The sequence below is a fragment of the Halobellus litoreus genome (genome assembly GCF_024464595.1).
Taxonomy (GTDB): Archaea; Halobacteriota; Halobacteria; order Halobacteriales; family Haloferacaceae; genus Haloquadratum; species Haloquadratum litoreum.
Map to the genome: position 1 here is coordinate 339107 of NZ_JANHAW010000002.1, position 110537 is coordinate 449643.

Below are 110537 nucleotides of genomic sequence, written 5' to 3' on the forward strand. Positions count from 1 at the left end.
TCGGGCGTCGGGTACCGGGCGATAGAGGCCTTCTCGCGCTACCAGTACGACACCGCGATGGCGTGGGCCGCCGTGTTCGTCGTCATCGTCTTCCTCCTGGAGATGGCGGTCCTCCGTCCGCTCGAACGGAAGGTCTTCGCCTACCGCAAGGAGGCGGACTTCGGCGTTCTCTGACCGGTCCCGTTCGTTCCCTTTCGCGACGGTCGATCCCGCTCGGAGGGAGTATTATATACGTGGACGGCGAACCGTCGTCGTATGTCCGTTCTCGCAGCAACAGACGGAACGACCGTCCCGGACCGCGTCGTCGAAGTGGCGGCAGATCTCGCAGCACAGTACGGAGAGGAACTCGTCGTCCTGCACGTGATCCCGGAGGACGTCTTCGAGGAGCAGCGGAAATCCTCCGTCGAGAGCACGTCGGACCTCGCGCTGACCTTCGCCCCGGAGATCACGTACCGGGAACTCGGCGATCAGACGGGGACGCCCGGCGGCAGCGACGCCCGCTATTCGCTCGAACACGCCCAGCGCGACGCGGCCGGCGTGGCGGAGGACGTGACGACGCGGACTGTCGAGGACCTCGACGCGGTCGAGGCGGTTTCCTACCACGGACGCGTCGGCGACGTGACCGAGGAGATCCTGCACGTCGCGGACGAGGCGGACCCGCGGTATCTCGTCGTCGGCGGGCGGAAGCGGACGCCCGTTGGAAAGGCCATCTTCGGGAGCGTGACGCAGTCGCTCCTGTTGGAAGCCGACCGGCCGGTCGTCACGGTGATGAGCGAGGAGTAGTCGATCAAATGAACGCTGAAAACACAGCCGTCGTGACGGGTGCGGCGACCGGAATCGGACGAGCGATCGCGGAGCGACTCGCGGCCGACGGCGCCCACGTCGTCGTGGCGGACATCGCCGACGGGAGCGAGACGGTCGCCCGCATCGAGGAGGCGGGCGGCAGTGCCGAGTTCCGCGAGGCCGACGTCACCGACGAGGACGCGATGCGGTCGCTGTTCGCGAGACTCGACCTCGACGTCCTCGTCAACAACGCGGCGTACTACGCGCCGCTGGTCACGGACAAGAAACGCTTCGACGAGATCTCCGCCGAGGAGTGGGACACGGTGCTCGCGGTGAACGCGAAGGGGACGTTCCTCGCCTCGAAACACGCCCTCGACGCCTTCGACGACGGCGGGAGCATCGTGAACATCTCGTCGTCGGTCGTCACGATGGGCGTCCCGGGATTCCTCCACTACGTCGCCTCGAAGGGCGCGGTGCTCGCGATGACCCGCGCGATGGCGGCCGAAGTCGGCGACATCGGCGTTCGCGTCAACGCCGTGATGCCCGGGTTCACCTGGTCGGAGGCGTCACAGCAGGCCGGCGACGAGTACCTGGAGGACTACGTCGACAACCAGGACCTCGACCGCGTGGTCGAACCGGAAGACATCGCGGGGGTGGTCTCGTTTCTCGCCGGCCCCGACAGCGGCGTGATGACCGGGCAGGCGATCAACGCCGATCCGGGGCTGTCGTACTACTGACGCGGGTTGCGCCGGGATTGCGTTCTCCGGCCAGTCAACTCAGAAGCGTCACGCCGATCGCGCCCGCAACGGCGACGAGCGCGCCTGCGACGAGCCGCGGTGTGATCCGTTCGAGGTCGTCGCTCACGAAGACGATCGAGAGGAAGATGACGACGAGCGGGCTCGACTGGACCAGCGGGACGACAAGCGACACCGGTTCTAACTCCAGCGCGCCGTAGTACCCGAGCAGAAAGAGCGTGTTCGCGAGACCGGCTCCGACGAGCCACGGGAGTTCGCGGCGCTCGACCGACCGGAGATCCGGGAGTCCCTCCGTCCACCAGAGATACAGCAGGAACCCGAGGCCGGCGCTGACCGTCTTGACCGTTAGCCCGGTGAGGACCGCCGCGCCCTCGGCGAACCCGAGTTTCGCGAACGTCGGCTCGATGCCGTAGAAGAACGCCGCCGCGAACGGGAACGCGAGACCCACGTACCCCGCGCCACCGTCATCGGCGTCGGAACGCCCGTGTTCGTGGGTGATGATCCCGATTCCGAGGACGATGGCGACCATCGAGAGCAGGTGGCCGCCGGTGACGATCTCCCCGAGCACCACGACCGCGATGAGCGAGGCGTGCAGCGGCTGCGAGGCCTTGATCGGTTCGGCGCGACTGGAGCCGATGCGCTTGATCCCCTCGAAATGCATCGCGCGGCCGACCATCGTCCCCAGCAACCCCGCGGCCGTGAACGCACCGAGCGATCGGAGCGTGAGGTCCTGGATCGGCGACCCCAGCAGGAACGCCGCGGGCACCAGAGCGAGGACGTTCACCGCGAGCACCACGACCAGGGCGTCCGAGGAGTCGCTGGTGATTGTACCGTAGCGGATCGACAGCGACTGTACCGCCAGCGCGACCGCCCCGAACGCGGCCAGGAGGATCCCCAGGGTGAGGACCCCGTCAGTCGGGATCATCGTATCGCTCCCGGGTCGATGACGACACGACCGCGTCTCGGAGAGTCGGGACTCTCATCAGCACTGCGTTGCATCGTTAGCGAGGTGGATGTGATGCGACATAACGGTTGGCATCGATCGGGTTCGACGGCGATCAGAGTGGAGCGGAGGCGACCGAGGAGTCAGTGAAGATTACCGCCACCGCATAATGCGGTGTTCGGCCGCGCGGAGACTCTCTTGGCCGACGATGATCAGGACGACCGGAACGACGACCCAGCCGAGGAGCAGGTCAACGCGCTGCTGTTGGAACCAGTAGTTGACCATATACCCGACGCCGGAGCCCGCACCGAACACCTCCGCGATGAACAGCACCTTCCAGGAGACGACGAGCCCCCAGTACATCGACGGGAAGAGGTACTGAAGCACCTGCGGGAGCAAGATGTCACGGTAGCGCTGGAGTCGACTCGCGCCGAAGAAGTCCGCCATCTCCGTGATCTCGGGGTCGAGTTCCTGCGTGCCCTCCCACATATTCAGGATCACGAACGGGACGCCGACGATCACGACAGTCAGGACCGGCACCCACTCGGAGATCCCGAGCGCGATGATGAGTGCGAACGCGACGGCGATAGACGGCACCGAGAGGCCCAGAACGATCCACGCGCGGAGGAACGCCTCCGCTTCCTTCCGGAGACCCATCGCCGTGCCGACGACCGTGCCGACGACGACGGAGATGGCGAACCCGGCGAGGAGTCGACGGAACGTGTCGAAGATGTTGCTCTGGTAGCTACCGAACTGGGGGTCGGTGACCACCGTCTGGGTCGCCACGATCAGTTCGACCAAGCCGGGGAGAACGTACGAGGGAAAGAATTGCGAGCCGAGCTGCCAGGCGGCGAGCAGTACCACTGCGACGGCAGCCTTCTTTTCGATATTTCGTTCTTGGATGTAAGAATACATAGGGGATGTCGAGACGTTGAAGCCGTTACTGTGGGTTCCGGAGGACGTCGTCCTGCGACGGCATCTCCTCGAGGAAGTCGTAGCTGCTCATCAGTTCGACGAACTGCCAGGTGGCGTCGCGGTAGTCGTCGGTGGTGGTGTCGCGGAAGATCTGTCCGTCGTTCGCCCACTCGTCGACGACGTCGACCTTCGCCTGATTGTCGATCGCGGCGGTCTCGCCGTACTCGTCGAGGATCGACACGGTGTTCTCCCGCCAGTGTTCCGTCGCGCTCTGTCCGCCGCGGAGGAGCGCGGCGGCGGTCTCGGTGTTGTTCTCGTACCAGTCGGAGTAGCTCCACCACGAGGTGAGCGGCAGCGTGTACCCCGTCCGTTCCCGCCACATCGCGTTCAGCTGGGTCAGCCGACGATACGTGTCGGGGTCCGATTCCATCGTGATCGTCAGCCCGCTCACGTTGATGACGCCGTCGATCTCCTCGTCCTGCAGGAGCCCGAGGAGGGCGGGCGGTGCGGCGGTCGTGGTCCCGAAGTCCTGCCGCAGTCGGAGGCCGGACTCCTCGGCAACGACAGCCTGGAACGCCTGAACCGTCGAGGACCCCCACGACCACACCCCGATCCGCTGGCCTTCGAGGTCGCCGATCGACTCGTACTCGCTTCCCGCCCGCGTGTACAGCGCGTTGATGCTCTGGAGACAGCCGTCCCAGCCGAAGGTGACGAGGTCTTCCCCCTTGATGTAGTTGCCCATATAGGGAATCATCGAGACCATGTTGACGTCCACTTCCCCGCTCGTCAGCGACTGCACCTGCGCGCTAAACGGCGCGTAATCGACCGTGAGATCGATTCCCTCCGCCTCGAAGACGCCGGCGTCGGTCGCGGCCTCGTACATCGGATAGTGGATGGTCCCCTCCGGCAGTTGGATCCGCACGGCCGTCAGATCGTCTCCCGCGGAGCCGGTAGTGGTGCCCTCCGAGCCGCCGTCTCCACCGCCGCCGCCGCTGTCGCCGCCACCGCCGCCGTCTCCGCCATCTCCGCCGTTCCCGCCGCTGCTACAACCGGCCAGTCCGGCGACTCCGACTGCGCCTGATCCAGCGATGAACCGCCTTCTGCTAACACGAGGCATAATACCTCGAATCTTTTCGAGTGTAATAAAATCACCGGGACAATCGTGAACGTCCGTGCGCGGAACGGTCGACGGGGCGCGGAGCCGAGGCGGTGGGTAGCCCGACGCAGTGTCGCGGAACAGCTATGGAAAGATTATTATCCTCCGACCGTCTTGTGCTATCTGTTCACACGATCTATGTACCGATACGATCTCTGCGCGGGTATTCTATTCGAAGACGGGTCGGGAGGCGGGCGATGACTGCGACCGGCGAGGGGGCGGCCTCGACCGGGGAGTCCGCCACGGCGGGAGCGACGCTCGAACTCCGAGACATCGTCAAACACTTCGAAAAACCCGGACAGGGTCAAATTCTCGTCCTCGACGAGGTCGACCTCGACGTCGAAGCGGGCGCGTTCATCTCACTCCTCGGTCCCTCCGGCTGCGGAAAGACGACGCTGATGAACGTCGTCTCCGGGCTCATCGAACCGGACCGAGGGACGATGCGACGGGGCGGCCGCGACGTCTCTCCCGACGACCTCTCGCTCGGGTACATCTTTCAGGAACCGCGGCTGCTCAACTGGAAGACAGTCGCAGGGAACATCGAGTTCGCGCTCGAAGCCCGGGACGTCCCGGAGGCCGAGTGGGACGAGCGAGTCGAGCGCTATCTGGAGATGGTCAACCTGGCCGACGAGGGGGACAACTACCCGACGCGACTCTCCGGCGGGATGAAACAGCGCGTCGCGATCGCGAGAGCGCTCGCGACGGAGCCGGAGATTATGCTGATGGACGAACCGTTCAGCAGCCTCGACGAGATCACTGCGCGCGACCTCCGCGAGGAACTGCTGGACATCTGGAAGCGCGAGGAGAAGACCATCCTGTTCGTCACCCACGACATCAACGAGGCGGTGTTTCTCTCCGACTACATCTACATGATGAACACCGACGGCGAGATGTTCGCCCGCCGTGACATCGACATCGACAGGCCGCGGAAGTACGACGACCCGGACATCGCCCAGCGCGAGGCCGAACTGTACACGGAGTTCCACGAGCAAGTGGTGGACTGAGATGGATCGGCTGACACGGAGCCTCTACACCGTCGCGTCGATCATCACGCTCCTGGCGCTGTGGTACGTCGGCGGCGTCACGCTCCCGGAGGTCGTCCCGGGACTCCCGGAGACGTACGCCGCGCTCGTCGTCGTACTCACGACGCCGGGCCCGTACGATCATATGTTCTACTACCACGTCTGGAAGACGATCCAGATGCTCTTCGCCTCTCTCCTCGTCTCGATGATCGTGGGCACCCTCTTAGGCGTCGCGCTCGGTCGCAGCGAAACGCTCGAAAGCACGCTCGCGACGTGGGTGTACGCGTGGCTGGCGATCCCCTCGCTGGTGATCGTGTTCGTGTCGGCCATCTGGATCGGGTTCGACGCGAGCAGCGGCTACTTCGCCATCCCCCTCGTGATCACCCCGTTCGTGGGGCTGAATATGTGGGAGGGCGCTCGAAACCTCGACGACGACCTCGCGGAGATGGCGGAGTTCTTCGGGGCGGGGCGCGTCCAGACCTTCACGGACATCATCATCCCGCAGCTCGCCCCGTTCCTGTTCGCCAGCTTCCGCTCGGCGCTCTCGATCGGGTGGAAGATCACGCTGCTCGTGGAGGCGTTCCTCCTGACGCGGGGCGTGGGGTTCATGTTCCGACGGTACTTCGACCAGTACGACCTCCCGACGATGATGAGTTGGCTCATCATCTTCGTGGTCTTCCTCATCGTCGTCGAGTACGGCGTCCTCGCTCCGCTGCACGAGCGCGTGATGGAGTGGCGACCCGACGCCGAGGGCGTGAGAGTGACGGAGTAGACCGAGCGGGCGGTTCCTCGATCGCGAGTTCTGGACTGCGGTTCTCGTCTGCGTGCGTGCCTCCAGTTCCGGAAAGCGCGATCTGCGTCACGCTTCAGTCCTCCAGGATTTCGTTCTCGGTAGGGGATACAGTCACACGTCCTGAAAGACGGACGCGGAACAACGGAACGTCCGCTCGACAGAGATTCAGCTCTCGAAAATTCGAATGGCTACCGTTTCAAATATGAAAACAAACTCCCGGGCACGTACCGGAGATCGATATCCCAAACATCCTCGCAAACATCGGTACATCTGTTATCTCATAGAACAATAGTGATGATTCGAGCACGCTGACACGGTGTTTCCGTGTCTCTCTCGTCACTCCCTCCTCACGAACGGCCGACTACGGATCCCGGCAGTATCGTGATCGCTTTCGATTCTCCGTTTTGAGATACAGAATTCTCTCACTTTGTAGTAGCCGTTGGAACAGACCGGCAGAGGCCGAGTGCAATCACCCTCGTCGGTACCCCCTCGGCGTCGGGTCGGACGTTGAGTGCGGCGTCCGGCCCGCTGTCGACTATTGCGACCGCCGTCGAGAGCGCGAGGAACTCGTGTGGGCAGACGACGAACTCCGGGAGGTCGCCTCCGCCCGGGACGGGTGGACAGACCCGTACATATATATCGTCGATAATCGAGAAACGAGTTGTGCGCGTACTGAGATGCGAAGGGGGACGCAGTCTCGGAGAATGACGCGGCTCGCTACTGAACGGGTTCCGGACTTCGCGACGCTCTCGGTTCCGTTAGCGGTGCTCGCCGCGGGGGCCGTTCGGCTCGGCTCGCCGTTCGCGCCGGCGGGAGCGACGATGTTAGCGATCACTACGCTCTGTATCGTCCTCTGGGTCGGGAACCTCGTCCCACCGGCGTACACGGGCGTGCTCTGTCTGGGGCTCGTCGGGTTCGCGTTCTCCCTCGACCTCGCGCTGTCGGGATTCAGTTCGCCGGCGACCTGGCTGATCGCGTTCGGCTTGGTGATGGGCGAAGCGACGCGTCGGAGCGGGCTCGCGGAGTGGGCCGGTCGCTGGGTCATCCACCGCGTCACGCTCGAATCGCCCGCGGCGAAACCCGCGCGAACGTACCGCCGGCTGTTGGTCGGCCTGTCCGCGGCGGGGCTGTTCCTCGTGTTGGTCATCCCGGTCGGCATCGTCCGCGTGCTGGTGCTCGCGCCAGTCGTGCTCGAAGTCGGCGAGCGGTTCGACTCACCGCGGGTGCGACTCGGCCTGTTCTTCGGTCCCATTCTGGTCACGTATCTCGGGACCTTCGCCGTCCTCACGGGCGGCTCGCCGAACATCATCGTGCTCGGCATCCTCGAATCGGTCGCGGGGACCTCGATTCCCTGGACCGAGTGGTTCGCTCTGATGTTTCCGGTGATGGGCCTCGGACGACTTCTCCTAATCAGCGGCGTCGTCTACGCGATGTACCGGCCGCCGTCGGACCTGCAGTTGACGGACACCGCGAGCGAACTGCGGTCGATGTCGAAGTCGGAACGCCGGATGTTCGGCTTTCTCGTGGCCGGCGTCGCCGTGTGGGTGACCGACGTGTTCCACGGCTTCCATCCGGTGTACGGCGCGCTGCTGGTGGTCGTGCTCGTGTTCCTCCCGCGCGTCGGCATCGCGGACTTCGAGGAGACCGTCGGCGAGGTCGACTTCTCGATCCTGTTCTTCGTCGCCGCCGTGCTGGCGATCGGCGAGGGACTGACGCGAACGAACGTCGCCGGCGCGCTCGCGGAGGCGATGTTGACCGTCGTCCCGACGGACGCCTCGCTGTTCGTCGTCCTCGCGATCGTGTTCTCCGCGACCGTCGCGCTGATGGTCGTGATGGGCGGACTCGCGGCCGTGAGCGTCGCGACGCCGATCGTGGTCGCGCTCGCGTCGGACGCGGGAGTTCCGCTGGTCCCGGTCGTGTTGGCGTCGACGGCCGCGCTGGGCGTCCCGTTCATCCCGTATCAGTCGGCCGTGCTCGTCGTCATCTTGGCGTACGACATCGTCGACGCGCGGGAACTGATCCGCGTCACCGGCGTCGTCGCGATCGCGACCGCGGGGCTCCTGATCCCGGTGCAACTCGGAATCCTCTCGGCGGTGTTCTGACAGCGCGAACACTGGCCCGTCGAGCGGCGGGGACAGAGCGGTAGACCGACCGGGTGAGACGGAGCAGTAGGCCGACCGGGTGGGCCAGGGCGGTAGGCCGGCAGTGTGGACCGGTGCGGTAGCGAGGCTCGTTCGGGTGGCCGTGTGCGACGGACTTTTGTACTCGCTCGCGTATCTTCGGACGATGCTACACGCCAACGGTTCGCTGTTGACGGTCGACGTGGGCGACCGTACCGCGGAGACGACGAACATCGACGACGAACTCGAGGAATTCATCGGTGGGCGGGGAGTCTCGACGAAATTAGCGCACGACCGGATCCCCTTCGACGCAGACCCGCTCGGCCCGGAAAACCGGGTCTACCTCGCCTCGGGCCCCCTCCAGCAGTCATCGATGAGTTTCACCGGCCGGATGAACATGACCGGCCTCTCGCCGCTGACCGACGGAGTACTCTCCTCGAACGCCGGCGGCTACCTCTCGCGGAACTTCGTCGGCACCGGTCACTCCGTTGTCGAGGTCGCCGGCGAGAGCGACGACCTCCTCGCAATCCACGTCACCGACGAGGGCGTCGAGTTCGAGGAGGTGCCGGAACTGGCGGGTGCGACCGTCCCCGAGGTGACCGAAGAAATGAACGAGCGGTACGGCCTCGAGGCGGAGAACCTCGTCACGATCGGTCCCGCGGGCGAGAACGAGGTCCGGTTCGCCGCCGCGATGACCTACGACGAGCGGGCGTTCGGCCGCGGCGGCCTGGGTGCGATCCTCGGCTCGAAGAACGTCAAGTGCCTCACCTTCGAGGGCGATTCCGCCCCCGACGTCGACCTGCCGAACGAGGACGTGCATATGGACGTGCACCGTCAGGCGGCCACGAGCGACGACATCTTCCGCCGACAGGGGACGACCCACCTCGTGCAGATTCTCAACGACAACTTCTCGCTGCCGACGCGGTACTTCTCGGAGATGTCGTTCGAGCACGCCGAGAAGATCAACGGCGACCGCGTCGAGGAGAAAAAGTACAAGAAGGCGGCGTGTTCGGTCTGTGCGTTCGCCTGTAAACTCCCGACCCGCGACGAGGAGCGCGGCGTGGAAACAGAGGGTCCGGAGTTCGAGACCGTAATGGCCTTCGGCAGTAACTCCGGCGTCGGCGACATCGTCGACGTCATGAAGTCCAACGGCCTCTGTGACGATCTGGGGATGGACACCATCTCCTGTGGAAACACCATCGCCGCCTACCTCGCGAGCGAGGACGAGTTCGGCAACGTCGAGTTGATCCACGAACTCATCGAGAAGATCGCCCGTCGCGAGGGCGTCGGCGACAAACTCGCCGAGGGCATCGACCGCATCCACGAAGACCTCAACGTCGAGAACTGGACCGTCAAAGGGATGGACTTCGCCGCCCACGACGGCCGCGTCGTCCACGGACAGGGACTCTCCTACGCGGTCGCGAACCGCGGTGCCGACCACATGTACTCGACGCTGATGATTCCGGAGTACAACGACGTCATCCCCGCTGAAGGGACTGCTGGAAAGGCCGACTTCCTGATCGATCACGAGAACCGCAACGCGGTCCGCGACTGTGCGGTACTCTGCCAGTTCGGGCTCGGTCGCGTCATCGAGGAGGAGGTCTTCGAGGCGCTCTTCGACGAGGACTACGAGGACATCCTCGCCATCGGCGACCGCATCGTGAACCTCGAACGGCACTTCAGCAACCAGCGCGGCCGCGACGCCGCCGACGACCGCCTGCCCTACGACCTGCCCGACCTCGACTCCTCGATCAAAGAGTACTACGACGCGCGCGGTTGGAACGACGACGGCGTCGTCCCCGGTGACCTCGTCGCCGACTACGCGCAGGCGGACTGACGGAACCTCTCTCCGGTCGCTTTACCGCGTTCACCCCACACCGCCATCGCCGTCTGACCCACGGCGATTCGGCTCCTCGGGAGGACGGCGAAAACGACTCCCGAGGACCGGTACTCGGTCAGTCGTCGTTCTCGGGCTCCTGTGACTTGTACCGGTCGCGGAGGTGGTGGGCCCCCTCGTCGGACCAGTCGGTCTCGTCGGTGGGCACGTAATCGTACTGTCGGCGGGCGTGCTGTCCGGCCTTGCCGCCCCACCAGACGAACCCGTCAGAGCCGTCTTCGGGGGTCCACGTGATCGTCTCCCACTCGGGGTCGAAGATCAGGTAGCCGCCGGCGAAGATCTCCACCTTGTTGCCGGAGGGTTCGAGGTAGTAGTTGAAGTGCGCCTGGCTGATACCGTGCCGGGCGGGGCCGCCCACGAACTCGATGTCGCGTTCCCTGAGGAGGTCGGCGGCGCGTTCGAGTTCCCCGCGGTAGCCGCCGTCCATGTAGTAGGCGACGTGGTCGATCTTGTCGACGACGTTTGCGTCCGGCGGTGGCGTGATGAAGGCGACTTCGTGGACGAGCGGACTCACGCTCATCCACGCGCCGACCTGGTTTCCGTCGGGATCCAGCCCCTCCTCGCGGAGTTCGAACCCGAGGACGTGCTCGAAGAAGTCGACGCACTCGGGGACGTTGCTCACGTTGAAATTCACGTGGTCGATGCGGCGGAAGCCCGCACCGCGTTCCGGTTTGCGGGCGGGCTGGTTCTTCAACCGTGGCTTGTTCTCGTCTGCGACCGTGTCGAACGCGCGGTCGACATCGTAGACCAGTTCCATATACTCGGGCGTCGCGCCCGGGTAGTCGAACCTGAGGGCGCGCCCCTGGCCGGGTTCGGCTCCGTCCTCGACCCACTCGGTGTCGTATCCAGCATCCTCGATCCGCTTCTCGAAGTCCTCGAAGTCGCTCTCGTCTTCGAGCATCCAGGCGACGTGCTTGCAGCCCCAAGTGTCGCCGTCGCGGATGATGAGGGTGTAATCCTGCCAGTCGCCGAAGGCCGCCAGGTAGTACGCGTCCGCCTCCTCGTGGCGGACGTACATCCCCATCGTGTCGCGGAAGTGTTCCAGCGACGCCTCCAGATCCGGACAGTACAGTTCTGCGTGTGCAAGGGTTGCAATACCCATATGTCGAGTCGATAATTATGTTATTTATTTGTTACTATGGTTTCGAGTGTCTGGGAAGCAGAAACAACAATTTGTCTACCGGTAGCCAATACCCAAAGTTGCTCATCTTAGAAAAATGTATATAAGAGAACTACTAACCGTTTTGTATGGCCGAACTAGCCAAACTTGGACATATAGCGTTCGAGACGCCCGATCTCGAGGAGTCCCTGTGGTTCTTCCGGGACCTAATGGGGATGAAAGTCGTCGAACGCGACGACGACACCGCGTATCTCTGTGCGCTCCGGGATTACGAACACCACACGATGAGCCTCACGGAGGGCGAGCGGGGGGCGGTCGACCACATCGGCTTCCGCGCGAAGGATCCCGAGTCCGTCGAGGAGTACTACGACCGGTTCGAGGAACTCGGTCGGGACGTCTGGTGGACCGAGGACGGCCACGAGGCCGGGATCGGCGACTCGATCATGTTCGAATCGGAGTCGGGCCACCGGTTCGAGATCTACTACGAGATGGAGAAGCCGGACATCGACGGCGAGCAGCGCTCGAACATCCCGATGCGTCGGTACAGCCCCGAGTACGCGAACCGGGTCTACCCCCAGCGCATCGACCACACGCACGTCCAAGACGGCAATCCGGAGGCGACCTCCCGGCTCTTCGAGGAGGAGTTCGGGATGGGCCTCAACGAGGTCTTCAAGTCCGAAGACGGCACGACCTGGGGCTGGTGGCACGCGACGACGCCGCTGCCGCACGACATCGCCGTCCATCGGCTCGAAGAGGACGAGACCGAGTTCCACCACATCGCCTACCACCTCGACCACCTCCAGGACCTGTGGGACGCCGCGGACATCCTCTCGGAGAACAACGTCGAGATCGACGGCGGCCCGGGCAAACACGCCATCACGAACGCGAACTATCTCTACGTGAACGACCCCGCCAGCGGCATCCGCCTGGAACTGTTCGCCGGGCCGGGCTACCTCAACTTCGAACCCGACTGGGAGACGGTCGTCTGGCAGGAGGACATCGGCTCGGAGTCCGATCACCAGTGGTTCGGCACGCAGTACAGCCTCGGCGGCATTCCGTACACGGACCGCTGAGTCGCGGCGTCGGAAACGCCCCGTTCTGCACTATTCTTCGGCGAGTCGAGCGTTGACCGTCCCGATCGAGGTGAACTCGACGGAGACGACGTCGCCCGGGGCCAGATCGACCGCGGGCGTCAGCGAACCGCTCAGGACGACGTGCCCGGACTCGATCCGTTCGTCGAGGTCCGACAGCGTGTTCGCGAGCCACGCGACCGACCGGGCGGGGTGATCGAGGACGGCCGCGCCGACGCCGGAGGATTCGAGCGTGCCGTTCTTGTAGAGTTTGACGCCTTCCAGCGAGAGGTCCGTGTTGGCGAGACTCGTCTGCTCGCCGGCGACGTAGAGCGCCGAGGAGGCGTTGTCGGCGATCGTGTCCTGAATCCGAATGTCCCAGTCGCGCACGCGGCTGTCGATGACCTCGACGACGGGGAGTACGGAACCAGTGGCGTCGAGCACGTCCAGATACGTCACCGGCGGTTCGAGCGGTTCCTCCATCACGAAGCCGATCTCGGGTTCGATCCGCGGCTGGATCAGGTCCTCGCCGGGGATCTCGCGACCCTCGACGAACATCGTGTCCAGCAGTCGACCGTAGTCGGGTTCGTCGACACCCAGCTGCTCCTGAATACCGTCGCTGGTCAGCCCGATCTTGTGGCCGACGATCTCGGCGCCATCGTCGAGTCGGCGGTCGATGAAGCGCGTCTGAATGTCGTAGGCGTCCGCCATCGACAGGTCGTGCTCGGCGGTGAGCCGGCCGATCGGCGACTTGGTTCGAAGCGCGTCGTAGAGCGCGTCGGCCAACTCCTCGCGTGTCTCGTCTGGGACTGCCATAGGCTCGCTACCGCCGGCGGCGTCAAATAGGTTGGTGATCCGGTCGGTCCCGCGGTCGGGTCGCCGCCGAAGTGACTCGGCGCCGCCGACTCGAGAGCGCTATCTGCGACGCGGATCCCGGGCTTTTATGCGATATTACCACCGAGGAACCGGTATGGACGTCATCCACAGCGCGATCTGGGTATCGGACGTCGAGGAAACGCTTGACTTCTACGTCGGCGCGCTCGGCCTGGAGAAGACGAACGAGTTCGTCGGCGGCGACGACGCCCGCAACGTCTACGTCCGCGGCGAGAGCGAGACGGAGATCCAGTTCAAACACAACCCGGATCACGACCTCGGGGAGCCGTCCACCCGACGATTCGACCACCTCGCTATCGAGGTCGACGACACCGACGGCGCGGTCGAGCGACTGCGAGAGGAGACCGACACCGAACTCCTGCGGGGTCCGCTCGACTCCACCGGCGCGAGCGCGCGCGTGGCGTTCATCACGGACCCCGACGGACACGTCATCGAACTGGTCGAACCGCGCGAGGACCTCTGAGGTAGGTCGACGACGACAATCGAACCGGACAGACGGACGGAAAAGTCGAGGCCGAACCGCGGAGTCGAACCGACAGGTCAGTCGTCCGAGGCGGCTTCCGCGGCCGCCCCGGACTCCTTCTCTTCGGCGAGCCGCGAGGCGACGTCGGTGATGAGGTCCTCCTGCCCGCCGACGACCTCCATCTCGCCCAGTTTGACCAGGATCTCGCGGGGGTCGATGTCGTACTTCTCGCCCGCGCGCCGGGTGTGTCGGAGGAACGACGAGTAGACGCCGGCGTAGCCGAGCATCAGCGAGTCGTTGTCGAGCTCCGGCATCTCGTCGTCGTCGATCATCGGGACGAGGACGTCCTCGGCGGCGTCCATCACGCCGAAGAAGTCCGGGTTGATGTCGTAGCCGGCCTTCTCCAGGACCCCGACGAGGACTTCGATTTGCGCGTTGCCCGACCCGGCACCGAGGCCGCGGAGGCAGCCGTCGGTCGTCACCGCGCCCTCTTCGAGCGCCGCGAGCGTGTTGCCGATGCCGAGCCCCAGGTTGTTGTGCGCGTGGAAGCCGACGTCGATGGAGAGTTCGTCGACGAGCAGACTGATGCGGTCCCGGACGTCGTTGGGAAGCAGCGCGCCCGCGGAGTCCATCAGATAGACGGCGTCGGCGCCGTACTCCTCCATCAGTTTCGCCTCCTTCAGGATCCGCTCGGGCTCGGCCATATGCGAGAGCATCAGCAGGCCGTTCGCCTCCAGGCCGCGGTCCTTGACGTAGCCGAAGTGGTCCTCGGAGATGTCGGCCTCGGTGACGTGGGTCGCGATCCGACAGATGTCCGCCCCGTGGTCGACGGCCATATCGAGTTCCTCGACCGTTCCGATGCCCGGGAGCAGGAGTACCGAGAGTTCGGTGTCGGTGAGTTCGGGCACGACGGCGTCGAGGTACTCCTCGGTCGTGGCCGCCGAGAAGCCGTAGTTGATCGAGGAGCCGCCCATCCCGTCGCCGTGTGAGACCTCGACGACGTCCATGTCAGCGGCGTCGAGGGCCGCCGCGACGTCGGCCATCTCCGCGGGGGTGAACTGGTGGTCGACGGCGTGCATCCCGTCGCGGAGCGTCATATCGACCAGCCGGACGTCCGAATCAGTCATCGCTGACACCTCCGATCGCGTCGGCGTCGACTTCGTGCGTTGCTACCCGTTCGGCCGCTCCGAGTGCTGCGCTTGTCATAATGTCCAGATTGCCCGCATACGGTGGGAGATGCTGCCCCTCGCCCTCGACTTCGAGCATCGTCGTGAGGATGATCTTGTCTTCGAGGTCGAACGCGACGTCGTCCTGATCTTTCACCGTCGGTTCGAGCGTGACGTCGTACCCGGGGACGTACTCCCGGACCGCCGATTCGATCCGCGAGACGGAGTCTTTGACCTCGCCGACGTCCGTGTCCTCGTGAACCATCGTGTAGACGGTGTTCCGCATCATGATCGGCGGCTCCGCCGGGTTCAGCGTGATGATCGCCTTCCCCTCGTCGGCGCCGCCGACCTCCTCCAGGCCGGCCGCCGTCGTCTGCGTGAACTTGTCGATGTTCTGTCTCGTCCCCGGGCCGGCGCTCTTCGAGGCGATGTGCGAGAGCATTTCGGCATATTTGACGTCCGCGACGCGGTCGACCGCGTGGACGAGCGGAATCGTCGCCTGTCCCCCGCAGGTGACCATATTGATGTTCTCGTGGCCGCTTTCGACGACGTCGTCGACGTTGACGACCGGGACCGTGTAGGGGCCGATCGCCGCCGGCGTGAGGTCGACCGCGAACAGGCCGAGGTCCTCGTAGACCGGGGCGTGCTGCTCGTGGATGCCCGCGCTCGTGGCCTCGAAGACGAGGTCGAACTCGTCGGCGTGCTCTTTGACGCTGTCGATGCCGTCGGTGCCGACACCGACGCCCTCGTCGACGGCCGCCTGGAGCCCCTCCGATTCCTCGACCGGGAAGATGCCGATCATCCGCTGGAGATCGATCTCGTCCCCGCGGTCGAGTATCTTGTACATCAGGTCGGTTCCGATGTTACCCGGACCGACGATCGCCGCATCTAACGACATACGTTCCGGTACGAATCTATCGTACTAATAACTTCGCTTGGCACTGGTGGGACGCACCGGGTTCCGGCGGCTGGCGGAGCCGAAAGACGGGAGGAGCGAAGTCGAGACCGACGATCCCGGCGAGGTCGGACGACAGCCGCGGGGAGCCGTCGGGCCGCCCCGCTCAGAACAGGTAGTCGCGCGGCTCCCGCTGGACCGAGGTCCACTTCGTCTCGGTGAACTCGTCGATGATCCACTTGCCGTTGTACCGCCCGAGGCCGGAGTCCTTCACACCGCCGAACGGCACGTGCGGCTCGACGTTGACCGGCTGGTCGTTGACGTGCATCATCCCGACGTCGATCCGATCGGCCACGTCGCGAGCGTGTCCGCGATCTGCGGAGTGGACGGAGCCGGCGAGGCCGTACTCGGTGGCGTTCGCGAGTTCGACCGCCTCCTCGTCGTCACCGAACGGGATGATCGGCGCGACGGGGCCGAAGTGCTCGTTACACGCCGCGGCCATATCGTTCGTGACGTCGGTGATGACGGTCGGCTCGACGAACAGGCCGTCGGACTCGCCGCCGGTGAGGAGCGTCCCGCCCTCCTCGACCGTGCGCTCGACGTAGTCCATCATCTCGTCGCGCTGGGACGCGTTGATGATCGGCCCGATCACGACGTCGTCGTCGGTGGGATCGCCGATCTTCAGCTCGGAAGCGCGCTCGGCCAGGCGTTCGGCGTACTCGTCGTAGAGAGACTCGTGGACCAGGTGGCGGTTGATCGAGATGCACACCTGTCCCTGGTTCCAGAAGGACCCGAAGACGCCGGCGTCGACCGCCTGATCGAGGTCGGCGTCTTCGAGGACGACGTGCGGGTTGTTGCCGCCGAGTTCGAGGGCGGGGAAGGCGAAGTGCTCGATGGCGTTCTCGCCGACGAGTCGACCCGCGCCGGTCGATCCGGTGAACGCGACGACGTCGCAGTCGGGGTGGGCCGCCGTGCGATCGCCCGCGACGGACCCTCGTCCGGGGACGACGTTGAGCACGCCGTCGGGGAGGCCGGCCTTCTCGAAGAGCCGAGCGAGCAGCAGGCCGCCGGAGATCGTCGACTCCTGGGCGGGCTTGAGCACGACGCTGTTCCCGAGTGCGATCGCGGGCGCGACCGCGCGGATCGAGAGCTTCATCGGGACGTTCCACGGCGAGATCACGCCGACGACGCCGACGGGCTCCTTCCGGATGATGTTCTCCTTGCCGGGGATCTTCGACTGATTGTGACCGCCGGAAGAGCGGAACGCGAAGGACGCGGCGTCGTGGACGAAGGTGACGGTCCCGCCGTGCTCGATGTCCTGCCGCGGCTTCGCGGCCCCCGTCTCGACGGCGAGGATCTCTCGGATCTCCGCCTCGTACTCGTCGATCAGGTCGGCCGTCCGGCGGACGACCGCGGCGCGCTCGTCGGGCGTCGTCTCCGCCCACGCCGTCTGTGCGCGGGTCGCCGCCTCGAACGCGCGATCGACGTCCTCCTCGGTCGCGGCCGGAACCTCAGTAATCGACTCCTGCGTCGTCGGGTTTCGGATGTCGATCCGATCTCGCCCTTCGGGCGTCTCCCAGTCGCCGTCGATGTAGAGTCCGCCCCAGGGCGCGTCGATCGAGATCTCCTGGTCGTGGTCGGCTTCTTGCATACGTCGTGGACAACGATCGCAACGAGTAAAATGATGTCGACCCCGGAACCGCTTGTGAAATTAAATAGACCGCGTGTATGTAACTTAATTCAGTTACACTGACCTCGCAGTCGCGGTCGAAAATCCGCCTGTCGAAAGTATAATGAGCGCACCGGCGAACCGTAGGAGTGTATGCCACTCAGCCAGGACGAGGTCGACCGCCTCGCGACGAAACTCCACGAGGCCTACGACGAGAAGGAACCGATCGAACCGCTGACCGACGACGTCGAGTTCTCCACTGAGGACGCCTACCGTATCCAGTTCGAGGTGTTCGATCGACTCAGCGCGGGCGGCCGCGACGACGTCGTGGGCCACAAACTCGGTCTCGTCAGCGAGGCGAAGCAGGAGCAACTGGGCATTCCGGAGCCGATCTTCGGCTACGTCGCCCACGAGACGGTACTCGAGAACGAGCCCGTCCCGACCGACGAGATGATCGCCCCGCGGATCGAGGCCGAGATCGGGTTCATCCTCGACGAGGATCTGACGGCCCCGGTCTCGACGATGGACGTCCTCACGGCGACGCGGGCAGTCGTCCCCGTGGTCGAGATCCTCGAGAGCCGGTATCAGGGCTGGTCGATCCCCTCCGCCCAGGACGTCATCGCGGATCTCACCTCCGCCGGCAAGGTCATCGTCGGCGAGCAGTACCGCGACGTGACGGACGTCGACCTGAAGATGGAGAGCGTCGCCGTGTCGGTGAACGGCGAGGTCGAAGCCACCGGTATCGGCGGCGACATTATGGGGAATCCCGCTCGACCCGTCGCCTGGCTCGCAGACCGACTGGCCGACGTCGACGACGGCCTCCGCGAGGGCGAACTCGTAATGAGCGGCGGTATCTCGGCCGCCATCGACATCGAACCCGGCGACGTCTACACCGTCGAGTTCGCGAATCTCGGTACGATGGAAATCCGCGCGGATTAGCGCGTCGACCCAGACGTTTTCCAGCTGAAAACTCTGCTTTTCTCCGGAAAACGGGCTATAGAACCCGTATAACGTCAATATTCGGAGCACACCCACTCGTAGATAACATATGTACGCCTGTTTTCTGTCTCCGTGCAGTTCCCGCCTCAAGCGTCGTTTCGGCCCGTCGTTCTGTGTGTGAAAACCGGCTGGGTTCGTCGAGGCGGGAGTTGTGGTTTCTGACGTAGATCCCTAGGAGATCAGGGAGTAGAGATTACCGGCGAAGATATTCTCCCGGGTGTCGCCGTCGACGTCCATCCGGTCGACGGCGTCTATGGTGTACTCGACGGTCTGCCGGCCCCGCTCGGGGCTGAAGGGGTAGTCGGTCCCGAAGACGACGTTGCCGTCGTCGAAGAACGACTCCGCGCATTCGAGCGCAGGTGTCGAGCCGGAGACGGCCGTGTCGGCGTTGAACTTCTTGAAGTACTCCTCGGCGGGCTTCGACAGTTCGGCGGCGTGTTCGTGGTACCCCTGATAGTTCTCGGGATAGGTCATCCGCTGCTCGTAGAACATTTCGATCCGACGACCGTAGAACGGAACCATCCCGCCGCCGTGGTGGGAGACGATCTCCAGGTCGGGGTACTCCTCCATCACTCCCCCGAAGACCAGTCGCGACAGCGCGAGCGTCGTGTCGAACGGCCAGCCGAACAGCCGGTGTTCCATGTACTCGGAGGCCCAGTCGTACCACTCCCAGAGTTGCGGGTGCATCCACAGCGGGGTGTCCGTGTCCTCCGCGCGCTCGAAGAGCGGCCAGAACCGATCGTCGTCGAGCGGCCGGCCGTCGATGTTCGAGAAGATCTGGACGCCGGCCATATCGAGCTCGTCGACGCACCGGTCGAACTCCGCGAGGAACTCCTCGCTCACCGTCGGAATCGTCCCGACCGGGATGAAGTCGTCCGGGTGTTCGTCCGCAAGGCGACGGATCTCGTCGTTGGCTAGGCGGGTGATGTCCAGCGCGAGGTCGTGGTCCATCCCCTGGAACATCGTCGGCAGCGCGAGCGTGATGACCTGCTTGTCGACGCCGTAGTCGGCCATATCCTGCTTCCGTTGGTCGTGGTCCCAGAGGAACTCCGGCCGGCCGGAGAGGCCCTGAAAGCCGAACTTCTCCGTGAGGTCCTCGAAGAAGCCTTCCGTCAGCACGTGCGTGTAGCCATCGACGATTTCCGGCATATACGGGTAGTACGCGCGACCGAAGTGATAATTGTTCTCACTACGTCTCGCAGTCTCGCCTCACTGCCGGGCGTACTTGATGTCGAGGGCGAGTTCGTGCGCGGTGCTCTCGACCTCGGCGGTGATGTCGTCGTCGAAGCCGGCGTTACCCAGCCGCTTCGTCGGCGCGGAGATGCTGATCGCTCCCAGGACGTCGCCGCCGAGTTTGACGGGCGCGCCGATGCAGGTGAGTCCCTCGGTCCGCTCCTCGTCGTCGGTCGCGTACCCCCGCTCGCGGATCGTTTCCAGCTCCTCGAACAGCTCCTCGCGGTCGGTGATCGTGTTCTCGGTCGCCTCCGGCAACCCCCACTCGTCGACGATCGACTCGACGCGGTCGCGAGGGAGCGACGCGAGAATCGCCTTTCCGATCCCGATGTTGTGCAGTCGGAGCCGGTAGCCGACGTGCGTGTCGAGGTGGACCGCGTAGTTCCCGCGCGACTGGTACAGATACACCGCCCGTCCGCCCTCCTCGGTCGCGAGGTTCGCGAGCATTCCCGTGTCGCTGGCCAACTGGTCGATCTTCGACCGGCCGTACTGGTACAGCGGGGACCGACTCCGAACGTGGCCGCCGAGCGAGAGGAACTTCAGACTGAGCGAGTACTCGTCGCCCTCTTTCTCGACGTAGCCGTGCTCTCGAAGCGTGCTGAGGTGGTTGTGGATGCCGCTCTTGCTCATCTCCAGCCGGTCTTCGAGTTCGTTGAGCCGGAATCCGTCGTCGGTGTCGAGCGTTTCGATCAACCGCAGCGTCTTTTCGCTCGTCCGAACGGGGTGGTTGGCCTTCTTCGTCATACGTATCCGATGCGGCCCGAGACACATACATTTTCTGTGTGAAAATGAATTATTCTAGTAGGTATAACAATAGTACTTAAATTGTTTAGTTCGAATTGATGCGAGTACAAATTGGTTTAAACGTTTGATAAACAACTTTTGCGGTATCTCGGCCCCTGTCAAAATTTTTATTACAATCGTAGTTAAATTCTAACTAGAATATTTGAGACAATCTGGACTCCCGTCCGCCGGTCGGCGCGAAGACACTTCGGTAGTCCTTAAATTCCCCCCGATTGAACTCCTCGATATGTCCGAACCGAACCCCTTCGAAAGCCTCCAAGAGCAGGTCGACGACGCCGCGGCGTATCTCGATATCGACGACGACGTCATCACTCGCCTGAAACACCCGGAACGCGTTCTCGAAGCGAATTTGACGGTCGAACTCGACGACGGCTCGCTCCAACGGTTCACGGGATTCCGATCACAGTTCAACGGCGATCGGGGGCCGTACAAGGGCGGAATTCGGTACCATCCGGAGGTCTCCAGAGACGAGGTCAAGGCGCTCTCGGGATGGATGGCGTACAAGTGCGCGATCGTCGATATCCCCTTCGGCGGTGGCAAGGGCGGAATCGTCGTCGACCCCGACGAGTACTCCGAGGCGGAGCTCGAACGACTGACGCGGGCGTTCGCGGCCGAGTTGCGTCCGCTGGTCGGCCCCGACCGCGACATCCCCGCACCGGACGTGAACACGGGGCAGCGGGAGATGAACTGGTTCAAAGACACCTACGAGACGCTCGAACGGACGACCGCGCCGGGAGTCATCACCGGCAAGGCGATCAGTTCCGGCGGGAGCGCAGGTCGCGTGGAGGCCACCGGCCGCTCGACGATGCTCGCCGCCCGGGAGGCGTTCGACTACCTCGACCGGGACCTTGCGGACGCGACGGTCGCCGTGCAGGGGTACGGAAACGCGGGCTCGATCGCTGCGAAACTCATCGAGGACAGCGGGGCGACCGTCGTCGCCGTCTCCGACTCGTCCGGCGGCATCTACGACCCCGACGGACTGGACGCGCGGGCAGTCAAGACGTTCAAGAACGAGACCGGGAGCGTCACGGGCTATGCGGACGCCCAGGAACTGACCAACGAGGAACTCCTCACGCTCGACGTCGACCTCCTCGTCCCGGCAGCGCTGGAGAACGCCATCGACGGCGACCTGGCCAAAGAGGTCGCCGCCGAGGTCATCGTCGAGGCCGCGAACGGTCCCCTCACCCCGCGCGCGGACGACGTCCTCACCGAACGCGACGTCTACGTCGTTCCCGACATCCTCGCCAACGCCGGCGGCGTCACCGTCTCGTACTTCGAGTGGGTGCAGAACCGCCAGCGCTTCGCCTGGACCGAAGCGCGCGTGAACGACGAACTCGAATCGGTGATCACCGACGCGTTCGACGACCTGGTCGCCGCGTACGAGGACAACGAGTTGCCGAACTTCCGGACGGCGGCGTACGTCGTCGCGACCCGCCGCATCGTCGACTCGTACCTCGAAGGCGGGAACTGGCCGTAGTCTCGCCGGGTCACGGTGATCGGGCCCGATCGCGCCGATCGAACGACGGTCGTCTCCGACCCGAGCGATTCAAGTCGGTTCCGGGCGGGGATGCATACAATGCGTCAGGACCACCTCATCTCCGCGACGCAACTGTCGCGGGCCGACATCGAGGCGGTGCTCGACCGCGCGGCGGAGATCGACGCCGATCCGAGCGCCTTGAACGGGCGACACGAGGGCGCGATACTCGGCCTCTGCTTCTTCGAGCCGAGCACCCGCACGCGGATGAGCTTCGACACCGCGATGAAACGACTCGGCGGCCGCACGATCGATATGGGCTCGGTCGAGTCGTCGTCGGTGAAGAAGGGCGAAACGCTGGCCGACACGATGCGCGTCCTCGAAGGGTACGCCGACGCGCTCGTCCTCAGACACCCGTCCGAGGGCTCGGCGAAGATGGCCACCGAGTTCGTCGACGTCCCGCTCGTCAACGCCGGCGACGGCGCGGGCCAACATCCCACACAGACCCTGCTCGACCTCTACACGATGCGGCAGAACGTCGGCCTCGACGACGTCACGGTCGGGATTATGGGCGACCTCAAGTACGGGCGAACGGTCCACTCTCTCGCGGCCGCGCTGACGAACTTCGACACCCGACAGCACTTCATCAGCCCCGAGAGCCTCCGCCTCCCGCGGAGCGTCCGCTACGACCTCCACGAGTCCGGCGCACAGGTCCGAGAGCACACCGCACTGGAGGAGGTGCTCTCGGAACTCGACATCCTGTACGTCACCCGGATCCAGCGGGAGCGCTTCCCAGACGAGAACGAGTATCTGAAAGTGGCCGGCGAGTACCAGATCGACGCCGAAGACCTCGAAGCAGCGAAGGACTCTCTGACCGTGATGCACCCGCTGCCGCGCGTCGACGAGATCGCGCCCGACGTCGACCAGACCGAGCACGCGACGTACTTCGAACAGGCGCACAACGGCGTCCCGGTTCGGATGGCGCTTCTGGATATGCTGCTGTCCGAGGAGGGGGACGACCGATGAGCGACACCGACCGCGAACTCCGCGTCTCGAAGATTCGGAACGGCACCGTCATCGACCACCTGGCGGCCGGACAGGCGCTGAACGTCCTCGCGCTCCTCGGCATCGACGGCTCCGGCGGCGAGAGCGTCTCGATCGGGATGAACGTCCCGTCGGACAAACTCGCGAAGAAGGACATCGTGAAGGTCGAAGACAGGGAGTTGAGCCAATCGGAGGTCGACGTCCTTGCGGTGATCGCCCCCGAGGCGACGATCAACATCGTCCGGGAGTACGAAGTCGTCGAGAAGAAGCGGATCGACCGCCCCGAGTCGGTCGACGGCGTCCTCTCGTGTCCGAACCGGAACTGCATCACCAACGCCGATGAACCGATCCACACGCGCTTTTCAGTCCTCGAGGACGCACTCCGCTGTGACTACTGCGGCGAAATCGTCCGCGAGGAGGAAGTCCCGACGCGCCTGGACGTCGCCTGAACGATCGACGCCGACTCGGTCTCGCTCGCTCCGGCGGCACCCGTCGGCCGTCGCCCGGGGTCGCCCGCCCTCGGTGGCGCAATCTCGCGAGGAGGGAAACCACTTTGTACCGAGGGGATGTAGGGACGGATATGTCCGGAAAATCCAAGTTCATCCTGGTACTGGCCCTCATCGCACTCGTCTACTTCGTCGTCTCCGGCGGCGAGGACCCCGTCGAGGTCGAGGTCGACGACGAGTAACTCCTTCGGATCGACTAGTTACGGCGGCCTCGTCGTCTGAGGCCCTCCGCATACAGTCCACACGATAGCGAACAGCGACGTCTTCGTCCGGCTCGATCGAGCGTCAGCGACCAGTCTCTCTCGCCGCGTCCGACGCGTTCGTCAGGATCGGGTCGTGCCGACGGACTCATACCCCTCGCCCCGAAACGCGGGGTATGTACGGCATCGTCACGCGGAACGCCGAGGAGGTCGACTGGGGCGAGTTCGAGGTCGGCTTCTACGAGGTCAAGGACGTGACCGGGCGGGCCGCGGCACCCCTCTCGGACGGGGTGAATATGATCTCGTGCTTCGGCGACAACGCGGCGGCCGACGCCGATCCCGACCTCGTCGCGGTCGACGCCGACGGCACGCCGGCGACCCGCGAGCAGCCCTACTTCGACTGGTCGCACATCTGTCCGACGCACGAGGAGTACCGCGCCGGCCTGCTCGAAATCGTCTCCGACTGTGCGGCCGAGAACGACCACGTCCGTCTGGACGACGTCGGCTTTCCGCGCGAGGGCTACTGCCGCTGTGACCGCTGTGAGCGACGCTTCGAGGAGAGCGACCACGACGACCGCTTCGACTGGCGGGCCGCGGAGATCACCGACTTCGTCGCCGACGCGGCGGCCCGCGTCCCCGGCCGGGTCTACCTGACGCTGTACCCCGACCCGTACCCCGGTCACCTCCACCGCCGCGAGGGCATCGACGTCGAAGCGCTCGCGGAACACGTCGACGAGTTCGTCGTGCCGCTGTACGACACCGCCTACGCGACGACCTACTGGCTGGAGACCATCGCGAAGGGGTTCGAGAGCCTGCTCGATCCGCTCAGGACGCCCTTTTCGGTCGAGCTGTACGCCGTGGACGTCGACCTCGACGATCTGGTCGGGGCGACGGCCGTCGCGGAAACGTACGCGAAGGACGTGTACTTCGGCTACGACGCCTCGAACGCGGCCGCGGCGATCCGCCGGAAGGGAGCCGAGGAGCGAACCGGCGTCACGCACCGACCCGACAGCGGGACGCAGTGACGGAGGCGAGGGAGCGCCCGTCAGATCGCGCCGGCGAGGTACGCGACGACTACCATTCCGACGACGAACACGAGCGCAGCGAACACGAACAGTCCGGCGACGAGGCGGCGTTGTTCCGGGGTCGGCTCGGCCATATCCGGAGCTACGGATCGGGTTCGTAAATACTCGCTGGCGACCGATCGAGGCGACACTGAGACTCGGTGACAGTAGTCATCCGGACGGGTCGCGGAGGGCCGCGAAGGCGTCGCCCGCGAGCCCCGGGCCCTCCGGAACGTGTATCCGACCGTCTTCTACGGGGGCCGGGTCGGGCGCGAGGTCGTCCGCGAGCATCGATCCCGTCGCGAGGCCACAGGCGGTCCTGTCGGGGAGCGCCGCGGCGACGTGCACCGCACCCGCGCGTGCCACGACGGCGTCTATCGTAGTCGTGACGACGCTCTTCACGCCGCGCTGGGAGGCCCGACGTGCCACGTCGAGCGTCCGGATCGGACCGCCGAGCGCCATCGGCTTGCAGACGACCACGTCGGCCGCGTCGGCGTCGAAGATCCGCTCCGGCCCGAGCGCCGCTACCGACTCGTCGAGCGCGATTTCGACGCCGCGCCCTCGGAGGTCGGCGTGCGCTTCGACTTCGGACGCTCCGAGCGGCTGTTCCACGTAGGCGAAGTCCAGGTCGGCGGCGACGTCGATCAGTCGGATCGCCGTCCCCACGTCCCACGCGCCGTTGGCGTCCGCCCGGAGCTCGACGCCGTCGCCGGCGGCGTCGCGAACCGCCCGGAGGCGCGCCTCGTCGACGTCCGGGTCGCGCGCGCCGACTTTCACCTTGATCGCGCCGAACCCCTCGTCGACCGCCTCTCGGGTCGCTTCGGCGGTCGCGTCCACCGATCCGTCGCCGACAGTCGCGTTCACCGGGACGGTTTCGGGGGGATCGCGATCGGCGAGAAACGCCGCCAGCGACTCGTCGACCGCGCGGGCCGCCGCGTCGGCGACCGCGAGTTCGACGCCGTGGCGGGCGGCCGGGTGGGACGGACGCCCCGCGTCGTCGAGTTCCCCGAGGATCGATTCGGGACGCCGGCCGGCGGCGAGTGCGGCGACGCAGTCCTCGTGTGATTCGGTCCACCCCGGCAGCGGCGTCGCTTCCCCGAGGCCGACGACGCCCCCGCGCTCGACGCGAACGAGAAACCCGTCCCGGCGACTGATCGCCCCGGCAGCGGTCGAGAGCGGCGACCGGAGATCGAGCGAGAACGGTTCGTACTGCATCACAGCGGCAGCGTCGTGAACGACAGTCCGACGGCGAACAGGACGGCGTAGGCGGCGAGCAGTCGCCCGGTCCGTTCCAGCGTCGGATTGAGTACCTTCCCCTCCGTCTCTTCGAGTACCGTTCGCGTGATGCCGACGGCGTACGGGAGCGTGAGATACGGGAGTGCGACCGCGGCGGTGAATCCGGGCTGACGAACGAACCACAGGGGCACGGCGTACGCCAGAAGCAACATCGAGAGGAACTCCGCGCGGGCGAACCCGTAGCCGAACCGGACGGCGAGCGTCCGCTTGCCGGTGGTGGCGTCCTCTTCCTTGTCACGGACGTTGTTGACGACGAGGATGTCCGTCGACAGCGCCGCGACGGGAAGCGCCGCGACGAGGACGGCGAGCGGGAGCGTCTCCGGCGGGATGCCGACCGGGAACGGGGCCGCGAGCACCGCCGCGGCTTGGACGTAGTAGGTCCCGGCGACGGCGACGAGACCGAAGAACACGAAGACGAACAGGTCGCCGAGACCGTGGTAACCGAGCGGGTAGGGGCCGCCGGTGTAGGCGATGCCGGAGGCGACCGAGAGGAGTCCGATCACGAGGATCGGCACGCCGCCGACGTAGACCAGATAGGTGCCCAAGAGAATCGACGCGGCGAAGGTGAGATACATCGCGCGCTTGACCGTCTCGGGGTCGATCAACCCCCCGGCCGTGACGCGGGTGAACCCCTCACGTTCCTCCGTGTCCGCGCCCTTGACGTGATCGTAGTAATCGTTGGCGAAGTTGGTGCCGATCTGTATGAGGCCGGCACCGACCAGCGCCGCAAGGGCTGGCAAGACGGCAAAGACGCCGTCGTGAACGGCGATTCCGGTGCCGACGACGACCGGTGAGGCGGCCGCCGGCAGCGTCTGCGGGCGGGCCGCCATCACCCACGCTTGGCGTTTCGTGACCTCCTGCGTACTCATTATCTCTCTGTCCGAACGGCGAGGGTGTGAAGTTTGTCCTTCCACCTTTTTCCACGGAGGGGTCCTGCGGACCCCTCCGCGCAAAAACCTGTCTTGCTGAGCGAAGCGAAGCAAGGCTCGTGAGACGCAAAGCGTCTCACGGTGGAGGGAAAAAGGCCGCTCGCTCGGCCTCCGGCCTCGCTCGCGGTGGAATATACTAGAAACCGAGGTGAGACGAGTGTTCGAGGCTGTTGGTTCACGAAGGCGATGAAGTACCCAGGAGAGACCGTGCATATCGAGCACCGAGTTCGTGATTAAAAACTTATAGTATCAACTCGGAACAGGTAGCGTAGATGTTTGACCGGATCCGCGAAATGGTCGCCACTGAGGACAGCACCAAGGGCTACGAAATAAACCCCCAAGAGGTGATTACCACGTTCGAGAGGTTCCTTGAGAGAGAGGGGGTGACAGTGAACCAGAATAGACCAGATGTTATGGACGAGTTCGCTGAAATAGTTTATAGATATGACAATATTGGTTCTGAACTACAACACGCTCGGGAGAACATAGGGGACGAGAATGGGATCTCGTTGCTTGATCAGATGGACAATGATCAGTTTGACCGGTGGCAGAAAAACCACGAGCAGACCATCGAAGAGATCGAATCACTAAACGAGGATGTAATAGAACTACTGAACAAGGTTGATGTTGATGAGTCACGGCTCGACGAATCAGGTCGATTTTCTGAAGTGACTGCGTTTATCCAACGAGTGAATGATGCGTATCTGGTATTCAGCGACACCTCCGACACGTAGAATACCACAAGGGGAGAACCTGCGGGATTTCCGTAATCGTATCCCTGTATCGTTCGTCTGATACTCTGTTATCCGACCAATCTGTTTATCTCTATTTCATCAATGTATCCTAATGGTTAGATGCAGAGTCCCGCCATCAGGTTTCCAAAGATCTTGATTAGATAATCCGTCCGCCGTCTCAATAGATACTTCGTGAGTTCTCCGATGATTCCCTACACGTTCATATCTGGTCCGTTCATCCGTAGATAACTCGAACTCTTCTTGGAACACTTCAGCTCCTGAGCTTCTATCAGTAATTTCGACCGTTCCGTTTACAGTCTCATCAGATGCGTTGTTTAACAAGACATCATATCCGAGTAGCGGGCTACACAACCGGATACGCCAACAAGAGACAGGAGGCCGACTTGCGAGAGGAGATATCGTCGATTTATCCTCATCGATAAAAATGCAGACTAATTGTAAGTGTCTTCTCCTGTACTGAGCGTTTCACAGAATATGACTGGATTTGTGTCTCACTGACTTGTCCCGCGAGGGGAGCGCAAGCGAGCCTCGCGGCATTTTTCCCTCCAGGTTTTTGCGCGGTGGGTTCCCGCAGCGAGCGCAGCGAGCGAGGAAACCCACCGCGTCAAAAAGGTGGGTTAGTAGTGCCAGGGATAGCCCGAAAAGTCCGGATCCCGCTTTTCGAGGAACGCGTCCCGCCCCTCCTGGGCCTCCTCGGTCATATACGCCAGGCGCGTCGCCTCCCCGGAGAAGATCTGCTGGCCGACGAGCCCGTCGTCGGTCAGGTTGAACGCGTACTTGAGCATTCGTATCGCGGTAGGCGATTTATCGGTCATCTCGGCCGCCCATTCCAGTGCGACCTCCTCTAGTTCCTCGTGGGGAATCGCCTCGTTCGCCATCCCCATCTCGACGGCCTCCTCCGCGGAGTAGGTCTTGCCGCGGAAGAACACCTCCCGAGCCTTCTTCTGGCCGACCTGCTTCGCGAGGTACGCCGAACCGAAGCCGCCGTCGAACGACGCCACGTCGGGATCGGTCTGCAGGAACTTCGCGTGCTCTGCCGAGGCGAGCGTCAGATCACAGATGACGTGCAGCGAGTGTCCGCCGCCGACCGCCCACCCCGGGACGACGGCGACGACGGGCTTGGGCATAAACCGGATGAGGCGCTGCACCTCCAGGATGTGGAGCCGACCCGCTTTCGCCTCGCGGACGAGCGGGTCGTCGGCCTCGTCGGCCTCGTCGTCGTCGCGGTACTCGTATCCCGACTCGCCCCGGACGGACTGGTCACCGCCGGCGCAGAACGCCCACCCGCCGTCCTTCGACGATGGGCCGTTGCCGGTCAGGAGCACGCACCCGACGTCGGCGCGCTTCCGGGCGTCGTCGAGGGCGGCGTAGAGTTCGTCGACGGTGCCGGGTCGGAACGCGTTTCGCTTCTCGGGCCGATCGAAGGCGATCCGAACCGCGCTCTCGTCGACCGCCCGGTGGTACGTGATGTCGTCGAAGGCGTCGGCACCCGCTATCTGCTCCCAGCGCGCGTCGTCGAAGAGTTCCGAGACCATACCGAGAGAGCGCCCGGAGTCCGCAAAAAGATTCGTTTCGGGTCCGCGGCCGGGGGCGGTCGCTCACGTCGTCTCGTCGAGCACCCGCTCGACCGCCCGCTGGCGCAGGTCTTCGCGAACCTCGTGGCTCGACTCCGCGTCGGTCACGACCTCGACGACGTGGGAGCCGTCGCGACGCGTCGCCTCGGCGTACGCCTCGCGGAACCCCTCTCGATCCTCGCCCTCCACGCGCGCGAACGAGAGGTCGTAGAGGTCCTCCGTCGGCCCGAAGTCGAGGCCGTGCGGCGTCACGAACTGCGGGGTGAACGGCGGGTCGTACGCCTCGATCGGGAGCATATGGAAGATGCCGCCGCCGTCGTTGTTGACGAGGACGACCGTCGCCTCGACGTCGCAGCGGCCGAGCGCGAGCAGCCCGTTCATATCGTGGTAATAGGCCAGATCGCCCGTAACGAGCGTTAGATCGTCTGTGGTCGCCGAACCGGCCCCGAGGGCGGTCGAGACGATGCCGTCGATGCCGGAGGCGCCGCGATTGCCGAGCGGGGTCAGCGACCCCGTCGTCGGTGCGCCGAACCGGTCCAGGTCGCGGACGGGCATCGAGTTCGAGACGAAGACGGTGGCGGGGTCCGGCGCGAGGTCGACGACGTCGGCGAGGATTCGGCCCTCGCAGAACGCGTCCTCCGCATCGAGGACCGCCGCGTGTGCCGCTTCGGCGCCGGTCCAGCGCTCGCGCCATGCGTCGCTGCCGGGGCCGGCGAGCAGCCGGGAAAGGCGACCCAGCAGGCGCGACGGATCCGCGACGATCAGATCCGTCGCGGTGAATTCCGCCTCGCGCCACCCGGCGGCCGGGTCGACGACGTACTGGCGAGCGTCGACGGCCGCGAGGTACTTGCGGAGCGGTTTCGACGTCGGCGACGCGCCGACGCGAACCACGACGTCCGGGTCCGGCCACGCCTCGCGGACGCGCTCGCCGAGGAAGCCGTCGTATCCGCCGATCACCGGGGTCGTGCGAACCAGCCCGCCGTACCTGACACCCGAGAGCGGGTCTGCCAGGACGGGAAAGCCACTCGCGTGAGCGAACGCCGCGACGGCCTCGGAATCGAGTCCGGGCGCGTCCGCGGGTCCGGCGACGAGCAGCCCGCGCGGTTCCGAGAGCTCCGACGCGAGTTCCCGCAGCGCGTCGTCGTCGAGTTCGGGGACCCCCGCGGCCGCGTCGACGAACGGTCCGTCCCGGCCCTCGATGGCGGGAGCCGGGAGGTCCGCGGGCACGTCGCCCTCCACGGGCGTGGGCTCCAGCGGTTTCCGGAACGGGAAATTCAAGTGCACCGGCCCGGCCGGGGTGCCGGTCGCCTTGGCCACCGCGCGGGCCGCCGTCGTCCGGAGCGAGCGGAGCTTCCGCGGCGTCGCCTCCGGTTCGGCGACGTCTCGATACCATCGGACCGCGTCGCCGTAGAGCTTCTCCTGGTCGATCGTCTGGTTCGCGCCCGAGTCCCGGATCTCGGGCGGGCGATCCGCAGTCAGGAGCAGCAGCGGCACGCGGGACTGCGAGGCCTCGATGACTGCCGGGTGGTAGTTCGCGGCGGCCGTCCCCGACGTGCACACCAGCGGCGTCACCTCTCCCGTCCGTCGGGCGCGGCCGAGCGCGAAGTACGCCGAGGAGCGCTCGTCGAGGTGCGAAAAGACGTGGACGTCCTCGTGTCGGTCGAAGGCGACGGTCAGCGGTGTCGAGCGACTCCCCGGAGAGAGACAGACGGCGTCGACGCCGGCGGCGACGAGTTCGTCGACGAGCACGCGGGCCCAGAGCGCGTTGCGGTTGGGGTCGCGGTTTCGGTCGGGCCCGTCGCCAGAATTCCGTCCGGTCATCGTCGGCCTGCCCGTGCGGGGTCGGTAGATATCCTGCCTCGTCCGCGGTCGGTCATCGTTCCTCCCGCTCCAGTTCGTCCAGTATCGGCCGGTACTTCAACTGCACTTCGTCCCACTCTCGGTCCGGGTCGGAGTCGGCGACGATGCCGACGCCCGCGAACAGCGTCGCGGTGTCGCCGCGGACCACCGCCGAGCGGAGCGCGACGGCGAACGTCCCGTATCCCGCGGCGTCGATCCAGCCGACCGGCGCGGCGTACCAGCCGCGGTCGAACGGCTCCGTGTCCCGGATCGTCTCCAGGGCTCGTTCCGGCGGAAGCCCCCCGACCGCGGGCGTCGGGTGCAGCGCCTCGACCAGCGAGAGGACGTGCTCGTCGCGGTCCAGCGTCGCCGTGATCGGCGTCCAGAGGTGCTGGACGGTCGCGAGGCGTTTGATCCGGCGGGACCCGGCGCTGACGGTGCCCGCGAACGGCGAGAGCTGTTCCTCGATCGTCTCGGCGACGAGGTCGTGCTCGTGGGCGTTCTTCTCGTCCCGCGCGAGTTCCTGTGCGAGCCACTCGTCTTCGGCCGGCGTCTCGCCGCGGCCCGTCGTCCCCGCGAGCGCGTCGGTCTCGACGGTCCGGCCGCGAAGCGAGACGAGTCGCTCGGGAGTCGCTCCGAAGAACGAGGGTTGCGGACGCGACTCCGAGGGCTCGGGTTCGACCAGGAACCGGTAGCACTCCGGATAGGCCCGGCCGAGGCGGCTGAGAACGTCCGGGAGCGAGAGCCGCCCCGCCAGGTCGACGTCGAGCGCCTGCGCGAGGACGACCTTCCGGAGGTCGCCCGATCGGATGCGCGAGACGACGGCCTCGACGCCCGAACGCCACTCGGACCGCGGGGTGGTACGTCGCCGGTCGGTGACACCGGGCGGATCGACCGACGGGTCCGGGTCGGCGAGGGTGGCGATCCGGTCCCGCTCTCGGTCGAGTCGGGATTCGACGGTCTCGGGGTCGACGTCTCTCCCCACCGCGTTCACCGTCAGCCACGCGTCGTCGTCGGTCCAGGTGACCTGTACGCGCGGGAAGACGAACCTCGCGCCGGGGAAATCCTCCCACGGGGACCCCGACGCGCTGTCGCCGTGGAAGGCGAACCCGCCGAACAGCCTGGGTCGGGCGGCCTCCGTCCCGGCGTGGACGTCGCCGGAGGCGAAGAGCGATTCCGACGCCTCGCGGATCGAGGCGAAGCGATCCGATCCGTCCGCGGTGAGCGTCGCCGCCGCACCGCTGCCGACGACGGTCGCCTCTCCCGGAGCGCTCCAGACGGTTCGGGGGGCGTCGGCATCACGCAGAACGGCGCGGAACGACGGCGTCGCGATGGGGACCGAGCGGCTGACGAGTGTAGTCTCCGCCGCGTCGGTCCGCAACGATTCCATTACCTGAGTTGAGGACGCCACGCTCTTTTATTTGACTATACCGGGGCCGTCGCCGAGACGGGTCGGCGCGGATCAACCGTACCGTTCCTCGTTCCAGGGGTTCGCCGAGGCGGAGTAGCCGCGCTGCTCCCAGTATCCCCGCTCGGACTCGGTGAGGAACTCGACGCCGTCGACCCACTTTGCTCCTTTGTAGGCGTACTTGTGCGGCGTGAGGACTCGAAGCGGACCGCCGTGGGGTTCGGGCAGCGGCTCGCCGTCCAGCCGGTAGGCGAAAAGCACCGACTCGCGCATACAGTCCGAGAGCGGAAGGTCCGTGGTGTAGCCGTCGAGAGCGTGAAAGAGCACGTGCGTCGCGTCGTCTCGAACCCCGGCCGCCGCCGCCAGCGTCGGAAACGGGACCCCGGTGAATTCGCGGTCGAACGTACTCCATCCCGTGACGCAGTGGAAGTCCTGTCGCTGGGTCGTCGCGGGGAGGTCCCGGAACTCCTCGAAGTCGAACGTGCGCTCCGTCTCGACGGCACCCCAGACGTCGAACGACCACGTTTCGCGCTTCCAGGAGGGCGTCCCGCTCTTCGAGAGCACGGGGAAGTCCTCAGTCTCGCGCTGTCCCGGTGGGAGGCGAGAGTCACCGAACTCCTCGTAGATGTCCGTCACGTCCTCGTCCATACCTGTTCTCCTGGCGCGAGGCACCTTACGCTGCCGTTCTTGATCGCTAGCTGGACGGTGCTGGCAGCGTAGCCGCGACCGACACTGATTCTGTCTCCAGGGAATGCGGTAAATGAGAATAATTATGCGCTGATTAAAAAATCTGTATTCCTATTTTGGTAACTATACTTTTCTTATCCCGGAAACTTCGCCGCAGGCTTTAAATAACCCGGCTCCAAACCCCCTCACGTTCAGATGCCCAAGGTGAACATCAACGTCCCCGAACACCTCGAGATGCAGATCGCACAACTCGTCGACCAGGGCGAGTTCGTCAACCGGGAGGAAGCCATCGAGGAACTGCTCTCCACAGGTCTGCGAGCGTTCAAAACGAGCGGCCCGATGGACGAAGACGATCGCTTCGAAGACGACGGAATGATGGGCCACGAGGACGAGTACGTCTTCTGACCGTGTCAGTTCCCACCAATAATCCTTAAATCGATCTCTTACGTATCCACGTCTATGCACAAAGACGAGCTCTTGGAACTGCACGAGCAGATGGTGACCATCAAGGACAACTTCGCCGCGCGCGAAAACGTCGACGGCAGCATCTTCGACAAGTACGAGAACCTCGACGTCGACCCCTCACACGTGCACAAGTCCAAGAGCGAGCACAAACACGCCGTCTTCGTGCTCGGAAACGCGCTCGCGACCGCGATGAGCGAGGACGAGTTCTCGAACGCCGGGCGCGTGGGCAAACGGATGGAGGAACTCGCCAAAGACGCCGAGGGGAAACTCTGATTTTCGGTCCGGACGCCAGGCAGCGACTCTCGCGACGTGCATACACACCCCGGTGGTAGTCCGATGACCGTCTCCGGGTTCCCGGTCGAAACGACGTAGTTTCTTAACCGCCCGGTCTCTCCCCACAGACGATGGAGTCCCTCCCGGCGGAGTTGCTGCTACGCGTCGGCGTCGTGGCCGCACTGCTTTTCTCTCTCGGGGTCGTTTTCGTCGTCGATCGGCCGTCTACGTTCGGCGCGCGACTCCGGCGACGGTTCGTCCTCGGCGTCCCGTGGGGCACGCTCGTCTCCGCCGGGTTCGTGCTCGCGGTCTATCTCTTCCTCCAGGGCGGGTACGAGTACTGGTACTCCCCCGTCACGATCCCGTTCCGTGCCTGGTCGTACTTATATCCGCTCGGAATCGCCAGCGCCGCGTTCTCACACAGCGGCGCGGGACATCTCATTGGCAACCTCGTCGGGACGCTGACGCTCGCGCCGCTGGCGGAATACGCCTGGGGACACTTCCCGCGCGAGCGCGGGTCACAGTCGTTCGGTTCACTGCGGACGAACCCCTACGTCCGGGCGTTCGCTGTCTTTCCGGCCGCCGTACTCGTCGTGGGGCTACTCACCTCGATATTCGCGATCGGTCCAATCATCGGCTTTTCCGGCGTCGTCTTCGCGTTCGCCGGCGTCGCCCTCGTCAACTACCCGCTGGGGACCGTCGTCGCACTCGCCAGCGGTGGGGCGCTTCGATTGGTGTACAACACCCTCCGGACGCCGGTGCTCACCGCGAGCGGCCGTCCGGGGTACATCACGCCGTGGTGGGCCGACATCGCCATCCAGGGCCACGCGCTCGGGCTACTTATCGGCGTCCTCCTCGGCCTCGTGGTCGTCCGGGCCCGGTCGCGGGACGCCCGACCGAGCGCGCGGCGCCTCTGGCTGGGGACGATCCTCGTCGCCGTCGAACAGTCGCTGTGGGCCGTCTACTGGTTCCGCGGCGGCGAAACGTACGTGCTGTATCGGGCCGTAGGCGTGATGCTCGTCGCGGCGCTCGCGCTCGTCGTCGCCTTCGCCGTCGTCGCTCGCGACGACCCGCTCTTCACCCGGGCACTCGGCGGCGACAGCGAGGTGCAACGCGCCTCTGCGAGCCGGACGAAGACCGGCGACAGCGGCGCCGTCCGCAACTGGCAGGTGGCCGCCGTGGTCCTCCTGCTTTCGACGGCGGCCGTCGCGGGTCCCGCGGTCCCCGCGAACCTCTTTACCGCCAGTTCCGGGGAGCTCCCGGGCGAAGAACGGACCGTGCGCGACTACGAGGTGACGTACGCCGAGGACGTCGAGAACGGCCTCGTCGCGGTCGTCGACGTCGAGGCCTTCGGCGAGACGACCGCGGTCAACACCTCGGGCGTCATCGTCCGTAGCGAACGGCGCGGCATCTGGACGACGGCGGTCACGAAAGGTCGGCTCGCCTTCGACGGCCAGGTCGCCGTCCGCCTCGGCGGCGTCGGGTGGCGCGAGACGGTCTACGCCGAGCGGGACGGCTGGAACGTGCTCGGGAACGGGACGGCCTACCGCGTCGCGCTCGGCGACAACGAGTCGGGTCGGGTCGTGTACACGTCCGATCCCGTGACCGCGGCGCCGACGCTCGCAAACCGGAACGTCTCCGTCGTCCCGACACGGAACGGGTACTTCCTCCGCGTCGATCGCGGCAACCAGTCCCTCAGCGCTCAGATGCCGGCGAAGAACGAGTCGGTCACGGTCAACGGGCTGACGTTCACGCGCAACGAGTCCCGCGTGTTCGTCACCTACGACGGGACTCGGCTACAGTTACTCGCGAAAGAGAGCTACGAGTGAGCCCCGCCGAACGGGTCCGCGCTACGCCCCGGGGCTGTCGTCCGCCAGGCCGTCGGCTTCGCCCGCACTGCCGGCCCACTCGATCCGGTAGACCTCGGCCTCGATCTCCTCTGTGTCGGCCTCGTGGAAGTCGAACTGTCGCTCCAGGGAGAGCGCCGCTTGGAAGGCGTGCGTGACCTCGCCACCGTGATCGGCCGCGAAAGACTCGACGAACTCCCGGGATCCCGCGTTGTGAACCGAATAGGAGACCTCCGATATCGACGCGGCGGTTTCGAGGAAGGCCCGGTCGGCGTGTTCGTTCCCGTGCTGGGCGCCGAACGGCGGATTCATCAGGACGGTCGTCGGTCCGTCGGGGCAGATCGGCGCGCGCGTCGCGTCGGCGTGGATCCAGTCGATCGGCGTTCGCGTCCCGACTCGTCGACGGTTTTCCGCGGCCGTGGAAAGCGCCGCGCGGTCGACGTCGAGGCCGACGACCCGCGCCGGGCCTCTGAGCGCGGCCCCGAGCGCCAACATCCCGGTACCGGTCCCCAGATCGACGACCAACCGGTCCGCGACGTCCCCGTTCAGATCCGCGACGTGGACGACGTGGGCGGCCAACTCCGGCGGCGTGGGATACTGTTCGAGATCCGCCTGCGGGTCCTCGAACCCCGCGACGACCGCCAGTTGCGTCTCCAGCGCCGACTTCGTTCCCATCAGGATCGCCCCCCGAGCCCCGTGTCAGCGACCCCGCCAGCCGAGGCGACTGCCCGGGCGAAACGGAGCGGCGTGAAGATCGGTTTCATCGCGGTAGGATTTTCCCCGAGAGCATAAAAACCCGGCCCCACGCGAGGCGCTGAGTCCGTTGGGCCAGTCTCGCACTTCGACGGTCCTTAGCCACCGGAAACGACGTGCAGGCCCGTGATACCGACGACGATCAGGCCGATGAAGGCCACGCGCAGGAGCGACGCCGGTTCGTCGAAGAGGACGACGCCCAAAGAGGCCGTTCCGACGGCTCCGATGCCGGTCCAGACGGCGTACGCCGTGCCGATCGGGAGGTCCTCGACGGCCCTGGCCAGAAGCACCATACTGGCGACGATGGCGATCCCGGTTGCGAGCGTCGGCACCGGCTTCGAGAAGCCCTCCGAGTACTCGAGACCGATCGCCCAGCCGATCTCGAACAGGCCCGCGAGCAGCAGGAGATACCACGACATACCGCTCTCTCCGCTCTCGTTCGGGCTATAGGTTTTGTTGTTCCGACGACCGCGGCTTGCGACGGTCGACCGCTGCCGTCAGGGGCTCCGACGGTTTGGCGGCGGCATTAGTACGAACGCCGGCGTCAGTACGAGCGCCGCAGGACCGTCGATCCGGCGGTGTCGCGCACGAGAACGACGTCGCCGCCGTTGTTCCAGACGGCTCCGCCCGCGCCCCAGTAGACGGTCGCGTCGGTGTCGGTCCCGGACCCGGTCCGGAGCGTCAGTTCCGCACCGGGTTCGACGACGGTCCCGTCGGGGAAAGTGTACGTGTGATCCGCGGCGTCGGTGACCGTCCACCCGGAGACGTCGAGCGGTTCGTCCCCCGAATTTCGAAACACGACGTACTCGTCGTTCGGGTTCTCGTTGTCGTTGCCCTCGGCGTCGGGATGCAGTTCCGCGATAGTCAACGGCGCCCCACCGTCGGTCCGAGTCGCCGACGCGTCGCCAGTCGAGTCGGCCGCGACCGAACCGGCGTCGGGATCGGCGCAGGACCACAGGCCGCGCCGGTCGTCGCGGGCCATCGCCTCTGTCCGCTCGTACCGCTCACGTTCGGTGAAGGTGCTCTCGTAGACGCGGGCGTGTCCCTCACGGAGGAGCGCGTGGTTGAACGATTCGCCGTTCACGAACACGTACGCGAGCAACCGCCCGTAGTACCCTCGTCGATCCGACTGTTCGTCGAAGACGAGCGTGACCGTCTCGCCGGCCAGCCGATCCGTCGCGTACGCCGAGGCGCGTTCGCCCGCCCGTCGGAGACAGGACGCTCCGGCGTCCGTCTCGGGGATGCCCTCGAACTCCTCGGGCGAGTTCGATCCGTGTACTTCAGGCGTGTCGACGCCGAGCAACCGGACGGTCTCTCGGGTTCCGTTCTCGTACGCGACCTTCACCGTATCGCCGTCGACGACGTCGACGACGGTGACGCGGTCGCCATCGACGGACGAGTCGAGGGTCTGAGCACCGGTGGGAACGGGCGTCGCCGGTCCCGCTCCGCCCTCGGACGCCGGCATCCCGGAGAGGCAACCCGCGGAAAGGATCAAGAGGACGACGGCGAGCGTGTGAGCGCGCATACCCGTCCTTCAGACGGCCGCGACATATATCGAGTGGATACGTCGCATCGCGTTCATATTTGAACTCTGTCACAAAGGTTTAAATTCACTGTTCACCACAAACCTTATAATGGAACGTTCGCGTCGTCAGCGCCAGCGAGAGCAGGAGACCGAACAGACAGACGACGAACGGGTCGTCTGCCCCGAATGCGAGTCCGAAGACATCGTCACGGACGCCGACCAGGGGGAGTTGGTATGTGACGACTGCGGACTGGTGTTGGACGAACGGCAGATCGACCGCGGTCCCGAGTGGCGGGCGTTCAACCACTCCGAACGGCAGTCCAAGTCTCGCGTGGGCGCGCCGATCACGGAGACGATGCACGATCGCGGCCTGACGACGACGATCGACTGGAAGGACAAGGACGCCTACGGGCGCTCGCTCTCCTCGGAGAAGCGCTCGCAGATGCACCGGCTGCGGAAGTGGCAGGAGCGCATCCGAACGAAGGACGCCGGCGAGCGCAACCTCCAGTTCGCGCTCTCCGAGATCGATCGGATGGCGTCGGCGCTGGGCGTCCCCCGCTCGGTACGGGAGGTCGCCTCCGTCATCTATCGCCGCGCGCTCAACGAGGACCTCATCCGCGGCCGCTCGATCGAGGGCGTCGCCACCTCAGCGCTCTACGCCGCCTGTCGTCAGGAGGGGATTCCCCGCTCGCTCGACGAGGTGGCCGAGGTCTCGCGGGTCCCCCAGAAGGAGATCGGACGGACGTACCGCTACATCTCACAGGAACTCGGGCTGGAACTGAAGCCGGTCGACCCCAAGCAGTTCGTGCCGCGCTTCGCCTCTTCGCTCGGTCTCTCGGAAGAGGTCCAGTCGAAGGCCACCGAGATCATCGACGTCTCCGCCGAACAGGGCCTGCTCTCGGGGAAATCCCCCACCGGGTTCGCGGCGGCAGCGATCTACGCGGCATCACTGCTCTGCAACGAGAAGAAGACCCAGCGCGAGGTGGCCGACGTCGCGCAGGTGACCGAAGTCACCATCCGGAATCGATACCAAGAGCAGATCGAAGCGATGGGCTTCCGCTGATCCCGATCCCGCGTCGCTGACGACCGCGCATTCTCCCCGACGGTCTCTCCCTCCCCTCAGGGCGCGTCTGACGATGCCGACGCGTTCGGTTCCCGCACGAACGCGACCACCTCGCGGTTCCACAGCCCCAGCCGATAGGTCCTCGGCTCGTACGCCGATCCAAGTCGGTCCGCGAGCGCGTCGCGGTCGGACGGCTCGGCGACGACGATCGGCGGCACCGACCCGTTCGCGTACGCCGAGTCGAACGCCGAGACGTTCTCCGCGCTCCCCGCGTCCGCCCCGGCCGACTCGAAGTACCAGGGGAGGGGAAGGCGGTTCCCCCAGGCGTCGCCGACGGGCGGATAGCGGGCGGTTCTGTCCGCGGGCACGTGGAACGACTCGCCGACGTAGACCACCTCGACGGTCGACGGGTCCCCGTCCGCGACGGCCCGGGCCGCCGATTCGAGCCCTTCGAGGTCGTCGCTGGGCTGGGCGAACTGGGCGAGGTCGTTGCTCCGGTCCGACGGCCCGTAGACGTCGGCGGCGGCGACCGCGCCAATCTGCCCGCCGACGGCGACGAGGACGAGGGCGACCGCGAGGACCGTTCCCGCGTCCGCGTCCGGTCGCGAGGCGGCGGCGACCCCCCGGCGGAAAATCGCCGCCAGACCGACCGCCGCGGGGAGCGACAGCGGGACGACGACGTGGACGAGCGTCCACGGCGCGGACACCTCAGCGAGCGTCGGGACGGCGACGACGGCCGCGAGCCCCCAGTACCCCGCGCCCTCGACGAGCGGTCGGCGCGACGGTGCGTAGCGCATCCAGAGCGTGGTTCCGACGCCTAGGAGGAGTACCGGGAGCGCCGACGCGAGGAGCAGGCCGACCGCGTCGCCGACGTACGGAAGGAACGCGTGCGTGCCGTCCGGGAAGCGGTGGGCGATCCGAACCCCGACGAGCCGACGGAACGCGCCGACGGTCCCCTCGTAGAACGCCAGATGGAGCGTCGTCGGATCGTACAACCCGACGTCGACCCCGGGGCCCGATCGGGGAGCGAACAGGAGCGCCGTGACGCCGACCGCGAGGAGACCCGCGCGGGCCGCGGGCGTCGCCGTCCCCGAGAGTCGCTCGCGGAGGTCTGAGAGGGTCGACCGCAGGCTCGAACCCCGGTCGCTCGCGACGCTCCGCTGGTCGACGACGAGCACCCACGCCACGAGCCAGCAGACGAGATAGCCGGCGACGAAGCCCGAAGCCGACGCGGCGAGAGGGAGCGAAACCGCCGCGGCGTAGGCGTCGCATCGGCTCCGACGGTCCCACGCCCGGAGCGCGAACCCGACGGACGCGAGCCCGAACAGCGCCAGCGGCACGTCGCCGCGGAGGAACCGCGAGTAGTACAGGACGAGCGGCTGGGCGGCGAGCAGAGCGGCGAAAAGCACCGTCTCCGCGTCGTCGAGGCGGTCCCGGAAGAGGAGCGCGACCAGCGGAAGTGCGCTCCCGAGAACGGCGGCCGGGAGCCTCGCGATCCGCTCGGAGACGCCGAGCAGCGCGAACAGGCCGCGGTCGAGCAGGTAGAGCAGCGGACCGCCGGCCACCGGGCGGTACTGGTAGGCGCCGGTATCGAGGTATCTGAGCGCCCAGTAGCCGACGCGGGCCTCGTCCCAGTGGAACGGCCGCGAACCGAGGTCGAACAGGCGGAGGAGGAGACCGGCAACGACGACGCCAACGACCGCGACGACGACCGAGTCGGGGCGAGAGATCGATCCCGAGGCCGACACCCGCCGCCGCTCGGAACCGCCGGTCCCCTCGTCGCCCTCGCTGGACATACGACGCTCTCACCGCCCCGAGCGTAGAAGTTTTGTGATCGGCGTCGACCCGGGTCCCGTGGATCGGAGCGACGACCTCGCTCGATTCGGTCGATCGGCCGGTTTCGACCAGTCCGCCCGATCCGCAACGCACAAGCGAGATCCCACCCCAGTCCCCGTATGAGCGTGGTCGAGTCGCTGCCGCCGCGTCCGCTGGAACCGAAGGAACTGCTCGAACTCAACGCCGCCGACGCGCTGGAGATGGCCGTGCCGATCGAAGACGAGGGCAGCGTGACCGGCGTTCTCGTCGCGACGGCGACCTGGGTGAAAGGGCTCGGATTCGACGCCGACGCGGAGTCGTGGTCCGTCGTCGAAACCGTCCCGCTCGACGCCGACACCGAGCGCGTCGACGCCCTCCAGGCCTGTGAGGCCGAGATCCTTCGGTTCCGGGGAGACGACCCCGCGGAAGTGACCGCCGCTGACGCCCCGGGGACGTACGAGCCAACCGTCGACGGCGGCGAATAACGGCGGTGACGGGGTGACTCGATCGTCACTGAGAGCGGTCACCGCCGAAGTCGCTCCGACGCGACGACCACGGGTAGTTTCTAAACCCTCGGCGTCGTACTCCAGGACGAGACGATGTACGACAACATCCTCGTTCCGACCGACGGTAGCGCCGCCAGCGAGGGGGCGGTCGATCACGCCATCGAACTCGCGAAACAGTACGACGCGACGCTGCACGCGCTGTACGTGGTCGACACCGGCGCGTACTCGTCGATGGAGGTCGGCTCGGACATCGTCATCGAGGCGCTCCAGGAGGAGGGCAATCAGGCGGTCGACCGCGTCGCAAACCGCGCCGAGGACGCCGGAGTCGCCGTCGAGACGTCCGTCCGAACCGGGATCGCCCATCGCTCGATCGTCGAATACGTCTCCGAGGAGGAGATCGACCTGGTGGTGATGGGCACCCACGGTCGGACCGGCGTCGGCCGGTTCCTGCTCGGCAGCGTCGCCGAGAAGGTCGTTCGAACGGCCGACGCGCCGGTGATGACCGTTCGAACGGACGAGGAAGAGACCGAGGAGTGACGCTGTCGGCCATCAAACTGACCGAGTGACGCTGTCGACCGTCCGCCCACAGCGCGCCGATCGAGCGCCGCGGGCCGGAGCACCGAGGGGGCCTTCGGGAGGGTCACCCCCGACCGCTTCGCAAAGAGTTTTGAAGCGATCCGTCGAACGGCGAGGTATGACTGAGTACACCGTCGAGTTCGTCGGCACGGGCGAGACGATCGAAGTCTCGGACAAGCAGACGATACTGAAGGCCTGCATCGAGGCGGGAATCGCCCAGGAGTACTCCTGCCGCGTCGGGATGTGCCTGGCCTGTTCCGCGGAGATCGTCGAGGGAGAAGTCACCCAGCCCGCGGCGAGAGGACTCACGGAGGCGGAACGCGAGGACTACGCGTTGACCTGTATGGCCCGTCCGCAGAGCGACCTGAAACTCGACCGGGGCGTGTATCCGCCGAGCATCGAACAGGACGCCGCGGACGCGGCCGCCGCGGCCGACGACGACTGACCTTTTTGGGTCGACACTGATCGACCGCTCCCGGCACGACCGAGAGAGCGTCGCACAGTCGCGGCCGCGAACCGCGGGGGCCTCAGCGGTTCGCGTCGTCGGGTCGGTCGTTCGGTTTCTCGGAGGCGACGCCCCCGTCGGTCCCGACGAAGGCGAACTCGTCCTCGGAGGTCGCGTCCGCCGCCTCCATCGAGGCCGTCGGCGCGTCCCGTTCACCCGAGCCACCGGATTCACTCGACGGCGTCGTATCGGGCGACGGCATCGCGGCCGCCGGCGCAGCCGATCCCCGCCCGTCCCCGGTCGACGGAGCGTCACCGGCGTCGAGGTCGGCTAACCGATCCGCCGCGCGCTGGATCCGCTCCATCTGCTCGGTCTGTTCGCTGCTCGCTTCGGCGACGTCGTCGACGCGCTCGGCGACCTCTTCGGCCCGGTCTCGGGTCTTCTCGACCATCGCCGTGACCTCTTCGGCGCTGACGGCCTGTTCGTCGGTCGCGACGGCGACCTCCGTGATTCCTTCCGTCGTCCGCTCGACGGCGTCGACGATCTCGTCGAGGCTGTCCATCGCGTCCTCGCCGCGGTCGATGCCCTCGTGGAGTTTGTCGGTCGTCTCCGCGAGACTCTCGATCGTCGCCTCGGCGTCCGTCTGCACGCGGTCGACGGTCTCCTCGACGTCGCTGGCGCGTTCCCGGGACTCCTCGGCCAGCTGTTTCACCTCGTCGGCGACGACCGCGAAGCCGTCGCCCGCCTCGCCCGCCCGCGCCGCCTCGATCGACGCGTTCAGCGCCAGGAGGTTCGTCTGCTCGGCGATGTCGTCGATCGCCTCGATCACGGCGTCGATCTCGTCGATTTGTGACTGGAGCCGTTCGAGGTCCGCGGACGCCTCGGTGGCGGCGTCGGCGACCTCCTCCATCACGTCGATGGCCTCGTCGGCCGCTTCCTCCCCCGAGCGCGCCCGGGAAGCGGCCTCGTCGCTCGTCCCTTCGACCTCGTCCGCGGTGGCGGCGATCTCCTCGACCGTCGCGCTCATCTGTGAGATCTCCGCCGCGACGTCCTCCATATCTCCCGCCTGCTCGTCGGCGATGTCCCGGATCGCCGCCGAGCGCTCCGCGACGAGCGACGACGACGAGGAGACGTCGTCGATCGGCTCCCGGAGGTCGCGTTCGACCTCGCGCGCCAGCCGTTCGCGCTGCGCGGCTTCGCGTCGCGCCTCCTCGCTGTAGGCGTGGATGTACGTGTCCATCGCGATCTGTTGATCGAGCGCGAGCACTTTCAGTAGCGACGTCGTCTGCGCGACGACCGCGTCGACCGCCGCTTCGACGTCCCCGTCAGTCGACTCCGCTTCGGCCGCCGGTTCCGAGTCCGTCGACCGCGCGTTCGCTCCGCCGAGGAGGCTCGAAAGAAAGCCCGGACGCTCCGATGCAGGTCGTTCTGTGCCCTCGGCGTCGCCGTCAGGGACTCCGTCACTGCCGTCGTGGCCTGGCTCGTCGGCCCCGGTCTCCGACGCGCTCGAACCGCCGTACTCCGCCTTCACCTTCTCGCCGATGGCGTCGATCAGGCCCTCGTAGTAGACGCTGTAGGCCCCCATATAGAACTTCGGCCCCATATCGAGCATCTCGTGGATCTTGCCCACGCGTGCCCGTCGCGCGAAGTACTCCCGGTCGTACTCCGCGTCGGTCAGCGACCGCAGGTACGACCGCTGATCGGTCTTCAGCCGATCGATTCCCTTGCTCGATCGCCCGAGGATCTCCGTCGCGTCCGCGTCGCTCGTCAGGTGCTCGTAGAACTCGTCGACGACGTCGTCGGCGACCGCGTCGAACGCCGACTCCAGGTCCCGCATCCGCTCCCTGTCGGCCTCGTCCAACCGAACGAACGATTTCCGCCACTCGATCTCCGCGTCGTCGATGTCCAACTCGTCGATCAACTCGTCGCCGTCGACGAGACCCCGCTCCTGCTCGCCGACGACGACGCCTCGATTGCTCATACGTGGGACACCGCCGTCTCAACTTATGATTGTTCGCCCGGCGATATCACGATTGATACCGACCGTCTGCGGGCCGCCGGTGACCGAGAGCAACGATTAGGTGCCGTGAGCCCGCGGTAGGCGTATGGACAGTGACGGCGGGAAGCCCAGCGCGAGCGACGAACGGGGCGAGGACCTCCGCACGACTCTCGAATCCGAGCGGTCCGAGGAACTCGCGCTGCTGGGCTCGGAACGGTTCCGCACCGCGGCCGCTGGCGGCGAACCCACGGCGCGCGCGCTGCTCGTCGCCGCCGCCGAGAGCGAAGCGGCCGCCCGAGCGACGTTCGCCGAGTGGGTGACAGACGAGGGCGACCCCGGGGCTCGCACCGCGTTCGAATCGGTCGTCGACCAGGAGACCGAGCACCGCGAGCGGGTCGCGGCGGAACTCGACGAGTGGACGCCGGAAGACGGCGCACCGGGCCCGATGCACGCGTACCTGCGCGGCCGGGAAGCAACGGTCGAGCGCGTCGCCGGCGGGATGGTCGGCCGCCCGCTCGTCTCGCTCCGAACGCACGCGCAGTTGATCGAGTTCTTCGAGAGGAGAGAGACGGACGCAGCGGATCGGCGCGCGGCGCTGTTTCGGGATCTCAGAGCAGAGACCGCGGGAACGCTCGACGACGGCCTGACGCTGCTCGCGGAGAGATGCGAGTCGGAGACGGCGTGGGAGACGGCGGAACTGGTCGCCGGCTACACGATCCGACTCGCCCACGACGACACCGCCGACGCGCTTCGGTCGCTCGGAGTCGATCCCGCCGTCGGCGACGACTCGTGACCGGAGTTCGTCTATCGCGCCCGATCCGGCTACGCCGGATCGAACAGCGCAAATCAGAGATTTGCTGGCTCGACGAAGCTACGCTTCGTCGAACGCCGCCGAGCTTCGCCCGGCGAGCTCGATTCGGCTCACGCCGAATCGAACAACTCCTCGCCGTCGACCATATGCGCCTCAACGGCGTCCATATCGAGCGTGACGCCGAGCCCCGGTTCCTCGGGGATCTCGATGTAGCCGTCCTCGATGACGGTCTCCTCGACGAGGTCCTCCCACCAGCCGAGTTCGTAGGAGTGATACTCGACGGCCAGGGCGTTCGGGATCGCCGCGCCGACCTGCGCGGAGGCCATCGTCGCCACCGGCGAGGAGACGTTGTGCATCGCGACGGGGATGTAGTACTGGTTCGCCACGTCGGCGATCTTCCGCGTCTCGCGCATCCCGCCGACCTTCGGGAGGTCGGGCGCGATGATGTCGACCGCCTGGTTCTCGATCAGCCGTCGCTCCTCGGTCACTCTGTACCGGTTCTCCCCGACGGTGATCGGCGTCGTCGTCGACTTCGTGACTTCCTCCTGGACCTTCAGATTCTCCGGCGGCACGGGGTCTTCGAGCCACCAGACGTCGTACTCCTCGATGGCGTCGGCGAGACGCTTCGCCGACCCGCCCGAGAAGGTCCAGTGACAGTCGAAGGCGACGTCCGCGCGGTCTTTCACGCGCTCTGTGACCTGCTCGACGATCTCGGCCTTGTGGCGGATCTCGCCCGGACGGAGGTGCCGGTTCGCGCGGTCCTTCTCCAGCCCCGAGGGGACGTCGAGGTCGAACTTCAGGGCGTCGTAGCCCAGTTCCTCGACGACGCGCTCGGCCTCGTCCGCGCAGGCCTCGGGGTCGGCCTCTTCCTCGGTGTGACAGTCGCAGTAGACCCGCATCTCGTCGCGGTACTTCCCGCCGAGGAGCTGATAGGCGGGGAGTTCGAGGATCTTGCCCGCGAGGTCGTGGAGGGCGACCTCGATGCCCGCGATGGCCGTGACGGTCACGCCCTCGATCGAGCCCTCGCCGGACATCTTCTGGATCAGGTGCTCGTAGAGCCGATCGATGTCCAGGGGGTTCTCCCCCACGATCATCGGCGTCATCCGCTCGATGAGTTCCGGGACGCCCGCGCCCCAGTAGGCCTCGCCGGTGCCGACGACGCCGGCGTCGGTGTAGACGCGCACGAGCGTCCAGGGGAAGTTGCCGTCGACCATCGTGGTCTGTACGTCGGTGATCTCCACGTCGCGGCCGCCGCCGCGTTTCGCCCGGACTCCCATCGTCTCCGCGGAGAGCTCCCGCATCGTGTACTCCGCGTTCGGATCGTGTAAGTCGGCGTAATCGATTCCCATAGTCGAGTATTTACTCGATATTAGGTAAACCTTTGGAGAACGTCGGTACGTCGAGCTCAACTCGTTTTGGCCGCCCGAAGGGCGAGTTCGACGTCGTCGAGCGGTCGCTCGGTGATGCTCGGACCGTGACCGACGTGGATCACGTCGAGGTCCGACCCCGCGACCTCGCGGAGGTACTCGATGCTCTCGACGAGCGTCCCGCGATCGCCGCCCTCCAGGTCAGTGCGGCCGAACGCGCCGTTGGCGAACACGAGGTCGCCGGCGAAGCAGACGCCGGCAGATCGGGAGTAAAAGCAGAGGTGATCGGGCTTGTGGCCGGGCGTGTGGAGGGCCTCGTAGTCGTCGTCGCCGATCTGGATCCCCTCGCCGTCCTCGACCCGGTGGTCGACGTACTCGCTCTCGGGATCGAATCCCCACGTCTCGACGCCGAAGGCGTCGCGGACGGCGGCGACGTTCTCGACGTGATCGGGGTGCGTGTGCGTGAGGTAGATCCGGTCGAGGTCGTCGACGTGCGATTCGATCCGGGAGACGACGTCGAAGTTCGCGCCCGCGTCCACGAGCGCGGTCGTCTCGCCGGTGACGAGAAAGACGTTCGCGGTGAAGGCCCGGACGTCGCGTGCGAGGTTGTAGATCACGACGAACGGTTGGTCGGCCCCCGACTTGCGTCTTTCCGCTCGGCGTTCGGGCAGTTGGTCGAATCGGGGAGTTGGCCGAATGTGTCGACGCCGCTCGGGGCGGGTCAGGACGCTTTTGTGTGGTCGAACCGACCTCCGGATATGTACCGGAAGGGGCACTACGGCGTCTCGCTGCTCGTCTTCGCGCCGATCGCGTTCGTCCTGCTGGCGTTCGGCCGGGCGGACCTCGCGCTCGTCACCGGGGGGACGATGCTGTGGCTCGCGATGCTCCCGGACGTCGACCACCGGATTCCGGGCGTGCCCCACCGCGGGCCCACGCACTCGCTGCTCTTCGCGACGCTCGTCGGCGCGGGCTTCGGGGCGGCGGGGTTCGCGCTGCAGACCGTCGCAGCCGGTGTCGTCGACGTCGGCGCAGTCGCCGGCGGCGTGTCGCTCGCGGCCGCCGGATTCGGGCTCGGCGCGCTGACCGTGGTCGCGCACCTCCTCGGCGACGCGCTCACCCCCGCCGGCGTCAACTTCCTCTGGCCGCTCTCGGGGCGCACGTACACGCTGGGAGTGTGGACCGCCGACAACGTCGTCGCCAATTACGGGCTCCTGGCCGCCGGGGTGTTCGCGACCGGTGCGGCGGCGTATCTCGGGGTCGCGATCTGATCTCGGTACCCCGTGATCGGCGGTTGGCCGCGACACAAGGCTTATTTATCACCTTCGCGTATTTTCGGCCGCAATGGCGAAAGGTACGGTTGCGTTCTTTAACGACACGGGCGGTTACGGTTTCATCGAAAGCGACGATTCTGACGAAGACGTCTTCTTCCATATGGAGGACGTCGGCGGTCCCGACCTCGAGGAGGGTCAGGAAGTCGAATTCGATATCGAGCAGGCCGACAAAGGCCCGCGAGCCACGAACCTCCAGCGCCTGTAAGGACGCCCCACGAGAGCGGTACTGCGGTCGGCGATCCCGTCGATTCTCACCACGATTCTGCATTTCTCACCCGCCGAGCGGAGCGTCGGTCGATCTGTGACCTCTTCCCGCTCACGCCCTACAGTTCGCCCTCGGCGGCCGCACTCCGGAGGTCGTCGGCGCGTTCGCGGATCGCCCGCCACTCCGCGTCGTCCTTGCGGTCGACGTGTGCGTACATCAGGCCCATCCGACCGGTGCCGCGGAGCGTCTCCTCGTTCCGCTTCAGGAAGTCCCAGTAAAGCGCGTTGAAGGGACAGGCGTTCTCGCCGGTCGTCTTCGACTTCGCGTACGGACAGTCCGCGCAGTAGTCGCTCATCTTGTCGATGTAGTTCGCCGAGGCGGCGTAGGGTTTCGAGGAGAGCACGTCCGTCCCGAACGACCCCATCCCGACGACGTTCGGGGTCGTCACCCAGTGGTAGGCGTCGACGAACCCCAGGTGGAACCACTCGTTGAGTTCGGCGGGGTCGACGCCGTAAATCAGCGCGAAGTTCGAGAGGACCATCAGGCGCTCGATGTGATGGGCGTAGCCGCGGTCGTGGACGTGTTCGACCGCCTCGGAGAGACACCGCATCTCAGTCTCCCCGTCCCAGTACAGCGGCGGCAGCGAGGCCGTCTGTCCGAGTTGGTTCGCCGAGGCCAACTCGGGCATCGAGCGCCGGTAGACGTGTCGCATAAACTCTCGCCAACCGATCACCTGCCTGACGAAGCCCTCGACGCTGTTGAGCGGCGCGTCCCCGGACTCGTAGGCCTCGACGGCCGGGTCAACCACCTCCCGCGGACGTAGGAGGCCGAGGTTCATCGCCGCCGACAGCAGCGAGTGACAGAGCGCCCACTCGCCGCCGCGCATCGCGTCCTGGTAGGCCCCGAACTCCGGCAGCCGGACCGAAACGAAGTGATCGAGCGCCTGCAGCGCCGCCTCGCGCGTCACCGGCCAGCGGAAGCCGTTCGGATCGCCCCAGTGGTCGCCGTAGCGGTCCGCGACGAACGCCTGGACCTCTCGGGTCTTCTCGTCCGGTTCGAACCGCGGGACCTCCGGCGGCGACCACTCGGGGGGCGGCGTTTCCCGGTTCTCCTCGTCGTAGTTCCACGCCCCGCCGACCGGTTCGGCGCCCGCCATCAGGATGCCCGTCTCCCGCCTGACGTGTCGGTACCAGTCCTCCTGTCGGAACGTGGTCTCATCGTCCGCATCGGGCTCCCCAGAGTCGCCCTCGTCGGATCCGTCGACGCCGGCCCAGGCGTCGAACGCCGCCGGCGACGTCAGAAACAAGTCGTTCTCGACGAGCGTCAGCGTGCCGCCGCGCTCGCGGACGAGCCGTTGCCGCCACTCGTCGGCACCGTGGCTCGGCGAGCGCATCGCGACCAGGTCGTCCGCGGGGTTGGCCTCGAAGTAGCGGTCGAGGGCGTCGCCGAACGTCTCGGCCCGGAGGTAGGTGACGTCGTAGCCGCGGTCGCAAAGGTCGTCCCGGAAGTGCCGCATCGCGCTGAACACCAGCGTGAGCTTCTGCGGGTGATAGCGGCGTCGCTCCGCGAACTGGTAGGCTTCCACGAGCAACACGTGGTCCGTCGACTGGAGCGGCGTCACGCCCGGGTGCAACTGATCGCCGAGAAGCCAGACCGTCATCGACCGGGAGGTTCGCGCGGGAAGGACTAAGTCACACCGGCCGACGGGCACCCCCCCGCTCGGGTCGCCACGAGCGGCACTGTCGCGGGGGGGTGGCGCGATACGACGACCGGTATTCGGGGGCAAGAATTTAGACGGCGGGAGGAGTGGTGGGAGGTAGACTGCAATGGACGGCGCTACATCACGGGTCCTCGTCGTCGAAGACGAGCCCGACTTGGCCGAGCTCTACGCGATCTACCTTTCGGACCTCTACGACGTGCAGACAGCCACGAACGGGGAGACGGCGCTCGAAATAGTCGACGCTGAGACGGACGTCGTTCTGCTCGATCGGCGAATGCCCGACCTGACCGGAGACGAGGTGCTCGAAGAGATCCGCGCGCGCGGGCTCGAGACGCAGGTCGCGATGATCACCGCCGTCGAACCGGACGTCGACATCGTCGAGATGCAGTTCGACGACTACCTGGTCAAACCCGTCACGAAGGAGGACCTCCACGGGCTCGTCGAAATTCTGCTCCGTCGGGCGAACTACGACGAGCGTTCACAGGAGTTCTTTCGGCTCGCCTCGAAGAAGGCCGCCCTGGAGTCCTCACCGGACGTCTCTGTCGAGAACGAGGCCGAGTACCGGGAGTTGGCGCAGCGGATGGAAGACATCCGCACCGAACTCGACGACACGCTGGCGGAACTCAGCGACGACGACTTCCGCGAGGCGTTCGCGTCGTTCCCTGATATCGAGGTCGACGAGTCGGGACCCGACGGCGGGGACGGCCCCGCTTCCCAGTCCTGACTGCCCGCATCGACCCGCTGACTGACGCTTTTCTCCGTCCAGCAGGTACCGGTGCACCGATCGTCGTCCGCGTCCTACTCTCTCCGGCTTCCGGGTTGCGGATCGACGTGCGCCGGAGCCAGGAGGTCGTCGAGACGCCGATCGTCGAGCCATTCGAGCAGCTCGACTAACTGCTCGGCGGCGGCCTCGAACAGGCGTTCGCCGACGGCGGCGGTCGCGTCGGTCTGATCGCCGAAGACGCCGTTCTCGGAGTTTTCTGCGGCGTCGTAGAAGATGCGTGCGCCGTTTTTCTGCAGGTGCTCTGCGGCCTCGACGTCGCGGACGCCGCCGTCGCGGGCGGCATCCAGTTTCTCTTCGCGGACCAGGTCGGGCGCGAGGTGCTGTATCATCGCCGTCTCCTTCGGGCCGCCGTGCGGGCCGTTGTACTCGAAGACCTCCTCAACGAGGTCCGGGATCGATTCGTCCCACATCCACTCGATGGCGTAGAGCGTTCCGTCGTCGCGGAGGCGACGACCGACCTCGCGAAGGTGCTGGACGTTGCCGCCGTGGGCGTTGACGTAGACGACGCGGTCGATACCGTGATACGCGAGGTTCCGCGTCATCGACTCGACGTAGTCCCGGAACTGCGGGGCGTCGACCCACATCGTCCCGTGGAACTGCCGGTGGTGGGGGCTGACGCCGACGTTGACGGTGGGAGTGCAGAGAAAGCCCGTCCGGTCTGCGGCCTCGCGGGCGAGTCCCTCCGCGATGAGGTGGTCTGTCGCCAGCGGGAGGTGCGGGCCGTGTTGTTCAGTCGATCCCAGTGGGACGATGGCGACCGACTCCTCGGCGACGTAGTCTCCGAGTTCGGGCCACGTCTGGTCTGCGACGTACATACCGGCCGAAAGCGGGGCGGCATCAAGAAGGTACGGCACAGCGGTCGCGAGTCCCGAGTCGAGAGGACCCGTCGTCGCCTTCGACTCGCGACTTCGACCGGTACCTACGCCGCCGTTTCCGGTCGACCGGAGACCGTCCCGGCTTCCCCATCGCCGCCACTGCGGGTCCGCTCCCGTAGCGCGATGACGAACGCGCCGAGACCGACGAGGAGGACGAGGAAGGTGACGAGGCCGCCGACGAACGGGACGAAGTCGAGGATCGCGACGGCGACGACGCCGACGAGGAGCGCGGCCCACCGGTTCTCCGAGTCGACGAGCGAGAGGACCCCCGTCCCGAGGACGAGCGCGCCGTACACCGACGTTATCCACACCAGCAGGCCGAAGAGGAGGAACCCGGCGATCGAGAGGGGGATCCCCACGATCGTCAGCAGCAGGAGCAGCAGCACGATCGGCGTCCCGATCAGGGCGAGGAGACCGATACCGCCGCTCCGGAGGGTTCGAGCGGTGCCGGCGTCGACGAGTTCGCGCGTGAACTGGGGCACGGCCACGAGGAGCACCGCACCGAGCAGCAGGTTCACGAGCGCGCCGTAAACCGCACTCACCCAGGCCGGGATCGACGGGAACGCGAACTGGCCGTCCGCCCCGAACAGCTCGGGGCCGGTGACCGACAGCGACTCGTCGCGGGTCACCGACCCGGAGACGCTGGCGTCGTCCGCGAGCGAGAACTCCGCGGCGTCGTACGTCAGCGACCCGCCGACGGTCGCCGTGGGACCGACTGCGAGCGTGTCGGCGCCGACGGTCGCGTCGCCGTCGACCGCGCCGTCGAGGCGAACGTTCGCCGCACCCGCCTCGAGGCTCCCGACGCGCGATCCCTCGCGGAGGTCCAGCGCCGCCGAGCCGATCCGCACGTCGCCCTCGACGACGCCTTCGATCACGACGCTACCCGCCGCGGCGTCGAGAGAACCGGTCACCCGTCCCGAGTCAGTGACGGTGACGGATCCGGCCGCCGCGGAGACGTCGCCCTCGACGGTACCGGCGATCACGACGCTCCCCCCTGCGGCCTCCAGGTCGCCCTGGTACGTCTCGCCGGCGTCGACGCGAACGGCGCCGCCGACCGCCCCGTCAGACCCGGGTCCACCCGGGCCGAACTGCTGTGCGCCTGCGATCATCGGGGTCCCACCGAAGACGACGAGGAGGGCTGCGAGGAGGAGTACGAACCGTCTGCGATTGTTTCGTATCATAGTTTTCACGAGAGGAGGGTCTCTCAACGTGTCAATACGACACCATCCATCTTAATTACTGCCGCGCGACCCTGGCGCGGCTCCGGGTCCTCCCTCGCGTCGCCGCCGGCCCCTGTGACTTTTTGTCCCTCTGAATCGTGCCCCAAATATGGAGTACACGACCCTCGGGGAGACTGGAACGACCGTCTCGAAGATCTGCCTCGGCTGTATGAGCTTCGGGGACACGGACTGGCGCGAGTGGGTGCTCGACGCCGAAGCGGGGCAGGAACTCGTCGACCGGGCCATCGAACTGGGGGTGAACTTCTTCGATACGGCCAATATGTACTCCCACGGTGGCTCCGAGCGGGTTCTCGGCGACGCGCTCTCCGAATACGATCGGGACGAGTTCGTCGTCGCCTCGAAGGTGTACTTTCAGATGGACGACGACGATCCCAACTCGGGCGGGCTCTCGCGGAAGGCGATCGAGCAGGAACTCGACGCCTCGCTGGACCGGCTGGGGATGGACACCCTCGACCTGTTGCAGATCCACCGCTGGGACTACGAGACTCCCATCGAGCGGACGATGCGGACTCTCGACGACGCGGTCAGACGCGGGAAAGCGAGATATCTGGGCGCGTCGTCGATGTGGGCTCACCAGTTCGCCGAGGCGCAGCACGTCGCCCAGCGACAGGGGCTGACGCCGTTCTCGACGATGCAGAACCACTACAATCTCCTCTACCGGGAGGAGGAGCGCGAGATGCTGCCGCTGTGTGAGAAGCAGGGCGTCGGCGTCATCCCGTGGTCGCCGCTCGCGCGCGGGTGGCTGACCCGCCCGCACGAGGAGTCCCGATCGACGGTCCGAGGTGAGACCGACGACTACGCACACCAGCACCCGTACCTCCAAGGCGGCGGCCGCGAGGTCAACGAGCGCGTCCGGGAACTCGCCGACGAGAAGGGCGTGAAGATGGCCCAGATCGGCCTGGCCTGGCTGTTCGCCGACGACCGCGTCGACGCGCCGATCGTCGGGACGACGAGCGTCGAGCACCTCGAAGACGCGGTCGAGGCGCTCTCGATCGACCTCACCGAGTCCGACGTCGAGTACCTCGAAGCGCCCTACGAGCCGGTCCGCGTCTCGGGCCACGAGTAGTCCGATTCCGACCCGGAGATCCGCCAGACCGCCCGCGCGGCGACGGTCGCGATGGCCACTTCCGAGAGGCCGACGACCAGAAAGGCGGCGAGGAACCCCGCCGTCGCCGTCGTCGTTCCACCCAGGAGAAAGCCCGCGAGGAAGCCGAGGCTGCCGAAGACGTTGAACCCGCCGAGCGCCGCGCCGCGGGTCTCGACCGCGGCGACGTCCGTCACGAGCGCCATCGTCGCGGGCGCGACCAGCGCACCGAGCGCGCCGACGGCGACCATCGCGGCGACGGCGACCCAGAGGACGGGCGAGACGCCGACAGCGACGATTCCGAGCCCGTAGCAGATCGACCCGACGACCACTGGGATCGCCCGTCCGATCCGATCCGAGAGGACGCCGGCGGGGTACTGCAGCAGCGCGAACGGCACGAAGAAGGCGGCGAGGGCGAGCCCCGCGCCGGCGGCGTCCAGTCCGAACGACTCCCGAAAGTAGTAGACGCCCACGAGCGCGAAGAAGCCGGCCGTCATCCGGTCGATGAATCCGAACGCGTACGGCACGGCGAGCACCGGCCGCCGGCGAAGTCGACCGAGCACGTCCCCGACGCGGAGGCGCTCCCCGCCCGGCAGTTCCTCCGACACCGTTCCGAACAGAATCGCCACCGCGATGAGCGTGCCGGCGGCCGCGTACAGCGGGTACAGCGGATCGGCGTCTGCGAGGCGACCGCCGACGACCGAGCCGAGCGCCGCGCCGAGCCCGATCGCGATTCCCGCCGCGCCCATGTTCCGACCGTTCCCGCCGGCGAGGTCCGCGAGCGCCGTGATGGCGAGCGAGAACGCGCCGATCGTCGCGGCGCCGCCGACCAGCCGGACCACGAGTACGCCGGCGAACGGGAGGTCGAGCGTCGGCGCGGCCGCGAGAACGAGGTAGCCGGCCGCCCCGCCGAGCGCCCCGGCCGCGGCGAGCGGCATTCGCCGACCGACGGCGTCGCTGGCGGCGCCCCACACGCTTGCGAAGGCGACGAAGGCGGCGAACTCGGCGACGAGGAACCACATCCCCGCGCGGATGGTCCCGTCGCCGCCGAGGGCGACGACGATGTCCTCGACGCCGGGGTACAGAAAGACCTGCGAGACGAGGACTCCCCAGACCCCGACGGCGAGTCGAATCCGAGTCCCGCGACGTGTCACGTGGTGCGATTGACCCTCCGCACAAATATCCGCGTCGTTTCCGAGACCCATCCGAACGCACTTGCCCGTCCATCGCGTAACTGGGGTATGTTCGGCGCGGAAGCGGAGACGAGCAGACGGGCGGTCCTGAAAGGAGCGGTCGCCGTCGGCGGGGCCGCGGCCCTGTCCGCGTGTCTGGAGGAGACCGAGGCAGAGCCGGTCCCCAGCGGTCCGGAAGACGCGGGGTCGCTGCCCGAGCGGCAGCACGCCTGGAACGAGCGCGTCCGGACCGACGACCACGGCAACACCCTCCTCCCGCGCCACCAGCTACTCCTGTATCTCGCGCTGCCTGGTGATGGACCGCCGGACGTCGCCGCGAGACGGAACGTCGAGTCCGCGCTCCGAACGCTCGATCGGGCGTACGAACGCAGCAACGAAGGCCTCCTTCACTCGATCGCCTACTCGCCGCGGTACTTCGACCGCTACGAGAGGTCCCTTCCCGACTCGATCGATCTGCCGGAGCCGCGAGCGCTCTCTTCGTTCGAATCGCCCGAGTTCGACCGACAGGACGCGTTGCTGCACCTGGCCTCCGATCGGGCCGACGTCGTCCTCGCCGCCGAGGAGGCCCTCCGTGGCAACGAACCGGCGGTGAACGGCCGCGAGATGGAATCGGCGCTAACCGACGTCTTCGAGGTCGCGGACCGCCGCAGCGGGTTCGTCGGGGCCGGGATGCCGGCGGAGCGGCAGGAGGGGCTCGCGGGGATCCCGTCCTCGAATCCGGTCCCCGAGGAGTCGCCGCTGTTTATGGGGTTCGTCGCCGGGTTTCGGGGAAACCAGGCCACCGAGGAGTACGTCACGCTCTCGGCGGGTCCCTTCGCAGGCGGGACGACCAAGCACGTCTCCAACCTCCGGATGCGTCTCGACGACTGGTACGGCGAGCAGTCGTCCGCAGAGCGCGTCGCGGAGCTGTTCTCACCGGTCCACGCCGAGGAAGAACTGGTCGACGGCGTCGGCGAGAACCTCGGCGAGGACAGCGGGCTCACCCCGGAGATGATCGAGAACGTCAGAGAGCACGGCCGACAGTTCGGGCGAGTCGGCCACGCCCAGAAGGCGGCGCGGGCGAACCGCGACGCCGACGGAGCGGTGCGGACGCTCAGACGACACTTCGAGTCGACGGACGACGACGAGGCGAGTCTCCACTTCCCGAGTCTCCAGCGGCGGATTACGACGTTCGAGGAGGTCCGGGCCGCGATGAACGGGGCGGATCTCACGGATCTGCCGGCGATCCGTCAACGCGTCAACAACGGGATTCTGGAGTACATCTTCGTCAAGCGCCGCGGCAACTTCCTCGTCCCGCCGCGCTCGCTGCGGGCGCTCCCGACACCCACCGGCGAAACGCCCGGACGCTGAGCTTACAGCTGGTTCTCGATCGCTGACCTGACCGCGTCCCACCCGTAGTTGTCGAGCAGTTCCCCGTTCACGTAGACGGCCGGCGTTCCGGGGATCCCGCGATCGGATCCCGTCTGGCGGTCGGCCTCGACGACCTCGCGGTAGGGCTCCTGGTCGGCCGCCGCGGCGACCGCACAGCCGTCGACGCCCAGTTCGTCGGCGAGGTCGTGGACGATCTGGTATCCCGCGTCGGGGAGGTCGCCCTGATTCTCGTAGACGCCTTCGGTAAAGGAGAAGAACGTCTCGTCGTCGGCGCGGTCCTGCACGGCGCGCGCGGCCGAGGCGGCCGCCCACGACCACGTCTCGTCGACGGGAATCGGGAAGTCGAAGAACCGATACCGGACGTCGCCGGCGTCGATGTAGTTCGATTTGATCTCCGGGTAGACGTCGGTCGTGAACGTCTGGCAGTGCGGACAGGCGAAGTCCTCGAACACCTCGACAGTCACGGGCGCGTCCTCGGGGCCGAGCGTCGGACGGGGGAGCGACGAGACCGACTCCAGCGTGCCGACGTCACAGCCGTCTGGCAGATCGGCGCCTCCCGAACCGGACCCGCCGAGACAGCCGGCCGTGGCTCCGATCGCCGCCGTTCCGCCCAGCGCAGCGAGGTACGACCGTCGTGTGGATCGCATATCCGCCCGAAGGGACCGGCGACATATATACGGTTCCGGTCTTCCGCGGGGCTGTTTTCGCCGAACCGACGCGCCGCTCCGTCCCGGCGTCCGGTCGGAACCAGTCGACTTTTCACCGCTGCGACTCCCTTCTCCGGTATGGAGTTCGAAGAGGACGACAGCGTGGTACTGCACGACAAGCACAGCGAGTTCGACGGCGAGACCGGCACGATCACGCAGGTCGTCGAGACGATGTTCGGCGACGCCACCTACACCGTCAGCTTCGAGGACGGCCAGGAGGTCGGCATTTCGGCCGATCAGCTCGACCCCGCAGGCGACGCTGACGACGTCGACGAGGAGTAGCGGAGTTTTTCCCGTCTCGACGCGAAGCGTCTCCAATGCCCCGGATCCCGTTTCACTACGTCGATCTGCGGACCTTCTGCTACGAGACCGAGGACGAAAAGCGGGTCGAGAGCGCGCTGGCGACGTTTCTCCCCGAGGAGTTCGAGGTGACGCGAACCGAGAGCGCCGGCCACCACGGCGACCGGATCGTCGTCCTCTCGGCGCGCGTCGAGAACGCCGACGACGTCCGACACGTCCTCGCTCGCCTATCCGAGTTGCCCGAGTTCGAGACGCTCCTGGACGAACTCGACGACCGCGTCACCGACAACACCGAACTGTTCCTGCGGCTGGACAAGCAGGCGGCCTTCCGCGGCGACGTCCGGCGCGGCGACGGCATCACCCTCCGCGCCAAGGTGGAAGCCTACCCCGCGACCAAGGACGCGGCAGTCGATAACGCTCGCGAGGCGCTCGAACGCGCGGACGCGCTCGACTCGGACGCCGAATCGTGACGCAGTGACGAAGTTGCGGACAGGTAGCACGGTCGGGCGACGGTCGCAGGGCGCTGTGCTACGCGACCGCGGCACGCCCTGCGTCGGTGGTCAGCGCACGACGTGCGTGGGTCCGCGATCGGATATAAACGCTCGTGCGGAAGGGACCGATCAGTCCTCGACCCACTTGATCGAGCAGCCCTGCGACGGCGTCTCCTCGACCGGGATCTCGTCGCCAGCGAGCAGTGCTTCGACGGCCTCGCGCATCTCGTATCGCTCCGCCTCGGCGTCGGGGTTCGTCGCGTCGTCGATCCGGGAGTGGAACGCGAGCCGGAACGTGTCGCCGTCGCGCTCGAAGAGGAACGGATCGGGCGTGCAGACGGCGCCGTAGGCGCGTGCGACGTCCTGGGACTCGTCGCGGAGGTACGCCGTGTAGCGGATCTCGCCGGCGTCGACGCGCTCGCGCATCCGCTCGAAGGAGTCGTCGGGGTACTCCTCGGCGTCGTTGGGGTTGATCCCGACGACGGCGAGGTCGTCGTAGGCCTCGCTCAGGTGGTTCAGTTCCTCGACTTTCGCCTCCGCGTACGGGCAGTGATTGCAGGTGAAGACGACGAGCAGCGCGCCGTAGTCGGTGAAATCGGAGAGTGCGTACGTTTCACCGTCCGCGGCCGGGAGTTCGAAAGCCGGTGCGTCGTCCCCGCGAGACAGCGTCGATTCGGATTCTACCAGGACCATACCCGGCGTTGGACCCAAATACAAAAGAGGTTGTTCGTCTCACTCCACGCTGACCAGGTAGACGGCCACGACGCCGAGCCCGATCCCGAGGAGTTTCCGCGCGGTCAGCGACTCGTTCAGGAACGCGATTCCGAGGATCGAACTGAGCACGAGAAACATGCCGAAGATCGGCGACACGACGCTGACGGGACCGAGCGAGAGCGCCCGGTAGTACGCGAGGATGCCGACCGTCAGGCAGACGCCCGCCAGGACGACGTAGCCCACTTTCGGGTGAGTCACGTAATTCAGGGCGTCCTCCCCGTTGTACAGGACGATACCGGCCGTCAGCACGACGAGAATCGTGTTGGTCATCATCGTCGCGACGTTGCTCGGGATCTGGGCGGAGCCGGTCGTCGCGACCCGCATAAACGGGGCCACGAGCGAGTAGGCGGCGAGCGCGAGGATCGCCCACGGGAGGTAACTCATAGAGAGTCCTCGGGACACCGATGGATTCACCGTTTCGGTCCGCGGACGGGGAGCGCTCGGCTCGACGGCGGCAGCGAGCCCCGATCAGTCGTCGCTGGTCACCGGAGCCGGACCGGCGGCTGCCCGTCCCGCGTCGCGGACGATCCGCCACCCGAGCGCGAGCGAGACCCCGCCCAGTGCGGCGACGAGCGCGAACGATCGGGCGAGGCCGACGGCGTCGAGCAGGTAGCCGAACAGCGGCGGCGCGACCGCCCCGCCGAGCGAGATGCCGATGGTGACGAGCGCGAAGTTCTTCCCGAGGTCGGCCCGCGCCGAGAGCGCGTCGGCCAGCGAGGACCGGGCCGGACGCGAGAGGCTGATGCTGCCGCTGAAGAGGAGCACGACGCCGAGCGCGAGCGGCGGGAGCGCGAGCGTCGCGAGCAGCGCGGCGACGACTGTCAGGAGCGCGTAGCCACCGATGACGACGGGTCCCGTCCCGATCCGATCGGTCAGCGCGCCGCCGACGAGAATGAGCCCCGCGCCGACTGCGAGCATCGCGGCGGTGAGCGCGCTCGCGGTCCCCTCCGGGAGGCCGTAGCCCGCGGCTAGGAGGCTGGGCGTGTAGGTCCGGATCGCCCACGCCGACGCCGACGTGAGGAACGCGAGGACCGTCAGGGCGAGAATCCCGCGCGAGGCGGCGAGTGTCCGGAGAAGCGACTGGACGCGCCCGGGGACCGACCGGAGCGTCGGCCGCTCGTCTGGGCGGGCCGCGAGCCCCGGCCGCGTGATCTCCTCGTCGATGGCCCGGAAGCCGTACAGACAGGACGCCGCGTAGGCGGCGCCGATCGCCGTCGTGACGCCGACGGCGACCCGCCAGGAGAACCCGAGCGCCGTCGTCGCGGCGACGACCGCGAAGGGGGCCGCGAGGCCGACCGCGCCGCCGAACGCGTGGGCGCTGTAGGCTCGGCCGCGGTTCTCGGCCGTCGAGACCGCCGCCAGCAGCGGATAGTGCGCCGGATGGTGTCCGGCGACTCCGACGCCGAGAACGATCTGGGCGCCGAGCAGCCACCAGTAGGAGGGCGACACGGCGGTAAGCGCGGCCCCGAGGGTGCCGCACACGAGCGAGATGGCGAGGACGAGCGTCCGGCTGTGGGCGTCCGAGAGGTAGCCGAAGGGGAGTTGCAGGGCGAGCACGACGGCGTTCTGGACGCCGATCGCGAGCCCGATCGCCGCGATGCTGACGTCGAACCGCGCCGCGAGCACGGTCACGAGCGGGGCCAACATCACGATGTACGCGTGATTGACGAAGTGCGAGCCGGCGACGAGGCCGACGACCCGGCGCTCCTGCGCGTCGGTCACGGCTGCCAGTCGTCGCCGGACGGAGAAATAGTCGCCGGAACCGAGTCGCGATCGACAGCGCGATCGGGTCGATCGTTGAGCGGTCAGCGACTCCGGGATGCCTGCGACCTCGCAGCCTCAGCGGTTTCGGGTCGTCCGAGAGCCCGCCGCGTCTCGCGTCGCCCACACCGCGGCGAACGCGTCGAAGAAGTCCGCACCGGTGTCGACGACGACGTGCTCGGCGCGGTACCGGCGCGCACGTGCTTCGACCTCGTCGACGTGGGCGGAGAGTCGCTCTCGGTACGATTCGGCGGTCGACCCCGCGAAGTACGCCCGCTGCGTCACCCCCGTTTCGGGGTCTTCGAAGACGGTGTCGCCGACGACGTCGGGATCGCGCTCCTCGGGCGCGACGACGTGAACCAGCAGGACGTCGGTGTCGCCGAGGGCGGCGAGTCCGTCCTCGATCGCGTCGGGATCCTCCAGGAAGTCGCTCACGACGACGACGAGCGAGCGCGAGCGGATCGTCCGGGCGTACGACGAGAGCGACTCGACGAAGTCCGTCCGCCCGTCGGGGTCGGTCGCGTTCACCGAATCGAGGAGTCGAAGCAGTTCCCCGCGCGTCGACTGACTGCGATCCAGCCGGTCGACGTCGCTTCCGATCGTGGAAAAGCGGAAGGAGTCGTGCCCCGCGGCCGCGAGGTATGCGAACGCGAGGCCGACCCGCGCGGCGAACTCGAACTTGTTTGCACGTCCGTCGCCGAAGTCCATCGACGCCGAGGTGTCGAGGAGGACGTGCACCGTGAGGTTCCGCTCGGCCTCGTACTGCTTGATGAAGTACTCGTCCGTCCGGGCGTAGACGCGCCAGTCGATCAGCCGGACGTCGTCGCCCGGGGTGTACCGCCGGTAGTCGCTGAACGTCAGCCCCTCGCCGACGTTCGGCGACTGCTGTTGGCCCTGCTTCCGCGAGTCGGTCCGCTGCCGGAGCGACCGCTCCAGGCGGGCCAGTTCGTCGAAGAAGGAGGGCTCGATCGGCATCGTCACAGCAGCGCCGAGACGGCGTCGTCCGGCGTCACGCCCTCGCGCTCGGCCCGGAAGTCGACGATGAGCCGGTGTCTGAGCACCGGGTGGGCCATCGCCTCGACGTCCTCCCAAGAGACGTGCGCGCGGCCGTCGAGGAACGCGCGGGCCTTCGCCGCGAGGACGAGGCCCATACTGGCCCGAGGGCTCGCACCGAACTCGACGTCATCGGCCGTCCGTGTCGCCCGGACCAGGTCGATCACGTCGTCGCGGACGTCGTCGGCGATCGGCACCTGTCGGGTCAACTGCTGGGCTCGCTGCAGGCCGTCGCGGGAGAGCACGCGATCGACGGTGGGATCGGGCGCGCCCGTCGTGTACCGGTCGACGATCTCCCGTTCCTCGTCGCGAGCGGGGTAGTCGACGAGGATCTTGAGGAGGAAGCGGTCGGTCTGGGCCTCGGGGAGGGGGTAGGTCCCCTCCTGGTCGATCGGGTTCTGCGTCGCGAGGACGAAGAAGGGCCGCGGCAACTCCCGCGTCTCGCCCGCGGTCGTCACCTGCTTCTCCTGCATCGCTTCCAGGAGGGCGGCCTGCGTCTTCGGCGTCGCCCGGTTGATCTCGTCGGCGAGGACGAGGTTCGCGAACACCGGCCCGCGCTCGAAGACGAACTCCCGTTCGCCTCCCACTTCCCGGATGATCTCCGTCCCGGTGATGTCCGCGGGCATCAGATCCGGCGTGTTCTGGATCCGCGAGAAGGACAGATCCGTCGCCTCCGCGACCGTCCTGACCAGCGTCGTCTTCCCGAGCCCGGGGTTGCTCTCGATGAGGGCGTTGCCGTCGCAGAGCAGACAGACGAGGAGCTGTTCGACGACGTCGGACTGCCCGACGATTCGCTTCCCGACCTCCTCGCGGAGGGCGGCGAGTCTGCGCTGTATCCGGTCGATCTCCTCGTTCGTTCCGTTCATAGGTTGGCGTGCATCCTTGTGGTTCCGTCCTGGCTTAGGCGTCCTCGTTCGGTCCGTCCGAGTTGCGCTCGTCGTCGAGTTCCCTGATCCGAAGGTTGTACTCCCGGACGAGTTCGGCGTCTTCGATCCGCTCCTCGCCGGCGAAGCCGGCCTGCTGGCTGTCGAACTCGCCGCTGCCGCCCCCGCCGCCGAAGCCGTCACCCGGCCCGGTCTGGGCGTCGCCCTCTCCCTCGCCGGTCCCCGGGACCGAGATGTTCTCGAACTCGTCGCCCGCTTGGACGTCTTCGGGGTCACCGAGGATCGCGTCGCCGTCGCGCAGTTCGTCGTCCTCGTCGGGCCGCTCGACGGTCGGGCCGCCGTCCCCGTTCCCCAAGAGTCCCGCGAGGTTGGGGTCGACGACGGCGACCTGGACGCTCGCGAGGCTCACGACGACGACGAGGACGACCGTCACCGCGACGCGGCGCTTTTCGACGAGTTCGAGCGTCGACGTCCGCCCGAGCGTCTCGACGACGTCCGCGTAGAGCCGGCGGGCCATCTCGGTGTCGGCGTCGTGATCGACCGCGTCGCGGGCGGTACGCAACGCCTCCCGTATCTGGGGGTTCGCCGACTCGAACTGCTCGACGAGCGGGCGTCGGAGCCGGAGGGCGTACTCCCCGGCGAAGGCGACGACGCCGAGCGCAACGGCGAGCAGCGACGTGGCGTCGACCGCTCGGGGAGCGAACTCGCCGACGACGGGCACGGCGCGGAGCGCCGCGACGACAGCGCCCGGAAGGCTGACGCCGACGGCGAGCGCCGACGGCTCCACGAGGGCGAACGCGAGATTCGCGAGAAGCGCGAGGAACGCGGCGTCGACGGCGGCGTGGACGACGGCGGCCTTCCGAACCTCCGTGCGCACCTCGTCGAGGGCGGCACGGATCCGCGCCGTCGACCCCGGGGGGTCCGCCGCCTCCTCGTTCGTGTCCTCGTCAGCGTCGCTCGCAGCTCCATCGACGTCGCTCGCGGTTCGGTCGTCGCTCGCATCGGGTGCCGCGTCCCCGACCGGAAAGCCCGGGTCTGCGTCGAACCGGTGGTCGTCGTTCGGGTCCCGGTCAGACATCGTCGCACTCCTCCGGGACGCTGTCGTTCTCCCGTCGCACCTGTTCGCAGACCGCCGCCAGGTCCTCCCGATACCCGTCGCGCTCGGAGCGAACCTCGCTCAGCGTCTCGTTCGTGGCCGCCAGTTCCTCCTCCAGACTGCTGACGCGGGCTTCGAGGGAGTCGATACGGGCGCGCGCGGTCCGGAGGTTCTCGCGGAGCTGTTCGTTCTGGGCACGCAACTGCTCGTTCTGCGCCTGGACCTCGGAGACGCTCGATTGGAAGAGCACCGTGGCTCCGACCGTCCCCACGGCGAGGACGACGAGGGCGACTACGAGCACGAGGTTCAGGCGGCGACCGACGTACGTCACGGGAGGCCTCCGTCAGCCGTGGTCGTTCGGCGACGAACTTGAAGCCGCCGATAGCTCACTTCGGCCGTGAAGACGAGCAGTCCGGTCAGGAGGAACAGCCAGGTCCAGTCGGTTTCGACTGGCTGCACCCCGCGGGCGCGCTGGCTCGCGAACCGCGCGATGTCGGCCCCCTGGGCGGCGGTGAACTCCCGGCCGCCGGTGTCTTCGACGAGCGTCTCGAGCGCGGGGTCGGGTCCGAACGCGGCGTACTCCCGCGGGTAGTTCGCGGCGTAGGTCGCGCCGAGGACCTCGTAGTAGCCGCGCTCCTCGGGCGTCACCGTCGCCTGGAACGTCTCCTCGCCGACGCGCCGGAACGTCGCGCCCTCGGTCTCCGGGCGCTCGCTGCCGCGGTAGGTCACGGTCGTCGACTCTCCGACGCGCGTGTCCGGGATCCCCGTCACGCCGGTCGCCTTCCGCTCGGGGTCGCCGACGGCGTAGTTCGTCGTCCGTGTCAGGAGCAGCGAGTCGGGCTCGCGCAGCAGTCCGTCGAGCGTCCCGTCCGCGCCGTGGGCGGTGAGCGTCGCCACCCGGCCGAGCCCGTACCGCCACGTCGCGAGCGCCGGTTGGCCGTTGCCGCCGGCGACGAGGAAGTCAGCGCCCGGCCGGACGGCGACGTCGTTGAACGCCGCCGGCGACGACGTCAGCGTGACGCCGCTGGTGACGAACGAGCGCCGGTCGAGAACGATCAGTTCGGACGCCCCGGCCGCACCGGAGCCCCCGAAGAGGATGCCGAGCCGCGTCGTCTCGGTCGCGCGGAAGTAGCTGCCGCTGCCCGCGCCGGCGATGGTCTGCAGCGTCCGCTCGTTGACGCGCTCGCCCGCGCCGACGGTGACGACGCGGACGCCCCGCTCGGAGAGTTGGGCGGCGACGCCGGCCGCCTCGTCGGGGCTGTCGTGTCCGTCGCTGACGAGGATGACCGTCCCGGGCCGCTCGCCGAGGAGTTCGCCGCTCCCGCGGACGCCGGCGGCGATGTCGGTCGCACCGCCGGCGCGGAGCCGCCGGATCTTGTCCGCCAGTTCGCCGCGGTTCTCCGAGAGCGGTTCGACGTCGGCGACGCGGTACGCCTGGTAGTTGAACCCGACGATGCCGACGTCGTTCTCGTCGCCGAGCTGTTCGAGCACCGAGAGCGCGGCGGACTTCTGGATCGCCATTCCCTCCCTGGCGCTCCCCGAGACGTCGACCGCGAGGACGATGTTCGTCGCGCGCGCCTGGCCCTCGCCCGTCGTGACCGGGAGCATCGACGCGAGATTCGAACCCTCGTACCCGCCGCTCTCGAAGGCGTTGGGGCCGCCGACGACGAACAGGCCGCCGCCCTCGATGACGAACTGCTGGAGGCGGTCGACGTTGCCGACCGACTCGGCTGGCGCGTCCTGGACGACCACCGCGTAGTACGGCGAGAGGTCTTCTGGCACCTCTGCGGCCGTCTCGACGTCGTAGAGTTCGCCGAGGTAGTCGCGGAACGGATACTCGCCCGGCGAGACGTACAGGATCTCCGGCTGTTCGACCACGCGGACGGTCTTCCGGAAGACGTCGTTCGCCTCGAACCGGTCGTTCGCGTCGATCTCGGCGGTGATCGTGTGACTCCCGGTCGACTCGAACGTGTGATTGAACGCCGCGGTCGTCGGCGCCTCCGCCGAGGACCGTTCGAGCACCTGTTCGCTGTCGACGCTCACGGTGAGCGTCGCGGACGTGTTCGGCCCGACGCCGTCGACGCGGGCCGCGAAGCGGTTCTCGACGCCGAGGCTCACCTTCTCCGGGCCGACGACGGTGACGTATCGCTCCGCGGTCCGCGGTTCCGGCGAGACGACGGAGACCGTCGCGTTGACCGAGCGCGCGAGCGCCGCCGCCTCCTGAAGCGACTGGCCGCCGGTCACGCGTCCGTCGCTGAGGAGCACGAGATTGCCGTCCTCCTGAAGGTTCGCCGCGACGGCGTCGCCGACGGGTGAGGAGTCGTTGGTTCCGACCGGGACCCGCCGGACCGCGACGCCCTCGCCCTCGATCGTCTCGGCGATTCGATCCGCGGCGTCCGGCGTGACGGCCGTGCTGTCGGACTCGTCGACGAGCAGCGTCACGCTCGGCTCGCCGGTCGTCATCTGCGATTGGACGGTGTAGGGACCGGCCGCCGAGAGGACGACGAGCGCGACGACGACGACGCGCGCGGCCAGGAACCAGCGTCTCGAACGGTCCGACGCCATCCCCGACGCGCCGCGGAAGACGAGCGCCCAGAGCGCCACGGCGGCAATCGGCAACAGGAGGAAGAACAGCGGTCGCTCGAAACCGACCGAGAACGACTCGGAGAGTTCGACGGAGATCGAGAGGAGGGAAGAGTAAACCGATAGCGACGATACGAACGCGTTCAACATCACAGATCACCCCGCTGTCGGAGGAAGGCCACCTCTCCGAGCGCGACGGCGACGATTCCGAGCGCGACCCACCGAGTCAGCGGCCCCGGGGCCGTGCGCTCTTCCTCCCGCGTGGTCGGGCCGCCGTCCGCCTCGGCTTCGATCGCCGTGGCCGACACCGCGGACTCGGCGGGGTCGAGCAGCGAGGCGCTGTACCGGGTGCCGTCGGCGTCGTAGAAGCCCGCGTCGGCGGTGTCGACGCTCGACGCCGTCACCTGTCCCCGCGGCGTGTCGATCACCGTTTCGTTGCCGAAGGAGAGTCGCTCGCCCGTCTCGCGGTTCAGCTCCGGCAGCGACTGCCGATCCGCGAGCGCGTAGACGCTGCGCTTCCAGAAGATGGGGTACTCGAAGTCGTACTTGAACGACGATCCCGACTCCACGTACCCGTAGTAGAGCACCTGGCCGCCGTCCTGTTCCCCGGTCGCGACGATCGGCGTGCCGTCGGCCGTCGAGACGAGCGCCCGCCCCGATCGGAGGTCGCCGCGGACGTACCGCTCCGGCGGCGGGAAGCTGATGTCGCGGGTGAGGTCGTCGGCGACGGGCGTCGCGAGCGACGGGTTCGTGCCCATTCCGTCCGGAGCGAGTAGCAGCAGGTCGCCGTAGGCGTCGACCGGCATCGACCCGTCGGCCTGGATCCCGACGCCGCCGCCCGCGGCGAGCGCGTCGCGGCCGGCGGCGACGTGGGCCTCGCGGATCGCGTCGGCGTCGACGTTGCTGTAGAGCACGACGTCGTAGGCATCTTCCCCTGGATCGGGGACGGAGTCCGGCGGCGCGACGACAGTCAGCTCGACCGGGTCGATCACCGACAGCGCCGTCGTCAGATAGCGGTTCTCGTCGTTCGTCACCAGCAGCACGTCGACGGCGGCGTCTTCGGGCGCGGCGACGTAGGCGGCGTCGTCGACCGGGAACGAGTCGCCCGGCGAGAGCCGGATTTCGCCGCCGCCGGCGGGCACCGGCAGCGTGACGCTCCGAACGTCGCCGGGCGCGAGCGCGACCCGCTCTCGCGCCTCGCCCAGCGAGACCCGTCGGGTGACGTCCTCGGTGCCGAAGTTCTGCACCGAGACGGTCACCTCCTCGCCGGAGAACTCCCGATCGACGATGCCGACGTTGTTCTCGCCGCCGCGGTCGAACTGCCTGAGATCGACCGTCAGTCCCCGGGCGCGGGCCGATCGCACTGCGGTCTCCCAGTCGACCCCGCCGGCGAAGTCGCTCAGGACGACGATCCGGGCGTTCTCCCCGGCGAGGCTGGCCCCGCGTGAGATCGCCGTTCGGAGGTCGCCGGGCGCGTCGGTCGCGCGGAGGTCCGAGAGCGCGTCCGCCGCGTCGCCCCGAGTGCCGGTCCTGAGCGCGATCGAGGAGCGCCCGTCGACGACGACGACCGAGGTCGTCGAGGTGGTCTCCTCGCGCGCCGCGGAGACGGCGCGGTCGAAGCGCGTCGTGCCGCCGCTCTCGACGTTCATACTCGCGCTGGCGTCGACGACGAGGACGGTCTCCTCGACGGTCTCGGACTCCGAGACCGGCACGTACGGCGTCGCGAGCGCCGTCGCGAAGAGGACGATCGCGAGCAGTTGGAGGAGTAGCAGGGCGCTGCGCTTCAGTCGTTCCAGGAGCGGCGTCGACGACGACGTCCCGTCCGAATCGGTCAGGAACCGGATCGTCGGCAGCGTCACGCGTCGCGGATCCGGGCGGACCAGATACAGGAGGATGACGGGCACCGCGGCGACGATGGCGGCGAGTCCGAGCGGGGAGAGGAAGACGTCCGAGAGAGCCATCGTGCGAGTGGCGGTCCTCCGGGGTATTGGACCTTTCCCACCCGAGTTGCGAGCGCGGGTCGCCAGTCGACCCCGAGCGCTCACCGCCACCCCGAAGCCGGGGCCGATCCGCGCCGCGGTGGCGGGCGAACGGTGGGGGACGAACGGGGGTGTCGGAGCGTTCAGCGGACGGGAGAGCAAACCCTTTTAATCGGGACCGCTTCGGATCGCGTATGGAAGCGAAGCGGGAACTGCTCGACCTGTTGCTGAGTGACGCTCGACAGAGCACCGAGGACATCGCGCGACAACTCGGTGTGGACGCAGCAACGGTCGAGGCACTGGTCGACGAACTGGAGTCCGAGGGCGCGGTCCGCGGCTACCAGGCCGTCGTCGACTGGGACAGCGTGGACGAGGGACACGTCCGCGCGGAGGTCGAGTTGAACGTCGAACTCGACCGCGAGACCGGGTACGAGGAGATCGCGCGACGCATCGCGAAGTTCCCGGAGGTCTCGTCGCTGCGGCTCATCTCCGGGAGCTACGACTTCGCCGTCGACGTCGAGGGCGAGTCGATGCACGACGTCTCGAACTTCGTCTCCGAGCAGATCGCGCCCATCCCGGAAGTCACGCAGACGGTGACCCACTTCGTGATGCGGACGTACAAAGAGCGCGGCGTCTACTTCGGCGACGGCGACGACGACGACCGCCTCGCCATCTCGCCATGACCGGGTTGACCGACCGGCTCTCACAGCGGGCCAGAGAGACTCCGCCGTCGGGAATCCGGCGGTTCTTCGAACTCGCCGAGGAGATGGACGACATCGTCTCGCTCGGCGTCGGCGAACCCGACTTCTCCGCGCCGTGGGCCGCCCGCGCGGCGGCGATCGACTCCCTGGAGCGGGGCCGGACGTCCTACACCGCCAACCGGGGGCGGCGCGACCTCCGGGAACGGATCGCAGAGCACGTGACGCGCTACGGCCTCTCGTACGACCCCGACGAGGAGATCCTCGTCAGTACGGGCGCGAGCGAGGCGGTCGACCTCGCGATGCGGGCGCTCGTCGACACCGGCGACGCCGTCGCCGTCCCGCAGCCGTCGTACATCTCGTACGGACCGACCGTGACGTTCTCGGGCGGAGAGGTCGTCCCGGTCGAGACGCACGCCGAGAACGAGTTCGTCCTCACTTACGAGGACCTCGAACGCGCGGGGGCCGCGGACGCGTCCGTCCTCGTGCTGTGTTACCCGAACAACCCCACGGGCGCGGTGATGACGCGCGAGGAACTCTCGGCGGTCGCCGAATTCGCCCGCGAGCACGACCTCTTCGTCCTCTCCGACGAGATCTACGCGGCGCTCCGCTACGAGGACGAGCACGTCTCGATCGCGACGCTCCCGGGGATGCGCGAGCGGACCGTCGTGTTCAACGGGTTCTCGAAGGCCTACGCGATGACGGGGATGCGTCTGGGCTACGCCCTCGGCCCGTCGGAAGTGATCGACGCGATGAACCGGATTCACCAGTACACGATGCTGTCGGCGCCGACCACGGCGCAGTTCGCGGCGATAGAGGCCCTCGAATCCTGTGACGGCGCGGTCGAGGAGATGCGCACCGAGTTCGACCGCCGCCGCAAGTTCGTCATCTCGCGGTTCAACGAGATCGGCATGGACTGCTTCGAGGCTGAGGGCGCGTTCTACGTCTTCCCGAAGTGTCCACCCGGTTGGGAGGACGACGAGGCGTTCGCGGAGGCGCTCATCCGCGAGGAGCGCGTCGCGCTCGTCCCGGGCCGCGTCTTCGGCGAGGGTGGCCGGGGTCACCTCCGCGTCTCCTACGCGTCCGGGATGGGCGAACTGAAGGAGGCGCTGAACCGGATCGAGTCCTTCGTGGCCGACCACTGACGGCCGCTGTCGAAGCGGGTGGTCCGTGCCGTCGGTCGATGACTGGCGATTCGATCGCTCGTCACCGGCCGCCGATCGCGCCCGAACGTTTCGTATCACAAACTATTATTGCGACCGGAGTGTATTATGGGGACGAATGCACGCAGGTGGCGGTACCGACGAGGCGACCGTCGGTGCCACTGTGGGCGTCGCGACCGCCCTCGACGATCTGAAATCCCGCGGCAGCGCGCTCCTGATCGTCGGATCGGTGCCGCAAGACGTTTACGGCCGGGTCTCGGCGTGCCTCCTCGGCGAAAACGGCGACGAGGACCGCCGTCGGCTCGTGGTCAAACGAGGGCCGGAAGCGGATAGCCGGTTCGACCGCATCGAAAGCTGGACCCCGGAGTGGACTCGGATCTTCAGTTACGACGTCGACGCCCGATCCGCGACAGACGCGGCGGGAGCCACGGGTGCGGGATCGAGTTTCGACCCCGACGGCCCGGACGCCCCCTCCTCGCCGACCGCACCGTCACCGATCGAATCCGATGCGGGCCCGTTCGACGCCTACAGCCGAAGACAGGGCCCGGAGGACGTCACGGTCACGATCCGGGGGTCGATCGCCGAACTCGGCGTCGAAATCGGGACCGCGATCCGGGAGTTCGACGCCGTCGCGGGCGGTCTCGATCCCGCCGAGTTGCGCGTTGCCCTGGACTGCGTGGCACCGCTGCTCTCGGAGTACGACAGGCGGACGGTGTTTCGCTTCCTCCACGTCCTCGCGAACGACATCAGATCGGTCGGCGGGATGGGCCACGTCAGAGTGCCCGAGCCGCTCGAATCGGAGATAGTGCGCCTCCTCGCGCCGCTTTTCGACGCGGTCGTCGAACTGCGACTCGACGGCAGAGAGCCACAGCAGCGCTGGCATCTCCGCGACGCCGACCTCTCCTCGGAGTGGCTCCCGATCGAAAGCCGAGCATAACGCCGATCACCAGTACGCTTTTTGCGGCGTAAGTGATGTATTGGCACGATGGAAGGGCTCGGCGGCCACACGGCGTCAGCGGGGGACCCGGTCGCGTCGACCGGAGCGGATCACCTCCAGGTCGAGTTCGAGAGTTCGACCGAGCAGACCGAACTCGTGGTCTCCGACCCGATCGAGCGGAGCCAGTTCGTGCTCTCTTCGCCCAGTCCGATGCGGATCCGACAGGCCGATCCGAACGCGTTTCGGTTCCCGGCTGACGGTGCGGTGAGCGCCCGAACGGACCGCCTGGACCTCGAAACCGTGGTTTCGGTCTGTGTTCGCGACGGCGACGGCAACATGATCGCCCAGGCGGAGCACTTCGCCGACGAGTCGTTTCCGGCCGGGACCTACAGCGTCGAACTGTTCGCCCCGATCAAGCTCTATCTCCGCGTCGATTCGCCGCTGCGCGTTGTCTCGGATGCCACGCAAACGCGCCTGGAATTCGGCGAGGAGACCGACGTGCTCGTCGGCGCGCGGTCGCATCACAAACGCCCGGCGGCGACGATTCGGACGACGGATCGGCCACGCGACGCGATGCGTGCGGTCTCGCTCCTCGGGTCGGCGCTGAAGACGACGAGCGTCGAGCGGTCGTACCCGACGCTCCGCGGGCACCCGCCGCTCATCGAGCGCGGCACTCGATTCGACGCGCCGGACGGACTGGAGCCGCCGGCGACGGACGTCACGCTGGAACTGCCCGAGACGCATCGGCACGTCTACACCGCCGCACCGCTCGCCTACTACCTCGGGGCGACCGTCGTTCCCGGACCGTCGGCCCGCATCGTGACCGAAGGCGGATTCAGCCACGAACTCGACGGGACGGGCGGCTTCGAGCGGGCCGTCGAGCGGGTGCTCAAACAGACCTTCTTCCTGGACTGTCTCACCCGGACCGAGGGGTACTACGAGGTCGACTTACACGAGCGGCGGACGCTGGAACCGACGCTCGGGCTGGATTTCGCGGACCTGTACGACCGATCGATCGGTGAGCAACTCGAGGCGTATCTCGACGTTCCGTACGACGCCGTCGAGGCGGAGATCCCCGACTGGAAGCTGACTGCACACGTCGCGCCTAATGCGTCGAACGTCGAGGTGCTGCCGTTCGTCGCGAACGATCTCGCCGTGGTGACGACGCCCCAGTCGGAGCCGACCGCCGGATCGACCGTTCAGGCGAACGCAGTCGGCGACTTCGTTCGCGGACCGCCGGAGCCGACCGCGACCCCGTCGAAGCCCGGAGAGTTCACGCGCAGCGCCGGCACGCGCAGTCAGAACGCCCGGAGCGCCGACGCCCAGCGGGCGTACGTCCAGCCCCCGGAGACCGACTCGCTGGAACAGGCGTGGCTCGGACCCGGGATCCCGATCGGGGCGAGCAAGGCGTCGTTGCAGGCCTATCGGAATCGACTGTCGCGGGAGCCGATCGAGGGAGACATCGGGATCACCGTCGTCTGTAACGACCCCCGGATGGCCGAGGAGCGCGACGCCGTCGAGGACGTGTACGGGTCCCGCGAGGAACTCCCGTTCGACATCAGGACGCACTACGAGCTGACGACCGAAGAACTCCGAGCGGTGCTCGCCGAAGAGACGGAGTTCCTCCACTACATCGGCCACATCGACGAGGACGGGTTCCAGTGTCCGGACGGGGCGCTCGACGTCACGACGATCGACACGATCGGCGTCGATTCGTTCCTCCTCAACGCGTGTCAGTCCTACGAGCAGGGGATGGAACTCATCGAGCGGGGCGCGATCGCGGGCATCGTCACGCTGAGCGACGTCGTCAACAGCGGCGCAGTCGACATCGGACGGAGCCTCGCGCGACTGTTGAACTACGGGTTCCCGATTCGGATCTCGCTGGATCTGGCCTGCAAAGACAGTTACATCGGAAGCGACTACATCGTCGTCGGCGACGGGAGTTTCTCCGTAGCACAGGTGCAGGCGATGCTCCCGAATATGTGTGATATAACCCGGAACGGTGATACGTTTACCGTCGACTACCGGACGTTTCCCTCCGCAGAGTACGAACTCGGTAGCCTCGTTGTCCCGTACGTTCCCGGTAACGAGACCTATTATCTCACATCTGGTACTGCAGACGTCTTCGAGTTGACGCAGTCAGAACTGACCGACTTTCTTTCGTTGGAGAACGTCCCTACGATGGTGGACGGATCGTTGTACTGGAGCGATAAGCTATCTCTGGATTCGATCTGAGTTAGGGACCCGAAATCGCGCCGTGGTTGCCAGCCGCGACTGCGCCAGCCTGCGAGAGCAGGAGCAGCGCGGTGAAGAGGACGCCCATCGCGCGGGGGTGTTCGGAGAGGTACTGTGCGACCGCGTTGGTGTCATTTTCGGACATGACGATTGGTACGTCGGCTCGCTTTAAAATAAAATTTTCTGACACTTTCTGATATAATATTATATTAATTTAGTACCTGAAGAACGACACAAAAAGATATACGGCACCGAGAGCGTCTCTCGAGGCCTGGGTGTCACTCAAAAACGTCTTTCGCCGACGAACCTGCGAAACGCCGAGCCGGACCTGTCGTTACTCGGAACTACTAGTTTCGGCGTCAAAATCGTCGCCGAGGTCCCGGTACATCGCCGTGAAGTCGTGCTCCTCGTCGAACGACGTGAGCGTCTCGTCGAGCTGGGCGCGAAGGTTGCGGACGCGCTCCGTGAGCTCCTGGTACTCCTCGTGCTCTTCGAGGGTGGCCGCGTCCTTCTCCGACTCCAGGAGCGCCTTCTTCGAGGCGAGTGCGAACAGCTCCTGAATGCCGTCGTCGTAGGTGTTTCGGCGGAGTAGGTTCTCGACGGTCTCCTTCAGCGAGTCCCGCGAGACCGGCTTGACCAGGTAGTCGTCGAAGCCCATCGCGACGATGTCGAAGTCCGGTTCGACCGCGGTGACCATCGCCACGCGACACCCGACGTCGCGCTCGCGGATCGCCTCCAGCGCCTCGTCGCCTGAGAGATCGGGCATCCGCCGGTCGAGCAGGACGACGTCGACCTCCTCGTCGAGCTCTTCGAGCGCCTCGCGGCCGCCGTAGGCGACGCGAACGCGATACTCGTCTCTCAACCACGTTGCGTACAGGTCGGCGAGGTCCGGCTCGTCTTCGACGACGAGCACCATCGGCAGGTCAGCACTCATTGGTTAGTCTGCGGTGTTCCGGGACACCGATACGAAGGAATGGCTTCCGGGGGCATATCAAGATACCCCTTGTGATCTCGTCGCCTCACGGCTCGAAAATCGCCGACGTGAGTGGGTTAATACCGTCCTAAATCCGGATTCAGTTCCCGTTCGGGCTGTAGTTCGGGGCTTCGTCCGTGATCATCACGTCGTGAGGGTGGCCCTCGGTCTGGCCGGCGCTGGAGACGCGAACGAACTCGGCACGTTCCTTGAACCCGGGGATCGTTCCGGCACCGACGTAGCCCATCCCCGAGCGCATCCCGCCGACGAGTTGGTGGAGTTCCGAGGCGAGGGTCCCCTTGTACGGCGTCGCCGCCTCGACGCCCTCGGGGACGAACTCCTCGTCCTCCTCGTCGGTGTCCTTGAGGTACCGCTCGCTCCCGCCGGACTTCATCGCGCCGACGGATCCCATCCCCCGGTACTGCTTGTATTTTTTCCCGTTCATCGTGATGACGCGCCCGGGCGCTTCCTCGGTGCCGGCGAAGTACGACCCCAGCATCACGGCGTCCGCGCCGGCGGCGATCGCCTTGATCGCGTCCCCTGAGTAGCGGATTCCGCCGTCGGCGATGACGGGGACGCCTTCGGGGGCGGCGACGTCGGCGACCTGAGAGACGGCGGTGATCTGCGGCATCCCCGCGCCGGAGACGACGCGCGTGGTACAGATCGATCCCGGCCCGATGCCGACTTTCACGCCGTCTGCGAAGTCGACTGCGGCCTCGGCGGCCTCGCGGGTGCCGATGTTGCCGACGACCACGTCCGCGTCGACCGTGGTCTTGATCTCCCGCGCGCTGTCGAGGACGTTGAGGTTGTGCGCGTGAGCGCAGTCGATGAAGATCACGTCCGCGTCCGCCTCGTCGGCGGCCGCTGCTCGGTCGGCGTCGAACGGGCCGACGGCGACCCCGACGCGCAGGCGACCGCTCTCGTCGCGGGCGGCGCTCTCGTGTTCGCGACGCTGCAGGATACCCTGCATCGTGACGAGGCCGACGAGGTGGTCGTCGCCGTCGACGATGGGAACGCGCTCGATCTTGTGATCGTACATCAGTTCGAGCGCCTCGCGCGCGCCGACGTCGCGCGGCGCGGTGACGACCTCGTCGGTCATCGCCTCCCGCACCTCGTCGGTCTCGCCGACTTCCAGATACGGCCGGATGTCCGTCCCGGAGATGATCCCGAGGACGGTGTCGTCCTCGTCGACGACGGGCGCACCGGAGACGCCCTCGCGCTCCATCATCGCGTCCACGTCCCGAACCGTCTGGGTCGGGCTCGCGGTCACGACGTTCTCCCGACGGATCACCAGTTCGTCCGCGCGCTTGACGCGCTCGATCTCGGCGACCATCCGCTCGGTGTCCATATTCTGGTGCAGGACGCCCAGACCGCCCTCTCGCGCCATCCCGATGGCCATCTCGCCCTCGGTGACGGTGTCCATCGCCGCCGAGAGGATCGGAATGTTCAGCTCGACGTTCTTCGAGACGTGGGTGGAGACGTCGGCCGAATCGGGTTCGACCCGACTTTCCATCGGTCGGAGCAGTACGTCGTCGAACGTCAACGCCTCTGGCACCCGAAGCTTCTCGGAGAAGAGACCCTCTGTTGAACCGTCTTTCGCCATATAAACGGTCCACAGCCGACCGACAAAAGCGTTGCGAGACACCATCGCTGTGCAGACTGTTGGCATATATTCGCGCTCGATATACACGTGCGTGAATACCCGACGGACGATCGGATCCGAGCCGGACGACGCTCGCAAAATTCGCCTGGGTGGACGGCTGAAGCGGACGGTTCTCCGACTATCTGGGAGAATTTCCCAAAGATCGTAGCGTAATCAGCGGTACTGGTGTAAGAGACCCAGAACCGTGAGCACCCCTCCCACACAACGTTTAATATCCCAGTCCAAGTGAACTTAGGTATGGACTCCGAGTGTCCCTCTGCATCGCGCATCGCAGGTCAGCAGACCACGGAATTCGATGCGAACTTTACATTTACAGCGATGCAGAACTTCAAACGCGGGAACTGGACGCTCCCCGCGCGCGATTCGCTCGGAGTGCTCGGGCAGGCCCACGGCGTCGACGCGCCGGGCTTGCGCCCGTATCGCCGTCTGGCCGATGGTGACGGCCGTTAGTCCCGAATGAGCGTCTCTCGACATCCCGTCGCACTCCGCCTCGAGCAGCAGGTGGGGGGTGCGACCCGACTCCTGGCCACGGTGATGGCGCTCCCGCTCGTCGACGGGATCTTCCCGGCACTCATCATCGCCGGAGCGCTGAGCAGTCCGCTCGGCATCATCGAGACCGGACTGCTGATCTTCGGCGGTTCGGCGACCGTCGCGGTCATCCTCGCGGAGATGGACGGCACCCGTCGCGAACAGGTGACGTCGGTGCTCGTCCTCGGCGCGCTCTTGCTCCCCGTGGCGGGGGTCGAGGCCCTCTTCGCGGAGACGTTGAAGAGCGTGCTGAACTTCGAGGTCTTCCACCGGTTCGCGGGTCTCGTCATCCTCGCGGTGGCGGCGAAGACCGCCTCCGCGAAGGTCGGCGAGTACCTCCCCTCCCCGAGCGTCATCATCGGCTTCGGGCTGATCGCCAGCCTCGAACTCGGCGGTGCGGCGCTCGTCATCAACCCCGATCCCGGCACGATCATCCGAGCCGTCGCGGCCGCCGGCGTCGGCGTCGCCTTCGCGCTGGCGGTGGCGCTCTTCGCCCCGCGGCTCCGCGGTGCCGTCGACATCGACCGCTTCCGGTTCGGCAGCTCCGTCGCGCTCGGGATGCTCGCCGTCGACGTCTTGGGGCTGCTCCCCACCGAAGCGCCCGTCGCGCTGGCCGTGCTGGGCGTCACCGCCCTGTTCGCCTACGATCCGGAGGCGGACCTGGACCGGGACGCGGCCGCCGACCCCGCGGAGGCCGAGGACCGCACGGAGCCGGAAGTCGGGCCCGAACCGTCCTCAGACTCGGCGCTCTCCTCGCTCCGGGCTGCCGTCGCGGACGGCGGCAACCGCGACGAGGACGGCGAGGAGGGCGAGGAACACGAATCCGAGGAAGGCGGCGGCGACGTCGGGTACGGATACCCCGACTCCGACGGCTCCGGCTCCCGAGCCCCGTGGCTCTGATTCGATCGCCGGCGTCCGCGATGGCCGTCCCCGAGCGTCGCTCGCGCCGACGGTCCCGAGACGGCACGACGGATTTACCACGCTTCGCGTCGTGATCGGAGTATGAGCAATCGCGTCGTCGAAGGTCGGATGGTCACTCCGAAACGCCTGGCTGAACTCGTCGAGGGCGAGGCCCCGTTGGAAGCGGAGGCCATCGAAGACGCCGAGCGGGACTGCCCCGAGTGCGGGGAAAACGTCATCTCGGTCGGATACATGCCGAGCGTGACCGAGTTCGTGACTGCCTACAAGTGTCAGGAGTGCTCGTGGTCCGAAACAGATCGGTGAGCCGAGTCCGCTGCGCGGGTCGACCCCCCGCCGACCGATCGTAATTCCTTTATGCCGTATCGGCATACGGACGGATGCAGACCACGGGGCCGTGGCCAAGCCCGGCATGGCGACTGACTCCAGAGGCTTGGCGCCCGGTGACGACACTCCAGACTGATATACCGAGCGGCCGACTGATCATCGGTCCGCGACGACGACCCTCTGGAGTACCGAGGCGCGTACCGGAGATATCAGTCGATCGGGGGTTCAAATCCCTCCGGCCCCATTCCAAAAAATAAAACTTTCTGAACGTCAGGTAAACACAGAGCCGAAAATCTGCGAGTTCTGTGGACTCTACATCACCGAGGTCAACCAGCGCTGCCCGGCGCTTTCATACGGGAGGTGTCAGGAATGACGCCGCTGGACTTCGCCGCCAAACGCGACGGCGACGCCGACCTGGGAGGATCGAGCGCGACGACATCGCGATCGTCGCGGGTCGGCGCATCGCTGGGCACGAACCTTTTAGGACTGGTACCCAAGCGTCGGATATGGACATCGACCTCGGACTGGAGGGCAACGTGGCGCTGGTCACCGGGAGTGCGACCGGACTCGGCCACGCCTGTGCGGAAGCGTTCTCGCGCCAGGGGGCGAACGTCGCCCTCGCCGCGCCGAATATGGACGGTCTCGCGTACGCCAGCGACAGGCTCCACGCCCTCGGCGAGGGCGATATTTTCGGCCTCGAAGTCGACGTGCGCAACCGCGATCACCTGGCGGCGCTCGTCGAGGAGACCGTCGACCAGTACGGCGGCATCGACCACCTCGTCACGGGACCCCGACCGCTCGAACCGGAGCGGTTTCTCGACGTCTCCGACGAGGACTGGTTCCGCGGGTTCGATCGGCTGTTCATGAGCGTCGTCTGGGCCATCCGCGAGTCCGCCGCCCACCTCGAAGACTCCGATCAGGGGTCAGTCGTCACCATAGCGAACCCTGCCATTCCCGCGCTCGCCGACGAACTGCCGATGGCGACCGCGTACGGCCGGGCGGTCCAGGGCCTGACCGAGAGCCAGGCCACGGCGCTCGCGCCCGACGTCCGCGTGAACGCTGTCGTCCCGGGCCCGCACGAGACCGAAGACCTGGAGCAGGTTCTCGCCCAGCGGGTCGAAGCGGGCGAGTTCACCGACGTCGCGTCGGCCTGGGAGGCCGTGCTCGCGGACTGCCCGTACGAGTCGCCGGGGCAGCCGCTCGACCTGGGGAAAGTGGTCGCATTCCTGTCCAGCCGGCACGCGAGTTTCGTCAACGGCGCGACCGTCCCGGTCGACGGCGGGTCTGGCCTCTGAGAGCCGGACACCTGCGAGCGGCAGCAGAGAGATCACTCCTCGTCGTCTCTCTCCCCAGGCAAGCGGCGGATTGCCTCGACCCACCCGTGTTTGGCCGCTTGTCCGGGGTCTGCAATCGGATCGTACGTGATATCGTCAGCCGTCCCAAGGTGCTCGCCCTCCCGGTCGGCATACCGTCTCCAAAAGCCGACTATCCCTGTGAGTACCAAAATCACGAACAAGACGGCTAACGCGACGCTACCGGGGCCGTCCAGTGGGAGCGCCACGAAGCGTACGATCGACACGAGCGCGGCCGTCGAGACGACGTAGAAGAGGTATACGAGCGATTTCCCCGATATTTCGATACTTCGACTCATCAGGGTACCAACTGAATTGACGAGTGGAACTATACAGTTCTTTCCGTGATCTCGATCGCGCACCGACGGTTCACACCGGGATGATCGAGCGACGGGTTCGTTTCGGCGCGCGGATCTCCCGATAGAGATCATATCACAGTCGATGTCGCGCACCGCGACCTCCCGCAATTGCGCTGCCGTGGAGAGTAGTCACGCAGGACCTCCATTTTTCGTCTGTATGCAGCGCGTCGCTATCTGTGCGCAGATACAGCGACGCGTAGTCGTCCTCATAGTAGGGAATCCCACCCCGCAAGTCGTTGGGCGTCACAGCGGGTATCTCTGTCCGACGCGAAGCGGTTCGGACGGTTCAGAGGCCCCGATCGCCCCGGCCCGGATCAGTCGTGACCGAGGAGGAACTGGGCGACGACGCGGTCGGTTGCGCGCCGAAGCGTCTCGCTGGCCGTCGACTTATCGATTCCGAGCGCCGCTCCCAGTTCGGTCAGGTTGCACTCTCGGGGTACCTCGAAGTACCCCCGCTGGTGCGCCTCCGTGAGGCACTCACGCTGGCGCTCGGTGAGCAATCCCCGGCGGTCGTCGGTGTGTACCACGGAGAGGAGTTCGTAGCCGATCCCCGACTCGTCGAGCGCCGAGCCGAAGTCCTCGAACTGGTCCCGCGTCGCCGTCACGTCGAACTCCATCTCTCCGTGCTCGACGATCATCGGGAACTCCGGCGGAAACGATGAGCCCCAGAGAAACTCGTAGAGGCTCTGTTCGGTGGCTTCGTACTGCGAAATGACCCGGCGGTCGTCGCCGTACAACTGGTCGAATCCGTGGATGTCCGAATGGCTCCGGATCGCGTCTGAGACCGCTGCGGGGCTCTCAGACCGAACTTCGCCCAGTTCGAGCGCCCCGTCACCCATCGGAACGCCGGTCAGCAGTCGGAGCGTCGCGTCCGGAAACGACCTCGACACCTCGTTGGCCCACACGTCCTCGGGGAGTTCGATCCGAAAGCGCGCGCGGATCACGACCGTCGCCTCCGAGGCGAGCGTCGCTGTTGGGACGGCATCGTACGTCACGAGTCGTTCCGGTCGCTCAAAAGCGTCCCGTCGGTTCTCGCTCCGGGTTCCGGTTCGCGCGTCGTTACGAACGGGCCTTGTGCCGATACCACAGCACGGTTCCGTACACCGAGCCGAACGCGACGGAGACGATAAGCGCGAGGAGAATCCCGAACGCGAGATAGCCCATCAGCGGATCGGCGTACGGTAGGATCACGTCCCGAGGCGGTTCGACGGCCCACGGACTGACGTGGAAGTACGCGAGCATCCCGGTACTGAACGCGAAGAACCCGACCCAGAACCCGGCCCCCACGCGTCTCGTCAGCGTCAGATAGAGCCCGATCGCCAGGAGCGGGTAGATCGCGAGACTGTACGTGAAGGGGTTCACTTCCGGAGAGATCGGCCAGCCGACGTGGTTCCCCCGGATGACGTGATCGACGTGATGGGCCGCGCCCAGCGCCGTCGGGACCGCGGTGAAAGCGAGGAAGACCTTCGTCAGGCTGTCGTCGATCGTCAGCAGTTCGTCCGGGAATCCGTCTGTAATCGCCATATTCGAACGTCGGTTCCGACCGAAAGGAGGCTTTGCCCAATATGTTGGGCACATTGGTGATCGATGGCGATCAGCGTCTGCTTCGTCGTCTGCACCACACGGGACGAGGAACGCATCGCTGCGGTCCGCGACGGTGTCGACGATCTCCCCCTCGCGTTCGATAACGAAAAGTCGAAGACGAAGCACATCCCCGTTGAAGCACGCACGACCGAACGTGGCGGCCGCGTACCCGCTCTCGCAGAACAGGAAATACACACGATGGCCTCGATTCCCCCCGCTGACGATCTCCCGACGTATCTCACCCCGTTGCCCGATCGGGTCGAAGAGATGGCACTCCGTCTCGCCTGGGTGGTAGTGGCCGTCAATCTCGCGGGCACCGTGTTCGGGTTCTGGTACTACCGATTTCAGCTCCTGAACACCCAGCTCGTAATGTGGCCCGTGGTGCCCGACAGCCCGCTGGCGACGTTGCTGATGGTCGCGAGTCTCGTGTCCTGGAAGGTCGGAAAGAACCGTTCTTGGGTCCACGCGCTGGCCTTCGTCGGGAACCTGAAGTACGGCCTCTGGGTGGTCGTCGTCCAGATCGCGATCAACGACGTGTTCGCCACCGGCGATCCCTATCACTGGTTCCTGCTCGTCAGCCATCTGGGGATGGGGCTCCAGGCCTTCGTAATCCACCGGTACGCCGAGTTCACCCTCCCGGCCGTCGGCGTCGCCACCGCCTGGTTCGGCTTCAACGATATCGTCGATTACTTTCTCCCGATCGTCGGGGACTACCACCACACGTACTTCGGTCCGAAACTGGTCAACGCCGGCGATCACAGCGTTCGTGCGCACGACGTCGCCGCGGCCGCGGCCGTCAGTCTGACCATACTCGCCACGTTTCTCGCACTCGCGATTCGAATCCGGCGGCTGGAGAACGGGCTCGCGAGCGAGGTCGACTAACCCGCGTCTGTCGACCACGAGCCCGCGTCTCACCTGTCGCGAGGCGGAACAGGCCGACCGGGGAAGCGGCCACTCCGTCCCGACGTCCACTTCGTCCCAACGGGCGATCGAGATGGATACTCGCGATGGGTCGTCCGGATCGACTCGCGTATGCAGTTGGGTAAGCAGTCCGAACGGGCGCCCGTTCGCCCCGTCAGAGCGTCTCGACGACGGAACGGGCCACCCGAGAGAGGGTGGCGTTGTCGACGTGGCCGCTCACGCGGAACGTGTGCTCGTCTGTCGTCCACGTGATGGCTGTCGTGCCGTTCGTCCGCGTTCGCCGAGCCTCGTACTCGCCGATCTGGACCGGGGTGCCGGCCGTACTCTCTCTCGTCGTCCCGAAAACGAAGAGACGCAGTTCGCCGTCGGAGCCTGGTCGCTCGTATCGGATCGTCGCGAACTCCGGGTCGGTGGAGCGGTAGGACGCCGAGTCGAACTCGAACTCGGTCGACGCACTGAGAGCCGGAACCGGTAGCTCGACGGCGGCAGCCATCGCGGCCCGCGAGTCGTAATTGCTGAAACGCGCCCGGTCGGTTCCGTTCGGGACCTCGTCGGGATCGAGTCGGAAGGTCCCGGCGTCGAACGTCGGATTGAACACCACGTCCCGATGCGTGATCGTGTACTCGTAGCTGTCCCCGTGGGCGTCGAATTTCGTGTGGCGCTTCAGCGGATAGAGATACTGGGTATCGAGCCAGAGCGTCTGGGACCGAAGCGACATCTCGGGCGATACCGGCGTCAGCTCCAGCCGATACGTCTGCCGCCCGTCGATCGTCTCGGTGCCGGCGTACGTGACCGTGACGTTCCCCTCTCGGTACGGCGTCGACCCGTTCCGCTCCGAGTCGCCCTCCACCGGCACTGCCGGCAGCGGCGACACCCCGGGAGTCAGCGTCGGGTGAGTGACGGACCGACCGCTCCGGGCCGCACCGACGAGCCGCGGATACGGCGACTCCGCGGAGCCGTTGCCGCCGCGAACCGAGATCCGATTGAGCCTGTCAGACGCCGGATCGTAGAACGTGAGCGTCGAGCCGTTCGCGATGACGAACCCGCCCTCTGCCACGAGGGGACCTCTCGCGCCGTCAGTGCGGTTCACTGCGAGCACCCGCTCGTGGTAGGCCCACGGTTCGATGCGTTTCCGCTTCCGCGTCACGGTGGTCACTGTCCCGTCGTCGTTCCGCTCTTGGACGGTCGTCACCGTGGCGCTGACCGTATCGAGTGAGCGGTAGCGATCCGCCGCCTCGTCGGCCGACGGCAGTCCCGCCTCGGCATCCGAAGCCGAGGGGGCACCGTAGGCGCTGCATCCGCTCGCTGCGATCAGCGCCGTCACGATGAGTAACCGGATCAAGACGGACCGGCTCGGTGGCCGGGCCGCATCGCCTGCACGCATCGCTCTAAGACGAACGATCGGGCTGGAGACAGTTATAACTCGGCGGTGCCTCGCTCGGGGGAATCCTCACGGCGAGTGCGGGATTCGAGACGGATAGCGAGAGAGTATCGGAGCGGCCGCTGAGCCCTGCCGCTCGGTGGTCCGACGTCGTGTCACGGGACACGAACGATTTACGGTCGTCGAAACGGGTACTAACGCTATGTCTGCTGTGGGCGCCCACTCGCCGCGGGTCGCGGTCGTGGGCGAACGAGACCTCGTTCGAGCGATCTCAGGCGGGTTTAGGGCCGACGAACGCTCGCTGGAGGTCGGGGCAATAGACCCGGAGACCGCACAGCCGAACTCCGGTTCCGAGCGGTGCGATTGCCTGATTCTGGACGGGGCGCATCCGGCGGTCGACGCGGTCGAGACAGTCAGTCACTGGGCCGCCGAACGCCCGGCCGTTCCGACTATCGTACTGACCGCCGAGTGGGACGAAGAGCGGGTGCTGGAGACGCTGTCCGCCGGCGCGACCGAGACGCTCCCACGGAAGATCGTCGACAGCAGTCCGGAGTTGCTCGCTGAGCGGGTCGTGACGGCGGTCGATACCGAACTCACGGCGGAAGGCGTGGCGGCGGTCTACGACGAGGCCGGCGACGGTGTCACGCTACACGATCCGTGGGCGGAAGCACTCATCTCCGCCAACGAACGGATGTGTGAGTTGACCGGCTACGATCGGGAGACGCTGCGAGACCTGGGCATCGAAGGCATAAGCGTCGCCGAGGACGGCTACACCGCGGGCCGGGCCTACGAGATCCTCCGACGGGTCGCGGAGAGTGGCGAGGTCGAATCCGTCGAGTGGGAGATCGAAACGGCCACCGGCGACCGCCGACTGCTGGAAGGGAATTTCACTGCAGCGACACCCAGCGGGGGACGGGCCGTCGCGCTCTTCCGAGACCTGACCGAACGACGAGAGCTCGAGGAGACCTACCGGGAGATCTTCGAGAACGTCTCCGACGGGTTGGTCGTCCACCATCCAGAAACCGGGGAAATCCTCGACGTCAACGACCGGTTCTGTGCGATGAACGGGTACGAGCGGGAGGAGTTGCTGGGGGAAACGGTCGACGTCGTCACCGGCCCGAGTCACACGTACGAAAGTGTCCTCGAGCGGATCCAGGCGGCCCGAACGGAGGGCGCGCAGTTGTTCGAGTGGCGGAACCAGCGGGCAGATGGGGAGACGTTCCCGGTGGAAGTCCACCTGAGCGTAGTCAACATCCGCGGCGAAGAGCGCGTCCTCGGCAGCGTCCGCGACATCACCGCACGACATCGCACGGAGCGGCGACTCAAGGAAATCCTCGACCGCATCGACGAGGCCATCTACCTCACGTCGGCGGAAGAACTCACCCGGCCGTCGCAGACGCCAGACTACCTGAGTTCGGGATACGAGGACATCTGGGGGCAACCACTCGACCGGTTGGTGGAGCGACACGACGACGGGTTCTTCGAGACGTTGCACCCTGAAGACGAGGCCGAGTACAGGGAGTTCGTCGAGGAACTCGCAGACGACGTCGGAAGCGACGAGGCGGCCGACAGTTACACGATGGAGTACCGCATCGAGCGGCCCGACGGGGAGGTCCGCTGGGTCCACTCGGAGTACTATCCCCTCGATTGGGAGCGGACGCCGCCGCGGGTCGTGATCGTGAGTCGCGACGTCACGGCCCGCAAACGCACGGCGCGAAACCTCCGGATGATCGCCGAGCGCGTCGACGAGGCCATCTACATGTCTTCGCCGGACAAATCCGAGGTTCACTACGCCTCGCCGTCGTTCGAGGACCTCTGGGACATCCCGACCGAACGGATCTACGAGGACCCCCAGGCGTTCATCGACCGCGTCCACCCCGACGACCGCGAGTGGTTCCGCGAGGAGTACGAGCGGATCCGGCGCGACCTGACGGAACCGGACCGCGAACCGCAGGACACCTACGAACTGGAGTACCGCGTTCGACACGAGGACGGCACCGTCCGGTGGATCAGCGTCCGCGGCTATCCCGTCTACGACGGCACCGGCGACGTCGACCGCTGGATCGCGGTCAACCGGGACGTGACCGATCGCAAGGCGCGCGAACGGCGCATCGCCTCCTTCGACGACGCCACCGACGACCTCGCGACCGCGGACACGCCGGAGGAGGCGGCCGAAACGGCCGTGACGGCGGCGACCGAGACGCTGAATCTCCCCGCCGTCGGCGTGTTTCTCTACGACGACGAGGACGGCGTCCTTCGACCGGAGGTACTCGCCGGTGCGTTCTCCGGGGTCGTCGCGGACGAACCGATCAGCGCCGGCGACGGCAGACTCTGGGAGACGTTCACGAAGGGCTCCGTCGCCGCGGCGGACGACGCGTCCGACGTCGGCGGCGTCGCCGACGGCGGCAGGCACGAAACGCTGGCCGACCTGGCAGACTGGCGCGCGCTCTCGCTCGGGACGCACGGGGTCCTCCTCGTCGGCTCGACCGACGAACCGTTCGACGCCGAGACCATCCAGGCGACCCACATCCTCGGGGCGACGCTCGAAGCCGCACTCAACCACCTCCGCGGGCAGCGTCGCCTCGCCGCCCAGGAAGAACAGCTCAGGACGCAGACCGAGCGGGCGGAGCGGCTGGACCGGATCGCGAGTCTGACACACCAGGTCGAGGCCGCGATCACGGACGCGTCGACGGCAGGCGGCGTCGAGCGAGCGGTCTGTCAGCGACTCGTCGACTCCGGGCCGTACGATCTCGCGTGGATCGGCGACATCGAGCCCGGAGACGACCGGCTGAATCCGCGGACCGTCGCCGGTGCGCCAGCGGAGTACGTCGACGCGGTCGACCTGCGGACCGGCGAGGAGACGGCCGATCCCCATCCCGCGGTGGCCGCCTGGCAGCACGGCGAGGTCAGGGTGGAGGACTCGCTCGTGGCCAGCGGCCCGGGGGAAACGTGGCGGCAGCACAGACTCTCGGAGGGGTATCAATCGATCTGCGCCGTCCCGCTGACCGACGGCGAGGTCACCCACGGCGTGTTGGTCATCGGAAACGACGCGCCGAACGCCTTCGGCGACCGCGAACGCGACGTGCTCTCGCAGTTGGGGACGTCGATCGCGAACGCGCTCGCCGCGATCGAGCGTCGGCGGGCGCTCGAATCCGACGAGACCGTCGAACTGGAATTCCGGGGCCCGGGAGAGCGGCTCCCGTTCGCCCACGCCGCCGACGCCGCCGGCTGTCGCGTGCGCCTCGAACGGACGGTGGCCAGACAGGACGGCTCCGTGAGCCTGTATTTCAGTTTCGAGGGAGACGTCCCGAGTGACGCGGCGACGGTCGCGGACCGGACTCTCCCAGGATCGGTCGGCGTCGTGGTCGAAGAGCCGTCGCCGCTCGTCGAGGTGCGGACCGACGGGTGGTTCGGCTCGCCGCTGGCCGAGTACGGCGGGATGTTGCGCGAGGCTTGGGCGGGCCCCGAAGAGACGACGGTCGTCGTCGAGGTCCCCGAGCAGGCCGACGTCCGCTCGTTCGTCGAGCGGTTGGAGGCCGTCGCCCCGTCGCTGGAACTCGTCGCGCGACGCCAACACCGGCGACGTGACCGCACGCCGGCGACGGTCGGCGAACAGCTCAGCGCGGAACTCACGGATCGGCAGCTGGAAGTGCTGCAGCGGGCGCTCGAAGAGGGGTACTTCGAGTGGCCCCGCGAACACGACGGCAGCGAGGTCGCTGACCGCCTCGGCATCACGCAGCCGACGTTCAACAAACACCTTCGGATCGCCGAACGGGAGACGTTCGAGCTGCTGTTCGGCTCCGAGAGCTGAGGCTGCTGAGGACCGGATTCACAGGGGGCGACCGAGGGACGAGCTATCCGCCAACGCGACGATGCGAAAACGTTCGATGCGACGTCTGATGCGACGTCCAGGGCATCAATCACTCGGCTGCAGGACCGCCTCGGCGGAACGTTGCTCCGAAATGTCTCGGCGGATTTCGCCGGTCTCCGGCTGCGTTCCGACGATCAGAACCAACGGGTTCCCCGTCGCGGCGTAGACGTCCATCTGCCGCCCCTTCTCCGAGTACCACTGGTCGACTACTTCGGCGAGACCGGCATCGACGAGGTTGTCGAGGTGATACCTGGCGTTCTGTATCGACGTTCCGACCCGGTCTGCGAGGTCCGACTGCGTCGCCGGGTCGCGGTACAGCTCTGCGAGCATCGAGCGCGCGATCTTCGAGGACAGCGTCGAGAAGACTGCGTCCGACCGCCCGTCGTTCAACTCGACTACCCGTGAGCGTGGTTCAGACCGTTCGATGGTGGTGTCCCGTTGCAGGACGTGACTCATACCTTTACCATACGGCCGAGCCCCCACAAGCACTCTCACTACGTCCGTAGACGGGAGATCGATCGCGGCCAACGTGAATTGATGCGGGGAAGCGCGACGGGACGCGACGCGGAGGCGACTACCGACGTCGGCATCCGTCGGCACCGTTTTCGGCCCTCAGCCGTTGGAACCTTTGCAACTCCTAGCCGTTGTGACCCCCAGTCGTCGTCACGTGGACAGTCGACCGGCGATCTCGACAGCGCGATCGGTTGCGCCTTCGACCACGACCGCCGTCGTCACGCCGTCCTCGGTCCACGCGGCGACCGAACGGTTCTCAACCGTCGTCACGGCGACCGTCCGCCCGTCGACCGTCGTCGTCGAGGCGTTTTCGGTCAGGCGATCGAACCGATCGGTGACGGTCGTCGAGACGACGCTGACGTTCCCGTCGTCAGTGACGTACCGTTGGCCGACGATCGTTTCCCCCTGGCGGACGGTGACTGTCGCGCCCTCGAACGTCTCGTCGAGCTGGGGCAGCGTCAGGTCCGTGTCCGACTGCGCGGCCGCGAAGTCGTCGTATCGATCGATCGTCGAGAGCGCGAGGCGATCTGTCGGCGGGTCGAACGTGCTGTCGTGGATCGACACGTTGAACGCGGTCGATTCGACGTCGACGACGGTTCGGTTCGTGCCGTCGGTGGCCACCGCGCGAACGACTCGGTAGTCGTCCTGCGCGACCCACAGCGAGGCGGTTCCGTCCACCTCGGGGTGGGTCAGTTCCACCTCGTACGTGTCGGTCCCGTCGACCGACGGCGTGCCGACGAGCGTCGCCGTGGCGTTCGAGGCGTTCACCGTCGGCGTCCCCTGCGGAGACAGGTGCTTGCTGCGCTCGCCCGGCATCACGCCATCCGGGACCGGACCGGCGAACGCGTCGCGGTCGGCGTCCGTGAACGCCTCGACGGGCCAGGCGGCCGACTCGTTCGGGCCGACGGCCCAGACGACCGTGCCGTTCGATCCCGCCCGGTATGTCTCGCCGTCGCGCGTGAGGATCGTTCGGCTCCGGTTGTCCGACGCGGCGGCGACTTCGACGCTCGCCGTCGCGGACTCGCTGTCGTTCTCGACGGTCAGGGTCGCTGTGCTCGTTATGCTCTCGGCGCTCTCGTACCGCTGTTCGACGCGATCGAGGACGTCGTCGCCGGACGGCTGCTGGAGCGAGCCGATCGCACCGGTGGCGGCCGCCGACCCCGCGAGGGCCACGGCGATCACCACGAGTACGACCAGTCCGCGGCGGCGTCCGGATCGGGAACTCATAGAACGGAGTTAGGACCGAAGGATAATGTGTGTTCCTGCCGTCCGGCTCCGGGCGCGCGGTGTCCCGACCGCCGCCGCCCGGACAACGCTCATACGCGTCGCCTCCCAAGACCGATCGAATGGCGCAGGCAGACGCGGAGGACGTGGTCAGGCTGTCCGGGGTCCGGAAGACCTACGAACTCGGCGGCACCGTCGAGGCGCTCGCCGGCGTGTCGCTGTCGTTACCGAACGGCTCGTACACGGCCGTGATGGGACCGAGCGGCTCGGGCAAGAGCACGCTGTTGAACCTCGTCGGCGGGCTCGACACGCCAACGGACGGCCGCGTCGTCGTCGGCGGGCAGGACCTCTCGACGGCGACGGAGGCCGAGCGGGCGGCGATCCGGGGGAGCCGCGTCGGGTTCGTCTTCCAGACGTTCAACCTGATGCCGCGGCTGACGGCGGTCGAGAACGTCGCGATGCCGCTCGTGTTCGACGGCTGGGACCGGAGCCGGCGGCGCGAGCGCGCCCGGGAGTTGCTCGCCGACGTCGGGCTCGGGGACCGACTGGATCACAAGCCGACGGAGCTCAGCGGCGGGCAGCGACAGCGAGTCGCCATCGCCCGCGCGCTGGCACCAGACCCGGAGTTGATCTTAGCCGACGAGCCGACCGGCAACGTCGACACCGAGACGGGCGAACGGATTATGCGCCTGCTCGGGGAGCTCCACGCCGACGGCAACACGATCCTGTTGGTCACCCACGAGCGGCGAATCGCCGAACGCGCCGAGCGGATCGTCCACGTCCGCGACGGCGTCGTCGAACGCACCGAGGCGGTGACCGACTGATGGACCCGCGAGAGTCGTTCACTATCGCGGCCCGATCGATCCGATCGCACAAACTCCGCTCGACGCTCACCGTGCTGGGCGTCGTCATCGGGATCGCCTCCGTCGTCACCTTCGCGACGTTCGGCGCGAGCGTCGAGTCGGAGATCGTCGGCGGCATCGCCGACTCCGGCGCGAACAACGTCTACGTGCTCGGCCAGCCCGCCGAAGAGGAGGGCTTCGAACAGGCGCTGCAGCCGATCTTCACCGAGTACGACCTCCGTCAGTTGGCGGGGCTGCCGGGCGTCGAGGCGGTCATCCCGCGCGGGTCGATTCCGGCGAACTCGGTGACACACGGCGGCGACACGGTGTCGATCCAGGGGGCGACGGCGACGACGCCGGCGGCGGTGACGAACGAGACGCTCGTCGCCGGTCGAAGCTTCCGGAGCGGCGCGAACGAGACCGTCCTCAACCGCGCGGCCGCGGAGACGACGTTCGAGGGGAACCTCTCCGTCGGCGACGAGATCACGGTCCGCGGGAGTGACGAGACGTGGAACCTCACCGTCGTCGGGGTCGTCAACGGCACCGCGGGCGAACTGCCGATCGGCAACTTCGGGCCGCAGCCGCAGTTCTACCTCCCCGCCGATCCCTACTACCAGGCCGTCGTCGAGAGTCCCGGTGCGAACGCCCGACAGCGCGCCTACCCACAGGTCACCGTCGTCGCCGACCCGGCCGAGACACTTGCGGTTACTGAATCCGTCGAGACGTATCTTCAGGAACAGTCCGACGCCAGACAGCTCGCCCCCCAGGGGGTCGAGCTGGTCGCCCGGACCAGCGGCGACTTCGCCGAGCAGATCAGCGACGTTATCGAGCAGATCACCCGCTTCGTCACCGGCATCGCCGTCATCGCCCTCGTCGTCGGCGCGATCGGCATCGCCAACATCATGCTCGTCAGCGTCACCGAACGGACCCGCGAGATCGGGATTATGAAGGCCGTCGGCGCGCGCAACCGCGACGTGATGGAACTGTTCCTGCTGGAGGCGACGCTGCTCGGTGCCGTGGGGGCGTTCCTCGGGCTTCCGCTCGGACTGGTCGTCGGCTGGGCGGCGACCCGCTACGCCGAAGTCGGGTTCGCCTTCGCGCCGTTCTGGTCCGCGCTCGCCGTCCTCGTCGGCGTGCTGGTGGGCGTCGTCGCCGGGCTCTACCCCGCCTGGCGGGCGGCGCGGGTCGATCCGATCGACGCGCTGCGGTACGAGTAGGATCGCTGCGGCGACTTCCGAGGGATGCCATCGTCGCAAAAAAGCGCGTGTCGTTAGACGGCCGTCGCGGAGATGCTCAGGCTCCCCGAGATCTCGTCTGTCGTCGTACCTTCTAGTGCGTTGATGATGAACGAGAGTCCGATCGACTCACCGGTTGCCAACTGAGCGGTCAGTTGGCCAGTGATCGGACTCGTTGTGATCCCCTCCCGTGAACCGCTACCGCCTTGAGAGGACTGTAGCTCGAAGGCGTACTCGGTACCGCCGTCGACGTCGTCGTTCAACTCGAAGTCGATGGTGATAGAGAGGTCTTCCGCCGACTGGTTCACGACGGCGAACGCGGATTCCAGCGAGCTCTGCCCGCCGCTCATATCGGCGGGATCGCCGTCCGTGACCACGGAGAACGTATCGCCCGTGATGTCGCTCACTCCGGCGTCGGTGACGAACGCGCCGAACTGATAGACTGAGCTGACGTTCACACCGGGATCGCCGTCGTCGAGCGAGACGGTCAGTTCGCCCCCGCTGTTCATTCGGACGCCCGCGACCGCTTCGTTCGCGACCAGTCCGACGAGCCCGTCGCTGTCGTCGACGACAGCGATCTTCGCTCGCCGGGAGACCTCCGCAGCGCCGAACGCCCCGGTACCGGAAGCGAACGCTCCCGTACCGACCAGCGCTCCCAGCCCAACCAGGACGTCACGTCGGTCCATAAATAGGTACCCGTGTTGGAGTTACGTCTGGGCGTCGGCGTTGGTGAAGTCGTCGTGACTCCCAGCGCGGACGACGAGTTCGCCGCCGAGGTCGGTGTTGTCGCTTTCAGGATCGACATCGCCCACGTCGACGAGGATCGTGACGTAGAACTTCTCTCCTGAACCGATCGAGGCCGAGTACTGCTGATCGTCGTCAAAGATGATACTGGCGGACTTGCCGTTCTCGGAATTCGCGACGTCACCGACGGCGAGTCCCTCCTCCTGCTGGGAGTTATTGGAGCCTCCGGGGTAGTAGGCGACCAAAAAGAGTCGCGTGTTATCCGGGAAAGATCCGTTGGCCTCGTAGGTGAGCTCGATATCCTTCGAGTTTTTCGTCTGGTTCATTACCATAAACGCGCACTCACCGTCCTCACCATTAATCGGAGTCTCGGTATCGATCGCTATACCACCGACAGACGGATCGGTGGTCGGGTCACCAGGAACCATATCGATGTTGTTGCTGTCGAACCCACCGAGTCCGCCGACTTGGTACGTGGAGTTCGGGTTGACACCACTGCCGCCGCCGTCGCCGGTCGCAGTGAAATCGATCGTTAGCTCGCCGTTTTCATAATAAACGTAGTCCGTGCTACCAGGACTGAGTCCGATGAGACCGTTACTGTCGTTGACCACACCGATCTCTGCCGTTCGTCCGTCGAGTTCCGCGGCGGTGAACGCTCCCGTTCCCATCGCAGCCGCGCTTCCTGAAGCCAATGCACCGAGTCCGATCACGAATTTGCGTCGTTCCATAGCGTATCTCACCTGTGTTGGCACCCCCGCGACCCGCCGTCCGGGCCGGGAGCGCTCACCTGACTCATAGGGAGGATGGTACTTTGTTATGAGATTCTCGACACGAACGCGAGCGGCACTCGATGGATAGCGGGCACGCCTCGATGCACCGAAGGGTTGCCTCGTTGCCGGTATCAGGATGGCCCTGAAAACGTTATAGTCGCCGCCTATAGGTCTTCAGGGTGTTGCTTCGGTGGATAGAGCGATCTGGAGACAAGAGTAGCGATCTCGGCGGATCTTCAGCATACCCCTTCGCGACTGGTAGAAGACCACTATTCATATCAGAAAAATTAACCAGACTGGTAAACTATCCAACCGCTTTATGGCAACTCGTCACACATACCGAATCGAACGTGCCGGCCGGGGGTGGGGACCCACCGGCGAACAACGGGAGGATCACAGGAATGTCATCTACAATGGCCACAGGCGAACAGTCGACCGTGAGTGGAGGCGCCCTGTCGGAGGACGAGGTCTTCGAGGTGCTGTCGAACCGACGGCGGCGCTACGTCGTGCACGCACTCAAACGAGCGCAAGAACCGATCGAGTTATCGGATCTCTCCAAGCGCGTCACTGCGTGGGAGGTCGACATCGATCCGGGCGAGGTCCGCTACGAGGACCGCCGGAACGTCTACAGCACGCTGCAGCGCACGCACCTCCCGAAGATGGAGGAGAAGAACCTGGTGAGAGTCGACGAGGAGGAGAACGTCGTCCGACCGACGCCGAAACTGGAGGACCTGGACATCTACGTCGAGGTGCTGCAGAGCCAGGAGATCCCGTGGAGCCTCTACTACGTCGGACTCGCGGGCGTCACGACGGCCCTCCTGCTCGCGGTGGCGGCGGGGACCCCGGGGCTCGGAGCGCTCAGTCCGATCGACGTCGGGGCCTTCACCGTCACCGCCTTCGGAATGTCGTCGCTCGTCCAGTACGTCGTCGGCCAGCGGACACGGCTCGGAACGTCCGAACGACCGCCGGAACTCGAACAGGTATGAGACGGCTCACCCGAGGATCGTCGACGCGACGTTCGAGCGTGCTCCGGACGCTGTGCCTCGTGCTCGCGCTCGCGGCGGTCGCCGGACTCGCGTTCGGCACTGCCGGGTTTTCGGCGATGAGCGCCGACCGCGGCCTCGCGGTCAACGTGACCGACGACGAGACCGCGTACCTCGGGTACGAGCCGGTTGCGGACGACGTCCAGGGCGGAGAGCCCACCGCCGTCGTCGAGTACCGCAACCAGTTCGCCGAGGACCTCGGGGAGTTCCGCGTCAACGTCTCGATGGTGGATCCGGCGGACACCGAAGCGGCGATCCGGACCGTCGACGCTCCCGACCGTCTCGATGAAGGCGCAGCGAGCGCTGTCGACGTGACCCTCGGCTGTCCTGTCGAGGAGGATGTCACGCTCCTGTTCGACGCCGACGGGAGCGGCGGGGGAGTGAGCGTGTCGGTCGACCGCGTGCACACGGTCACGTGCGTTCCGGGCGGCCCCACCGTGACCGGAGTCAAATTCAGCGGTGCCGGGAACGCGCAGGTCGAGACCCGAGAGGCCGACGGGGAGGTCTCCGCACGGGTGTGGGTCGCGGAAAAACCACCGCAGGACGCGGTGACGGAACTCTCGAAGGTCACGCTCGACACCGCGGAGAAACTCGATACCGGTGCGCCGGTGCGTTCGCAGATCGACCCGCCCCCGAAGAACTGGACCATCGTCGCCGTCGAGTTCCCCGACGCGGGCGTCGCGTACCTCCATCCGGAGTGGAACGCCGGCGTCTACGACGCGCCGCGGTCGGGGAGCGGCGTCGCGTACGGGGACCTCCCGTTGACCGAGGACGTCCTGTTGCGAGCGTCCGCCACTGACGGCGAGGTCGTCGTTGCATCATCTCGATAGTGACGTCGATTTCTTTGCCGAACCGGTCGCCGAGACGTCGCCAGAGATCCGTCAGCGACGCGTGAGTCAACCGCGGCGAACTACTTACAGCGATAACCGTTCAAAACCCAGACCGAACAGCGGCGTTCGAGCCGTGTTCGATTCCGATCACTACTAGTAACCGGATTACGATACGTAACTATTACGTGATCTCGGTTCCCATACCCTCGCATGTCGAAACGCGATGAAACGTCCGACGCCGACGTGAAACTCGAGGTGTGGTGTGCGGGCGAGGAGTGGTGTCCGGTGACGACGACCTCGTCGCTCATCGGAAAGAAGTGGCACCCGGTGATCATCCACCGGCTCTTGGAGTACGGCCCCAGCGGGTTCAACGAACTCAAGACGAACGTCGACGGCATCTCGAGTAAGGTCCTCTCGGACAGCCTCGACGACCTCGGCGAGAAACAGCTCGTCGACAGGGAGATCATCAGCGAGAAGCCGGTTCGGGTCCAGTATTCGCTCACCGATCACGGACGCTCGCTCGAACCGGTGATCTACGCGATGCGGGACTGGGGGCTCGAACACCTGACAGAACCGTCCGAAGAGTGAGCGCGCTCCGGGGCGGTGCGGACGCGTCCGAAGGATGAGGCCGGGTCGCGTGTCGTCGGCGAACGGGGCGGTTCGGATCAGGAAGCCAGTTTCACCCACCACGCACGTCCGAAGGGGTTGACGTACTCGATGTCGAGCCGCCGATACACCGTTCGCGGGATCCCGATGTCCGCGAGAAAGAGCGGTTCGCTCCGGCCTCTGAGACCGGTTTTCGGCAGCGCCAGCGTGACCGTGCGGGACGGATCGACCGCGACGCCCAGCTTGTCCCCGGTCGTCGCGTCGATACCGGAGGGCACGTCGAGTGAGACCACCGGAGCGCCGCGCCCGTTCACCGCCCGAATCAGCGCCGCCGCCGGGTCGCGGACTCGCCCCGTGAGTCCGTATCCGATGAGGGCGTCGACGACGACGCTGACCGATTCGGCCCCGGAGACGGCACCGGAACCCACGCCGGCCGTGATACCCATTCGCTCGAGAATACGGTACTGGTGGGCTGCGGCCCCGGTCAACTCCTCGGGTTCGCGATCGAGGACGAGCGAGACGTCGACGTCGTGGTTCGCGAGGTGGCGAGCACAGGCCAACCCGCCGCCACCGTTGCCGCCGTTGCCGGCGACCACGAGCGCCGAGTCACTGTCGACCTCGAAAACGTGCGCGGCGAGCGTTCGACCCGCGTTCTCCATCATCTGGCGGAGTTCGATCCCGACTTCGTCGACGGCGACGCGGTCGACGCGTCGCATGGTCTCCGCGGACACCGCTGGGACGCCGACGTCGGCGGGCGTGTGAAACCGTTCCGTTGCCATACTGGTGGTTCGAACCGCAGCCAGTAAACCGCTGTGTGGATCGTGTCTGCCGCGAAGGAGTTCCGCGGGCGTTCGACCGGCCGGCGGGTGTTCCTCGGCGCGCTCGGCCAGTCTCGATTCGGGCGCTCGTCGACGGGGTCGCTCCTCCCGGATCCGTCGGTGTCGTCACCGGCCCTGAGGTCGGCCGATCCGATGAACGTGATACTGCGCCCGGGTGGTCGGATCGAAATACCGGAGTAGAGTTATACGTACGCTCGGAGACGTCTCCCAGAGTGAGAGTCTCTCAGCGCGTACAGTACGGCGGCCTCGTGGTAGCGCTCTCCGGGTTCGGAATCACGCGCCTGTTCGTCGCCGAGGCGGTACGGATCGAGACCGCGGTGCCGTTCCTGCTGGCCGGTATGGTCCCGCTCGTGGCGGGACTCGCGCTGACTGTCTACGGCGTCACGCTCGCCATCGGGCCGTTCTCGGCCGAGTACGCGGACACGGTCGCCCGCTGGCACGTGCTCGGCGTCGGCGGGATGGTGGTCGTCTTCGGGGTGACGGCCGCGGATCAGTTCGTCCGCAGTGGCGGGGTCGGATTTATGTACCAGTCGCCGTTGCTCGTGGGCAACGTCCTCCTGGGTGGGGCCATCGGCGGAACGCTGACCGGCATTCGCTCGGGGCGGACGGTCCGGCAGCGACAGGAGATTCGCCGGTCGGCAAACCGGGCGCTGCTCGTAAACCGGCTGCTCAAGCACGAGGTCCTCAACGCGATCACGATCATCGACGGCCACGCCGACCTCCTGGACGCGAGTAGCGACGGTCGGTCCGAATCGCTGGGCGCGATCCAGCGGGCGGTGATGCGGATCAAATCGACGATCCGGGACGTCGGTACGATAGCGAGAGAGGGGACCCCATCGAAGCGAATCGACTTCGAGGAGGTGGTCCGCGACGTGGTCGACGAGCTCGAAGCGGAGTTCGGCGCCGACGTCGCCCTCGCCGTTCGCGGCGGCGACGCAGCCATCGACGCCGACGACCGCCTCGCGCTCGTCGTGCGCGAACTGCTCGAAAACGCGATCGTTCACGGCGGGGACGACGTGGCCGTCGAACTGAGCAGCACGCCCCACACGGTCCGGTTGTCGATCGCGGACGACGGTCCTAGGCTTCCCGAGGGCCAACGAACGCTGCTGGAAGACGGTGAGTTCCCCGAGTACGACGATCCCGCCACGGGTTTCGGACATCAGGTCGCCCGTCTGTTCGTGGTTCAGTTCGGCGGGACGATCCGCGTTCGGGAGAGACCGGAGCGTGATGCCGGTACCGGGGGAGACACCGAGACTGGAACCGGCACCGACACCGAGACTGGAACCGACGCCCACACCGGAACCGAAATCACGGTGCTGCTCCCGCGGAGCGGGCAGCGCGAGGTGACCGTCGAGACGGTGGGCCTCTCCTTTCCGAATCTCACGCAGGCGATCGTCGGCGGGGTCCTCGGCGGCCTCGGAATGGGGGTCTTCGTTCACCTATCGACGGGAGTGCTCCCGGTCATCGGCTCGCTGTACGGCCTCGGGAGTCCGCTCGTCGGGTGGATAACGCATCTGTTCCACAGCGCGGTTTTCGGGCTCGTATTCGCCGCCATCAACGCGGCGCCCCGAATCGACCGGTTCGCAGCGGGACCGCTTCGCTCCGGGCTGCTGGGACTGGCGTGGGGAACCGTCCTCTGGTTCGGGGCGGCGGGCATCGTGATGCCGGTCTGGCTGTCGCTGCTCGGCGTCCCGACGACGGTTCCGAACCTCTCGCTGAACGGATTCGTCGGACACGCGCTCTGGGGGACGACACTGGGCGTCACATACTGGGGCATCGGAACCCTCGACGTGACCGAGCGTCCGTGACGCCCGCGGGTTTCCGACCCGCCTGGGTTACCTCCGGGTTAGGGAGCGCTTTTGCCGTTCTACGACGAATACGAGGGTAATGACGCGACTCGTTACTCGTCGAGCCGTTCTCGCCGGCGTCGGAGTCGCATCGCTCGCCGGTTGCCTGGGCGGAAGACGCTCCGGCGGCTCGACCGATGCCGACGAGCGATCGCCGACCGGGTCGTCCGAGGACGAGACGGAGCCGTCCGAGGGATCGAGCGCGGGGAGATCGGGCCCGCCGACGCGGGACGACCGACTCCCCCTCCCGATGGAGCCCTCGGCGCTCCGAGACGAGGCGGTGTCCGGCGGCCCGCCGAAGGACGGCATCCCGGCGATCGAGGAGCCGAAGTTCGTCTCGGTCGAGTCGGCGTCGGCGAACCTCGACCCCGGCGACCCGGTGTTCGGGGTCGCGACGGGGGCCGAGCGGAAAGCGTACCCCCAATCGATACTGGTCGCCCACGAGATCTGTAACGACGTCGTCGACGGGACGCCCGTGAGCGTCACCTACTGTCCCCTGACGGGCACGGCGATGGGGTTCGAACGCGGCGAGACCACCTTTGGCGTCTCGGGACGGCTGGTGAACAACAACCTGATTATGTACGATCGCGGCACGGAGACGTGGTGGCCGCAGGTGCTCTCCACCGCGATTCCGGGACCGTGGAACGAGGAGCCGGAGATCCGGTCGCTCCGCGAGTTCCGGGTCGTCTGGACGACGTGGGAGCGGTGGACGAACGCGTACCCAGACACCCGAGTCCTCTCGCGTGACACCGGCTTCGCGAAGAACTACAGTCGAGACCCGTACGGGTCGTACAACCCGCGGGCTGGCTACTACGCGCCGAACGCGCGACCGATGTTCCCCGCGCTCTCGGAGGACGACCGCCTGGAGCCGAAGCGAGTCGTGATCGGAGCCCGAGCGCCCGACGGAGCGGTCGCCTTCGGGAAGGACCGGCTCAGGGAGGCGAAACTCCTCCGGGGCGAACTCGGGGGCACGCCGGTCGTCGCGGCCTACGAACCGACACTCGACACGGGGTACGTCTTCCGGAACCCCGACGAGGAGGCGTTCGAGTACCGCGGCGGTCGGGTCGTCGACAGCGCCGGCGACACCCACGATCCGGACGCGCTCCCCCTGGACCGTGTCCTCGCGTTCGACGCGATGTGGTTCGCCTGGAGCGGGTTTTACCCGGAGACGACACTGTATGCCTGAAACCGATCGATTCCGCAGGGAGACGGACGAGGCCGGCGCGCTCGCCCGGACGGCCGCCGCCCTGGAAGCCGCAGCGGAGCGGTGGGACTCCCGGGCGGTCTTCCTCGGGGCCGGCGGCGCCTACCTCCTCCTGTATCTCGTCACGGTCGGCGATCTGTCGGTCGCGAGCGGCGGGGCGGGTGACCTCTCGGTTCGGACCGTCGACGACCTCTCGCGGGCGTTCGTCAGCCTCGGATTCTTCCGGTTCGACGCCGTCGCCGTCGTGTCGGCCGGGCCGCTCACGTACTTGTTCTCGCCGCTCAATCTCCTGGTTACGGTCGTCCTGTCGACGCTCGTGGGGGCGAACTTCGCGCTCTCGTACCTCGGCGTCGTTCAGCCGCGGGCCTGCGGCTTGGAGAGTTCGACCGGCGTCCTGGCGGGCGTTCCGGCGCTGTTGTCCGGCGCGGCGTGCTGCGGCCCCACGATACTGCTCGTGATCGGCGTCCAGGCGAGCGCCACGGTCATCACGGGCTTTCAGTTCCTGGTTCCGGTCGCGATCGCGATGCTGGTCGGTGGACTACTGCTCGTCGGGCGGCAGGTCGATCCCGAACTGCTTGCCGGCGGCGGACGTTGATCGGTCCCGGCGTTCGCAGGCATTCACTCCCGCCATCAGACGCCCAGGGCGTCAGCCAGTTCGTAGAGGGAATCGACCGTGCGGTCCGGGTCGCCGTCGAACGGTTCCCAGGGCGTCCCCTTGCGATCGACCCAGACGCCCTGCATCCCGGCGTGTTTCGCACCCATCACGTCGAACCAGCCCGCGGTGACGTGGGCGATCTCTCCGATCGGCGTGCCCGTCCGCGCAGCGGCGTGCCGGTAGATCTCGCTGTCGGGTTTGAACGTCCGGACCTCGTCGGCGCTGATCGTGTCTTCGATCAGGTCGCCGATGTCGGCGTGTTCGACCATCGACGCCAACATATCGGGGTCCCCGTTCGAGACCACGTAGCAGTCGTACCCGCCGTCGCGGAGCCGTCCGATTCCGTCGCGGACGTCGTCGAACACGTCGAGTTCGTGGTAGACGGCCAGAATCTCGTCGCGCTGGGCGGCCGAGATCTCCTCGTCGTGGGCGTCGAGCGCGTACTGAAGCGCGTCGCGGTTCATCTCGTAGAACGGCTGGTAGGCGTCGACGTGGCTGGCGACGAACGTGTACTCGATCGACCGCGTCCGCCACAACTTCGAGACCGGCTCGGGGTCTTCGACGCGGTCGGCCAGCGCCTGTTCGGCCGCGTCCACGTCCACGAGAGTGCTGTACGAGTCGAACGTGACTGTCGTCACCGCGTCGGGATCGAACGTCATCGGCGACACTACGGCGGGCGGGCTGATAGAACTCGGCACTCCGCGCCCGGCCCCGGACGCCTCCGAATGGTCGCCTGGCTCGGTGCTCTTGGGACAGGATCACTGCGGTTCCGAGCCGTCTCCGGTCTCAGCGGCGAGCGAATACACTCGCTGTCTCGCGTCGATGAACGAAATGCGCGACGTGACGAGACCGCTCTCTTCGAGCTGTGTCAATCCGTACCGAACTGTTCGCGTCGGCAACAACGTCGACGCGGCGAGTTGCGCCTGCGTGAGATCGCCCTCGTATTCGAGGGTCTTCGCGACCAGCTTCGCGCTCGGAGGCATCTCCCGCAGCGCAGCGGGATGTTCGGAAGCCGTGACCGGAGGACGTCCGCTCATTAGGAGTTCACTCTCCGGGCGACGAGTTAACGCCACGTCGACTATGCGACCCGACTACACAAGCGATCCGCGCTGTCGTCGATCTTCGATCAGCCTCGCCTGACGTCTCTGGTCACGACAGAAATATAAAATAAAGTTGTATATACTAATTTTGTTATCAGTAGTACTAAACGCTATGCAGTACAAATATTAAAAATACTAGTAGAGATGTAATAATCTGTATAGTATATTTTTTTAATATTTTATTCCGACAACCTCCCGCCCGACGTCCGGCTGGGTTCCCCACAGAGATCACTCGTGGCGAGCGCCGGTCCGCTCTTCGATGATCCGCTCCTGCATTTCGTCGATTTTGATGAGGTGACAGAGCGGGTTTCCGGGGTAGACGACGGGGTTTTCGAGAACCCCGACGAGGAGTCCCGTGAACGGCGCTTCGACGGTCGTCTCCGCCGTTTTGAAGGGGTTCGTGATCCGACAGACGGTCGCACCATCTCGAACCAGGTCGCCCCGGTCGTGGAGCATCTCGACGATGCCGCCGGCGTCGGCCCGTAGCCACGTCTTCTCTTCCCAGCCCTCGACGACGGTGCGCCACCCCGGCCAGCGGACGGTCTCCTGCTGATAGATACCGTACTCGGCGAACACGCTTCGTACGCCTTCGAGGGCGTGGTCGATGAGCCCCCGCTCGAAGCGGTGGGCTTCGCCCATTTCGAGGGTGATAGTGGGGATGCCGTCGTCCGTCGCCTCGCGACGAAGCATCCCGGCGGATCCCTCCCCCGCGATGATGAGATTCGTTCCGAACGCCCGAGCGAGTCTGGCGGCCTCCGGGTCCGTCATATCGGCCCGAACGTGGAACATATTTGTTCGCCCTCGGGTCGAGGTGTGGAAGTCGAGGCCGAAATCACAGGGCTCGATGAAGTTGTGATAGATCGTGTACGCGATGCGGTTGGAACTCGTGCTGTCTCGTTTCCCCGGGAAGGCCCTGTTCAGATCCCGTTCGTAGATCGGTAAGTACCGCTCCTGTGCCACGAACCCCTGCACGTTCAGTACGGGGAGGCAGACGATGGTCCCGCAGACGTCGCTGTGAGTCCACTCCTGTGCGACTTCCCGCACGACTTCGATACCGTTGAGTTCGTCACCGTGAATCGCCGCGGAGAGAAACGCCGTGGGACCGGGGCGCGGTCCGTTGATTATCGTGACCGGAATCCGAACCGGATCGCCGAGGTACGTCTCGCTCACCGGATAGCGGAGTTCCTCCGTTGTTCCCGGTTCGACCCGTCCACCCTCGTACGTGAACGTCTCGGATTCAGTGTCGGTCATCGCTATCCCAACGGTTTGGGAGCGGATTAAATCAGTAATGCGCGTGTAACTATTTTGCACGCTCACCGAGTTGCTAATACGTTGTCCCGACAACACGAAAGAGAATTCCCGATGACCGCCGCTACTGGTTCCACAGAGCGGGAGGGAGCGACGAACCGGCGTCAGTCGGCGGCTGGTGACCCAGACGAAACCGTCTCCGAAACGCGACGAGTCGGCGTGCTGAGCCTGCACAACAGCAAGGAGACCAAGGCGATTCTGAACGCCGTCCGAGAATTGGGGCACGAACCGGTCTGGGTCCGGAACGAGAACGTCACGTCGCAGATCCGCGACGGGCGCTTTCGGCTCTCACCCCGCGTGGACGTGCTCGTCAATCGGATGTTGCTCACGAAAAGCGAGTCGCGGTTCGAGGACCTCCAACTCGCGTTGCTGTACGAGGAGACGACTCCCGTCGTGAACCCGCCGCTGGCGGTCGCGAACACGATTCACAAGTACCGAGCCGCGGCGAAACTCGCTGCCGCGGGGCTCCTGGTGCCGGACGCCTACTTCGGACGGTCGCCTCGCACCGTCGAGGCGTGGCCCGAGCACCTTCCCGGCGATGCAGTCCACAAGCACACAGTCGGGACGAACGGGCGGCTGATGTCTGTCGTCTCGCCGGGCGATCCGGTCAGTCCGATGATCGCCAACCGTCGCGCGTTCCTCCAGGAGTTCCTGGACTGTTCGGACGACCGACCGTCGGACGTGCGGGTGTACGTCGTCGGCGACACGGTCGTCGGAGCGATGCGCCGGCACGCCCCCGAGGACGACTGGCGGACGAACGTCGCGCTCGGCGGCGACGTGGAAGACGTCACCGATGGGCTCGGCCGGGAACCCCGACGGCTCGCCACGGAGGCGACGGCCGTGCTCGATCTGGACCTCGCCGGAGTCGACCTGCTGTCTGTCGACGACGACTGGTACATCCTCGAACTCAACGCCACTGCCGGGTTCAAAGGCCTCTTCGATGCGACCGGCGTCTCGATGGCACCGCACATCGCCCGGTTGGCGATCGAACGCGCCGGCGGAAGCGTCGACGCCGCACGGGTGCGGGATCTCGAATCGACGCTCGACGATTCGGTCCCCGACTGCAAGCCGCCGCTCGCCGAGCGGGGGACGGACGACGTCCTCGGATACACGACGCAGATACGTATCAACGGCCACGGCGGATCCGAAGCGGTGGTCGCCAAGTCCGACACGGGAGCGAGGCGAACGAGCATCGACACCGACCTCGCGGGCCGGATCGGCGCCGGTCCGCTCGTCGGGACCACGCAAGTGCGGTCGGGGATCGGAAGGGATTCCGAAACCCGCGCCCTCGTCGACGTCGACCTGCGTCTCAACGGACGGTGGCGACCCGTCACGGCCAGCGTCACTGACCGGTCGGAGATGCGGTATCCGGTCCTTCTCGGACGCGACGTCCTGGAGTCGTACACGCTCGACGTCAGCCGAACGGTGGAGGAGTAACCGCTGTGATCAGAGACAGACCCCTGCGCAGCTATCGACCCGATAGATCGCTGTTGCCGGCACTCGTCGTCGGGAGCGTCCGGTGATGTCAGGGCCGGGAGGACCGAGGCCAGCCGAACACGACGAGGAACGGGTGTTCCTTCTGTGAGACGGCGAGCTGTCCTGGAGCGCCTCGCAGCGACGAGCGACGCCCGGGCGCGGGAGACGACGACCGTCGGCGCGCTCGCCTCTGATCTCGAGGCTGACGAGAGAGCGGTCGAAGCTCACCTGAACGCGTTGATTGCCTGCGCACTGGCGCGACGGGACGCCACGGGGAAAGTGAGGGTGACGATCACCGGCGAGGAGTTCCTGGAACTCGATTTCGGTGACGGGGTGGTCGTCGACGCCGCTCCGACCGACCACTGAAAACGATGGGGGTGGTTTTAATCCGAACCGCGCGTAGTTCGTATCCAAATGGAACGGGATCGCTGATGTCTGGAACCGACGCGAACCAGTCGACGGAGGACGCCGAGGAAGTGCAGTACGACCCCGCGTCCAGTCGGTACAACCTGTACGAGTGCCCAGACTGCGACAACGTCGTCCTCGCGCTGGGGCGGGACGAACCGCCGATGGCCTGTCACGGGAAGCCGATGGAGCGGGTGACCGACGTGGAGATGAGTATCAAACCGCCGGACGTCAAGCAGGTGCTACTGCAGGCGTTCGGCCTGCCGAAGGCCGGGTTAGATATCTGCCTGTGCGTCATCGGGGAGGGGCCGCTCTCGGCGAGCGAAGTCGCCGACTCTCTCGGGTACGACCGCAGCACGATCACCCGCTATCTCAATAAACTCGTGGATCTGGGCCTCCTCAAGCGGTCCGAACTGAACCGCGAGGGAGGCGGGATCATCAACGTGTACCACTCGGTCGACCTCGAACGGATGCGACGCGAGACGCTGATCGGATTCTACATCTGGGCCGGCGAGGCGGCCGCCCTCATCGAAGACGCGAACGTGACGAAACAGGATTACCTCGATGAGAACCCCGACAGGGAGCTGCCTGACGTCTTCTGGGACTCGTTCCGCGAGGACTGACCGCCGTCGGGGAACGAGGGCTCAAACGAGCAGTTCGCTGCCCAGCACGATCACGCCCACGACCGCAAACACCACGCCCAAAACGGGTTCCATTATCTCGCTCGGCACGTGTTTTCCCACTCTGGTTCCGACGGTCCCACCGATCAGGACGCCGGGGATCGACCACGCCACGACGTACCAGACGGGGGTGGCAGCCAGCGCGTGGACGGCGGCACCGGCGATAGCAGCGATCCCGAGCACGAACACGCTCGTCGCGATGGCGACGCGCGGCGGGAGCCGACACCGGACGATCAGTTGCGTGGTCGTGATCTCGGGGAGGCCGGCGCTTATGAGTCCCGTGATGAATCCGCCGGCGGTCGCCAGGCCGATCCCAGGCGGACGCCAACAGGTGTCGTATATGAACGTTTCGCCGTCCGTCGCTTCGATGGTGGTCTGCCCGCGACCGGTGTTCTTCCGCTTGAGATACTCGCCTTCGCCCTCGCCGGGCACGCACTCGTCGGGTGGGTCGTAGTAGACGAGGAAAGCACCGAGGACGAGAAGCCCTGCCCCGAACGCGAGCGTTAGCAGCGTCGTCGGAAGGTAGTGGGCGGCGAACGCACCCGCGACGACCGCCGGGACCGCACCGAGGAGCAGCCACTTCGCCGTGGCGTAGTCGACGACTCGTTGTCGGACGTAGTTCAGCAGCCCGTTCCCCATCCCGAACACCTCCGTTAGTAGTCCGGCACCGATGGCCTGGGAGGGCGAGAGCCCGACGACCAACATAAAGAACGGACTGAAAAACAGCGCCCCGGAGACGCCCGAGGAGAGCGCGACGAGCGAAAAGAGGATCGACGCGGGGAACACCCACCAGTGAGCGATAAACTGGTCGACCGGGAACCCCGCCGGGACGGAGAGAGATTGCAGCGCCCCGGACGGGACGCCGATCCCGGCCGAGACGCCTGCGAGCGACGCGGCCAGCAGTCCGAAGATGAATACGCCTCCGCCGAGTACCGGGATTCGATTCCTATTCATAACGGATGTAATTCGTCATACTCGAGGGTGTCTTCGATGAAACTGTCGTCGTCGCGCGAAACGCGGTTGGCGATCGCGCCCCGTCACGCGATGATGCCGGTCCCGAGGAATGCGCCGAGGACCAGGCCGTAGACAACGTGGACCGTCGCGAACATCACCATCATATCACGGTCGGGCTCCATTCTCAGTACCGTCCGCATCCAGAACATCATCCCGCCGATCATCAGAACGATCCCGTAGACGACGCCGAGGCCGATCGCGACGCCGATAGACCCGAAGCCGAGACCGATCAGGGGAGCGCCGACCGCGAAGACAGCGCCGGCGACGACGCCGTAGATCAGGTGCAACACCATTCCGGGCATCGCGTAATCTTCGGGCTCACCCCCCGCGACTTTCGCGACGAGTCCCGCCGTCGGCGGCGGGCCACCGTCGCCCATCATCATCATACCGACCGTCATCACGATCGTTGCAACGAGACCCCCTGCCAACCCGGCGATAACTGATGCCATCGTACGACTCGACAGACGCGGTACTGCTATTAAATCACGACGCGGTTGTGGAACGACGTTACACACTCCCGAGAAGCTCTAAACTGCCGTCCTGTCCGTGGAAACCCGATATTTTATGTTATACGGTCTCACACTCGGGCCTGTCGATGGTAGCAGAAGTGGACTTCGCGAGCAAGGATCGCCGAATTGCCAGCGAGATACCGTTCGGGTGGGGCCGATGATCGAGCCCGGAGCCACGGCTCCCGACTTCGAGCTGCCGGGAGCGGACCCCTCGGGCGAGGGGAAGGCGGTCACCGACTACCGTCTGAGCGACACGCTCCGGAACGGGCCCACCCTCATCAACTTATACCTCTTCGATTTCCATCCCGGGTGTACGGAGAACCTGTGCGACCTCCACGACCTCGAGTGGTTCGATCTCAACGAATCGGTCACTGCCTTCGGGATCTCGTCGGACGGGTCGTTCAGCCACCGCGCGTTCTCGAACCAAGAGCAGTTGGGGTACGCCCTGCTCTCCGATACCGACGGCAGCGTCGCCGAGTCCTACGACGTCCTGTACGACGAGTTCGAGGGCCACAGCCGTATCGCGAAGCGCTCAGTGTTCGTCGTCGATTCGGATCGAACCGTCAGGTACGCCTGGAGTACGGACGATCCGAGCCAGCAACCGAACTGGACGGCCGTCGAAGAAGCACTCCGGAACCTCGGTGTGATCGCGTGAACCGTCGGCGACAGTTCCGACGTGAGGGGGCGACCCGGGCTATTGGTCGGTCTCCCCCTCGGGCAGCGTCGTTTCGAGCTTCCGCAGGAGGCTCTGGTTGTGCTCTTTGATCTGATTGGCCTCCTCTAGGATCATCTCGGACTTCCGGCTCGCTTCGTCCGTCATCATCGCCAACTCTTCTGTGCTCTGCGCCTGCTGACCGGTCGCGGTGGCGATTTCGTCCATACTGATCGAGAGGCGGCCAGTCACGTCTTCGATCCGCTCGAACGTATCCACGGACTGTGATACCTCTCGTCGTCCGGCCTCGGTCTGTTCAGACACCCCTTGGACGTCTTCGGCCACCTGGTCGGTCGCGTCGGTTACCGTCTCCACCAACCCTCGGATCCGCTCAGCCTCGTCTCTGCTATCCTCCGCGAGCGTTTTCACTTCCTCGGCGACCACGGCGAACCCCTCGCCGCCTTCGACGCGGGCCGCTTCGATGGAGGCGTTGATCGCGAGCACATCCGTCTGATCCGCGATGTCGTTGATCGTCTCGACGAACCGATCGATGTCGTCGATGTGGTCCGATAGCGTCTCGATGGCTTCTGTCACGCGGGTTGTCCGGGTGTGAATTTCCTCAATTCGGTCACTGAGATCGCGGGCTTTCGTATAGCCGTCCTCGGCCAGCGACGCCGCTCGATCGCTCTGGTCGTTAATCTCGTCGGTCGAGGCCGCGATCTCCTCGACGGCCGCGCTGATGTCTCCCACCTCCTGGCTCAGTTCGTTCATATTCGACGACTGCTGTTCGGTGAGCGATTCGATTTCGGTCGATCGCTCGGTGACTCGTGTCGCCTGTGTGTGGATCTCGGAGGCCGCTTCCTGCGAGACTCCAGAGTCGTTCGGGGGTCGGCTTTGGCGGGCGAATGCGGCAGCGATCCGGGTGCTGTCTCGTGCGGTTATCCGCTGTATCCGACCAGATGCCTGGCGTGATTTCCGTCTGTCGACAGCCTCTAAGAGGGCTGACTGTAGTTCCGCGAGTAGGACTGTGAGGCCATCGGACGTGAGGCCACGTTCGGCACAGCGCCGTGCGAACTCCGTTATCTCTCCGTCTTCTCCTCCGGGAAATACCGACGTGACGTACGTGACGCAGAGGTCCGTGAGGGCTTCCCGCGAGACGTCGCAGGTCTCGACGAGCGTCTCGGGGACCGCCTCTGCGACCAACGATCCCGTTTCCTTCGCCTCGTCGGGCAGGAGCGCATACAGTTCGTCTCGGTTCGTATCGATGGGCATAGTCTGATCCATTAGGATTGCACGGTCCCCGTTCCGCGCCAGTTCGCCTCGGTACGGCGAGAGGGAGCAGTCGGTACGGCGGCTGGCGGTTAGCTGTACGTCCGTTCGAGATGCGAGACGATTTCGTCGCTATCGGAGAGCCAACCGCCGTCCAGTTTCGGATCGAAGAGAACCGGGACGCCGCGTTGCCCGGTCAGTTCGTGCAATTCGTCGCGGTCGGTGTGCTTATCCGGAACCAGTGTCTCGTCGTAAGGCAGATCCAGTTCGGCGAGTTTGTCGCGGACTCGCTTCGAGTACGGACAGTCGCGTCGGTCGTACAGTTCTAAATCGGTCATAGCACTTCGCCGTACACCGATACCGATATTAGTGATTCTCCGGGTGTGTAGCTCGGTTACACACCCCGGCTCGCGAACCTACTGCAACGACTATCGATCGTCTTCGTTACTTCAGCAAAATATCCTAATCTCACTACTTATTCCGGATTTAGGATTAGAATATAAAATAATAGTAGTATAACTAGAAATCCAATTATACAACTTTTACGGAGTAAATTTATATTATTATCTAATTTATCGGTTAAAAAATTGTCTTCATAATCTAAAAAGGAATAATCTATTTTCTTTTTGCCCTTATTAGTATTATAAATTCTAACTATATGTGGTAGAAAATAAAATTCCTCGCTCCCTGAAACCTTGCCGCGCTCACCGAACCTCGACACAACTACGTTTTGACGACAGCGACCTCCGGAGCGGCCAGGTCCGTCCGACAGAGCGCGTGCAGGAAGCAGGTCTGTTCCGACATATCCAGGATCTCGCGGGCCGACGACGCCGACTCGTCGGCGTCGAGAAACACGTGTGTTTCGACGGGTTCGGCTTCCCCGGGTGTCTCCCCGTTCTCCCGGGCACCGAAGGAGAAGTGGGTGTCCTGGACGATCCGGTAGGAGCCGAGTGCTTTGTTCACGATGTCGGCGTACCGACCAATCTGGGTCATAAAGCAGAAGCCCAGCCCCGCAGCAACGTACGCCATCGCGGACGGGGCTCGTCCCTGACCGCCGTGTCCCGACGGTTCGTCCGAACGGAGTTCGAACACCGTCCCGATGGGACTGAACAGTTTCACCTCGACGGTTTTGGTGCCCTCGTCGTCGAGCGTACACATTCCCCGGACGTGGAGAACGCGGTCTTGATCCGCTTCGAGACTGGAGCCGCTGCCGCTGGTGTACTTCTCTTCGGCGTCCGGTAGAGGCTCGGTCGTCCGGCCGGTTCGGTAGATGATCGGTCGGTCCTGCGCGTCAGCGTCGTAGACGAGGTCGTCGAAAACGCTCGCGGGGTCCTCTACCGACTCGTCCCCGAGGTCGTCACCGTCTTCGATCGGGACGGCCTCGCCGTTCAATCGCAGGGTGAACGCGCTGTTCAGGACGCTGGTCATCAGTCCATTGACGGGCGAGGTCCGGGTCGCCGTCTCGACGAGTTCCCGGAGCGTCGACTCCTCGGCGTCCGAATCGACTTCGACGGAGAGTTCGACGGGTAACGCGCCCCCCGTCATCGTCCCGCGAAGGGCCGACCCGTTCATCGTGTAGTAGTTGTCCTGAACCAGCGTGACGTCGTCGACGTCGATTCCGCGCTCCTCGGCCAGAGCCAACAGCTCGTTGGCGAAGGAACTCACCATCCCGGTCGTCATAAACGCCAGCGGTGCGGGTGCGACGTCGTCGCCGTCTAGATATTCGCCCTCGTCGCTGACGAGTCGCCACGTCTTCCCGGACACGGAGTCGGTAACCAGCGCCTCCTTTTGCATTCCGGATATCGAGCGCACCAGGGTGCGCTGCGCCTGTCCGAGTCGTACAGAGGGCGGATCCACTAGGGCCGAAACCGGGTCTTCGACTTCGAAACCGAGCGGGTATCCGAGTTCTTGGAGTGACGAGGTCATTGGAAACGTCTCTCACGCCGATTTGATCGGCTGAATAAATAAATGCTTGCGTCAGGTGGGCGACGAGTCGATCACGCAGGTCCGCAACGACCGGCGATCACGGAATCGTCGACCCGAACGACAGTCGCAGTTGCGACTGGCGACGCGTGCGGTCGCACGCCGCCTGGCGCTCGCAGGTGTGAGTTCGTTGACCGTGACTCCGGGGGTGCACTCTTTTGTACTGCGTCCCCGAAGCCGAAGGTATGTCCGTTCTCGCAGCGGTGGACGGCGAACAGGCCCCCGACGGCGTCGTGCGCGTCGCCGCCGACATCGCAACCCAGTACGGCGACGAACTCGTCGTCGCACACGTGATGCTCCCGGAAACCTACGAGGAGCGGAACAGCGGGCGAAACGCGACGGAATTCGGGCTTACAACGGCTGGGGAAACGGGCTACGGACCGGTAGGGTCGGAGTCGTCGTACTCCGTCGACGAGGCCCAGCGTGACGCCAAAGGAGTGGCACGGGACGTCACCGAGGAGACCCTCGACGACGTCCCCGAGACTGTGACACACGTCGGACGCGTGGGAGAACCGGTGACGGAAGTCCT

The 110537-nt window shown here is 66.3% G+C and carries 110 protein-coding genes and 1 tRNA gene (2 of these 111 running past the window's edge); 54 read left to right on the forward strand and 57 right to left on the reverse strand.

Going from position 1 to position 110537, the window contains the following annotated elements; translation table 11 throughout:
- The 3 genes from NO360_RS09200 to NO360_RS09210 all read left to right on the forward strand — a co-directional run.
- Positions 1 to 174 carry the final stretch of an ABC transporter permease gene (locus tag NO360_RS09200; RefSeq protein ID WP_256307502.1) on the forward strand. It extends 636 nt beyond the left edge of the window, so the window shows 174 of its 810 coding nt (coding positions 637-810); the start codon falls outside the window, past its left edge; the stop codon is at positions 172 to 174.
- An 81-nt stretch (positions 175 to 255) separates the two neighbouring features.
- The gene (locus tag NO360_RS09205) at positions 256 to 783 is read left to right on the forward strand and encodes a universal stress protein (protein WP_256307504.1); all 528 of its coding nucleotides are present in this window, start codon (positions 256 to 258) and stop codon (positions 781 to 783) included.
- An 8-nt stretch (positions 784 to 791) separates the two neighbouring features.
- Complete coding sequence (locus NO360_RS09210; protein ID WP_256307505.1) at positions 792 to 1520, forward strand: SDR family NAD(P)-dependent oxidoreductase; 729 nt, start codon at positions 792 to 794, stop codon at positions 1518 to 1520.
- Positions 1521 to 1554: 34 nt separating this feature from the next.
- Here the strand turns inward: NO360_RS09210 and NO360_RS09215 are convergent, their stop codons facing one another.
- The 3 genes from NO360_RS09215 to NO360_RS09225 form a co-directional block, all read right to left on the reverse strand.
- Positions 1555 to 2463 carry a DMT family transporter gene (locus NO360_RS09215; RefSeq protein WP_256307506.1) on the reverse strand — a complete coding sequence of 303 codons (909 nt, stop codon included), beginning with the start codon at positions 2461 to 2463 and terminating at the stop codon, positions 1555 to 1557.
- A 171-nt stretch (positions 2464 to 2634) separates the two neighbouring features.
- Positions 2635 to 3345 carry an ABC transporter permease gene (locus tag NO360_RS09220; protein WP_256307507.1) on the reverse strand — a complete coding sequence of 237 codons (711 nt, stop codon included), beginning with the start codon at positions 3343 to 3345 and terminating at the stop codon, positions 2635 to 2637.
- 76 nt (positions 3346 to 3421) lie between these two features.
- Positions 3422 to 4513, reverse strand: coding sequence for an ABC transporter substrate-binding protein (locus tag NO360_RS09225; RefSeq protein WP_256307508.1), 1092 nt, complete (start codon positions 4511 to 4513; stop codon positions 3422 to 3424).
- Between the two features lie 236 nt (positions 4514 to 4749).
- On the opposite strand from NO360_RS09225, the gene NO360_RS09230 reads away from it, so the two are divergent.
- From NO360_RS09230 to NO360_RS09245, 4 genes are all read left to right on the forward strand, one after another.
- Positions 4750 to 5556: an ABC transporter ATP-binding protein gene (locus NO360_RS09230; RefSeq protein ID WP_256307509.1), complete on the forward strand. Its 807-nt coding sequence runs from the start codon at positions 4750 to 4752 to the stop codon at positions 5554 to 5556.
- A gap of 1 nt (position 5557) precedes the next feature.
- Positions 5558 to 6346 carry an ABC transporter permease gene (locus NO360_RS09235; RefSeq protein ID WP_256307510.1) on the forward strand — a complete coding sequence of 263 codons (789 nt, stop codon included), beginning with the start codon at positions 5558 to 5560 and terminating at the stop codon, positions 6344 to 6346.
- 725 nt (positions 6347 to 7071) lie between these two features.
- Positions 7072 to 8469 carry an SLC13 family permease gene (locus tag NO360_RS09240; protein WP_256307511.1) on the forward strand — a complete coding sequence of 466 codons (1398 nt, stop codon included), beginning with the start codon at positions 7072 to 7074 and terminating at the stop codon, positions 8467 to 8469.
- 184 nt (positions 8470 to 8653) lie between these two features.
- Complete coding sequence (locus NO360_RS09245) at positions 8654 to 10324, forward strand: aldehyde ferredoxin oxidoreductase family protein (protein ID WP_256307512.1); 1671 nt, start codon at positions 8654 to 8656, stop codon at positions 10322 to 10324.
- 118 nt (positions 10325 to 10442) lie between these two features.
- Here NO360_RS09245 and NO360_RS09250 read toward each other — a convergent pair whose 3' ends face one another.
- The gene (locus NO360_RS09250; protein ID WP_256307513.1) at positions 10443 to 11486 is read right to left on the reverse strand and encodes a VOC family protein; all 1044 of its coding nucleotides are present in this window, start codon (positions 11484 to 11486) and stop codon (positions 10443 to 10445) included.
- Between the two features lie 146 nt (positions 11487 to 11632).
- Between NO360_RS09250 and NO360_RS09255 the strand changes: the two genes are divergently transcribed.
- Positions 11633 to 12577 (forward strand): VOC family protein, encoded by a 945-nt coding sequence (locus NO360_RS09255; RefSeq protein WP_256307514.1) that lies wholly within the window; start codon positions 11633 to 11635, stop codon positions 12575 to 12577.
- A gap of 30 nt (positions 12578 to 12607) precedes the next feature.
- Here NO360_RS09255 and NO360_RS09260 read toward each other — a convergent pair whose 3' ends face one another.
- The gene (locus NO360_RS09260; RefSeq protein WP_256307516.1) at positions 12608 to 13390 is read right to left on the reverse strand and encodes a 2-keto-4-pentenoate hydratase; all 783 of its coding nucleotides are present in this window, start codon (positions 13388 to 13390) and stop codon (positions 12608 to 12610) included.
- 154 nt (positions 13391 to 13544) lie between these two features.
- Here NO360_RS09260 and NO360_RS09265 point away from each other — a divergent pair, with 154 nt between their 5' ends.
- Positions 13545 to 13931 (forward strand): VOC family protein, encoded by a 387-nt coding sequence (locus NO360_RS09265; RefSeq protein ID WP_256307517.1) that lies wholly within the window; start codon positions 13545 to 13547, stop codon positions 13929 to 13931.
- 77 nt (positions 13932 to 14008) lie between these two features.
- Here NO360_RS09265 and dmpG read toward each other — a convergent pair whose 3' ends face one another.
- From dmpG to NO360_RS09280, 3 genes are all read right to left on the reverse strand, one after another.
- Positions 14009 to 15058 (reverse strand): 4-hydroxy-2-oxovalerate aldolase, encoded by a 1050-nt coding sequence (dmpG, locus tag NO360_RS09270; RefSeq protein ID WP_256307518.1) that lies wholly within the window; start codon positions 15056 to 15058, stop codon positions 14009 to 14011.
- Positions 15051 to 15995 (reverse strand): acetaldehyde dehydrogenase (acetylating), encoded by a 945-nt coding sequence (locus NO360_RS09275; RefSeq protein ID WP_256307519.1) that lies wholly within the window; start codon positions 15993 to 15995, stop codon positions 15051 to 15053. Before NO360_RS09275 ends, dmpG begins: the two co-directional genes overlap by 8 nt.
- 163 nt (positions 15996 to 16158) lie before the next feature.
- Complete coding sequence (locus NO360_RS09280; protein WP_256307520.1) at positions 16159 to 17643, reverse strand: aldehyde dehydrogenase family protein; 1485 nt, start codon at positions 17641 to 17643, stop codon at positions 16159 to 16161.
- Between the two features lie 171 nt (positions 17644 to 17814).
- Here NO360_RS09280 and NO360_RS09285 point away from each other — a divergent pair, with 171 nt between their 5' ends.
- On the forward strand, positions 17815 to 18600 hold the full coding sequence (locus NO360_RS09285) for a 2-keto-4-pentenoate hydratase (RefSeq protein ID WP_256307521.1): 786 nt from the start codon (positions 17815 to 17817) through the stop codon (positions 18598 to 18600).
- A gap of 231 nt (positions 18601 to 18831) precedes the next feature.
- Here the strand turns inward: NO360_RS09285 and NO360_RS09290 are convergent, their stop codons facing one another.
- Positions 18832 to 19809, reverse strand: a complete 978-nt coding sequence (locus NO360_RS09290) for an amidohydrolase family protein (RefSeq protein WP_256307522.1) — start codon at positions 19807 to 19809, stop codon at positions 18832 to 18834.
- 60 nt (positions 19810 to 19869) lie between these two features.
- Positions 19870 to 20637, reverse strand: coding sequence for an IclR family transcriptional regulator (locus NO360_RS09295; RefSeq protein WP_256307523.1), 768 nt, complete (start codon positions 20635 to 20637; stop codon positions 19870 to 19872).
- A 286-nt stretch (positions 20638 to 20923) separates the two neighbouring features.
- Here NO360_RS09295 and NO360_RS09300 point away from each other — a divergent pair, with 286 nt between their 5' ends.
- From NO360_RS09300 to NO360_RS09315, 4 genes are all read left to right on the forward strand, one after another.
- On the forward strand, positions 20924 to 22174 hold the full coding sequence (locus NO360_RS09300) for a Glu/Leu/Phe/Val family dehydrogenase (RefSeq protein WP_256307524.1): 1251 nt from the start codon (positions 20924 to 20926) through the stop codon (positions 22172 to 22174).
- A gap of 99 nt (positions 22175 to 22273) precedes the next feature.
- Positions 22274 to 23197: an aspartate carbamoyltransferase gene (pyrB, locus tag NO360_RS09305; protein WP_256307525.1), complete on the forward strand. Its 924-nt coding sequence runs from the start codon at positions 22274 to 22276 to the stop codon at positions 23195 to 23197.
- A complete protein-coding gene (gene pyrI / locus NO360_RS09310) occupies positions 23194 to 23664 on the forward strand; it encodes an aspartate carbamoyltransferase regulatory subunit (protein WP_256307526.1) in 471 nt (156 codons plus the stop codon). Before pyrB ends, pyrI begins: the two co-directional genes overlap by 4 nt.
- A 433-nt stretch (positions 23665 to 24097) precedes the next feature.
- Positions 24098 to 24946: a hypothetical protein gene (locus NO360_RS09315; RefSeq protein WP_256307529.1), complete on the forward strand. Its 849-nt coding sequence runs from the start codon at positions 24098 to 24100 to the stop codon at positions 24944 to 24946.
- Between the two features lie 210 nt (positions 24947 to 25156).
- On the opposite strand, the gene NO360_RS09320 is transcribed toward NO360_RS09315, so the two are convergent.
- Both NO360_RS09320 and NO360_RS09325 read right to left on the reverse strand, forming a co-directional pair.
- The gene (locus NO360_RS09320) at positions 25157 to 26200 is read right to left on the reverse strand and encodes a mandelate racemase/muconate lactonizing enzyme family protein (protein ID WP_256307530.1); all 1044 of its coding nucleotides are present in this window, start codon (positions 26198 to 26200) and stop codon (positions 25157 to 25159) included.
- Complete coding sequence (locus NO360_RS09325) at positions 26200 to 27150, reverse strand: 1,4-dihydroxy-2-naphthoate polyprenyltransferase (protein ID WP_256307531.1); 951 nt, start codon at positions 27148 to 27150, stop codon at positions 26200 to 26202. Before NO360_RS09325 ends, NO360_RS09320 begins: the two co-directional genes overlap by 1 nt.
- Before the next feature lie 332 nt (positions 27151 to 27482).
- Here NO360_RS09325 and NO360_RS09330 point away from each other — a divergent pair, with 332 nt between their 5' ends.
- The gene (locus tag NO360_RS09330; RefSeq protein ID WP_256307532.1) at positions 27483 to 27944 is read left to right on the forward strand and encodes a hypothetical protein; all 462 of its coding nucleotides are present in this window, start codon (positions 27483 to 27485) and stop codon (positions 27942 to 27944) included.
- A 638-nt stretch (positions 27945 to 28582) separates the two neighbouring features.
- On the opposite strand, the gene NO360_RS09335 is transcribed toward NO360_RS09330, so the two are convergent.
- The 4 genes from NO360_RS09335 to NO360_RS09350 all read right to left on the reverse strand — a co-directional run bounded on the left by NO360_RS09335 (position 28583) and on the right by NO360_RS09350 (position 33434).
- Positions 28583 to 29500: a 1,4-dihydroxy-2-naphthoyl-CoA synthase gene (locus NO360_RS09335; protein WP_256307533.1), complete on the reverse strand. Its 918-nt coding sequence runs from the start codon at positions 29498 to 29500 to the stop codon at positions 28583 to 28585.
- Positions 29501 to 29563: 63 nt separating this feature from the next.
- Positions 29564 to 31360, reverse strand: coding sequence for a 2-succinyl-5-enolpyruvyl-6-hydroxy-3-cyclohexene-1-carboxylic-acid synthase (gene menD, locus NO360_RS09340; protein ID WP_256307534.1), 1797 nt, complete (start codon positions 31358 to 31360; stop codon positions 29564 to 29566).
- A 52-nt stretch (positions 31361 to 31412) separates the two neighbouring features.
- On the reverse strand, positions 31413 to 32768 hold the full coding sequence (locus tag NO360_RS09345) for an isochorismate synthase (protein WP_256307535.1): 1356 nt from the start codon (positions 32766 to 32768) through the stop codon (positions 31413 to 31415).
- Positions 32769 to 32840: 72 nt separating this feature from the next.
- Positions 32841 to 33434: a sulfite oxidase-like oxidoreductase gene (locus tag NO360_RS09350; protein WP_256307536.1), complete on the reverse strand. Its 594-nt coding sequence runs from the start codon at positions 33432 to 33434 to the stop codon at positions 32841 to 32843.
- 234 nt (positions 33435 to 33668) lie between these two features.
- Here NO360_RS09350 and NO360_RS09355 point away from each other — a divergent pair, with 234 nt between their 5' ends.
- The 3 genes from NO360_RS09355 (at position 33669) to NO360_RS09365 (ending at position 36040) form a co-directional block, all read left to right on the forward strand.
- A complete protein-coding gene (locus NO360_RS09355; protein WP_103991912.1) occupies positions 33669 to 33878 on the forward strand; it encodes a ribbon-helix-helix domain-containing protein in 210 nt (69 codons plus the stop codon).
- A 54-nt stretch (positions 33879 to 33932) separates the two neighbouring features.
- Complete coding sequence (locus NO360_RS09360) at positions 33933 to 34211, forward strand: UPF0058 family protein (protein ID WP_256307537.1); 279 nt, start codon at positions 33933 to 33935, stop codon at positions 34209 to 34211.
- A 131-nt stretch (positions 34212 to 34342) separates the two neighbouring features.
- The gene (locus tag NO360_RS09365; RefSeq protein WP_256307538.1) at positions 34343 to 36040 is read left to right on the forward strand and encodes a rhomboid family intramembrane serine protease; all 1698 of its coding nucleotides are present in this window, start codon (positions 34343 to 34345) and stop codon (positions 36038 to 36040) included.
- Positions 36041 to 36061: 21 nt separating this feature from the next.
- Here the strand turns inward: NO360_RS09365 and NO360_RS09370 are convergent, their stop codons facing one another.
- The 3 genes from NO360_RS09370 to NO360_RS09380 all read right to left on the reverse strand — a co-directional run bounded on the left by NO360_RS09370 (position 36062) and on the right by NO360_RS09380 (position 38336).
- Positions 36062 to 36733: an METTL5 family protein gene (locus tag NO360_RS09370; protein ID WP_256307539.1), complete on the reverse strand. Its 672-nt coding sequence runs from the start codon at positions 36731 to 36733 to the stop codon at positions 36062 to 36064.
- Positions 36734 to 36909: 176 nt separating this feature from the next.
- Complete coding sequence (locus tag NO360_RS09375; RefSeq protein ID WP_256307540.1) at positions 36910 to 37230, reverse strand: DMT family transporter; 321 nt, start codon at positions 37228 to 37230, stop codon at positions 36910 to 36912.
- Between the two features lie 125 nt (positions 37231 to 37355).
- Positions 37356 to 38336: a lamin tail domain-containing protein gene (locus tag NO360_RS09380; RefSeq protein WP_256307541.1), complete on the reverse strand. Its 981-nt coding sequence runs from the start codon at positions 38334 to 38336 to the stop codon at positions 37356 to 37358.
- A gap of 109 nt (positions 38337 to 38445) precedes the next feature.
- Here NO360_RS09380 and NO360_RS09385 point away from each other — a divergent pair, with 109 nt between their 5' ends.
- A complete protein-coding gene (locus tag NO360_RS09385; RefSeq protein ID WP_256307542.1) occupies positions 38446 to 39399 on the forward strand; it encodes a transcription initiation factor IIB in 954 nt (317 codons plus the stop codon).
- Positions 39400 to 39455: 56 nt separating this feature from the next.
- Here the strand turns inward: NO360_RS09385 and NO360_RS09390 are convergent, their stop codons facing one another.
- Positions 39456 to 41195: a flippase activity-associated protein Agl23 gene (locus NO360_RS09390; RefSeq protein WP_256307543.1), complete on the reverse strand. Its 1740-nt coding sequence runs from the start codon at positions 41193 to 41195 to the stop codon at positions 39456 to 39458.
- A 159-nt stretch (positions 41196 to 41354) separates the two neighbouring features.
- Here NO360_RS09390 and NO360_RS09395 point away from each other — a divergent pair, with 159 nt between their 5' ends.
- From NO360_RS09395 to NO360_RS09405, 3 genes are all read left to right on the forward strand, one after another.
- Positions 41355 to 41699 (forward strand): DUF7964 domain-containing protein, encoded by a 345-nt coding sequence (locus tag NO360_RS09395; RefSeq protein ID WP_256307544.1) that lies wholly within the window; start codon positions 41355 to 41357, stop codon positions 41697 to 41699.
- Positions 41700 to 41813: 114 nt separating this feature from the next.
- Entirely contained in the window at positions 41814 to 42257 is a 444-nt protein-coding gene (locus tag NO360_RS09400) for a universal stress protein (RefSeq protein WP_256307545.1), read from the forward strand.
- Positions 42258 to 42414: 157 nt separating this feature from the next.
- Positions 42415 to 42741 carry a 2Fe-2S iron-sulfur cluster-binding protein gene (locus tag NO360_RS09405; RefSeq protein ID WP_256307546.1) on the forward strand — a complete coding sequence of 109 codons (327 nt, stop codon included), beginning with the start codon at positions 42415 to 42417 and terminating at the stop codon, positions 42739 to 42741.
- A gap of 82 nt (positions 42742 to 42823) precedes the next feature.
- Here the strand turns inward: NO360_RS09405 and NO360_RS09410 are convergent, their stop codons facing one another.
- The gene (locus NO360_RS09410) at positions 42824 to 44722 is read right to left on the reverse strand and encodes a globin-coupled sensor protein (protein ID WP_256307547.1); all 1899 of its coding nucleotides are present in this window, start codon (positions 44720 to 44722) and stop codon (positions 42824 to 42826) included.
- Positions 44723 to 44846: 124 nt separating this feature from the next.
- Between NO360_RS09410 and NO360_RS09415 the strand changes: the two genes are divergently transcribed.
- On the forward strand, positions 44847 to 45533 hold the full coding sequence (locus NO360_RS09415) for a rubrerythrin family protein (protein ID WP_256307548.1): 687 nt from the start codon (positions 44847 to 44849) through the stop codon (positions 45531 to 45533).
- Between the two features lie 128 nt (positions 45534 to 45661).
- On the opposite strand, the gene NO360_RS09420 is transcribed toward NO360_RS09415, so the two are convergent.
- Both NO360_RS09420 and NO360_RS09425 read right to left on the reverse strand, forming a co-directional pair.
- Positions 45662 to 46900, reverse strand: coding sequence for a mandelate racemase/muconate lactonizing enzyme family protein (locus NO360_RS09420; protein WP_256307549.1), 1239 nt, complete (start codon positions 46898 to 46900; stop codon positions 45662 to 45664).
- Positions 46901 to 46956: 56 nt separating this feature from the next.
- Positions 46957 to 47535, reverse strand: a complete 579-nt coding sequence (locus NO360_RS09425) for an MBL fold metallo-hydrolase (RefSeq protein WP_256307550.1) — start codon at positions 47533 to 47535, stop codon at positions 46957 to 46959.
- Positions 47536 to 47676: 141 nt separating this feature from the next.
- On the opposite strand from NO360_RS09425, the gene NO360_RS09430 reads away from it, so the two are divergent.
- Positions 47677 to 48186 carry a metal-dependent hydrolase gene (locus tag NO360_RS09430; protein ID WP_256307551.1) on the forward strand — a complete coding sequence of 170 codons (510 nt, stop codon included), beginning with the start codon at positions 47677 to 47679 and terminating at the stop codon, positions 48184 to 48186.
- Positions 48187 to 48259: 73 nt separating this feature from the next.
- Positions 48260 to 48454 (forward strand): cold-shock protein, encoded by a 195-nt coding sequence (locus tag NO360_RS09435; protein ID WP_049985421.1) that lies wholly within the window; start codon positions 48260 to 48262, stop codon positions 48452 to 48454.
- A 118-nt stretch (positions 48455 to 48572) separates the two neighbouring features.
- On the opposite strand, the gene NO360_RS09440 is transcribed toward NO360_RS09435, so the two are convergent.
- Positions 48573 to 50114, reverse strand: coding sequence for a cryptochrome/photolyase family protein (locus tag NO360_RS09440; protein ID WP_256307552.1), 1542 nt, complete (start codon positions 50112 to 50114; stop codon positions 48573 to 48575).
- 166 nt (positions 50115 to 50280) lie between these two features.
- Here NO360_RS09440 and NO360_RS09445 point away from each other — a divergent pair, with 166 nt between their 5' ends.
- Positions 50281 to 50898 carry a response regulator gene (locus NO360_RS09445; RefSeq protein WP_256307553.1) on the forward strand — a complete coding sequence of 206 codons (618 nt, stop codon included), beginning with the start codon at positions 50281 to 50283 and terminating at the stop codon, positions 50896 to 50898.
- 74 nt (positions 50899 to 50972) lie between these two features.
- On the opposite strand, the gene NO360_RS09450 is transcribed toward NO360_RS09445, so the two are convergent.
- Both NO360_RS09450 and NO360_RS09455 read right to left on the reverse strand, forming a co-directional pair.
- Positions 50973 to 51773 (reverse strand): creatininase family protein, encoded by an 801-nt coding sequence (locus tag NO360_RS09450; protein ID WP_256307554.1) that lies wholly within the window; start codon positions 51771 to 51773, stop codon positions 50973 to 50975.
- Between the two features lie 104 nt (positions 51774 to 51877).
- On the reverse strand, positions 51878 to 53014 hold the full coding sequence (locus NO360_RS09455; protein ID WP_256307555.1) for a bactofilin family protein: 1137 nt from the start codon (positions 53012 to 53014) through the stop codon (positions 51878 to 51880).
- Between the two features lie 148 nt (positions 53015 to 53162).
- On the opposite strand from NO360_RS09455, the gene NO360_RS09460 reads away from it, so the two are divergent.
- Positions 53163 to 54140, forward strand: a complete 978-nt coding sequence (locus NO360_RS09460; protein WP_256307556.1) for an aldo/keto reductase — start codon at positions 53163 to 53165, stop codon at positions 54138 to 54140.
- Here NO360_RS09460 and NO360_RS09465 read toward each other — a convergent pair.
- Entirely contained in the window at positions 54107 to 55312 is a 1206-nt protein-coding gene (locus tag NO360_RS09465) for an MFS transporter (protein ID WP_256307557.1), read from the reverse strand. The genes NO360_RS09460 and NO360_RS09465 overlap by 34 nt on opposite strands.
- A gap of 87 nt (positions 55313 to 55399) precedes the next feature.
- Here NO360_RS09465 and NO360_RS09470 point away from each other — a divergent pair, with 87 nt between their 5' ends.
- On the forward strand, positions 55400 to 56701 hold the full coding sequence (locus NO360_RS09470; protein ID WP_256307558.1) for a DUF7405 family protein: 1302 nt from the start codon (positions 55400 to 55402) through the stop codon (positions 56699 to 56701).
- A gap of 2 nt (positions 56702 to 56703) precedes the next feature.
- On the opposite strand, the gene NO360_RS09475 is transcribed toward NO360_RS09470, so the two are convergent.
- Complete coding sequence (locus tag NO360_RS09475) at positions 56704 to 57369, reverse strand: DsbA family protein (protein ID WP_256307560.1); 666 nt, start codon at positions 57367 to 57369, stop codon at positions 56704 to 56706.
- A 138-nt stretch (positions 57370 to 57507) separates the two neighbouring features.
- Here NO360_RS09475 and NO360_RS09480 point away from each other — a divergent pair, with 138 nt between their 5' ends.
- Together NO360_RS09480 and NO360_RS09485 are read left to right on the forward strand one after the other, a co-directional pair.
- On the forward strand, positions 57508 to 57711 hold the full coding sequence (locus NO360_RS09480; protein ID WP_256307561.1) for a DUF1918 domain-containing protein: 204 nt from the start codon (positions 57508 to 57510) through the stop codon (positions 57709 to 57711).
- A 35-nt stretch (positions 57712 to 57746) separates the two neighbouring features.
- Positions 57747 to 58199 carry an RNA-binding protein gene (locus NO360_RS09485; RefSeq protein ID WP_256307562.1) on the forward strand — a complete coding sequence of 151 codons (453 nt, stop codon included), beginning with the start codon at positions 57747 to 57749 and terminating at the stop codon, positions 58197 to 58199.
- 150 nt (positions 58200 to 58349) lie between these two features.
- On the opposite strand, the gene NO360_RS09490 is transcribed toward NO360_RS09485, so the two are convergent.
- The 9 genes from NO360_RS09490 to NO360_RS09530 all read right to left on the reverse strand — a co-directional run bounded on the left by NO360_RS09490 (position 58350) and on the right by NO360_RS09530 (position 68332).
- A complete protein-coding gene (locus NO360_RS09490) occupies positions 58350 to 58913 on the reverse strand; it encodes a thioredoxin family protein (RefSeq protein ID WP_256307563.1) in 564 nt (187 codons plus the stop codon).
- A 39-nt stretch (positions 58914 to 58952) separates the two neighbouring features.
- Entirely contained in the window at positions 58953 to 59378 is a 426-nt protein-coding gene (locus NO360_RS09495; RefSeq protein WP_256307564.1) for an EamA family transporter, read from the reverse strand.
- 84 nt (positions 59379 to 59462) lie between these two features.
- A complete protein-coding gene (locus tag NO360_RS09500) occupies positions 59463 to 60716 on the reverse strand; it encodes an MFS transporter (RefSeq protein ID WP_256307565.1) in 1254 nt (417 codons plus the stop codon).
- Between the two features lie 117 nt (positions 60717 to 60833).
- Positions 60834 to 61730: a DUF58 domain-containing protein gene (locus tag NO360_RS09505; protein WP_256308513.1), complete on the reverse strand. Its 897-nt coding sequence runs from the start codon at positions 61728 to 61730 to the stop codon at positions 60834 to 60836.
- 2 nt (positions 61731 to 61732) lie between these two features.
- Complete coding sequence (locus tag NO360_RS09510) at positions 61733 to 62674, reverse strand: AAA family ATPase (protein WP_256307566.1); 942 nt, start codon at positions 62672 to 62674, stop codon at positions 61733 to 61735.
- Between the two features lie 34 nt (positions 62675 to 62708).
- Complete coding sequence (locus tag NO360_RS09515) at positions 62709 to 63770, reverse strand: DUF7502 family protein (RefSeq protein ID WP_256307567.1); 1062 nt, start codon at positions 63768 to 63770, stop codon at positions 62709 to 62711.
- Positions 63763 to 64119: a hypothetical protein gene (locus tag NO360_RS09520; RefSeq protein WP_256307568.1), complete on the reverse strand. Its 357-nt coding sequence runs from the start codon at positions 64117 to 64119 to the stop codon at positions 63763 to 63765. The genes NO360_RS09515 and NO360_RS09520 overlap by 8 nt, the downstream gene beginning before the upstream one ends.
- Positions 64116 to 66521 carry a vWA domain-containing protein gene (locus tag NO360_RS09525; protein WP_256307569.1) on the reverse strand — a complete coding sequence of 802 codons (2406 nt, stop codon included), beginning with the start codon at positions 66519 to 66521 and terminating at the stop codon, positions 64116 to 64118. Before NO360_RS09525 ends, NO360_RS09520 begins: the two co-directional genes overlap by 4 nt.
- The gene (locus tag NO360_RS09530; protein ID WP_256307570.1) at positions 66521 to 68332 is read right to left on the reverse strand and encodes a vWA domain-containing protein; all 1812 of its coding nucleotides are present in this window, start codon (positions 68330 to 68332) and stop codon (positions 66521 to 66523) included. The genes NO360_RS09525 and NO360_RS09530 overlap by 1 nt, the downstream gene beginning before the upstream one ends.
- A 212-nt stretch (positions 68333 to 68544) precedes the next feature.
- Between NO360_RS09530 and NO360_RS09535 the strand changes: the two genes are divergently transcribed.
- The 4 genes from NO360_RS09535 to NO360_RS09550 all read left to right on the forward strand — a co-directional run bounded on the left by NO360_RS09535 (position 68545) and on the right by NO360_RS09550 (position 73383).
- The gene (locus NO360_RS09535) at positions 68545 to 69033 is read left to right on the forward strand and encodes an Lrp/AsnC family transcriptional regulator (RefSeq protein ID WP_256307571.1); all 489 of its coding nucleotides are present in this window, start codon (positions 68545 to 68547) and stop codon (positions 69031 to 69033) included.
- Positions 69030 to 70193 (forward strand): pyridoxal phosphate-dependent aminotransferase, encoded by a 1164-nt coding sequence (locus NO360_RS09540; protein ID WP_256307572.1) that lies wholly within the window; start codon positions 69030 to 69032, stop codon positions 70191 to 70193. The genes NO360_RS09535 and NO360_RS09540 overlap by 4 nt, the downstream gene beginning before the upstream one ends.
- Before the next feature lie 136 nt (positions 70194 to 70329).
- Positions 70330 to 71148, forward strand: a complete 819-nt coding sequence (locus NO360_RS09545; protein WP_256307573.1) for a DUF7504 family protein — start codon at positions 70330 to 70332, stop codon at positions 71146 to 71148.
- A 48-nt stretch (positions 71149 to 71196) separates the two neighbouring features.
- The gene (locus NO360_RS09550; RefSeq protein ID WP_256307574.1) at positions 71197 to 73383 is read left to right on the forward strand and encodes a hypothetical protein; all 2187 of its coding nucleotides are present in this window, start codon (positions 71197 to 71199) and stop codon (positions 73381 to 73383) included.
- Position 73384: 1 nt separating this feature from the next.
- On the opposite strand, the gene NO360_RS09555 is transcribed toward NO360_RS09550, so the two are convergent.
- From NO360_RS09555 to guaB, 3 genes are all read right to left on the reverse strand, one after another.
- Positions 73385 to 73528, reverse strand: coding sequence for a DUF7503 family protein (locus NO360_RS09555; protein ID WP_256307575.1), 144 nt, complete (start codon positions 73526 to 73528; stop codon positions 73385 to 73387).
- Positions 73529 to 73717: 189 nt separating this feature from the next.
- Entirely contained in the window at positions 73718 to 74317 is a 600-nt protein-coding gene (locus NO360_RS09560) for a response regulator transcription factor (RefSeq protein ID WP_256307576.1), read from the reverse strand.
- A 139-nt stretch (positions 74318 to 74456) separates the two neighbouring features.
- Positions 74457 to 75959 carry an IMP dehydrogenase gene (guaB, locus tag NO360_RS09565; protein ID WP_256307577.1) on the reverse strand — a complete coding sequence of 501 codons (1503 nt, stop codon included), beginning with the start codon at positions 75957 to 75959 and terminating at the stop codon, positions 74457 to 74459.
- A 297-nt stretch (positions 75960 to 76256) separates the two neighbouring features.
- Here guaB and NO360_RS09570 point away from each other — a divergent pair, with 297 nt between their 5' ends.
- From NO360_RS09570 to NO360_RS09590, 5 genes are all read left to right on the forward strand, one after another.
- On the forward strand, positions 76257 to 76469 hold the full coding sequence (locus NO360_RS09570; RefSeq protein WP_256307578.1) for a DUF8099 family protein: 213 nt from the start codon (positions 76257 to 76259) through the stop codon (positions 76467 to 76469).
- Positions 76470 to 76475: 6 nt separating this feature from the next.
- The gene (locus tag NO360_RS09575) at positions 76476 to 77447 is read left to right on the forward strand and encodes a DUF5794 domain-containing protein (protein ID WP_256307579.1); all 972 of its coding nucleotides are present in this window, start codon (positions 76476 to 76478) and stop codon (positions 77445 to 77447) included.
- A gap of 102 nt (positions 77448 to 77549) precedes the next feature.
- The gene (locus tag NO360_RS09580; protein ID WP_256307580.1) at positions 77550 to 77771 is read left to right on the forward strand and encodes a DUF5795 family protein; all 222 of its coding nucleotides are present in this window, start codon (positions 77550 to 77552) and stop codon (positions 77769 to 77771) included.
- Between the two features lie 85 nt (positions 77772 to 77856).
- Positions 77857 to 78036, forward strand: a tRNA-Trp gene (locus NO360_RS09585).
- Positions 78037 to 78298: 262 nt separating this feature from the next.
- A complete protein-coding gene (locus tag NO360_RS09590; protein WP_256307581.1) occupies positions 78299 to 79087 on the forward strand; it encodes an SDR family NAD(P)-dependent oxidoreductase in 789 nt (262 codons plus the stop codon).
- A 32-nt stretch (positions 79088 to 79119) separates the two neighbouring features.
- Here NO360_RS09590 and NO360_RS09595 read toward each other — a convergent pair whose 3' ends face one another.
- From NO360_RS09595 to NO360_RS09605, 3 genes are all read right to left on the reverse strand, one after another.
- Positions 79120 to 79443, reverse strand: coding sequence for a DUF8000 family membrane protein (locus NO360_RS09595; protein ID WP_256307582.1), 324 nt, complete (start codon positions 79441 to 79443; stop codon positions 79120 to 79122).
- A 374-nt stretch (positions 79444 to 79817) separates the two neighbouring features.
- A complete protein-coding gene (locus NO360_RS18950) occupies positions 79818 to 80498 on the reverse strand; it encodes a helix-turn-helix domain-containing protein (RefSeq protein WP_256307584.1) in 681 nt (226 codons plus the stop codon).
- Between the two features lie 64 nt (positions 80499 to 80562).
- Positions 80563 to 81027, reverse strand: coding sequence for a hypothetical protein (locus NO360_RS09605; RefSeq protein ID WP_256307585.1), 465 nt, complete (start codon positions 81025 to 81027; stop codon positions 80563 to 80565).
- Positions 81028 to 81090: 63 nt separating this feature from the next.
- Here NO360_RS09605 and NO360_RS09610 point away from each other — a divergent pair, with 63 nt between their 5' ends.
- On the forward strand, positions 81091 to 81969 hold the full coding sequence (locus NO360_RS09610; protein WP_465260947.1) for a DUF1405 domain-containing protein: 879 nt from the start codon (positions 81091 to 81093) through the stop codon (positions 81967 to 81969).
- 193 nt (positions 81970 to 82162) lie between these two features.
- On the opposite strand, the gene NO360_RS09615 is transcribed toward NO360_RS09610, so the two are convergent.
- On the reverse strand, positions 82163 to 83392 hold the full coding sequence (locus tag NO360_RS09615) for a LolA family protein (protein WP_256307586.1): 1230 nt from the start codon (positions 83390 to 83392) through the stop codon (positions 82163 to 82165).
- 199 nt (positions 83393 to 83591) lie between these two features.
- On the opposite strand from NO360_RS09615, the gene NO360_RS09620 reads away from it, so the two are divergent.
- The gene (locus NO360_RS09620; RefSeq protein WP_256307587.1) at positions 83592 to 87200 is read left to right on the forward strand and encodes a PAS domain S-box protein; all 3609 of its coding nucleotides are present in this window, start codon (positions 83592 to 83594) and stop codon (positions 87198 to 87200) included.
- Positions 87201 to 87305: 105 nt separating this feature from the next.
- Here NO360_RS09620 and NO360_RS09625 read toward each other — a convergent pair whose 3' ends face one another.
- Positions 87306 to 87716: an ArsR/SmtB family transcription factor gene (locus NO360_RS09625; protein WP_256307588.1), complete on the reverse strand. Its 411-nt coding sequence runs from the start codon at positions 87714 to 87716 to the stop codon at positions 87306 to 87308.
- A 207-nt stretch (positions 87717 to 87923) separates the two neighbouring features.
- Positions 87924 to 89000, reverse strand: a complete 1077-nt coding sequence (locus tag NO360_RS09630) for a LolA family protein (RefSeq protein ID WP_256307589.1) — start codon at positions 88998 to 89000, stop codon at positions 87924 to 87926.
- A 119-nt stretch (positions 89001 to 89119) separates the two neighbouring features.
- On the opposite strand from NO360_RS09630, the gene NO360_RS09635 reads away from it, so the two are divergent.
- Both NO360_RS09635 and NO360_RS09640 read left to right on the forward strand, forming a co-directional pair.
- Entirely contained in the window at positions 89120 to 89821 is a 702-nt protein-coding gene (locus tag NO360_RS09635) for an ABC transporter ATP-binding protein (protein WP_256307590.1), read from the forward strand.
- Positions 89821 to 91056: an ABC transporter permease gene (locus NO360_RS09640; protein ID WP_256307592.1), complete on the forward strand. Its 1236-nt coding sequence runs from the start codon at positions 89821 to 89823 to the stop codon at positions 91054 to 91056. The genes NO360_RS09635 and NO360_RS09640 overlap by 1 nt, the downstream gene beginning before the upstream one ends.
- A gap of 53 nt (positions 91057 to 91109) precedes the next feature.
- Here NO360_RS09640 and NO360_RS09645 read toward each other — a convergent pair whose 3' ends face one another.
- Positions 91110 to 91760 carry a hypothetical protein gene (locus NO360_RS09645; RefSeq protein ID WP_256307593.1) on the reverse strand — a complete coding sequence of 217 codons (651 nt, stop codon included), beginning with the start codon at positions 91758 to 91760 and terminating at the stop codon, positions 91110 to 91112.
- Positions 91761 to 91781: 21 nt separating this feature from the next.
- Positions 91782 to 92546 (reverse strand): hypothetical protein, encoded by a 765-nt coding sequence (locus tag NO360_RS09650; RefSeq protein WP_256307595.1) that lies wholly within the window; start codon positions 92544 to 92546, stop codon positions 91782 to 91784.
- A gap of 443 nt (positions 92547 to 92989) precedes the next feature.
- Here NO360_RS09650 and NO360_RS09655 point away from each other — a divergent pair, with 443 nt between their 5' ends.
- The 3 genes from NO360_RS09655 (at position 92990) to NO360_RS09665 (ending at position 95049) form a co-directional block, all read left to right on the forward strand.
- The gene (locus NO360_RS09655) at positions 92990 to 93574 is read left to right on the forward strand and encodes a DUF7344 domain-containing protein (RefSeq protein ID WP_256307596.1); all 585 of its coding nucleotides are present in this window, start codon (positions 92990 to 92992) and stop codon (positions 93572 to 93574) included.
- Positions 93571 to 94461, forward strand: coding sequence for a hypothetical protein (locus NO360_RS09660; protein ID WP_256307597.1), 891 nt, complete (start codon positions 93571 to 93573; stop codon positions 94459 to 94461). The genes NO360_RS09655 and NO360_RS09660 overlap by 4 nt, the downstream gene beginning before the upstream one ends.
- A 210-nt stretch (positions 94462 to 94671) precedes the next feature.
- Complete coding sequence (locus NO360_RS09665; protein WP_256307598.1) at positions 94672 to 95049, forward strand: winged helix-turn-helix transcriptional regulator; 378 nt, start codon at positions 94672 to 94674, stop codon at positions 95047 to 95049.
- A 77-nt stretch (positions 95050 to 95126) separates the two neighbouring features.
- Here the strand turns inward: NO360_RS09665 and NO360_RS09670 are convergent, their stop codons facing one another.
- Complete coding sequence (locus NO360_RS09670; RefSeq protein ID WP_256307599.1) at positions 95127 to 95846, reverse strand: NAD(P)H-hydrate epimerase; 720 nt, start codon at positions 95844 to 95846, stop codon at positions 95127 to 95129.
- A gap of 272 nt (positions 95847 to 96118) precedes the next feature.
- Here NO360_RS09670 and NO360_RS09675 point away from each other — a divergent pair, with 272 nt between their 5' ends.
- From NO360_RS09675 to NO360_RS09685, 3 genes are all read left to right on the forward strand, one after another.
- Positions 96119 to 97714, forward strand: a complete 1596-nt coding sequence (locus NO360_RS09675; protein ID WP_256307600.1) for an ATP-binding protein — start codon at positions 96119 to 96121, stop codon at positions 97712 to 97714.
- Positions 97715 to 97793: 79 nt separating this feature from the next.
- Positions 97794 to 98939, forward strand: coding sequence for a DUF3179 domain-containing protein (locus NO360_RS09680; protein WP_256307601.1), 1146 nt, complete (start codon positions 97794 to 97796; stop codon positions 98937 to 98939).
- On the forward strand, positions 98932 to 99552 hold the full coding sequence (locus NO360_RS09685; protein WP_256307602.1) for a hypothetical protein: 621 nt from the start codon (positions 98932 to 98934) through the stop codon (positions 99550 to 99552). The genes NO360_RS09680 and NO360_RS09685 overlap by 8 nt, the downstream gene beginning before the upstream one ends.
- Positions 99553 to 99587: 35 nt before the next feature.
- Here the strand turns inward: NO360_RS09685 and NO360_RS09690 are convergent, their stop codons facing one another.
- From NO360_RS09690 to NO360_RS09700, 3 genes are all read right to left on the reverse strand, one after another.
- Positions 99588 to 100271: a haloacid dehalogenase type II gene (locus NO360_RS09690; protein ID WP_256307603.1), complete on the reverse strand. Its 684-nt coding sequence runs from the start codon at positions 100269 to 100271 to the stop codon at positions 99588 to 99590.
- A 99-nt stretch (positions 100272 to 100370) separates the two neighbouring features.
- Positions 100371 to 100649, reverse strand: coding sequence for a helix-turn-helix domain-containing protein (locus tag NO360_RS09695; RefSeq protein ID WP_256307604.1), 279 nt, complete (start codon positions 100647 to 100649; stop codon positions 100371 to 100373).
- A gap of 291 nt (positions 100650 to 100940) precedes the next feature.
- On the reverse strand, positions 100941 to 101963 hold the full coding sequence (locus tag NO360_RS09700) for a succinylglutamate desuccinylase/aspartoacylase family protein (RefSeq protein ID WP_256307605.1): 1023 nt from the start codon (positions 101961 to 101963) through the stop codon (positions 100941 to 100943).
- 111 nt (positions 101964 to 102074) lie between these two features.
- On the opposite strand from NO360_RS09700, the gene NO360_RS09705 reads away from it, so the two are divergent.
- From NO360_RS09705 to NO360_RS09715, 3 genes are all read left to right on the forward strand, one after another.
- The gene (locus NO360_RS09705) at positions 102075 to 103457 is read left to right on the forward strand and encodes a RimK family alpha-L-glutamate ligase (protein WP_256307606.1); all 1383 of its coding nucleotides are present in this window, start codon (positions 102075 to 102077) and stop codon (positions 103455 to 103457) included.
- A gap of 144 nt (positions 103458 to 103601) precedes the next feature.
- A complete protein-coding gene (locus NO360_RS09710) occupies positions 103602 to 103862 on the forward strand; it encodes a hypothetical protein (protein ID WP_256307607.1) in 261 nt (86 codons plus the stop codon).
- Positions 103863 to 103927: 65 nt separating this feature from the next.
- Complete coding sequence (locus tag NO360_RS09715; protein WP_256307608.1) at positions 103928 to 104524, forward strand: helix-turn-helix domain-containing protein; 597 nt, start codon at positions 103928 to 103930, stop codon at positions 104522 to 104524.
- 21 nt (positions 104525 to 104545) lie between these two features.
- Here the strand turns inward: NO360_RS09715 and NO360_RS09720 are convergent, their stop codons facing one another.
- Both NO360_RS09720 and NO360_RS09725 read right to left on the reverse strand, forming a co-directional pair.
- Positions 104546 to 105535 carry a sulfite exporter TauE/SafE family protein gene (locus tag NO360_RS09720; RefSeq protein ID WP_256307609.1) on the reverse strand — a complete coding sequence of 330 codons (990 nt, stop codon included), beginning with the start codon at positions 105533 to 105535 and terminating at the stop codon, positions 104546 to 104548.
- An 83-nt stretch (positions 105536 to 105618) separates the two neighbouring features.
- A complete protein-coding gene (locus NO360_RS09725; protein ID WP_256307610.1) occupies positions 105619 to 106044 on the reverse strand; it encodes a hypothetical protein in 426 nt (141 codons plus the stop codon).
- Positions 106045 to 106261: 217 nt separating this feature from the next.
- Between NO360_RS09725 and NO360_RS09730 the strand changes: the two genes are divergently transcribed.
- Positions 106262 to 106759: a redoxin domain-containing protein gene (locus NO360_RS09730; RefSeq protein ID WP_256307611.1), complete on the forward strand. Its 498-nt coding sequence runs from the start codon at positions 106262 to 106264 to the stop codon at positions 106757 to 106759.
- Between the two features lie 39 nt (positions 106760 to 106798).
- On the opposite strand, the gene NO360_RS09735 is transcribed toward NO360_RS09730, so the two are convergent.
- The 3 genes from NO360_RS09735 to NO360_RS09745 all read right to left on the reverse strand — a co-directional run bounded on the left by NO360_RS09735 (position 106799) and on the right by NO360_RS09745 (position 109951).
- Positions 106799 to 108040: a methyl-accepting chemotaxis protein gene (locus tag NO360_RS09735; protein WP_256307612.1), complete on the reverse strand. Its 1242-nt coding sequence runs from the start codon at positions 108038 to 108040 to the stop codon at positions 106799 to 106801.
- 77 nt (positions 108041 to 108117) lie between these two features.
- Positions 108118 to 108363, reverse strand: coding sequence for a glutathione S-transferase N-terminal domain-containing protein (locus NO360_RS09740; RefSeq protein WP_256307613.1), 246 nt, complete (start codon positions 108361 to 108363; stop codon positions 108118 to 108120).
- 385 nt (positions 108364 to 108748) lie between these two features.
- Complete coding sequence (locus tag NO360_RS09745) at positions 108749 to 109951, reverse strand: OsmC family protein (protein WP_256307614.1); 1203 nt, start codon at positions 109949 to 109951, stop codon at positions 108749 to 108751.
- Positions 109952 to 110193: 242 nt separating this feature from the next.
- On the opposite strand from NO360_RS09745, the gene NO360_RS09750 reads away from it, so the two are divergent.
- On the forward strand, positions 110194 to 110537 hold the 5' portion of the coding sequence (locus NO360_RS09750; RefSeq protein WP_256307615.1) for a universal stress protein. It continues 172 nt past the right edge of the window; only the first 344 of its 516 coding nucleotides appear in the window; the start codon lies at positions 110194 to 110196; the stop codon falls past the right edge of the window.

What these genes read in the sequence shown, in the direction of transcription:
- NO360_RS09430 (WP_256307551.1), top strand. Translation starts at nt 47,677, where the DNA reads ATGTACCGGAAGGGGCACTACGGCGTCTCGCTGCTCGTCTTCGCGCCG.
- NO360_RS09255 (WP_256307514.1), top strand. Translation starts at nt 11,633, where the DNA reads ATGGCCGAACTAGCCAAACTTGGACATATAGCGTTCGAGACGCCCGAT.
- NO360_RS09525 (WP_256307569.1), bottom strand. Translation starts at nt 66,521, where the DNA reads ATGTTGAACGCGTTCGTATCGTCGCTATCGGTTTACTCTTCCCTCCTC.
- NO360_RS09315 (WP_256307529.1), top strand. Translation starts at nt 24,098, where the DNA reads ATGTACGGCATCGTCACGCGGAACGCCGAGGAGGTCGACTGGGGCGAG.
- pyrI (WP_256307526.1), top strand. Translation starts at nt 23,194, where the DNA reads ATGAGCGACACCGACCGCGAACTCCGCGTCTCGAAGATTCGGAACGGC.
- NO360_RS09460 (WP_256307556.1), top strand. Translation starts at nt 53,163, where the DNA reads ATGGAGTACACGACCCTCGGGGAGACTGGAACGACCGTCTCGAAGATC.
- NO360_RS09625 (WP_256307588.1), bottom strand. Translation starts at nt 87,716, where the DNA reads ATGAGTCACGTCCTGCAACGGGACACCACCATCGAACGGTCTGAACCA.
- NO360_RS09555 (WP_256307575.1), bottom strand. Translation starts at nt 73,528, where the DNA reads ATGTCCGAAAATGACACCAACGCGGTCGCACAGTACCTCTCCGAACAC.
- NO360_RS09420 (WP_256307549.1), bottom strand. Translation starts at nt 46,900, where the DNA reads ATGGGAATCGATTACGCCGACTTACACGATCCGAACGCGGAGTACACG.
- NO360_RS09670 (WP_256307599.1), bottom strand. Translation starts at nt 95,846, where the DNA reads ATGGCAACGGAACGGTTTCACACGCCCGCCGACGTCGGCGTCCCAGCG.
- NO360_RS09720 (WP_256307609.1), bottom strand. Translation starts at nt 105,535, where the DNA reads ATGAATAGGAATCGAATCCCGGTACTCGGCGGAGGCGTATTCATCTTC.
- NO360_RS09560 (WP_256307576.1), bottom strand. Translation starts at nt 74,317, where the DNA reads ATGAGTGCTGACCTGCCGATGGTGCTCGTCGTCGAAGACGAGCCGGAC.
- NO360_RS09405 (WP_256307546.1), top strand. Translation starts at nt 42,415, where the DNA reads ATGACTGAGTACACCGTCGAGTTCGTCGGCACGGGCGAGACGATCGAA.
- NO360_RS09225 (WP_256307508.1), bottom strand. Translation starts at nt 4,513, where the DNA reads ATGCCTCGTGTTAGCAGAAGGCGGTTCATCGCTGGATCAGGCGCAGTC.
- NO360_RS09395 (WP_256307544.1), top strand. Translation starts at nt 41,355, where the DNA reads ATGAGCGTGGTCGAGTCGCTGCCGCCGCGTCCGCTGGAACCGAAGGAA.
- NO360_RS09495 (WP_256307564.1), bottom strand. Translation starts at nt 59,378, where the DNA reads ATGAGTTACCTCCCGTGGGCGATCCTCGCGCTCGCCGCCTACTCGCTC.
- NO360_RS09485 (WP_256307562.1), top strand. Translation starts at nt 57,747, where the DNA reads ATGCCCCGGATCCCGTTTCACTACGTCGATCTGCGGACCTTCTGCTAC.
- pyrB (WP_256307525.1), top strand. Translation starts at nt 22,274, where the DNA reads ATGCGTCAGGACCACCTCATCTCCGCGACGCAACTGTCGCGGGCCGAC.
- NO360_RS09440 (WP_256307552.1), bottom strand. Translation starts at nt 50,114, where the DNA reads ATGACGGTCTGGCTTCTCGGCGATCAGTTGCACCCGGGCGTGACGCCG.
- NO360_RS09715 (WP_256307608.1), top strand. Translation starts at nt 103,928, where the DNA reads ATGTCTGGAACCGACGCGAACCAGTCGACGGAGGACGCCGAGGAAGTG.
- NO360_RS09615 (WP_256307586.1), bottom strand. Translation starts at nt 83,392, where the DNA reads ATGCGTGCAGGCGATGCGGCCCGGCCACCGAGCCGGTCCGTCTTGATC.
- NO360_RS09610 (WP_465260947.1), top strand. Translation starts at nt 81,091, where the DNA reads ATGGCGATCAGCGTCTGCTTCGTCGTCTGCACCACACGGGACGAGGAA.
- NO360_RS09275 (WP_256307519.1), bottom strand. Translation starts at nt 15,995, where the DNA reads ATGTCGTTAGATGCGGCGATCGTCGGTCCGGGTAACATCGGAACCGAC.
- NO360_RS09410 (WP_256307547.1), bottom strand. Translation starts at nt 44,722, where the DNA reads ATGAGCAATCGAGGCGTCGTCGTCGGCGAGCAGGAGCGGGGTCTCGTC.
- NO360_RS09640 (WP_256307592.1), top strand. Translation starts at nt 89,821, where the DNA reads ATGGACCCGCGAGAGTCGTTCACTATCGCGGCCCGATCGATCCGATCG.
- NO360_RS09575 (WP_256307579.1), top strand. Translation starts at nt 76,476, where the DNA reads ATGAGCGTCTCTCGACATCCCGTCGCACTCCGCCTCGAGCAGCAGGTG.
- NO360_RS09335 (WP_256307533.1), bottom strand. Translation starts at nt 29,500, where the DNA reads ATGGTCTCGGAACTCTTCGACGACGCGCGCTGGGAGCAGATAGCGGGT.
- NO360_RS09545 (WP_256307573.1), top strand. Translation starts at nt 70,330, where the DNA reads ATGCACGCAGGTGGCGGTACCGACGAGGCGACCGTCGGTGCCACTGTG.
- NO360_RS09665 (WP_256307598.1), top strand. Translation starts at nt 94,672, where the DNA reads ATGTCGAAACGCGATGAAACGTCCGACGCCGACGTGAAACTCGAGGTG.
- NO360_RS09535 (WP_256307571.1), top strand. Translation starts at nt 68,545, where the DNA reads ATGGAAGCGAAGCGGGAACTGCTCGACCTGTTGCTGAGTGACGCTCGA.
- NO360_RS09605 (WP_256307585.1), bottom strand. Translation starts at nt 81,027, where the DNA reads ATGGCGATTACAGACGGATTCCCGGACGAACTGCTGACGATCGACGAC.
- NO360_RS09650 (WP_256307595.1), bottom strand. Translation starts at nt 92,546, where the DNA reads ATGGAACGACGCAAATTCGTGATCGGACTCGGTGCATTGGCTTCAGGA.
- dmpG (WP_256307518.1), bottom strand. Translation starts at nt 15,058, where the DNA reads ATGACTGATTCGGACGTCCGGCTGGTCGATATGACGCTCCGCGACGGG.
- NO360_RS09330 (WP_256307532.1), top strand. Translation starts at nt 27,483, where the DNA reads ATGTTTGACCGGATCCGCGAAATGGTCGCCACTGAGGACAGCACCAAG.
- NO360_RS09695 (WP_256307604.1), bottom strand. Translation starts at nt 100,649, where the DNA reads ATGAGCGGACGTCCTCCGGTCACGGCTTCCGAACATCCCGCTGCGCTG.
- NO360_RS09375 (WP_256307540.1), bottom strand. Translation starts at nt 37,230, where the DNA reads ATGTCGTGGTATCTCCTGCTGCTCGCGGGCCTGTTCGAGATCGGCTGG.
- NO360_RS09350 (WP_256307536.1), bottom strand. Translation starts at nt 33,434, where the DNA reads ATGGACGAGGACGTGACGGACATCTACGAGGAGTTCGGTGACTCTCGC.
- NO360_RS09470 (WP_256307558.1), top strand. Translation starts at nt 55,400, where the DNA reads ATGTTCGGCGCGGAAGCGGAGACGAGCAGACGGGCGGTCCTGAAAGGA.
- NO360_RS09210 (WP_256307505.1), top strand. Translation starts at nt 792, where the DNA reads ATGAACGCTGAAAACACAGCCGTCGTGACGGGTGCGGCGACCGGAATC.
- NO360_RS09435 (WP_049985421.1), top strand. Translation starts at nt 48,260, where the DNA reads ATGGCGAAAGGTACGGTTGCGTTCTTTAACGACACGGGCGGTTACGGT.
- NO360_RS09450 (WP_256307554.1), bottom strand. Translation starts at nt 51,773, where the DNA reads ATGTACGTCGCAGACCAGACGTGGCCCGAACTCGGAGACTACGTCGCC.
- NO360_RS09345 (WP_256307535.1), bottom strand. Translation starts at nt 32,768, where the DNA reads ATGGAATCGTTGCGGACCGACGCGGCGGAGACTACACTCGTCAGCCGC.
- NO360_RS09400 (WP_256307545.1), top strand. Translation starts at nt 41,814, where the DNA reads ATGTACGACAACATCCTCGTTCCGACCGACGGTAGCGCCGCCAGCGAG.
- NO360_RS09215 (WP_256307506.1), bottom strand. Translation starts at nt 2,463, where the DNA reads ATGATCCCGACTGACGGGGTCCTCACCCTGGGGATCCTCCTGGCCGCG.
- NO360_RS09415 (WP_256307548.1), top strand. Translation starts at nt 44,847, where the DNA reads ATGGACAGTGACGGCGGGAAGCCCAGCGCGAGCGACGAACGGGGCGAG.
- NO360_RS09725 (WP_256307610.1), bottom strand. Translation starts at nt 106,044, where the DNA reads ATGGCATCAGTTATCGCCGGGTTGGCAGGGGGTCTCGTTGCAACGATC.
- NO360_RS09445 (WP_256307553.1), top strand. Translation starts at nt 50,281, where the DNA reads ATGGACGGCGCTACATCACGGGTCCTCGTCGTCGAAGACGAGCCCGAC.
- NO360_RS09250 (WP_256307513.1), bottom strand. Translation starts at nt 11,486, where the DNA reads ATGGGTATTGCAACCCTTGCACACGCAGAACTGTACTGTCCGGATCTG.
- NO360_RS09390 (WP_256307543.1), bottom strand. Translation starts at nt 41,195, where the DNA reads ATGTCCAGCGAGGGCGACGAGGGGACCGGCGGTTCCGAGCGGCGGCGG.
- NO360_RS09580 (WP_256307580.1), top strand. Translation starts at nt 77,550, where the DNA reads ATGAGCAATCGCGTCGTCGAAGGTCGGATGGTCACTCCGAAACGCCTG.
- NO360_RS09280 (WP_256307520.1), bottom strand. Translation starts at nt 17,643, where the DNA reads ATGCAAGAAGCCGACCACGACCAGGAGATCTCGATCGACGCGCCCTGG.
- NO360_RS09300 (WP_256307524.1), top strand. Translation starts at nt 20,924, where the DNA reads ATGTCCGAACCGAACCCCTTCGAAAGCCTCCAAGAGCAGGTCGACGAC.
- NO360_RS09705 (WP_256307606.1), top strand. Translation starts at nt 102,075, where the DNA reads ATGACCGCCGCTACTGGTTCCACAGAGCGGGAGGGAGCGACGAACCGG.
- NO360_RS09660 (WP_256307597.1), top strand. Translation starts at nt 93,571, where the DNA reads ATGAGACGGCTCACCCGAGGATCGTCGACGCGACGTTCGAGCGTGCTC.
- NO360_RS09290 (WP_256307522.1), bottom strand. Translation starts at nt 19,809, where the DNA reads ATGCCGGAAATCGTCGATGGCTACACGCACGTGCTGACGGAAGGCTTC.
- NO360_RS09635 (WP_256307590.1), top strand. Translation starts at nt 89,120, where the DNA reads ATGGCGCAGGCAGACGCGGAGGACGTGGTCAGGCTGTCCGGGGTCCGG.
- NO360_RS09265 (WP_256307517.1), top strand. Translation starts at nt 13,545, where the DNA reads ATGGACGTCATCCACAGCGCGATCTGGGTATCGGACGTCGAGGAAACG.
- NO360_RS09680 (WP_256307601.1), top strand. Translation starts at nt 97,794, where the DNA reads ATGACGCGACTCGTTACTCGTCGAGCCGTTCTCGCCGGCGTCGGAGTC.
- NO360_RS09385 (WP_256307542.1), top strand. Translation starts at nt 38,446, where the DNA reads ATGGAACGTTCGCGTCGTCAGCGCCAGCGAGAGCAGGAGACCGAACAG.
- NO360_RS09620 (WP_256307587.1), top strand. Translation starts at nt 83,592, where the DNA reads ATGTCTGCTGTGGGCGCCCACTCGCCGCGGGTCGCGGTCGTGGGCGAA.
- NO360_RS09490 (WP_256307563.1), bottom strand. Translation starts at nt 58,913, where the DNA reads ATGGTCCTGGTAGAATCCGAATCGACGCTGTCTCGCGGGGACGACGCA.
- NO360_RS09655 (WP_256307596.1), top strand. Translation starts at nt 92,990, where the DNA reads ATGTCATCTACAATGGCCACAGGCGAACAGTCGACCGTGAGTGGAGGC.
- NO360_RS09530 (WP_256307570.1), bottom strand. Translation starts at nt 68,332, where the DNA reads ATGGCTCTCTCGGACGTCTTCCTCTCCCCGCTCGGACTCGCCGCCATC.
- NO360_RS09745 (WP_256307614.1), bottom strand. Translation starts at nt 109,951, where the DNA reads ATGACCTCGTCACTCCAAGAACTCGGATACCCGCTCGGTTTCGAAGTC.
- NO360_RS09595 (WP_256307582.1), bottom strand. Translation starts at nt 79,443, where the DNA reads ATGAGTCGAAGTATCGAAATATCGGGGAAATCGCTCGTATACCTCTTC.
- guaB (WP_256307577.1), bottom strand. Translation starts at nt 75,959, where the DNA reads ATGGCGAAAGACGGTTCAACAGAGGGTCTCTTCTCCGAGAAGCTTCGG.
- NO360_RS09285 (WP_256307521.1), top strand. Translation starts at nt 17,815, where the DNA reads ATGCCACTCAGCCAGGACGAGGTCGACCGCCTCGCGACGAAACTCCAC.
- NO360_RS09295 (WP_256307523.1), bottom strand. Translation starts at nt 20,637, where the DNA reads ATGACGAAGAAGGCCAACCACCCCGTTCGGACGAGCGAAAAGACGCTG.
- NO360_RS09735 (WP_256307612.1), bottom strand. Translation starts at nt 108,040, where the DNA reads ATGGATCAGACTATGCCCATCGATACGAACCGAGACGAACTGTATGCG.
- NO360_RS09365 (WP_256307538.1), top strand. Translation starts at nt 34,343, where the DNA reads ATGGAGTCCCTCCCGGCGGAGTTGCTGCTACGCGTCGGCGTCGTGGCC.
- NO360_RS09360 (WP_256307537.1), top strand. Translation starts at nt 33,933, where the DNA reads ATGCACAAAGACGAGCTCTTGGAACTGCACGAGCAGATGGTGACCATC.
- NO360_RS09510 (WP_256307566.1), bottom strand. Translation starts at nt 62,674, where the DNA reads ATGAACGGAACGAACGAGGAGATCGACCGGATACAGCGCAGACTCGCC.
- NO360_RS09505 (WP_256308513.1), bottom strand. Translation starts at nt 61,730, where the DNA reads ATGCCGATCGAGCCCTCCTTCTTCGACGAACTGGCCCGCCTGGAGCGG.
- NO360_RS09235 (WP_256307510.1), top strand. Translation starts at nt 5,558, where the DNA reads ATGGATCGGCTGACACGGAGCCTCTACACCGTCGCGTCGATCATCACG.
- NO360_RS09515 (WP_256307567.1), bottom strand. Translation starts at nt 63,770, where the DNA reads ATGTCTGACCGGGACCCGAACGACGACCACCGGTTCGACGCAGACCCG.
- NO360_RS09380 (WP_256307541.1), bottom strand. Translation starts at nt 38,336, where the DNA reads ATGCGCGCTCACACGCTCGCCGTCGTCCTCTTGATCCTTTCCGCGGGT.
- NO360_RS09260 (WP_256307516.1), bottom strand. Translation starts at nt 13,390, where the DNA reads ATGGCAGTCCCAGACGAGACACGCGAGGAGTTGGCCGACGCGCTCTAC.
- NO360_RS09370 (WP_256307539.1), bottom strand. Translation starts at nt 36,733, where the DNA reads ATGGGAACGAAGTCGGCGCTGGAGACGCAACTGGCGGTCGTCGCGGGG.
- NO360_RS09480 (WP_256307561.1), top strand. Translation starts at nt 57,508, where the DNA reads ATGGAGTTCGAAGAGGACGACAGCGTGGTACTGCACGACAAGCACAGC.
- NO360_RS09700 (WP_256307605.1), bottom strand. Translation starts at nt 101,963, where the DNA reads ATGACCGACACTGAATCCGAGACGTTCACGTACGAGGGTGGACGGGTC.
- NO360_RS09205 (WP_256307504.1), top strand. Translation starts at nt 256, where the DNA reads ATGTCCGTTCTCGCAGCAACAGACGGAACGACCGTCCCGGACCGCGTC.
- NO360_RS09230 (WP_256307509.1), top strand. Translation starts at nt 4,750, where the DNA reads ATGACTGCGACCGGCGAGGGGGCGGCCTCGACCGGGGAGTCCGCCACG.
- NO360_RS09730 (WP_256307611.1), top strand. Translation starts at nt 106,262, where the DNA reads ATGATCGAGCCCGGAGCCACGGCTCCCGACTTCGAGCTGCCGGGAGCG.
- NO360_RS09245 (WP_256307512.1), top strand. Translation starts at nt 8,654, where the DNA reads ATGCTACACGCCAACGGTTCGCTGTTGACGGTCGACGTGGGCGACCGT.
- NO360_RS09590 (WP_256307581.1), top strand. Translation starts at nt 78,299, where the DNA reads ATGGACATCGACCTCGGACTGGAGGGCAACGTGGCGCTGGTCACCGGG.
- NO360_RS09240 (WP_256307511.1), top strand. Translation starts at nt 7,072, where the DNA reads ATGACGCGGCTCGCTACTGAACGGGTTCCGGACTTCGCGACGCTCTCG.
- NO360_RS09320 (WP_256307530.1), bottom strand. Translation starts at nt 26,200, where the DNA reads ATGCAGTACGAACCGTTCTCGCTCGATCTCCGGTCGCCGCTCTCGACC.
- NO360_RS09685 (WP_256307602.1), top strand. Translation starts at nt 98,932, where the DNA reads ATGCCTGAAACCGATCGATTCCGCAGGGAGACGGACGAGGCCGGCGCG.
- menD (WP_256307534.1), bottom strand. Translation starts at nt 31,360, where the DNA reads ATGACCGGACGGAATTCTGGCGACGGGCCCGACCGAAACCGCGACCCC.
- NO360_RS09550 (WP_256307574.1), top strand. Translation starts at nt 71,197, where the DNA reads ATGGAAGGGCTCGGCGGCCACACGGCGTCAGCGGGGGACCCGGTCGCG.
- NO360_RS09355 (WP_103991912.1), top strand. Translation starts at nt 33,669, where the DNA reads ATGCCCAAGGTGAACATCAACGTCCCCGAACACCTCGAGATGCAGATC.
- NO360_RS09645 (WP_256307593.1), bottom strand. Translation starts at nt 91,760, where the DNA reads ATGGACCGACGTGACGTCCTGGTTGGGCTGGGAGCGCTGGTCGGTACG.
- NO360_RS09570 (WP_256307578.1), top strand. Translation starts at nt 76,257, where the DNA reads ATGGACTCCGAGTGTCCCTCTGCATCGCGCATCGCAGGTCAGCAGACC.
- NO360_RS09740 (WP_256307613.1), bottom strand. Translation starts at nt 108,363, where the DNA reads ATGACCGATTTAGAACTGTACGACCGACGCGACTGTCCGTACTCGAAG.
- NO360_RS09540 (WP_256307572.1), top strand. Translation starts at nt 69,030, where the DNA reads ATGACCGGGTTGACCGACCGGCTCTCACAGCGGGCCAGAGAGACTCCG.
- NO360_RS09475 (WP_256307560.1), bottom strand. Translation starts at nt 57,369, where the DNA reads ATGCGATCCACACGACGGTCGTACCTCGCTGCGCTGGGCGGAACGGCG.
- NO360_RS09325 (WP_256307531.1), bottom strand. Translation starts at nt 27,150, where the DNA reads ATGAGTACGCAGGAGGTCACGAAACGCCAAGCGTGGGTGATGGCGGCC.
- NO360_RS09455 (WP_256307555.1), bottom strand. Translation starts at nt 53,014, where the DNA reads ATGATACGAAACAATCGCAGACGGTTCGTACTCCTCCTCGCAGCCCTC.
- NO360_RS09630 (WP_256307589.1), bottom strand. Translation starts at nt 89,000, where the DNA reads ATGAGTTCCCGATCCGGACGCCGCCGCGGACTGGTCGTACTCGTGGTG.
- NO360_RS09690 (WP_256307603.1), bottom strand. Translation starts at nt 100,271, where the DNA reads ATGACGTTCGATCCCGACGCGGTGACGACAGTCACGTTCGACTCGTAC.